General features: G+C 72.6%; 60 protein-coding genes (1 of these 60 running past the window's edge). 40 read left to right on the forward strand and 20 right to left on the reverse strand.

The annotated features are described in order from the left end of the window. Together RND61_RS09305 and RND61_RS09310 are read right to left on the reverse strand one after the other, a co-directional pair. Window positions 1–887, reverse strand: the 5' portion of a protein-coding gene (locus RND61_RS09305; protein WP_315877353.1) for an acyl-CoA dehydrogenase family protein. It extends 331 nt beyond the left edge of the window; 887 of the gene's 1218 nt are visible here — the first part of the coding sequence; its start codon is at window positions 885–887; its stop codon lies beyond the left edge, outside the window. A 22-nt stretch (window positions 888–909) separates the two neighbouring features. Further along, window positions 910–2067 carry an acyl-CoA dehydrogenase family protein gene (locus tag RND61_RS09310; RefSeq protein ID WP_315877354.1) on the reverse strand — a complete coding sequence of 386 codons (1158 nt, stop codon included), beginning with the start codon at window positions 2065–2067 and terminating at the stop codon, window positions 910–912. 365 nt (window positions 2068–2432) lie between these two features. Between RND61_RS09310 and RND61_RS09315 the strand changes: the two genes are divergently transcribed. The 10 genes from RND61_RS09315 (at window position 2433) to RND61_RS09360 (ending at window position 12392) form a co-directional block, all read left to right on the forward strand. Then, window positions 2433–3587 carry a LeuA family protein gene (locus RND61_RS09315; protein ID WP_315877355.1) on the forward strand — a complete coding sequence of 385 codons (1155 nt, stop codon included), beginning with the start codon at window positions 2433–2435 and terminating at the stop codon, window positions 3585–3587. A gap of 93 nt (window positions 3588–3680) precedes the next feature. Next, window positions 3681–3866 (forward strand): lysine biosynthesis protein LysW, encoded by a 186-nt coding sequence (locus RND61_RS09320; protein ID WP_315877356.1) that lies wholly within the window; start codon window positions 3681–3683, stop codon window positions 3864–3866. Window positions 3867–3892: 26 nt separating this feature from the next. Beyond that, complete coding sequence (locus RND61_RS09325) at window positions 3893–4744, forward strand: ATP-grasp domain-containing protein (protein ID WP_315877357.1); 852 nt, start codon at window positions 3893–3895, stop codon at window positions 4742–4744. Then, complete coding sequence (gene argC / locus RND61_RS09330; RefSeq protein WP_315877358.1) at window positions 4741–5796, forward strand: N-acetyl-gamma-glutamyl-phosphate reductase; 1056 nt, start codon at window positions 4741–4743, stop codon at window positions 5794–5796. Before RND61_RS09325 ends, argC begins: the two co-directional genes overlap by 4 nt. Then, window positions 5793–6590: an amino acid kinase family protein gene (locus RND61_RS09335; protein ID WP_315877359.1), complete on the forward strand. Its 798-nt coding sequence runs from the start codon at window positions 5793–5795 to the stop codon at window positions 6588–6590. Before argC ends, RND61_RS09335 begins: the two co-directional genes overlap by 4 nt. An 11-nt stretch (window positions 6591–6601) precedes the next feature. Then, window positions 6602–7165 carry a type 1 glutamine amidotransferase gene (locus RND61_RS09340; protein ID WP_315877360.1) on the forward strand — a complete coding sequence of 188 codons (564 nt, stop codon included), beginning with the start codon at window positions 6602–6604 and terminating at the stop codon, window positions 7163–7165. Between the two features lie 165 nt (window positions 7166–7330). Continuing rightward, window positions 7331–8452 carry a Glu/Leu/Phe/Val dehydrogenase dimerization domain-containing protein gene (locus RND61_RS09345; protein WP_315877361.1) on the forward strand — a complete coding sequence of 374 codons (1122 nt, stop codon included), beginning with the start codon at window positions 7331–7333 and terminating at the stop codon, window positions 8450–8452. Continuing rightward, window positions 8449–10101 (forward strand): AMP-binding protein, encoded by a 1653-nt coding sequence (locus RND61_RS09350; RefSeq protein WP_315877362.1) that lies wholly within the window; start codon window positions 8449–8451, stop codon window positions 10099–10101. The genes RND61_RS09345 and RND61_RS09350 overlap by 4 nt, the downstream gene beginning before the upstream one ends. A gap of 49 nt (window positions 10102–10150) precedes the next feature. Continuing rightward, window positions 10151–11419, forward strand: coding sequence for a pyridoxal phosphate-dependent aminotransferase (locus RND61_RS09355; RefSeq protein WP_315877363.1), 1269 nt, complete (start codon window positions 10151–10153; stop codon window positions 11417–11419). A gap of 64 nt (window positions 11420–11483) precedes the next feature. Beyond that, a complete protein-coding gene (locus RND61_RS09360) occupies window positions 11484–12392 on the forward strand; it encodes a fumarylacetoacetate (FAA) hydrolase (RefSeq protein ID WP_315877364.1) in 909 nt (302 codons plus the stop codon). Here the strand turns inward: RND61_RS09360 and RND61_RS09365 are convergent. After that, complete coding sequence (locus tag RND61_RS09365) at window positions 12368–12844, reverse strand: MerR family transcriptional regulator (protein ID WP_315877365.1); 477 nt, start codon at window positions 12842–12844, stop codon at window positions 12368–12370. The two genes, RND61_RS09360 and RND61_RS09365, sit on opposite strands and share 25 nt — an antisense overlap. A 65-nt stretch (window positions 12845–12909) precedes the next feature. On the opposite strand from RND61_RS09365, the gene RND61_RS09370 reads away from it, so the two are divergent. The 3 genes from RND61_RS09370 to RND61_RS09380 all read left to right on the forward strand — a co-directional run bounded on the left by RND61_RS09370 (window position 12910) and on the right by RND61_RS09380 (window position 17245). Continuing rightward, on the forward strand, window positions 12910–14118 hold the full coding sequence (locus tag RND61_RS09370; RefSeq protein WP_315877366.1) for an MFS transporter: 1209 nt from the start codon (window positions 12910–12912) through the stop codon (window positions 14116–14118). Between the two features lie 576 nt (window positions 14119–14694). Continuing rightward, on the forward strand, window positions 14695–15345 hold the full coding sequence (locus tag RND61_RS09375) for a class I SAM-dependent methyltransferase (RefSeq protein WP_315877367.1): 651 nt from the start codon (window positions 14695–14697) through the stop codon (window positions 15343–15345). A gap of 370 nt (window positions 15346–15715) precedes the next feature. Next, window positions 15716–17245 (forward strand): UDP-N-acetylglucosamine 1-carboxyvinyltransferase, encoded by a 1530-nt coding sequence (locus tag RND61_RS09380; RefSeq protein ID WP_315877368.1) that lies wholly within the window; start codon window positions 15716–15718, stop codon window positions 17243–17245. Window positions 17246–17347: 102 nt separating this feature from the next. Here RND61_RS09380 and RND61_RS09385 read toward each other — a convergent pair whose 3' ends face one another. From RND61_RS09385 to RND61_RS09405, 5 genes are all read right to left on the reverse strand, one after another. Next, a complete protein-coding gene (locus RND61_RS09385) occupies window positions 17348–18019 on the reverse strand; it encodes a tyrosine-type recombinase/integrase (protein ID WP_315877369.1) in 672 nt (223 codons plus the stop codon). A 40-nt stretch (window positions 18020–18059) separates the two neighbouring features. Next, on the reverse strand, window positions 18060–18827 hold the full coding sequence (locus tag RND61_RS09390; RefSeq protein WP_315877370.1) for a transposase family protein: 768 nt from the start codon (window positions 18825–18827) through the stop codon (window positions 18060–18062). A gap of 156 nt (window positions 18828–18983) precedes the next feature. Then, window positions 18984–19454, reverse strand: a complete 471-nt coding sequence (locus RND61_RS09395; protein ID WP_391653155.1) for an adenylyltransferase/cytidyltransferase family protein — start codon at window positions 19452–19454, stop codon at window positions 18984–18986. 146 nt (window positions 19455–19600) lie between these two features. Further along, on the reverse strand, window positions 19601–22363 hold the full coding sequence (locus tag RND61_RS09400; protein ID WP_315877372.1) for a S8 family serine peptidase: 2763 nt from the start codon (window positions 22361–22363) through the stop codon (window positions 19601–19603). Window positions 22364–22790: 427 nt separating this feature from the next. After that, a complete protein-coding gene (locus tag RND61_RS09405; protein ID WP_315877373.1) occupies window positions 22791–24497 on the reverse strand; it encodes a phospholipase A2 in 1707 nt (568 codons plus the stop codon). Window positions 24498–24663: 166 nt separating this feature from the next. On the opposite strand from RND61_RS09405, the gene RND61_RS09410 reads away from it, so the two are divergent. Both RND61_RS09410 and RND61_RS09415 read left to right on the forward strand, forming a co-directional pair. After that, complete coding sequence (locus RND61_RS09410; protein ID WP_315877374.1) at window positions 24664–25335, forward strand: hypothetical protein; 672 nt, start codon at window positions 24664–24666, stop codon at window positions 25333–25335. A gap of 63 nt (window positions 25336–25398) precedes the next feature. Continuing rightward, a complete protein-coding gene (locus RND61_RS09415) occupies window positions 25399–25809 on the forward strand; it encodes a hypothetical protein (RefSeq protein ID WP_315877375.1) in 411 nt (136 codons plus the stop codon). 295 nt (window positions 25810–26104) lie between these two features. Here RND61_RS09415 and RND61_RS32665 read toward each other — a convergent pair whose 3' ends face one another. Then, window positions 26105–26425, reverse strand: coding sequence for a transposase family protein (locus RND61_RS32665; protein WP_391653158.1), 321 nt, complete (start codon window positions 26423–26425; stop codon window positions 26105–26107). Window positions 26426–26672: 247 nt separating this feature from the next. After that, window positions 26673–27734: a PucR family transcriptional regulator gene (locus tag RND61_RS09425; protein ID WP_315877376.1), complete on the reverse strand. Its 1062-nt coding sequence runs from the start codon at window positions 27732–27734 to the stop codon at window positions 26673–26675. A gap of 613 nt (window positions 27735–28347) precedes the next feature. Between RND61_RS09425 and RND61_RS09430 the strand changes: the two genes are divergently transcribed. The 3 genes from RND61_RS09430 (at window position 28348) to RND61_RS09440 (ending at window position 31244) form a co-directional block, all read left to right on the forward strand. Further along, window positions 28348–28851, forward strand: a complete 504-nt coding sequence (locus RND61_RS09430) for a hypothetical protein (RefSeq protein WP_315877414.1) — start codon at window positions 28348–28350, stop codon at window positions 28849–28851. Between the two features lie 108 nt (window positions 28852–28959). After that, window positions 28960–30489 (forward strand): flotillin family protein, encoded by a 1530-nt coding sequence (locus RND61_RS09435; RefSeq protein WP_315877377.1) that lies wholly within the window; start codon window positions 28960–28962, stop codon window positions 30487–30489. Window positions 30490–30650: 161 nt separating this feature from the next. After that, a complete protein-coding gene (locus tag RND61_RS09440) occupies window positions 30651–31244 on the forward strand; it encodes a helix-turn-helix domain-containing protein (RefSeq protein WP_315877378.1) in 594 nt (197 codons plus the stop codon). Between the two features lie 9 nt (window positions 31245–31253). Here the strand turns inward: RND61_RS09440 and RND61_RS09445 are convergent, their stop codons facing one another. Beyond that, the gene (locus RND61_RS09445; RefSeq protein WP_315877379.1) at window positions 31254–32276 is read right to left on the reverse strand and encodes an SMP-30/gluconolactonase/LRE family protein; all 1023 of its coding nucleotides are present in this window, start codon (window positions 32274–32276) and stop codon (window positions 31254–31256) included. A gap of 169 nt (window positions 32277–32445) precedes the next feature. On the opposite strand from RND61_RS09445, the gene RND61_RS09450 reads away from it, so the two are divergent. Next, window positions 32446–34254 carry a flavin-containing monooxygenase gene (locus RND61_RS09450; protein WP_315877380.1) on the forward strand — a complete coding sequence of 603 codons (1809 nt, stop codon included), beginning with the start codon at window positions 32446–32448 and terminating at the stop codon, window positions 34252–34254. Window positions 34255–34648: 394 nt separating this feature from the next. Here the strand turns inward: RND61_RS09450 and RND61_RS09455 are convergent, their stop codons facing one another. After that, window positions 34649–35410 (reverse strand): SDR family NAD(P)-dependent oxidoreductase, encoded by a 762-nt coding sequence (locus tag RND61_RS09455; protein WP_315877381.1) that lies wholly within the window; start codon window positions 35408–35410, stop codon window positions 34649–34651. Window positions 35411–35551: 141 nt separating this feature from the next. On the opposite strand from RND61_RS09455, the gene RND61_RS09460 reads away from it, so the two are divergent. Further along, the gene (locus RND61_RS09460; protein WP_315877382.1) at window positions 35552–36178 is read left to right on the forward strand and encodes a TetR/AcrR family transcriptional regulator; all 627 of its coding nucleotides are present in this window, start codon (window positions 35552–35554) and stop codon (window positions 36176–36178) included. A gap of 258 nt (window positions 36179–36436) precedes the next feature. On the opposite strand, the gene RND61_RS09465 is transcribed toward RND61_RS09460, so the two are convergent. Then, on the reverse strand, window positions 36437–39295 hold the full coding sequence (locus tag RND61_RS09465; RefSeq protein ID WP_449343274.1) for a M4 family metallopeptidase: 2859 nt from the start codon (window positions 39293–39295) through the stop codon (window positions 36437–36439). Between the two features lie 565 nt (window positions 39296–39860). On the opposite strand from RND61_RS09465, the gene RND61_RS09470 reads away from it, so the two are divergent. The 10 genes from RND61_RS09470 to RND61_RS09515 all read left to right on the forward strand — a co-directional run bounded on the left by RND61_RS09470 (window position 39861) and on the right by RND61_RS09515 (window position 52894). Next, complete coding sequence (locus tag RND61_RS09470) at window positions 39861–40388, forward strand: hypothetical protein (RefSeq protein ID WP_315877383.1); 528 nt, start codon at window positions 39861–39863, stop codon at window positions 40386–40388. Between the two features lie 388 nt (window positions 40389–40776). Continuing rightward, window positions 40777–42915, forward strand: a complete 2139-nt coding sequence (locus RND61_RS09475) for a hypothetical protein (RefSeq protein WP_315877384.1) — start codon at window positions 40777–40779, stop codon at window positions 42913–42915. Between the two features lie 83 nt (window positions 42916–42998). Further along, window positions 42999–44510, forward strand: coding sequence for a GT4 family glycosyltransferase PelF (gene pelF / locus RND61_RS09480; protein WP_315877385.1), 1512 nt, complete (start codon window positions 42999–43001; stop codon window positions 44508–44510). Next, a complete protein-coding gene (locus RND61_RS09485; protein ID WP_315877386.1) occupies window positions 44507–45922 on the forward strand; it encodes a hypothetical protein in 1416 nt (471 codons plus the stop codon). Before pelF ends, RND61_RS09485 begins: the two co-directional genes overlap by 4 nt. Before the next feature lie 77 nt (window positions 45923–45999). Next, a complete protein-coding gene (locus tag RND61_RS09490) occupies window positions 46000–47001 on the forward strand; it encodes a GDP-mannose 4,6-dehydratase (protein WP_315877387.1) in 1002 nt (333 codons plus the stop codon). 30 nt (window positions 47002–47031) lie between these two features. Continuing rightward, window positions 47032–47745 carry a nucleotidyltransferase family protein gene (locus RND61_RS09495; protein ID WP_315877388.1) on the forward strand — a complete coding sequence of 238 codons (714 nt, stop codon included), beginning with the start codon at window positions 47032–47034 and terminating at the stop codon, window positions 47743–47745. Window positions 47746–47751: 6 nt separating this feature from the next. Next, window positions 47752–48678, forward strand: a complete 927-nt coding sequence (locus tag RND61_RS09500; RefSeq protein WP_315877389.1) for an NAD-dependent epimerase/dehydratase family protein — start codon at window positions 47752–47754, stop codon at window positions 48676–48678. Beyond that, window positions 48675–49337 carry a spherulation-specific family 4 protein gene (locus RND61_RS09505; RefSeq protein WP_315877390.1) on the forward strand — a complete coding sequence of 221 codons (663 nt, stop codon included), beginning with the start codon at window positions 48675–48677 and terminating at the stop codon, window positions 49335–49337. The genes RND61_RS09500 and RND61_RS09505 overlap by 4 nt, the downstream gene beginning before the upstream one ends. Then, window positions 49334–50134 carry an endo alpha-1,4 polygalactosaminidase gene (locus RND61_RS09510; protein WP_315877391.1) on the forward strand — a complete coding sequence of 267 codons (801 nt, stop codon included), beginning with the start codon at window positions 49334–49336 and terminating at the stop codon, window positions 50132–50134. The genes RND61_RS09505 and RND61_RS09510 overlap by 4 nt, the downstream gene beginning before the upstream one ends. Before the next feature lie 1896 nt (window positions 50135–52030). After that, window positions 52031–52894: a LysR family transcriptional regulator gene (locus RND61_RS09515; protein ID WP_315877392.1), complete on the forward strand. Its 864-nt coding sequence runs from the start codon at window positions 52031–52033 to the stop codon at window positions 52892–52894. An 81-nt stretch (window positions 52895–52975) separates the two neighbouring features. On the opposite strand, the gene RND61_RS09520 is transcribed toward RND61_RS09515, so the two are convergent. Then, window positions 52976–54556 (reverse strand): MFS transporter, encoded by a 1581-nt coding sequence (locus RND61_RS09520; protein ID WP_315877393.1) that lies wholly within the window; start codon window positions 54554–54556, stop codon window positions 52976–52978. A gap of 97 nt (window positions 54557–54653) precedes the next feature. Between RND61_RS09520 and RND61_RS09525 the strand changes: the two genes are divergently transcribed. From RND61_RS09525 to RND61_RS09565, 9 genes are all read left to right on the forward strand, one after another. After that, a complete protein-coding gene (locus tag RND61_RS09525) occupies window positions 54654–57491 on the forward strand; it encodes a BTAD domain-containing putative transcriptional regulator (protein ID WP_315877394.1) in 2838 nt (945 codons plus the stop codon). Window positions 57492–57966: 475 nt separating this feature from the next. After that, a complete protein-coding gene (locus tag RND61_RS09530) occupies window positions 57967–65211 on the forward strand; it encodes a non-ribosomal peptide synthetase (RefSeq protein WP_315877395.1) in 7245 nt (2414 codons plus the stop codon). A 1-nt stretch (window position 65212) separates the two neighbouring features. Then, a complete protein-coding gene (locus RND61_RS09535) occupies window positions 65213–66409 on the forward strand; it encodes an FAD-dependent monooxygenase (RefSeq protein ID WP_315877396.1) in 1197 nt (398 codons plus the stop codon). Next, entirely contained in the window at window positions 66406–67338 is a 933-nt protein-coding gene (locus RND61_RS09540; RefSeq protein WP_315877397.1) for an SDR family oxidoreductase, read from the forward strand. The genes RND61_RS09535 and RND61_RS09540 overlap by 4 nt, the downstream gene beginning before the upstream one ends. A 205-nt stretch (window positions 67339–67543) precedes the next feature. Then, the gene (locus RND61_RS09545; RefSeq protein ID WP_315877398.1) at window positions 67544–68068 is read left to right on the forward strand and encodes a flavin reductase family protein; all 525 of its coding nucleotides are present in this window, start codon (window positions 67544–67546) and stop codon (window positions 68066–68068) included. Between the two features lie 13 nt (window positions 68069–68081). After that, entirely contained in the window at window positions 68082–69290 is a 1209-nt protein-coding gene (locus RND61_RS09550) for an acyl-CoA dehydrogenase family protein (protein WP_315877399.1), read from the forward strand. Window positions 69291–69317: 27 nt separating this feature from the next. Next, entirely contained in the window at window positions 69318–69713 is a 396-nt protein-coding gene (locus tag RND61_RS09555) for a hypothetical protein (RefSeq protein WP_315877400.1), read from the forward strand. Window positions 69714–69729: 16 nt separating this feature from the next. Continuing rightward, entirely contained in the window at window positions 69730–71085 is a 1356-nt protein-coding gene (locus RND61_RS09560; protein ID WP_315877401.1) for a phthiocerol/phthiodiolone dimycocerosyl transferase family protein, read from the forward strand. 33 nt (window positions 71086–71118) lie between these two features. Next, window positions 71119–72549, forward strand: coding sequence for an amidase (locus tag RND61_RS09565; protein ID WP_315877402.1), 1431 nt, complete (start codon window positions 71119–71121; stop codon window positions 72547–72549). Here the strand turns inward: RND61_RS09565 and RND61_RS09570 are convergent. The 6 genes from RND61_RS09570 to RND61_RS09595 form a co-directional block, all read right to left on the reverse strand. Beyond that, a complete protein-coding gene (locus RND61_RS09570) occupies window positions 72484–73824 on the reverse strand; it encodes a helix-turn-helix transcriptional regulator (protein WP_315877403.1) in 1341 nt (446 codons plus the stop codon). The genes RND61_RS09565 and RND61_RS09570 overlap by 66 nt on opposite strands. Further along, window positions 73821–75125 (reverse strand): cation:proton antiporter, encoded by a 1305-nt coding sequence (locus tag RND61_RS09575; RefSeq protein WP_315877404.1) that lies wholly within the window; start codon window positions 75123–75125, stop codon window positions 73821–73823. The genes RND61_RS09570 and RND61_RS09575 overlap by 4 nt, the downstream gene beginning before the upstream one ends. 145 nt (window positions 75126–75270) lie before the next feature. Continuing rightward, entirely contained in the window at window positions 75271–76779 is a 1509-nt protein-coding gene (locus tag RND61_RS09580) for an amino acid adenylation domain-containing protein (protein ID WP_315877405.1), read from the reverse strand. Between the two features lie 52 nt (window positions 76780–76831). Next, window positions 76832–77557, reverse strand: a complete 726-nt coding sequence (locus tag RND61_RS09585) for a thioesterase II family protein (protein WP_315877406.1) — start codon at window positions 77555–77557, stop codon at window positions 76832–76834. Between the two features lie 351 nt (window positions 77558–77908). Then, the gene (locus RND61_RS09590) at window positions 77909–78880 is read right to left on the reverse strand and encodes a chlorinating enzyme (RefSeq protein WP_315877407.1); all 972 of its coding nucleotides are present in this window, start codon (window positions 78878–78880) and stop codon (window positions 77909–77911) included. A gap of 41 nt (window positions 78881–78921) precedes the next feature. Further along, window positions 78922–79185 carry a phosphopantetheine-binding protein gene (locus RND61_RS09595; protein ID WP_315877408.1) on the reverse strand — a complete coding sequence of 88 codons (264 nt, stop codon included), beginning with the start codon at window positions 79183–79185 and terminating at the stop codon, window positions 78922–78924. Between the two features lie 806 nt (window positions 79186–79991). On the opposite strand from RND61_RS09595, the gene RND61_RS09600 reads away from it, so the two are divergent. Beyond that, a complete protein-coding gene (locus RND61_RS09600; RefSeq protein WP_315877416.1) occupies window positions 79992–82265 on the forward strand; it encodes a peptidoglycan recognition protein family protein in 2274 nt (757 codons plus the stop codon). Window positions 82266–82302: the final 37 nt, after the last annotated feature.

Here is an 82302-nt window from a genome sequence, read left to right on the forward strand (position 1 = left end):
GCCGCCCGGCGGGCCAGCAGACGGGCCGCGTCGATCTGGGCGCGCGAATCGGCGAGCTGCGCCTGGACGCCCTCCATGTGGGCCAGGGGCCGTCCGAAGGCGACGCGTTCCCGGGCGTGCCGGACCGACGCGGCCAGCGCGGACTCGGCCGTCGCGATGGCGGAGACGGAGACCAGCAGCCACCCCCACGCCATCCCCTCGGAGAGCTCCTCCAGGGGTACGGGGATGACGTCGGCCTCCGCGACGCGGGCGTCGGTGAAGACGATGCCGCCCCAGGGCATGCCCCGCAGCCCCATCCGCGGGATCTCGTAGCGGTGGATGCCCGGCTGCCGCAGGTCCACGAAGGCCAGGCACCAGTCGGGGCCGTCGTCACCGGCCGCCTTCTCCCGCCGGGCGAGGGTGACGGCGAGGTCCGCGTCGGGCGCGTTGGTGATCCGGGACTTCTCGCCGTTGACGACGAAGCCGCCGCCGGAGCCGGCGGGGCGCACCGTGGTCCGGTAGGTGCCCGCGTCGCTGCCCGCGGTCGTCTCCACCACGGCGAACGCGGCCAGTTGCCGGCCGCTCAACAGGCCGTTCAGCAGCCGTTCGTGGGTGTCGTGGTCCCCGTACGTGGAGATCAGCTTGGCGCACAGGAGCGCGGACACCGTGGCCGACCAGTAGGTGCTGGGACAGGCCCGGGCCAGCGCCTCCATGGCCGCGGTCTGCTCGGGTCCGTCGGCGCCGGTGCCGCCGATCTCCGGCGGGTGGAAGAGGCGCAGGTAGCCGCTGTCGGCGATCTCCTTCCAGTTCTGTGCGGGGATGCGCCCCGTCGCGTCGGTCTCGGCCGCCCGTCGGGCGATGCCGGGGAAGCTCGGGGTGGTGCCGGTGCCGTTCCGGTTGACGTTCATGTCGGGAGCCCTTCCTCCGAGTTCAGCCGAGTCCCAGCAGGGACGCCGCGATGACCGGCCGCAGCACGTCGCCGCCCCCGCCGGTCCCGGCGAAGAACAGCGCGTCGCGGTGGGTCCGTTCGATCAGGTGGTCGCCCGTGTGGACGAGGGGGCCGGACAGCCGTGCCGCCCCGTCGACCACGGCCCGCACGGCCTCGGCCGTGAACAGGCGGGCCGCGGCCGCGTCCTGGTGCGAGGGCCGGCCGCCGGAGTCGAACTGCTCCGCGGCCCGGTACAGCAGCCCGCCGGACAGTTCGCACCGGGTCGCCAGGTCGGCCAGGGTCAGCCGGGCCGACTGGGCGTGGGACAGCGGCCGGCCGAACAGCCGGCGCTCGCGGGCCGCCCCGACCGCCTCCCGGGTCAGGGCGCGCATCAGGCCGAGCCAGGGCGCGCTGGAGAACACCCAGTCCAGCGCCGCGAGGAGCGGCTCCACCTCGGTGGCGGCCTCGTGCGGGGTGCCGAGCACGGCGTCGTACGGGACCGGGCAGTCGTCGAGGACCAGCCGTCCCCAGGGGCACGTGGGCATCGCCGCCGGGCCGGTCTCCTCGACGCGCAGGCCGGGCGTGTCGCGGTCCACCAGGAACGCGGTCCGGCCGCCGCCGTCGCGGTGTGCCGCGACGACGAGGAAGTGGTGGGCGACGGGGGCGCCCGCCACCAGGTCCAGCTCGCCGTCGAGCAGCCAGGCGTCCTCGCAGGGCCGGACGGTGACGGCGGTGGCGAGGGCGGCGCCCTGCGTCTGGTGCAGGGACAGGGCGCCCAGCCACTGGCCGGACGCCATGCGGGGCAGGTAGTGCTCCTGCTGCCAGCGGCGGCCGAAGACCCGTATCGGCACGGTGGCGAGCACCGCGTGCACCGTGGTCGCGAGGGCCAGGCCCGGGTCGCGGGCCCCTTCGCCGAGGCCCTGCAGCAGGGCGCAGGTCTGGGTGGCGGACAGGCCGCCGCCGCCCAGCCCGCGCGGGACCAGGGGTCCGGCGAGCCCGGGGCGGGCGCCGGTCAGTTCGGCGAAGAGCGCCGGGTCCCACCTGCGGTCCCGGTCGCGGTCGGCGGCGGACGGCCGTGCGACGCGGTCGGCGAGTTCGCGGGCCTGTTCGGCCAGCGACGGTTCGGCGCCGGGCTCGGCGGGGGAATGCGGAAACGCCATCGGATTCCTTCCCTCCCCTTTTTCGGGGGTCTGCTCTCAGGCCACCGGTATTCGGCGGCGCAGGAGGTTCGCATGGGTGTCGGAGTACTCAAAGGTGTTTTCGGTCGACATGCCACCCCTGTTCGATCGGAAAAAACAGGTGCCGCCACCCTAGCGAGGATCTGCGCCGCACCGAGGAGTCGACCGTGGACTTTCCCGCGAGATCGCAGAGATTTCGCTCAACTTTCCTGTCCTGACGTTCCGACACAGTGCTTGACAAACCTCTGACACAAGGAGCGTTGTTCCTTGACGGGGGTGCCGCCCAAGATGTTTCCCGATGCGGCTCGCATCACTTTCGCTCTGGAACGGAAGAGGAGGGAACGCACATGGGAAGGACGCAGCACGAGAACGGACTACCGCAGGGACTGCCCCATCTGTCGGACGCGACCTTGCGGGACTCGGCCCACATGGCGGGCGTCGAGTTCGGCCCCGAGGACGCCGCGGTCATCGCCCGCCTGCTGGTCAGGACCGGGGTCGACCTGGTCGAGGTCGGCATGGTGTCCGGCCCGGGCTCCAAGGACGCCGACCTCGTCCTCGCCACGCACGAGGCGATCGGCCCGGAACGCAGCATGACCCTCGTCGTCGTACGGGACCGGCAGCAGGTCGCGACGGCGCTCGACGAGGCCGAACGCCTGGGCGTGCGCCACATCATGTACTCCATCCCCACCTCCGAGCAGCACGCCAAGCTCAAGCTCGGCTCGCCCAGCCCCAAGTTCCTGAACGCGCTGGCCCGTTCGGCGATCACGCAGGCCAAGGAGCGCGGCTTCCACGTCACCTTCAGCGGCGAGGACGGCGCCCGCACCCCGCGGGAGCGCCTCGTCCCCTACGTCACCGCCGGCTTCGAGGCGGGGGCCGACCGGTTCCGCCTGGCGGAGACCGTCGCCTACCTCTCGCCCTGGCAGATGGAGGAGGTGATCGGAGACCTCACCGCGATCGACGGCTCCGAGATCGAGATCCACTCCCACAACATGCTGGGCATGGCCGTCGCCAACTCCCTCGCCGCCGTCCGCGCCGGCGCCCGGTGGATCTCCGCCACCGTCGGCGGCATCGGCGAACGCGGCGGCAACGCCCCGCTGGCGGAGCTCCTCACCGCCCTGCGCGTCATCCACGGGGACACCCGCTTCGACCTGAGCCACCTCACCGAACTGTCGCGCGTCGCCCTCAAGGGGGCCGGCCTCGGCGAGGCGTTCCAGTCGGGGCCCACCACCCCCCACGCCTTCGCGTACGAACTGCCCGGCCAGCTCACCCACCCCGAGGCGTACGAGACACTCCCCGCCGAACTCGTCGGCAACACGCGCGAACTGCGCGTCCGCACCCGCCTCACCCCCGCCCTCGTCACGTGGGCGCTCGACGAGTCCGGCGTCCTCGTCGACGTCGACGCGTTCGTGCCGTGGCTGGCCGAGCGCCAGGAGCGCGACGGCCGCCCGCTCCTCGACCGGGACGCGATCCGCAAGGCCGCCATCGACTTCCAGGCCGCCTGACCCGCACCGCCCCGCCCGGGACCCCGGGTCACGCGACCCGGCCCACCGGGCCCCCGTCCGCCGACCACACCCCTCATCACCCAGGGAGCCACCATGTCCACCGCCACCCTCACCGGCGTCTGCCCCGAGTGCGAGACCGACCTGACCGTGCCCCCGATGGTCCAGGGCGAGACCCTCTCCTGCCCCGAGTGCATGCTCACCCTCCGCGTCGAGGACGTGCGGGACGGCACGCTCGCCCTGGAGATGGTCGAAGTCCAGCTCCGGGACTGGGGCCAGTGAGCGAGAGAGCGACGAGGAGACCGCCCATGGGCGCCACCGTCGCCATCGTCGCGGACCGCATCGGCTGGGAAGAACGCCGGCTGATCGCGGCCGCCCCCGAGGCCGGCCTGACCATCGAGTGGGTGAACGACGAGTCCCTGTGCCTGGGGCACGCGGACGCGCCGTCCCTCACCCGGTACGACGCCGTCCTGATCCGCAGCCGCAGCTACACCCGCGGCGGGCTGATAGCCACCCTGGCCGAGGCCTCCCGGGTGCGCACCCTCAACACGGCCGCGGCCATCCGCGCCTGCGAGAACAAGCTGGAGCTGCGGACCGTCCTGCGCCGGGTCGGCGTCCCCGCCGGGGACTTCCGGCTCGTCCTGTCCCGCCGGGACTTCGCACGCGCCCTGCAGGACGTGCCCCCGCCCCTCGTGCTCAAGCCCGTCTTCGGCGGCATGGGCAAACGCGTCACGCTGATCCGCCACGCCGACACGGCGCAGTCCGTCTACGACTACGTCGAGGACCTCGGGCACGGCTTCGAGCAGGCGTCGCTGGTGGAGCCGTACCTCGACGGCGGCACCTCCGTCCGGTGCTTCGTCGTCGGCCGGGACCTCGTCGCCGCCGCCGAGTTCGCGAGCGCCGGCGAGGACTGGCGCAGCAACGCGGCGCTCGGCAACCAGAGCCGGGCCCTCGACCACGACCCCGACATCACCAAGGTCGTCGACGGGGTGGTGGACGCGCTGGGCGAGGGGATCTACGGCATCGACCTGTTCCAGACCCCGGACGGATACGTCGTCAACGAGGTCAACCACGCCCCCGCCTTCAAGGCCGTCGCCGAGGCGACCGGGACCGACGTCCCGCTGGCCATCATCCGCCACCTGCAGGAGGTACTCACGTGATCCGGGTAGGAGTCGTCGGGGCCTCCGGGCTCGCCGGCGGCGAACTGATCAGGCTGGTCACCCAGCACCCCGACCTGGAGCTGACCTTCCTCGGCGGCTCCTCCCACATCGGCCGCCGCCCCGCCGAGCTGCACCCGGGGCTCCGCCTCGACCTCGGCCTGACCGTGCAGCCCGTCACCGAGGAGGTCGCCGACCTCGTCGACGTCGTCTACCTCGCCACCCCGGCGCCCGTCTCGGCGGAGCTGGCCGGTCTGCTCGCGGACCGCGTCCCGGCCGTCGTGGACCTCAGCGGCGCCTTCCGCATCCGCACGCCGGAGCTGCACGACCGCTGGTACCCGAAGGTGCGGCGGCGCGCCGACCTCGCCGACCGCTTCGTGTACGGCGTGCCCGAACTGATCGGCGACCAGCTCGCCGACGCCGCGCTGATCTCCCTGCCCGGCTGCTACGCCACCGCGATCACCCTGGGCCTCGCGCCGCTCACCCTGGGCCTGGGCCTGGACCTGAAGACCGTGGTGGTGGACGGCAAGAGCGGTTCCAGCGGCGGCGGCCTGCAACTGCGCACCGCCGACCTGCACCCGCTGCGCAACGGCGCCATCGCCCCGTACGCCCCGACCGGGCACCGGCACGCCGCCGAGGTGAGCGACTTCCTGGAGCGGAGCAAGCCCGGCACGATCGGGCACCTGTCGATGTCGGCGTACGGCGTCTCGCACGTGCGCGGGCTGCTCGCCAGCTCGTACGTCTTCACCGACGGGGCCGTCGACCAGCGGGAGCTGCAGCGGGCGTACGTGCGCTTCTACAAGGAACACCGGTTCGTGCGGGTGCGGCGCCACGCCGAGACCCTCATCCCGGTGCCCGACCCGCAGGCGGTGCTCGGCTCCAACTTCTGCGACGTGACCGTCTTGCACGACGAGGAGGGGGGCCGGATCGTCGTCCTGTCCGCCCTCGACAACCTGGTCAAGGGCGCCGCCGGCCAGGCCGTGCAGGCCACGAACCTGCGGTTCGGGCTGGCCGAGGACGCGGGGCTGACGATGCAGCCGGTGATGCCGGCATGAGCGGCTCCCCGGCGGTCCCCACCGTCGTCAAGCTCGGCGGAAGCTGCCTCGACGATCTCGACGGCGCGTGGTGGGACGACCTGGCCCGGCACGGCCGGGACACGCCCCTCGTCCTCGTGCACGGCTGGTCCAGGCCGCTGAAGGAGCTCGACCCGCGCTACCGCGAGCCGTCCGCGATCCTCCGCGACCGGTACGGCAACCAGAGCCGCTGGACCACGCCCGAGGTCGTCGAGGACATCAAGACCGTCAGCGCCCGCCTCGGCGAGGAGGTCCTCGGCCGCCTGGAGCGGCGCGGCATCACCGCCGAGCGGGTGGTCGGCAGTGACGGCCTGCTCGACGCGGGCGAGGCCGAACGCTGGTGGTGGCGGGGCAAGCAGCTCCTCGAACTGGAGAACCTGGTCGGCCCGATCACCGGGGCGGACCCGTCCCGGCTGAAGAACCTCCAGCCCGGCCACGCCTACCTGGTCACCCCCCTGGCCCGCAACGCCGAGGGCCGCGAGGTCAACAGCGACGCCGACCGGGCCGCGGCCGCCGTCGCCGCCGCCACCGGCGCCGCCGACCTCGTCCTGGTCACCGACGTCGCCCACCTGCTGATCGACGGGGAACCCGTGTCCCGGATCACCGCGCGGGCCGCGGCCGCGTTCCGCGACAAGGGCGCCACCGGCGGCATGCGCAAGAAGCTGCGCGCCGCCGGCGAGGCCCTGGACGGCGGGGTGGGCCGGGTCGTCATCGGCAGCGCCCCGGTCTCCGACCTGCTCGCCGGCCGTACCGGAACCACCATCACCCCCACGTGAGGAGTCCCCGCATGGCGCGACCCCGAGTGCTCGTCGTCAACAACGGCACGCTCTCCCTGAAACAGCTCCGCGCGCGCTTCGAACAGCTCGGCTCGGACACCGACGCCGTCGACGTGGCCTCCGCGCCCACCGACGTCGGCGGTCGCTACCAGGCGATCGTGCTGAGCGGCACCAAGGTCCGGGCCTACGACACCGCCTTCTACCAGCCGCTCGTCGACCTCGTCAGGGGGGCGGACGTCCCCGTCTTCGCGATCTGCGGGGGCATGCAGCTCCTCGCCGTGGCCGCGGGCGGGCGCCTGGAGGAAGGGCCGCAGCGCGTCGGCGGCTACGAGGTGCAGGTCGACAAGGAAGAGGCCCTCTTCACCTACGTGAAACCGACCGTGACCGTCTTCCACCGCCACACCCTCTACCTCCAGGAGGCCCCGGAGGGCTTCCGCTCGATCGGCCGCTCCGAGCACGCCCCCGTGGAGTTCCTGCGCTCCGACGACGGGCGGATCTTCGGATCGCAGGCACACCTGGAGTTCCGCAGCGACGGACTGGAGATCCTGCGCGGCTTCGCCCAGCTCTACCGGTGACGATCGCCGCACCCGGACGCACCCTCTCGCTCCCGCCCCCGGGGCGCCGCGAGCGGACGTCGTGAGGACGGCGGTACCCGGCGCTTCGCGCCTGCGCGTCCCCACCGCGTCCGCGCGCCCCTACGGCACCTACCCGAACCCCCTTACGTACTGGAGGACTCGACCATGAGCGTCGTGGAAAGCACCCGGCCGCCCGCCTTCACCGTGCACCTGAACGGCAGCGGCGGGTCCGTCAAGGGCTGGGTGGTCGTCGACTCGCTCGTCGACGGCCTGGCGATGGGCGGCACCCGCATGACCACCGGGGTCACCGAGGAGGAGGTGGCCGGCCTGGCACGCGACATGACCGACAAGTTCACGCTCGCGGGGCTGCGCATCGGCGGCGCCAAGGCCGGCATCGTCTCCGACGGCAGCGACCGCGAGGAAACCTTCCGCACCTTCGGCCGCACCGTCAAGCCGCTGCTGCACGGCGGCATCCACCTCGGCATCGACATGGGCGTCACCCCCGCCGACCGGGCCGTCTTCTTCGCCGAGGCCGGCTACGACCCGCGGTACCGGCTCGGCGCCCCCGACATGCCGATCGACTGGCGCACGTACTACGAGCCGCTGATCGACTGCACCGGGCACGGCGTCGCCGTGGCCGCGCTCACCGCCCTGGAGGCGAGCGGTCGCACGGACCCGGCCAGGGTCGTGGTGCAGGGGTTCGGCGCGGTGGGCCGGGCGGTCGCCCGGTTCCTGGAGGACAACGGGCACGTCGTCGTGGGCGTCGCCGACGTCCAGGGCACCATCAGCGCGGAGCGGCTGCCCGTCGCCGACCTGGTCGCCGTCACCGACGAGTTCGGGCGGATCGACCGCTCGCGCCTGCCGCAGCACGTGACCCTGTCGTCCGAGCCGGACGCCTGGCTCGACGTCGACGCGGACGTACTCGTCCTCGCCGCGCAGAAGTACGCGCTCACCGCCGACAACGCGCACCGCCTGCGCGCCGGCCTGGTCGTCGAGGGCGCCAACCTGGCGTCCAGCGCCGAGGCGAAGGAGAAGGTGGCGGCCTCGGGCGGCGTCCTGGTCCCCGGCGTCATCGCGAACATCGGCGGCGCCGCGTCGGCCGCCCTGGCCGTCACCCGGGTCGTCCCCTTCGACCTGCCCTCGGAGCGCCGCAAGGCGTGGGTCTTCGACTGGGTCGGCGACCGGGTGCGGCACAACACCCGGGACCTGCTGGAGATCGCCGCCGGACGGGCGGGCGACCCGCTGCCGGAGCTGCTCGCGGCCCGCCGCAAGGACCTCCTGCGATGACGCCGACGACGACGGCCCTCCTGGCCACCGCATCGGCCGCGGACCGCATGGCCGAGTACCGGCGCCGCGGCTGGTGGCGGGACGAGACGTTCCTCGACGACCTGCGCCGCCAGGCCCGCGAGCAGCCCCGCAAGCTGGCCATCGCCGGGCGCCGCCTGGACGAGGCCCGTACGGACACCCTCGACTACGCCGAACTGTCCCGACTGACCGACCGGTTCGCCGGCGCGCTGCTCGAACTGGGCGTGGAGCGGGGCGACGTCGTCGCCGTCCAGCTCCCCAACCGGTGGGAGATGGTGCCGCTGATGTTCGCCTGCATGGCGACCGGCGCGGTCATCTGCCCCATCGCCCCGGTCTGCCAGGAGGAGGAGCTGCGCCACCGCCTCGCGCTCACCGAGGCCCGGGTGTGCGTCACCGTGCCGGAGTGGGACGGCTACCCGCTGGCCGAGACCGTCGGCGCGCTCCGCTCCGAGCTGCCGCTGGAGCACCTGGTGGTGGTCGGCGGCCACGGTCCCGAGGGGGCGGTGGACTTCCACGACCACTTCGTCACCCCGCACTGGGAGAAGCAGCTCATGGGCGACCTGGAGGGCCGCCAGCTTCGGCCCGACGAGCCGTTCGTGGTGCTGTTCACGTCGGGGACGACCGGTTTCTCCAAGGGCGTGGTGCACAGCCAGAACACCGTCCACTCCGGTGTGCGCGGCTACGTGGACACCTTCCTGCTCCACGACGACCTGGTCGCCGCGGTCACCACCCCGCTGGTGCACTACTCCGGCTTCGGCCAGGGCGTGCTCGCCGGGGTGATGCTGGGCGGGACGATCGCCTTTCAGGACGGCCAGGACTACGGGGGCTTGCTGGACCTGGTCGAGCGGTACGGCGCGACCCTGCTGTACGGGCCGCCGCCGACGCTCTCCGGCATCGCCGCCGCGCAGCAGGCGGACCCGCACGACGTGTCCAGCCTGCGCCACACGGTCACCGGCGCGGCGCCCGTGCTGCAGGAGCTGGTGGACGAGCTGCGCGAGACGTTCGGCGCCCGTACGTACTCGGTGTGGGGCATGTCCGAGTTCGGTCCCGTCACCATCAGCCGCCTCGACTACAACCAGGACTGGGCGGCGCACAGCCACGGGCGGCCGATCGACTCCATGGAGATCCGCATCGACCTGTGCCACGACCCGTCCAAGCGGGCCTCGGTGGGTCGCCTGCGGGCCCGCGGGGCGTCCCAGGCGCTCGGCTACTACAAGCAGCAGGACGCCTTCGACTCCGAACTGACCGCGGACGGCTGGTTCGACACCGGTGACGTGGCGCGCGAGGACGGCCGCGGCGGCATCCGCATCCTGGGCCGCGCCAAGGACACCATCCTGCGCGACGGGATCGTCGTCCCGATGGCCGAGCTGGAGGCGATCATCTCCCGCCACCCGAAGGTGACCGAGGCCGCCCTCGTCGGTCCGACCGGGCACGTGGACGACCCGATCCTGGCGGTGGCCGTGCCCCGCGGCAACGTACCGCCCACGCTCGACGAGATCCGGGAGCACCTGCGCGCCCACCGGCAGGACGCCCGCTTCCTGCCGGAGCGCCTGGAGGTCGTCGACGCGCTGCCCAAGACCCTGACCGGCAAGGTCCGCAAGGTCGAGCTCCGCCAGCGCTACGGCGCCTGACCGCCGCGTCCCCCCGCTCCCCGCCGCCCCGACCCCCTGGAGGAACACCATGTCCGAACCCGCGCCGGTGACCATGTCGGCGACCCTCGCCGCCGACGAGGCGCTGGCCCGCCGGCGCGACGCCGGGGAGCAGGTCCTGTCCCTGGCGAGCGGGGAGATCGGCCTCCCGGTCCTCCCGGAGCTGCGGGAGCGGCTCGCCGCGGCGGCGGGCCAGAACGCCTACGGGCCCGTGGCGGGGAGCCGGGCGCTGCGCACCGCCGCCGCCGGGTACTGGCAGCGGCGGGGGGTGGCCGCGGACCCCGACCTGACGGTGTGCGGGCCGGGGAGCAAGCCGCTGCTGTTCGCGCTGGTGCTGGCGGTCGGCGGCGACGTGGTGGTGCCCGTGCCGAGCTGGGTCAGCTACGCGGCGCAGGCGAGGCTGGCCGGTGCCCGGCCGATCCCCGTCCCCACCCCGCCCGGCGAGGGCGGGGTGCCCGACCCGGAGGCGCTGCGCGAGGCGGTGGCAGCCGCCCGCGCCGCCGGGCGGGACCCGCGGTGCGTGGTGGTCACCCTGCCCGACAACCCCACGGGCACCATCGCGTCACCCGGCACCGTCCGGCGCCTCGCGGAGGCGGCGCGGGACCTGGACCTCGTCATCGTGTCCGACGAGATCTACTGCGACCTGGTCTTCTCCCCCGAGGACCGGGCCGTCTCCCCGGCCGTCGCCGCACCCGAGCGGACGGTGGTCACCACCGGCCTGACCAAGAACCTGGCGCTCGGCGGCTGGCGGACGGGGGTCGCCCGGCTCCCCGACGGACCGCTCGGCCGCGGGGTGCACGGCCGGCTGGTCGCCGTCGCCAGCCAGGTCTGGTCGAGCACCGCGGCCCCCGTGCAGGCCGCCGCCGCGTACGCCTTCGAGGAGCCGCCCGAGGTGGTCGCGCACGTCGCCGCCGCCCGGCGGCTGCACGAGACGGTGGTCCGCGAGGTGGCCGGGCGGTTCGCCGCCGCGGGCGCCGAGCTGGCCCCCGTACGGGCGACCTGCTACCTGTACCCCGACTTCGAGCCGCTCCGGAAGCACCTGGCCGAGACCCACGGCGTCGGGAGCGGGGCCGAGTTGGCCGCGCTGCTGGCAAAGCGGTACGGCGTGGGCCTGCTGCCGGGCAGCGCGTTCGGGGAGGCCGCGCGCTCGCTGCGCGTCCGGGCCGCCACCAGCCGGCTGTACGGCGAGACCGACGCCGAGCGCACCGCCGCCCTCGCCGCCGCCGATCCGCTGGGACTCCCGTGGATCCGGGCGTCGGTGGACCGCGTCACCGAGGTGCTCGACGACCTCGTGCGGTGACCGGCCCCGGCAGGCCGATCCCCTCCCCCGCAGACCCGTCCCTTCCACTCCACAAGGAGAAACCGTGACCGACACGTCCATCCTCTTCGAATGCGAGTACCGAGGGCAGCGGTACGCCGGCCTCGGCCTGCCCGCCCCGGGAGAGCCCCAGACCCTGTACCGGGTGGCCGACGGGCAGTTGCGCGCGGCCCTCGTCGCGGGGGGCGGGCCAAAGGCCCTGCGCGCCGCGGTGGCCGAGGGGACCGAGACGGTCCAGGTGGCCGCCGGCGACCCGGAGGTGCGCTTCCTGCCGCCGCTGCTGCCGACGGCCTCCAACAACGCGCTGATCAACGGCTTCATGGGCACCCACCGGACCAAGTTCGACCGCGACCCCGAGCCCGACGAGGAGTTCACGCCGCCGAACTACTACATCAAGGGCTTCGGGTCCTGGCTGCGCATGCCGGACGAGCCGCTGACCACGCCCGCCGACCCGGTGTGGCTCCTGGAGGAGCCGGAGGTCGCGCTGGTCTACGTCAACGACGACGACGGCGTCCCGCACTACGCGGGCTACACCTTCGGCAACGACCTGAACGACATCGGCCTGCACCTGAAGAACCCGTGGGCGTGGACCCCGTACGCGAAGCTGTGCGAGACCTCCCTCACGCCGTGGCTGTTCCTGGACCGGCCGCCGCGGACCGTGACGGGGCGCGTGGTCATCGAACGGGACGGCGCGACGGCCTGGGAGGGCGGCTTCTCGTGCGGCGCCGACTCCCTGTACCACCGCGTCGAGGACATGACGCAGTACCTGTTCTCGTACCCGGCGCTGCGGCGCCCCGGGCTCGTCAACTACCTGCTGCTGGGCGCGGACAAGGCCAGCTACCACGACGGGTTCCGGATCGAGGACGGCGACCGGATGGTCATCGACGTGTCCAGCCACGGCGTCGTGCTGGCGAACCCCGTCCGCTACGGTCAGGCCGACACGGCCAGGTCGTAGGCGGGTGCGGGCTCCGGTACCGCGGGCGGCGCGTGGAGCGCGGCCGGCGCGTGGAGCGCGGGCGTGCCGGCCGCCTCCCCGGTGCCGGGCCCGCCGGCCCGCCGGACGGCCTCGACGTAGCCGGAGATGGCGTCCCGGCTGCGGACCAGGCACTCGATCCGCTGGGTCATGCGGTCCCGTTCGCGCTCCAGCAGGGCGATCGTCTCCGGCGTGGCGCCGGCGACGTGGATGGCGCGGGGCTGGTTCAGGCAGGGGAGGACCTGCTTGATGACCCGGGTCGGAAGACCCGAGTCGAGCAGTCCCCTGATCTGCAGGACCCGGTCCACGCAGCGCTCGTCGTACTCCCGGTAGCCGTTCGCCGAGCGGCCCGGCACCAACAGCCCCTGCTCCTCGTAGTAGCGCAGCATCCGACGGGGCGTCCCCGTGCGCTCGGACAGCTCACCGATCCGCATGTGACCCACCTCGCAGCCAATCGACTTGACATTCACATCAATGTGAGGGTTAGAGGATAACAAGCATGTCAACGTCTCACACAGAGTTGCCGACCGACTCCCCGTCGGCAACCGAACAGCGGAAACTGCCCCTCTCGCCGCTGCTGGCCCTGGCCACGGCGGCCTTCATGGGAATTCTCACCGAGGCCCTGCCCGCCGGCGTCCTGCCCGAGATGGCTCGCGATCTCTCCGTGAGCGAGTCCGCGGCGGGACAGACGCTGACGATCTACGCGATCGCCACGGGCCTCTCGGCCATCCCCGTCTCCGTGGCGACGGCCGGCTGGCGGCGCAAGCAGCTCCTGCTGCTCGCCGTGGTGACCTTCGCCGTCGCCAACGCGGTCACCGCCGTCTCGTCCAGCTACGCCCTGACCATGGCCTTCCGTCTCGTCGCCGGCGTGGCGGCGGCCGTGGTGTGGGCCGAACTCGTCGGCTACGCCCGCCGGTTGGCGCCCCCGCACCTCCAGGGCCGGGCCATCGCGATCACCATGGCCGGCATCCCGCTGGCCCTCTCCCTGGGCATCCCCGTCGGCACGTTCCTCGGCGGGCTGTTCGGCTGGCGCCTGACCTTCGGCCTGGTGACGGTCGTCTCCGTCCTGCTGGTCGTGTGGATCCTCGCCTCGGTCCCGGACTACCCGGGGCAGCGGCCGGAGAACCGGGAGCCGATCCTGGGCGCCATCAAGCTGCCCGGCGTGGTCGCGGTGCTGTTCGTGGTCGCCGCCTACGTGCTGGCGCACAACATCCTGTACACGTACATCGCCACGTTCCTCGACGACAACGGCATGGGCGAGGCCCGCGACGTCGTGCTGCTGGTCTTCGGCATCGCCTCCATGGTGAGCATCTTCATCACCGGGGCGCTGGTCGACCGCCGCCTGCGCACCCTCACCATCGCCAGCACCGTCCTGTTCCTGGTGGCGTCCGGCATGCTCGCGGTGCTGGCCGACAGCGCCGCCGTGGTCTACGTGGCGATGGTGCTGTGGGGCCTCGGCTGGGGCGGCGTGGCGACGCTGCTGCAGACCGCGGTCACCGACGCGGGCGGCGACCGCGCGCAGGCCCTGCTCGTCACCACGTGGAACTCCTTCATGGCGGCCGGCGGCGCGGTCGGCGGCATCCTGCTCGGCTTCCTCGGCCCGACGTCCTTCCCGTGGAGCGTCCTGGCGCTGCTGGTGCCCGTGCTGCTCGTGGTGGTCGGCGCCAGGTCGCACGGCTTCCCGGCCAAGCGGCCCGGCATGGAATGACGGTGGGCGGCTGACGCGCCACCACCCCGAAAGCTCCGGTCCGGCACCCATTCCCCCGCGTGCCGGACCGGACCCGTTCCCCCGCGGGCGCGGGGGCGGGGATCTGGTTCGCGTACGACGCGGTGGCCGGGTTTCCCCGCGAGCGCAGGACGCGCGTCCGCTTCCCCGGGGAGGCCGGGCGCGCGTCCGCTTCCCCGTGGGGGCGGGGGCGGGAGCGGGCCGGTCCTCACCTCCTCGTCGGTGGGGGCCCGGCCCGTTTTCCCGCGTGCGCGGGCACGGGCACCGGCACGGGTACGGGGGCGGCGCGCGGGAGCGGGGTGCGCGGCGGCCGGGAGAGGCCGGTGTTCTCGTGGGCCGCTTCGCGCTTCCCGTAGGCCGTGGCACGCTTGGTGCGGCCGACCGGCACCGGCGGAGCGGCGGACGGACGACCCTCGGCGTCGCTCGCCGCGGAGGCGGCCGACACGCGCCACGCGGGCCGGGGCCGGGCAGCCGGGGCCAGGGACCGGGGCCCCAGGCATCCGGGAAGCCAAGGACCCGGGAAGCCGGGGGCCGACGAACGGGGAGGGGAGGACGGGCGTGCTGGGCGAGCGCGTACTGCGGGGGCTTCAGCGGTTCAACGACGCCCACCCCTGGGACCACAACGCCCACTACCACCCCTGGATCCTGCGGCAACTGCCCCGGCGGGCCGGGACGGCGCTCGACGCCGGGTGCGGAAGCGGGGACCTGGCCCGCCTGTTGGCCGGGCGCGCCCGGCACGTGGACGGCGTCGACACCGACCCCCGGATCGTCGCCCGGGCGAGGGAGCTGACGCCCTCCGGCGCGCCGGTGACCTTCCACGTCGCCGACGCGCTCACCGGGCCGCCCCACGACGCGTACGACGTCATCACCTGCGTCGCCGCCCTCCACCACCTGCCGTTCACCGAGGCGCTCACCGCCTTCCGGCGGCGCCTCGCGCCCGGCGGGACCCTCGTCGTCGTCGGGCTGTTCCGGGCTCGGACCCTCACCGACCACCTGCTCGGCGCCCTCGCCGTCCCGCTCAACGCCGCCGTCGGCTGGTCGAGGAACAAGGGCCGTGCCGCGCCCCGGCCCGTCGCACCGGCCGCCCGGACCCGGCCGGCGGAGATGTGCTACGACGACATCGTCCGCGAGGCGCGGCGGATCCTGCCCGGGGCGCGGCTGCGGCGGCGGCTGTTCTGGCGGTACACCCTCGTCTGGCGGCACCCCTGACGGGGGCTTCACGACCCCCTCCGGCGAGGCGGGACCCCTCCCCCTCTTGCACGCCCCCGTGAACCGGTCCGCGCACCGTTTCGGCCATTCCCCGTCCGGGACCGGCGGAGCCCTTCCCGCCGGGGCGGTGTCGAACCCGGAGCCCGGGGCACCCGGACACCGGGTCGGGGCTCCCGGCGGACGACACCCGCGTAGTCCGATTCAGGCAATCTGAGCGATTAACGGGAAATGTTCTGAATGCGGGGTATCCGTGGAGAAGTGACGTGAGCTCACCCACGGCGGACACCAACCGCCGCACGGGGAGCGGGACATCACCCGCACGGCGCAGCCCAACGAGAAGCACATCTCATATCTGAGATAGCCTTTCGCTATGGCAGACGACTACCTCGTACGCATCGGCAGGCTCATCCGTGACGCCCGGCAGCACCGCGGCTGGACTCAGGCGCAGCTCGCCGAGGCGCTGGCCACGAGCCAGAGCGCCGTGAACCGCATCGAGCGCGGGAACCAGAACATCAGCCTTGAGATGATCGCCCGCATCGGTGAGGCGCTCGACAGTGAGATCGTCTCACTGGGCTACGCGGGCCCCATGCACCTCCGGGTGGTCGGCGGCCGTCGCCTGTCCGGCGCCATCGACGTGAAGACGAGCAAGAACGCGTGCGTGGCGCTGCTCTGCGCCTCGCTGCTGAACAAGGGCCGCACGGTCCTGCGCCGGGTCGCGCGGATCGAGGAGGTCTACCGGCTGCTGGAGGTCCTCAGCTCCATCGGCGTCCGCGCCCGCTGGATCAACGACGGCACGGACCTGGAGATCGTGCCGCCCGCCGAGCTGAACATGGAGGCCATCGACGCGGACGCGGCCCGCCGCACCCGCTCGATCATCATGTTCCTGGGGCCGCTGCTGCACCGCATGCGCTCCTTCAAGCTGCCCTACGCCGGCGGCTGCGACCTCGGTACGCGCACCATCGAGCCGCACATGATCGCCCTGCGCCGCTTCGGCCTCGACATCACCGCCACCGAGGGCCTGTACCACGCCGAGGTCGACCCGGCGGTCTCGCCGGACCGCCCGATCGTCCTGACCGAGCGCGGCGACACGGTCACGGAGAACGCGCTCCTGGCCGCCGCGCGCCACGACGGCACCACCGTCATCCGCAACGCCTCCTCCAACTACATGGTCCAGGACCTGTGCTTCTTCCTGGAGGCCCTCGGCGTCCAGGTGGAGGGCATCGGCACGACGACCCTCACCGTGCACGGCGTCCCGCACATCGACACGGACGTCGACTACTCGCCCTCCGAGGACCCGGTCGAGGCGATGAGCCTGCTGGCCGCCGCGGTCGTCACCGAGTCGGAGCTGACGATCCGCCGCGTGCCGATCGAGTTCCTGGAGATCGAGCTGGCGGTCCTGGAGGAGATGGGCCTCGATCACGACCGCTCCACCGAGTACACCGCGGACAACGGCCGTACGCGGCTGGTGGACCTGACCGTGCGGCCCTCCAAGCTGGAGGCCCCCATCGACAAGATCCACCCCATGCCGTTCCCCGGCCTGAACATCGACAACGTGCCGTTCTTCGCGGCCATCGCCGCGTCCGCGCAGGGCCAGACCCTCATCCACGACTGGGTCTACGACAACCGCGCCATCTACCTGACCGACCTCAACCGGCTCGGCGGACGCCTCCAGCTCCTCGACCCGCACCGCGTCCTCGTCGAGGGCCCCACCCGCTGGCGCGCCGCCGAGATGATGTGCCCCCCGGCCCTGCGCCCCGCGGTGGTGGTCCTCCTGGCCATGATGGCCGCCGAGGGCACGTCCGTCCTGCGCAACGTGTACGTCATCAACCGCGGCTACGAGGACCTCGCCGAACGCCTCAACTCGGTGGGCGCCCAGATCGAGACCTTCCGCGACATCTGACCGGCGGACGCCGCCGCCCCCGTCCTGACCCGCTGTTCAGCGGGTCAGGACGGGGGCGGCGGCATCTTTGGGAGTTTTCTGGGAGTTTGGACCTTCGGCGGGCTACGAGTCGCAGTCCACGGGGCTCTGTCGCCCGGCTACGCGAAGATCGCGTAGCCGGGCGGCACCGCCCCGTGCGCCCGCGCGGGGCAGGACGTGCGAGTACTTCCGCAGCGTGAATCCAGGATCGGAGTGCCCCAGCCAGCGCGCCAGGGAGACGACCGATTCACCGGCCTCCAATTCCTCGGAGGCGTAGAAGTGGCGCAGGACGTGGAAGCCGTGCTCCCGGGACGGCTCCCACACGCGAGTACCGTCGGCGCTACCTTCCTCCAGCGGAGCGATCACGCCCGCCGTGGCCAGCGCGGGCTTCCACACGTAGGAGTTGAAATAGTTCCGGTTGATGGGCTTCTGCTCGCGTCCCGTCACCAGGAGGCTGTAGGTCCTCGGCCGACGGTGTTTGGCCTCCACCGGCGTCTCGGCAGGACGCGGGTCGTCCCAGGGCAGCGTGACGGGCACCGGCGCGAACTGCTCCATATGCTGCTGGATGGCCCGGGCCACGCTGGACGGCAGCGGCGCGTCCCGGACCTTGCGGCCCTTGGGAAGCGCGAAACACAGCTTCGCCCGCACCATCTTGACCTGCCGCCGAACGCGGACGACTTCCTTGACAAAGTCGATGTCCTCCAGGGCAAGCCCGAATGCCCCGCCCTGTTGAAGCCCAAGGCCCGCACCGATCACGACGAGGAGCCGGTAGCGGTTTGACAGTGAGGCTTTTCCATCATCGGTCTGAGCTGATCAGACGAAGGGTGAGAATGGCCTGGACGAGGTTGGTGATGCGGGTGGTCGAGCATCGGAGCTTGCGGAGGAGGCACCAGGACTTGAGGGTGGCCATGGCCTGCTCGACGAGGGCGCGGGTCTTCGCGTGGGACCGGTTCACCGCCTGCTGACCGGTGGACAGGGTCTCCCAGCGTCCCCAGCACGGGGTAGGGACCGTGCCGCCGGCACCCCGATAGCCCTTGTCGGCCCAGCAGGTGATGCCGGCCCCGGCGAGGGCGTCAATGATGCCGTGTTCGCGAGCCGCACGGACGTCGTGGACAGCGCCGGGCAAGGCCGGTGAGGCCCACAGCAGTCGACCGAAGGGATCGGCGAGGGTCTGCACGCTCATCCCGTGCCTCTTGTGTTTCCCTGGGCAGAACGGCCGGTCCGTGGCGATCCGGTCGATCGGAAGCAGCGTTCCGTCCAGCAGCACGAACGCCTTCGCCGATGCTGTCCGGACCGCCTCCGCAAGACTCGGTGCGAGAGCGGTCAGGACCTCGACGGCCTCGGTGATGTACCGGTAGGCCGTCGTGGTCCCGATGCCGAACCCGGCTGCGAGCTGGGCGTACGGGTGGCCGTTGCGAAGGTGGGCGAGGGTGAGCAGAGCCTGCCGGCCCGGGTTCAGACGCCGCCACCGGGTGCCGAGCTCCCGGCGGTGCCGGCTGAGCTTGGCGGACAAGAAGCGCAGGGCAGAACTGGACGCGTCGACACCGGACGGGTGGACAAGCACTCGAAGCCTCTGGTGGAGACAGATTTCTTGGTCGAAAACCCATCTACCAGGGGCTTCACCTGTCTGTCACCCCAACTGCCCCTCTGACTTGACAGGTTGGAAGAGCTCACTGCGACCACCGATTACGGAACAGAACTGAACGATTCACAGTCCCACTCAGGGTGACAGGTACTGGATGAGTTGCCGGAGTTTGCTACTGGAGACGTGCATTGTGTAAGGGAGGTAGACAACTTCGACGCCGACCGCAGCAAAGTCGCGTTCCCATCGAGCACCGCGAGGAGTGCCCTTCCAGTCATCGCCTTTGAACAGGCGATGGAAGCCGACCTGCTGCCAGGCTTCCATCTTCTCGAGAGTGTTGTCGACAACGACAGCGTCAACACATTTAATCGAACTCACGATCTCCATTCGCTCTAGGAGCGGCATAACTGGGGTGTGTCCCTTGTGACTGGCGACCTCATCGGTGAGTACGCCCGCGACGAGATGGTCACATTGAGCTCGTGCGTTCTTGAGAAGGTTGAGGTGACCTATGTGGAAGAGGTCGAAGACGCCTGACGCGTAGCCGATGATGTGGGACACGGTCCTCCTAAGGCGGTGATCTCGCCCGGATGCACAGGTCGTCGAGATCATAAGTGATTCTCTTTCACCCCGGCCTTCCAGGGTGAAGCATTGGTCAGTGATTGGAGTGAGTAGACGGGGCCAGGCCAGGCCAGCCCGGGAGGGACTCCCCCGGGCCGACCAGCAGCTGTTGGGTCAGGGCAGGTTCGCTGTCACGATCAGCTGACAGCCCAGCCGAATGCCCCGCCCTCGGCCGGGAAGCCGTTCCGGCCAGGCACATAGCTGGTCGGCGCACTGAAAGTGCCGATGCGGCCGCCGGTTGCGTTGCTCCAGGGCAGGGCGTAGGCGGCACCGTACGGCGCGGTGTTGGGCACACCGATGTAGAGGCTGGTGACCGTGGCGCCGAGGTGGCTGCCGACAGCGTGGCCGGCCGTCGGGGCACCGCCAAGGCCAGAGGTGTCGCCGGCCTGGATCCAGTGGTCGCTGGCCCCGGGGGCGCCGAAGGGGTAGAAGGTCTGGATCGCGCCCGCGTCCGCAGTGGTACCGATGTTCTTGCCCGGGATACCGACGGCGAGGACGAGGTTCTGAGCCGAACCGGTCGCGTTGGGGTTGAGGTTGGTGAGGGCTAGGCTCTGGCCGAACCGGTCGCCGGTCTCGAGCTCGCCGTCCACGTTGGCAACCTCGGCGTTGATGCTTGCAGCCTGAGTGACCGCTCCGGCCTCGGTGACGCGGAAGGTCTGGACGGTGCCTGCCTGGGCAACGTTGTTGGTGCCCGCAGCCAGTCCCTCACCGGGGGATCCCACAGCGAAAACCGTGTCGGTGGGTGCCGCCGCTCCGTCGGGTGTGTAGGCAACGGCTGCCAGGGAGGAGCCGAATTGGTCTTCTGCTTCGGCTGCGCCGCTCACGATACCGTTCCCCTGGAGAAGCCCCACGATTGGGGTCGGTACGTTGTCGGCATTCAGGTTGTGCGCGAGCACCTGGACATGGCCGGCGTTGGTCATGGTGCCACTGGCCTCACCGGGGGCGCCTATGACGATGTGGTTCGCCGAGGCGGCGATGGAGGATCCGAACAAGTCGCTGGTCTCGGCGTCGCCAGCCATGCCTGGTGTGTTCTGGTGGATAGTGACGTTGGTGCTGCCGCGCAGGTAGTGGGCGACGCCAGCATCCACGATGGTGCCGAGTTCTTCGCCTGGTACGCCGATCACTAGGTACGGTTCGCCCTGGGTAGTGTGGCCGGCGGCGATGGTCTGGCCAAACATGTCACCTGCTTCTGGAGCCGACGCCCTGATCGCTCCCTCGCCCGTGCCCTGCCTGAGAACCAGGGCTGCCGCGCCGGTGATCAGGCCGTCCGGGGCACCGTAGATGATGTTGACCCAGCCGGCGTCCGTCTCGACACCGATATCCTCGGCCGGGACGCCCACGACGAGGTCGGTGTAGCCGTCACTATTGTGGTCGAAGGTCGCCAGGCTCTCGCCGTACCGGTCGCCAGGCTGTGCGGAGCCAGGGATGGCAGGGAGGTCCTGGTGGAGTACGGCGGTGCCCTTGCCGCCGCCATAGACTACGCGTATGGCACCGGCGTCGGGGTTGCCGCCGACAGCCGCCTTAGGATCACCGATGACGGTGTCCTCCGCGCCGTCGCCGTTGAAGTCCGTGACCCGCGTCGGCTGGGCCTCGCCGAGCTGGAGCCGCGGCGTAGCGGCACCCTCGTAGGTGATGGTTTCGCCGACGCTCTTTAGCATCGCTTCAAGATGAGCGATGGTCTTGCCAGGGTACGTATGCCTCAGCACTGCGAGTGCCCCGGTGACGTGGGGGGCAGCCATGGAGGTGCCGTTCTTCGAGGCGTAGGAGCCGCCAGGAACGGAGGAGACGATACTCGTGCCCGGCGCAAGCAGGTCGATCAGCGGGCCGCGGTTCGTGAACGTGGACAGCTGGTCGTCGTCGGTAGTGGAACCCACCGTAATGGCGGAGGATACACAGCCGGGGGCGTTGACCGCGTCGGTGTAACCGTTGTTGCCGGACGCGACGACGGTGGCGACACCCTCGGCGAGCAGGTTGTCAATGATCGTCTTGCGGAGGTCGCTGAAGCATGCGCTAGACCATCGTCCACCACCGAGCGACATGTTCGCCGCGATGACGTTGGATCCAGCCTTCTTCAGCGCGTACACCCTCTCCAGACCCTTGATCTGGCTGCTGGTGAAGCTAAGCACGCACGGACTGTTGCCCGCCCCGCAGTAGGTTTCAGAGTCGACCTTGGAAAAAACCTGAATGGCGATAATGTCCGCTTCAGGAGCAACACCTCGCACGGGTGCCCCGCTGATGCCGGCTCCATTGCCGGCCGCGATGCCAGCGACGTGGGTCCCGTGGGAGCACGCGGAACCCAGGGTGGCACATTGGCCGCTCTCGACGTCGGCGCTGCCGGTACCTTCCTGCTGTTCGGAGCCGTTGGAGCACAGGCTGGTGGCCCCGTAGGTCTCGTCATTGACGGAGAAGCACGCCTCGGTCTTGACGCGTGCGCCGAGAAAAGGGTGTTTCGTGGCGACGCCGGTGTCGAGGATTGCAATGCTGATGCCAGCGCCGGTTTTGCCGGCGGCGGCGGTCTTGTCGCTACCGATCTTGACAGTGGACTCGTTCAGCGTAGGTGCGACGGGGACGTCCTCGGTGACGCTGATGACGCCGGGACTGCGGTTCAGGCTCTCGAGGCCCGCCCTGTCCACGCGGAGGGTGACCATCGGCAGGGTGTCATAGGTGACGAGGGTATCGCCCGCTTCGGAAACGGACGCCAGGTCCGTCTGCTGGTCCGTGACGACATTGACGCGGACGGTGCCGCCGTCCTGGGTGTCATCGAACAGCGGCGGGTCGACCGGGCCGCCCTCTCCAGCAGAGGCAGAGGCGATTCCGGATAAGGGGTTGCTGCCCACTGGTATCACGGCGATCACCATGGCTGCTGCGGCGGCGACCAAGCCGCTTATGCGTTTCTTCACTTACTGCTCCATGAACATATGGCAGTGCGGGATCGCACGAGGAAAGAAGAATGTTCGGCGGCGATGAGTTCTGGCCGCAAAGGGTGGCTCCGGCGGCCGCTGCGGGGTTAAGAGGCGCGGCTGCCTGGGTCCGTGATCGAAGTGACGAGAGACATCCTCGTCATCACGGCTACGGCAGTTCGTTCAGCCGTTCTGCACACTGAAATGCCTCAGAAATCAGAAGAACATCGTGACTCAGCCAGCGAGTAGGCAGTCCCCGCTCGAATCGCAGTGATGTGCAGGTGCGAGGCGAAGCAACCGGTGTGACGTGCGGGCTGGTCGGAGAGGTTAGGGTCGGGGGCGGAAAGATCCCGCCCCCGACCCCGTCATGCCTTGGTGTACCCGGCCCGGCGCGTGCGCGGTGGGCTGTCGGGAGGAGCTGACGCCCTTATGTCGCGTCAGCGCCGGTCTTCGGCTGGCCGCCCCACTTCTTGTTGCTCACGGCCTTGTAGTAGGCATACGCGAAGCTGTTGCATGCTGGCCGCCTGGTGATGAAGTAGGCCTTGCAGCTATAGGTCTTCATCGTGGTGTGGAAGGCATTCTCGACGTTCGTCTTCTTGCTCCGGTCGAGGTAGTACCTGTAGCCCTTGTACGTGTTGCCGATGAGACCGTAGCCGTAGTCGTGCATGTCGCACGCGACCCGGAAGTTGAAGCCACCCGGCCTGCTGATGTTGGGACCAGGCGTGCTGCAACCGTCGTAGTTGATGCCCACGACTCGGTGTTTGGTCGGCGTCACCTTGAAGTACGGGCGGTGCCATCCGTAGTGCGCGGCCCATGCCGCACAGTTCGACTTGAGGTACCACAGCCAGTCCGTCGCGGCGGAGCAGTGGCGAGGGTAGGCCTGCGGGTCGGTGATTTCTCCGTCGGTGAAGTCCGTCGGCAACGGGCCGCCAGCGGCAGGGTCGGTGATCCCACCCGCACCCTCGAGCGGCGCGTCCTCAGTCGGACGCTCGGGGCCGACCGGATCGACGTCCGGGGAGGCAGATCCGGCCGGGAACGACAGGTCCCAGTCGCCGTTGGCCGGAGAAGTGACGTCGGAGACCCGTCCAGTGGTGTCGTAGGCGTAGGAGGATACCGCCTCGATTCCCTCCGCCGGGTTGGCCACCGAGCGAAGCAAACCGGAGGTGTCGTAGGAATACCGAGCGAGCGTCTGCACCGTGGCGCCATCGGCGAGCGTGATCTCCCTGACGCGGCCCGCGAACTCCCCAGGGGTCGTGCTGGTGGCCGTTGTGGCAGTCGAGTACTTGACTGCCAGAAGCCGGGACGTGGTTTCCCCGATCTCAGTGTCCTTGACGGCGGCCACCCGGCCCGCAGTGTCATACGTGACGGTGGACAGAGCAGCGTTGGCGACGGTACCCACACCCGTAACGCGCCAGTTGTCGGCTCCGGCCGCTACCTGCTTCCAGGTATAGGTCGGCGTCAGTTGATCAAGGTCACCGGGAACGCCGGCATCAGTGTCAGCGGACAGGTCCTCGTCCGGCACCGACGTGGCCATGTTGACGGTCTCAGTGGCGGTGGACTCCATCGTGCCCGTCGCCTCATTGAACCGAGTGGTCTCGGTGAAGGTGTCGCCCTCGGAAGACGCATACTTCCTGGCCCCACCGCCGTCCGGAAAGTCGAGGCTGCTCTTCAAGGTGTAGGTGACTGCGGCGTTCACAGTGAGGTCGGTGATGACGGCGGTGTCATCCCTCAGCTCCAGCTTGCGGTTGAGCCGACCCCCCACAAACTCGGCCTCCCAACCCGGACCGAAGACCCCCATATCCGTGCGGGACACGGGTGCCGACTCGGGCTTCGAGACACCGTCCGGCTGAACGGCGACGGTGTGACTGCGGCTCATCAGCCCCACTGCCACATCGGTTTCGTAGATCTCGAACGACCGGTCCGCGGTCGAGTACACACCGGGACCGACCTGCTGGACTTCCCCGTCCGCCAGCGGCGGTTCTACCACCGCGGCCCCCGCCGCAGGCGGTATCCCCGCAGGTGTTGCTCTCGCCATCTCCTGTGGGAATAGTAAAGACAAGGACACCACGGCAAACACAGGAAGCGCACGTCTACTGCGCACGAATTCCCCCCTCATGAAGAAGTTGTGACTCATCCGAACGGACGATGTGAACACTAGGTAAAGATCATTCGCCCCACAAGCATTTTCAAGCCGAGCTAGTGGCCACTAGTTGACATTCAGAGATTCAGCGATCCCGTGCTCACAGACATGAGTACGCGTACTCATGCCCCGGTCCGTCCTTCCGCCAGAGGCTGGGTGCATGACACGCATCCATGGCCCCATCCGCCAGTTCACCCGGCCCGGACGTGCTCTCGCAGTGGGCGTCCTCGCCTCCCTGACCCTTGTCGGCTGCGGAACCGACCAACTTGGTAACGACGGCGCACAAGACGGGCCGGACGCGAGCACCGACTCCAAAGCGGGTGTCACATCGCTGTCGGCCGACCAAGCATCGTTCGCGAAGATGCTCGACAGGGTTGCCCAGCCGTGCCCTCCTCCTGGTGGGCCCCCCGTCGCTGCGAAACCGGCCAGTCCGCAGGGGAAGCAAAGCCTTGCCCCCGGTGAGACTCCCCCCACTGACCCGATCGAGCCCGGTGTCCTCCCGGGGCCCGAATCGGTGCTGAACGCCCGCGACTGGTGCGCGAGCGTCCAGCACGAACAGCGCATCATCGAGGCACTGCAGATGGTTTCGTCACCCACCCCCGCAAACGTCCGCAAGGCCCTGAACAGCCTCGGATACATCGACGAGCACATCCACGAACTCACACAGGACGGCAAGACCACGCGCTTCTACCTTGACCTGCGTGAAAACGGCGGTCGACTCTGCGAGGCGGGCACGGCGGCGGGCGAGACAACGGACGTGTCCCCCTGTGTAGCTCCCGCCACCGGAGCATTCGCCGTTGAAGAAGTAGTCGACAGCCACGGTACCGGGTGAAGCCGTTCGCTCTCCCAGAGGGTCCCACTCCCGCTGGCCGAGGTTGTCGTTGATGATGTCTGTGTGACTTACCGCATCAGCGCTCTGATCTCGGCCTTCGGTGTTCTTGTCAGCGTGATGCTGCTCATCGGTGCCGTTCGTGAGTACCGCTCTGGGGCGTCAGCCTTCTGGCTTGTGGCCGGAACGGTGATCTTCCTCAGCGCTTTGTATACGCTCGTGCGGGACGTGCGGGCGGCTCCGCACTGGGCCGACCGCCTGACATCTGAACCGTTCCAACCAGCCCTGCCGGTCGTTGTTCGCGTATGCCGCTGGCTAATGCACAGTGGGCGCGAATCGGGCAGTTACCCCCAGATCGGAGGCTGCGGCGGGGTGGCCGCCCTCACCAAGGCCGCCGAAGCCCGCGCCCGCACCGTCGTCGACGGACCGCAGCCGAAGCAGCCGGCCGCAGATGCGGCCGATGCTGCCAGCCAGTAGCAGCACCACATGACGCGGCCCGATCAGGGCAGGGGAGCAGGCCCCTACCGCTGATGGGGTCTCCGGAGGCCGACCGGACCCGTGGCAGCCCGCATATCCGCGCCGACGCCATCAGAAGTGAAGGGGCACGGTGGAATCCCTCACGCATCCGGCACCCGAACCGACGATGTCCCGGGCGGGGAGTGGCGTCCACTGAACCTCCGCAACTTGAATTCGCAGGTCAAAGAGCAGGTGTGACCGGTTCTCGGGGTGCTCGTGCTGGTCGTGGGCGGTTGTCTGCGGAGTAGATCGTTTGTCAGCGGTTGACTTTGAGATTCGTCAGAACGAGCAGGGCGCGCAGGAGGTGGGTGGCGCGGGCGAGATCAGTGCGGAGCTTGGTGAGAATTCGCCAGTTTTTGAGATGGGCGAAGTCGTGTTCGACGGGTGCGCGTCCGATAGCGAGGACGCGGTTGGCGGTCTTCTGGCTGGGCACAGTCTGCTCCCCACTGACACGCCTTTGGCCCCGCACCGCTCCGTCTCCCGGCCGCGTCGGCGTGCAGCCCTGCGATTCCTGCCACTGCCCAGGGCGGGCAGGGCAGGTCCCGCCCGGCCTGATCAGCGCCACCGGCGAGCGCACGGGACGGCATCCGTCCGTCGGCCGGCGGTTGCCGGGCAGTCACCGGACACGCCAGGCACGAGGTGCACCCCGGAGTCGTCGCCCGGGCCCACGCCGGTCTCGCCGGACTCCGGGCCGACGAACTCCCGGGCCCGTGTACGGCGCCGGTGGAGCCCCCGCTGACGCGGGGCCACATCGCCCTTCCGCTCGGAGCGCCCGCCGGCCACCGCTGGTTTCCGTTCGGACGCTCCCCGGGGGCCGGGCGTCGTCAGAGCTCCTGTTCGGGCCAGTCGAGCAGACGGGCGCCGATGACCGCCGTCTGGAGGGTGTAGCGGTCGACGGGATCAGCCGGGTCGGCACCGGTCAGTCGGTGGATCCGCTCCAGCCGGTAGGTCACCGCCCGCACGCTGAGAGACAGCCGGCGGGCGGCCTCGGCGGCGACGCAGCCGGTGTCGAAGTAGGCCGCGAGGGTGTCGAGGAGCGTCCGCGCGCCGCCGCGGGCCTGCTGGAGCGGCCCGAGGACCGTGTCTACGAGGTCGGCCATGGCCTGCCGGTCGCGGGTGAGCACCGGGTACACCAGGAGGTCCGAGGCATGCAGCACCGGGTCCTCCAGTTGCATGCGGACGGCCAGGTCCAGGGCGTTGAGCGCTTCCTCGTAGGAGTGGACGACTCCGCCGACGCCCGGGTGAGGGCGGCCGATCGCCACCCGGCCGCCATCGGTAGCGGCGTACGCCTGCTTGGCGAAGAAGGACAGGACGTCGCCCTGGTCTCCGGGCGCGATGCAGATCAGCCGGCCGTTCTTCGTGGTCAGCAGGATCCGGCGGTCGCCGAAGCGCACCGCGAGGGACGACTCGACACCGCGGGTGACCGGATAGCCGTCATCGTACGGTTCCGGGCCCTCGGCAACGGCGACCGCGTGCGCGTGGGACAGCAACAGTCCGAAGCGCTCCGCCCGCTCGGCCAGGCGCCCGGGGTCGCTGCGGCCGTGGAGCAGGTCGTCGATGAACTCACGGCGGGCCGCCTCCTGCTGCCGGATCGCGAGCCGCTGCGCCCGTTCGTGGCCTTCCGCGAAGGCGTCCACGGCCTGTTCCACCGCCGCGAGCAAGTGGCCGGCGGCCGGGCCGCGCAGCTCCGCGTGTACGTCCTGAGCGGCGGCGAGGTGGGCGCGGACCATCAGCCGCAGTCCGATGCCGGCTTCCGCGGCCCGCTCTCCCTGGGCCCGCAGCGCTCCCAGCTCGTCCCGGGACAGCCTCCTGCCGGTGGCGCAGGCACCGGCCAGAATCCGGGCATACCCCTCCAGGTACTCCCCGATCGTGTCCCGCTCCGCCATGGCCCCTCCCCGTTCACGACGCGCCGGCGACGCCTTCCCGGCGCGTGGACCAAGCGTGTCACGTGAGCACCGCGGGCCGGTCACCGGCGCCAAGAGCACGTGGGGCCGGCGGGTCGACGGCGATGTCCTCGGCCGTGCCGTCCTCGCCGGCGCGGACCGGCCGGGGCCGGGTACGGACGACGTGCCGTCCTGGGGTTCGTGGTCCCTGGAGGGCGGAACGTCGGATCCGCTGATCTGCCGACCGCGGTCAGGCGGCTCCCGGTGCGACACCCGGGGCGACGGTGCGACGGCTGGACGGCCGGTGCGGCACCTCGGACGGAACGGCGGCCGGAGTCGGCCCTGGCGACAGCACGGCCACCCCCCAGGGCATGGCGGTCCGCTCGTGAGGCGCTCGCGGGCCGAGCGGGAGCAGTCGTGCGTCGAGGGCCGGCCGGGCGCGGTCGCGGTACTCGTCCGGGCGCGCACGGGTAGCGGGGCGCCTTCGGCCGACTGTGGTGGGCGCGGCATCGACGAGACGCGAAGATTGCCGGAAGCAGGCAGTGTTCCGGTACCCGCCGACGTGTGACGATGCGCATCCCGACGAGGGGTGGGCGAGGAGAGGCGGTGCGTGCGGGTGACGTGGTTCCTGGGTCTCGGCATCACGGGGGTCGTCCTCCTCGCCCTGTCGTTCCTCTTGGACGGTGTGATGGAGGGGTTGTTCGACGGGGTCGCCGTCCTGGACGGTCTGCTGTCGCTTCCGGTGATCGCCGGGTTCCTGTCCATGCTGGGTTTCTCCGGGGCGGTCGTCCTGGAGACCTCCGAGCTGGGCACGGTGGGGGCGACGCTGATCGGGGTGCCGGCCGGTGTCGCCACCGGCTGGTTCGCCTATCGCCTCGGCCGGGCACTGGTGCGCGACTCCTCCGGGGCCGCTCCACGCGATGTCGACCTGATCGGCCTGCCGGGCTCGGTGGTCACCCCGATTCCCGCCGACGGTTACGGCGAGGTGCTGGTGCGCCTCGCCGGGCAACCGGTGAAGCTTTCGGCGAAGAGTCCGGCCCCGCTGGCCCGCGGCGCCGAGGTCTGGGTCGAGCAGGCACTGTCGCAGTCGGCGGTGTCCGTACGGCCGGTCGAGCGCTGAACCCTTCCGACCCACCGGTTCCGCCGGTTCCTTCGCACCGTTTCCACGGTCTCCTACATTCACACGCTTGCCTGATGCCGTCCCAGGGGAGGGCAGGGGGGACAAACCATGAGTTCTGTCGTCATCGCAGTGGGTGGAGTCGTCGTACTCCTCGTGCTGATCGCGCTGGTCGTCGTCAGCCGGTACAAAGTGGCCGGCCCGAGTGAGGCGTTCATCGTCACCGGACGGCGCGGCAAGAAGGCCACCGACCCGGAAACCGGCCGTGTCTTCACCGACAACAGCGGGCAGAAGGTCGTCGTCGGCGGCGGCGTGTTCGTCGTGCCGTTCGTGCAGCAGAAGTTCACCCTGGACCTGTCCTCGCGGCACATCCCCGTCGCGGTGCGCGGCGCGGTCACCCTGCGCGGTGTGAAGGCCAACCTGGAAGGCGTGGCCATCGTCAAGGTCGGCGGAACCGAGGACTCCATCCGCGCCGCCGCCCAGCGGTTCCTGATGCAGCAGGACGGCATCGTGGGCTTCACACAGGAAGTACTGTCCGGCGCCCTGCGCGCCATCGTCGGCCGCATGTCCGTCGAGGACATCATCCGCGACCGGGCCGCGTTCGCCGGACAGGTCGCCGAGGAGGCCGAGGCGAGCCTGTCCGGCCAGGGCCTGGTGCTGGACGCCTTCCAGATCCAGGACATCACCACCGAGGGCTCCTACCTGGAGGACCTCGGCCGCCCGGAGGCCGCCCGCGCCAAGCAGGAGGCCGACATCGCCGAAGCCGAGGCGCGTCGTGCCGCGGAGCAGGCCCGGCTGAAGGCGGAGGAGGAGATCGCCGTCGCCCAGCGGACCTTCGCCCTGAAGCAGGCGGAGATCAAGGCCGAGACCGACGAGGCCGCAGCCCGTGCGGCCGCCGCCGGTCCGCTGGCGGAGGCCGCGCGGCAGCAGGAGATCCTCGCCGAGCAGGAGAAGGTCGCCGAGCGGCAGGCCGCGCTGACCGACCGGGAGCTGGACACCAAGGTGCGCAAGCCCGCCGACGCGCAGCGGTACGCGGCCGAACAGGAGGCCGAGGCGAAGCGGGTCGCCCGGGTCAAGCAAGCCGAGGCGGAGCGGTTGGCGGAGATCGCCGCCGCCCAGGCGGAGGCCGAGCGGTCCCGGCTCACGGGCGAGGGCGAGAAGCAGCGTCGGTCCGCATTGGCCGAGGCGGAGGCCATCGAGGGTCTCAAGCAGGGTGAGGCCGAGCGGTCCCGGCGCGGGGCCATCGCCGAGGCGGTCCGGCTGGAGGGTGACGCCGAAGCCGCCGCGATCAGCGCCAAGGGCGCGGCCGAGGCCGCGGCGATGCAGAAGAAGGCCGACGCCTTCGAGCGGTACGGTGACGCGGCCGTGCTGCAGATGCTCATCGAGGTGCTGCCGCAGGTCGTCGCCAAGGCGTCCGAACCGCTGAGCGCCGTCGACAAGATGACCGTCATCTCGACGGACGGGGCGAGCCGGCTGTCGCGCACCGTCGCCGACAACGTCGCCCAGGGCATGGAGCTGCTCAGCTCCACCACCGGGGTGGACCTCGCGGAGCTGCTGAAGGGCATCACCCAACGGGACGGGGCTGCCCACCCCGCGGCCAAGACCGCTCCCGGCTCCAACGGGAAGATCGAAATCGGTTGAGGTCCGCGCGGCCGGCACGAGGACCCGTGCGGGTCCGGCTCGCCGGGTCCGGGCCGGGCAGCGGTACGCCAGGGGTCCGGCCCGCGACAGGGGCCGGGCCGCGGTACGCCAGGGGTCCGGCCCGCGACAGGGGCCGGGCCACGGCCCGGTACCCTCTCGGCGTGACGCAACACCCCCCGCCCGACGGGCGACGGCCCGCGAACGACGGGCGCAAGGCCGCCGCCCGCAACCGTGCCGCTCTCCTCGCCGCCGCCCGGGAGGTCTACGCGGAGTACGGCCTGGAGGCACCGCTCTCCGCGATCGCGCGTCGAGCCGGAGTGGGCCAGGGCGTCCTGTACCGGCACTTTCCCGACCGGGCCGCCGTGGCGACCGCGATCCTGGAGGAGAACGTCCGGCAGGTGGAGCATGCGGCGGCGGCGCGGGGCGCGGACATGGCGCAGGTCCTCGGTGTCCTGACCTGGCACCTGACGGATTCGGCGGCCTTCATCGGAATCCTGCACGCGGACGGGGCGGCCGGCCGCTCCGGGGGCCCCTCGTACGCTTCCGCGCTGTCCGGGCGGGTCGAGCGGGCCCTGCGGGAGCACCTGCCGGACGGCCACCGGCTGGCCGCGGCGCCGGACGACCTCATGGTCGCCGTCGCCATGGTCTCCGGTGCCGTCACCGGCCCCACCCGCGAGGAGCGGGAGAACCGGGCACGGGCGGCATGGCGGCTGCTCGGCGTCGAGGTGGGGCCGGTGCGGCCCTTCGAGGGGTGAAGGACGCCGTCAGCCGCCGTTGGACTGCCGGACGCCTTCCGCCAGCGCGTCGAAGGCGTACAGGTAGCCTCCGGCGGGCCCGCTGACGGTCATGTATGCCTTGGTGCCGCCGGGCGTGATGGCGACGTTGGTGGCGGATTCGAGTCCCTCCGCGGCGCGGGCGGGGACCTCGACGGTCGCCAGACGTTCGCCGTTTTGGTCGTAGACCACCATCGCCGGTCGGCCGTGCAGGGCCTGGTAGAGGTTGCCGTCCGCGTCCACGGCGATCGAGTCCGTCTGGGCGATCCCTCCGTCGACCCGGATGGCGCTGTGCAGGGGAGCCACCCCGGCCTTGCCGCCGAGGCGGAGGTAGGAGACGCGGTTCTGCGTGAGCTCGCTGATCCACAGGCCGCGGTACTCGGTGTCGAACGAGATTCCGTTCGGTGCCTCCAGTCCGTCCGCCAGGACGGTCGCGTCCTTCCCCTCGCGGTCGATCCGCACCACACGCCCGGTCGCCTCGCCCTCGGACATGCCGCGCGAGTCGCTGACGTACAGGTTGCCCTCCCGGTCGAAGGCGAGGTCGTCGGGGTTCATCCGCGCTCCCTCGACCTCCCCGGAGAAGAAGACCCGTGGGTCGCCGCCGTCCGGGGCCAGGCTCACGATGTCGCCGTGGGAGAAGTCGGTCAGGTAGATGCGCCCGTCGTACGGGCTGAACTGGGCCGAGGTGTAGGCGCCGCGGTCGTCGGTGTGGACCTGGCGCGACGTCTTCCTCCTGACGTCGACGCGCAGGACCTTCGGCCCGCCGGGAGGCGCGGTCACGTCGACGACGAGCAGGTTTCCGTCCGCGTCGAAGGTCGGACCTTCCAACAGGGTCATTCCGGTCGCCTCGTGCACCTTCGTGAGCTGCATGACCTCGTGGGCGCGGATGGTCGTGTCCGCGCCGCCGGGGGCCGCCCGGTGCGCGGCGGCGCCCGTGTCGGTGCCGCACCCGGTGAGGGCCAGCAGGCCGATCGCGGCGAGCCCGGCGAGGGGTCGGATCGGGAGTCGTTGCATGGGGTCACTCTTCCTGTCCGAGATGTACGGATGCTGTCTCCGCCTCAACCGGACAACACTGTCCGGTACTTGCTACGGTAGTGCACGCCTACTCAAGTCCGCTGTCTTCGAAGCCGGTTGACGGACACCGCCTTCCCGGCGGCGAACCGGAAGGATCGAGGTCCCCCGCATGACGAACTCCGAAGCGTTGTCCTCCGAGGCGCTCGCCGAGCTGAGGCGGCGCTACCGCCTCGAACGGGAGCGGCGCGTCAGGCCCGACGGCACCCGGCAGTACCTCGCCGCCGACGCCGAGTTCGGCTACTACGCCGCCGATCCGTACGCGGGAGGGACCGTTGAACGCGAGCCGCTGCGGGACGGGGTGGACGTCGCGGTCGTCGGCGGTGGGTTCGGCGGCATTCTCGCGGGCGCGCGGTTGCGTCAGCGGGGCGTCGAGCGGGTCCGCGTCATCGAGAGGGGAGGCGACTTCGGGGGGACCTGGTACTGGAACCGGTACCCCGGCATCCACTGCGACGTCGAGTCGCACGTGTACCTGCCCCTGCTCGACGAGACCGGTTACGTGCCGGAGTGGAAGTACGCTCCCGGCGAGGAGATCCGCCGTCACGCGGTGCGGATCGCGGAGAAGTTCGACCTCTACGCGGACGCCCTGTTCTCCACCTCGGTCACGTCCTTGACCTGGGAGGAGTCCTCGCAGGCGTGGATCGTCACGACCGACCGGGGTGACGAGTTCCGGGCCACCTACGTCGTCACGGCCACCGGCACCCTGTCCGAGCTGAAGCTGCCCGGCATCCCCGGCATCGAGACGTTCGAGGGCCACACCTTCCACACGTCGCGCTGGGACTACGCCTACACGGGCGGCACGCCGGACGGCGGCCTCACCGGCCTCTCGGACAAGCGCGTCGGCGTCGTGGGAACGGGCGCCACCGGCGTCCAGGTCGTCCCGAAGCTGGCCGAGGACGCCGGACACCTCTACGTCTTCCAGCGCACCCCTTCCAGCGTGGACGTGCGCGCCAACCGCCGTACCACCGCCCAGGACGTCGGCGCCGACCACGACGGCTGGGCACGCGAGCGCCGCGACAACTTCCTGCGCATCGTCTCCGGTGAGACCGTCGAAGAGGACCTCGTGGCGGACCAGTGGACCGCGTCGGCCGGCCTCCTGGAGAAACTGCTTCCGAGCTTCCACCGCCGGGGCGACCGGAAGGCCTTTGAAGCGGCGTACGAGGTCGCGGACGCCGCCAAGATGAACGAGATCCGCGCCCGCGTCGAGCGGATCGTCGCCGACCCGGAGACCGTGGAGAAGCTCAAGCCCTGGTACCGGTACGCGTGCAAGCGCCCCACGTTCTCCGACACCTACCTCCAGGCGTTCAACCGGGACAACGTCACGCTGGTCGACACCGCGGACACCCATGGCATCGAGCGGATGACCGAACGCGGCGTCGTGGTCGGCGGCACCGAGTACGCACTCGACTGCCTGATCTTCGCCACCGGGTTCTCCGTCGGGGTCTCCGGCGTCCACTCCGGCAAACTCCCCGTGCACGGCCGCGGCGGCATCCCGCTGCTGCGCGCGTTGCAGGAGCGGGGGCCGCGGACCCTGCACGGCTTCACCAGCAACGGCTTCCCGAACCTGATCCACCTGGGGGCCGCGCAGAGCGCCAGCAGCGTCAACTACACCCACGTGCTCGACGAGCACGCCGTGCACGCCGCGGCCCTCATCGCGGCCGCCGAGGCCGAGGGCGCCGTCATCGAGCCGTCTCCCGAGGCGGAGGACGCCTGGCTCGCGGTCCTGGCCGAGGGCGCCCCCGACCACGCGTGGTTCCACGCCGAGTGCACCCCCGGCTACTACAACGCCGAGGGACGCGGCCGGCCGAACGCGCCGATCGCCTACCCCCACGGCGCGTTCACCTTCCACGAGCTCCTGAAGCGCTGGCGCGAAGAGTCCATGGACGACGTGCTCCGGGCCAGGACACCCGCGCAGCCGTAGGGCGGCGGGACGAGCGCCGGGGGGCCTTGGCCCGGGGGCGTCTCGGAGCGGGGCCCCCACCGCGCCGCCGGTGAGGGCCCCGGGCAGCGCGTGCCGAGGGCCCTCACCGGCGGTGCGGTTCGGAGCCCGGGCGCGGCCGGCCGGGCCCCGGGCCGCTCCCGAGCCCCTGGCCACCCGTCCCCCCTCGCGGCGGACCAGCAGGCCCGCGCCCCGACCGTGTCCGGCCGGGCGCCGCCACCTCCCGGTGCCGCCCCCACGTGCCGTCGGCGCCGGTACGTCGTCACCCGACGGGTCCGGCCCGGCGAGGGCGCTTTCCCCCCCACCACCGGGCGCAGTACGGGGAACGGAGGTGCCGCGCCCGCCCGTGGCGGGGCGGGCGCGCCCGGACGTCGTGTCAGACGGCGGACCAGCCGTCGTCGACGGGGAGGATCGCACCGTTGATGTTGCTCGCGGCCTCCGAGGCGAGGAAGAGGATCACCGCCGCCTGCTCCTCCGGCTGCGACACGCGGCCGAGGTTGACGAAGTGCGGGGCGATCGCCGCGGGTCCGTGCGCGGTCCGGTCCGCTTCCACCGCGATGGCGGTCGCGGTACCGCCCGGGCAGATGGCGTTGGCACGGATGCCGTTCTTGCGGTACATCACGGCCAGCGACTTCGTCAGGCCCACCACACCGTGCTTGGAGGCCGTGTACGCGGCGCCCGCCGCGCTGCCGCGCAGAGCGGCCTCGGAGGCGGTGTTGACGATGGCGCCGCGGCCCGCGGCCAGCATGTGCGGCAGCACGGCGCGGGTGAGCAGGAACGGCGCGGTGAGGTTGACCCGGATGACGCGCTCCCACTCGGCGTCGCCCACGTCGGCCAGGGCCGACATGCTGTCCATGATCCCGGCGTTGTTCACCAGGACGTCCACGCCGCCGAAGCGCTCCACCGCCGTCGCCGCCACCCGGTCCACGACGGCCTGTTCGCCCAGGTCCCCCGTGACGGCCACAGCGGTGCCGCCCGCCTGCCCGATCTCCTCCACGACCGCGTCGGCGGCCTCGGCGTTGAGGTCCGCCACGACGACGCGGTCGCCCTGTGCGGCGAAGGCGAGCGCGGCGGCGCGCCCTATGCCCGATCCCGCTCCGGTGACGATCACGCTGCGTCCGTTCAGGTCGCCGGTCATGAAGTGCTCCGTTCGAAAAGTGCCGACGCGGTGAACCCGTGTCGCACCGCGCCAGCACCCTACCCCCCTTTATGTCTCTGAGTGACATAAAGTCCTGGTGGACAATGGTCGCGGCATCGACCATGGGCGCTGGAGGGACAGATGACCGCACCTCGCGGACGGACGGGGCGGCCACCGCTGACCGAAGAACGCAAGGCCGCCATCCGGCTGGAGATCGCCCGCGCCGCGGTCGACCTGTTCATCGCCCAGGGCGTCGCCGGCACCACGGGCGAGCAGATCGGGCAGGCCGCTGGCGTCTCGGCACGGACCGTGTGGCGCTACTTCCCCACCAAGGAGAGTTGCGTACGTCCGCTGTTCTCGTCCGGCATCGAATCGATCGCCACCGCGCTGCGGCAGTGGCGGCCAGGTCGGCCCCTCCAGGAGGCCTTCGACCACCTGTGGACCACCGACGCGGCCCTGCCCGGACCGGACGTCGGCGCCCTGGTGCGGCTGACCCGGACCGAACCGGGCCTGCGCGCGGTCTGGCTGCAGACCCACGACGAGGCCGAACCCGCCTTCGCCCGCGCCCTCGCCGAGCGGGCCGGCCTGCCCCCCGACGACGTCCGGCCGGCCGTCTGGGCCGCCATGCTCAACGCCGCCCTGCGCGCGGCGGTCGAACACCACGCCCACCGAACGGCCGGGCCGAGCACCGGCCCCGCGGCCGCCCGGGCCGACCTCGCGGCGACCCTGCGCACCGCCCTGGCGGTCGCGGAGGCCGGAATCGCGTGAATCGCGCGGCGTCCGGGCAAGGGGACGTCCGCCGTGCGGCGGGTGAAGGCCACAGGGCCCGTGCGCGCAGCCGGCGCCCGGCGGCAGGCGGACGCCCCTCCGGGAGGCACGTGACGGCCCCGCCGACCACGGTGGCGCGAGAGTGCCTCGCCGCGCGGGAACGCGGGACGGGCGGACACCGCCCGCACCGGCCCGTCGCGCCGTCCGGCCGGGTGCGGGGCGCCCGTTGGAAGGCTTCCCGCACCCGGCCGGGCGGGGTCAGCCGCACCTGCCCGTCGGCCGGGCGCGGGTGACCACGTCGGTGGTGCCCGTCGTCGCGTCCAGCCACACCACCCGGCTGCCGTCGACGGCCGCGGGGTGTGTCTGGCTGCCGCGGTTGCAGGAGACGCGGCCCTTGTGGGTGCCCTGCCCGCCGGGGGTGCCGGCGGCGGCGAACTGGTGCAGCTTGGGGGTCGCCTCGTTGCCGAGGGGGGCGTCGGGGGCGTAGGCGGCGACCGTCACGCTGTCCTCGGACGCGGTCAGGTCGTGGACGCGCAGCGCGCCCCACCCGGCCTCCGGGCCGAGCTCCACCGCGCCGGAACCGTCGAGCGGGGCGCGGAACAAGGCGGTCCCGCCCTGGGCCGCGTCCTGCTCGGCGAGCCAGAAGACATGGGTGCCGTTGAGGGCGGTCGGGCCGTGACCGATGGTGCTCGGAGCCTCGTGGAGCACCGTGGTCGCACCGGTGGCCGCATCGACCACGAGCGTCCTCCACTCGTACGCGGCGCGGGTCGCCAGCGCCACCCTCCGCCACTCCTGGTAGGCGATCCTGCCGTCGCTGACCGAGGGGGAGTACGCCCGGCGGTAGGTGCCTCCGCCGGCGGTCCTGACGTCCGTCGGGTCCTTCAGGCTCAGGTAGGCCACGCCCGAGCGCCCGCCGACGTTCGCGTAGCTGAAGGTGACGACGTCGCCGTCGACGTCCGTCACACTCCCCCCGCTGCGGCCGGCCCACAGCTTCTTCACGGGGCCGCCCGCGAGCGGCCGGGCCAGGATCTCGACGGCGCCCGGGCTGTACGCCTGCCACACCACCGTCGTGCCGTCGGTGGCGGGGTTGACGTGGTAGCGGCCGTCGTTGGGGCTCATCAGCTTGAGCTGCCCCTTGCCGTCGGCGCGGCCGGCCCACACGGAGTACGGCTCCGAGCCGTCCTCGTTCGACTTCGACGCCGCCCACCAGCCGCCGCCCGCTCCCGGGCCCGTGCCGGTCGTGTTGATCCGGTCCAGGAGCGGGTCGGAGTCGATGCCGAGGGCCGACTCCCAGCCGGGCACGATGCCGTGGGCGGTGAAGGCGCGGCGCAGCGCCCTCAGCCGGTCCCCCGTGACCGAGAGGTCCTGGGCGGCGGCGAGCACGGCGGCCCGTCCCTCGGTGAAGCCGTCCAGGGGGGTGAGGTATTCGGTCAGCGCCCTGTAGACGACCTCGTCGGCGAGGTCCGCGCCCAGTTCCTCGCGGGCGTCCCACAGCGCGCCGCCGAAGATGGTGGAGTTCAGGTGGACTCCGCCGTTGTCGTTGAGGAAGTCCAGGCCGAGGAAGGACCCGGTGGTGGTCCGCCCGTCGTTCAGGTCGCGCAGGGCGCACGCGCGGGGGGTCTTCGTGCGGCAGAGCCGCTCGCCGAGGAGGCCGGAGTCGGGGTCCGTCGCCGGGACGCCCAGCACGTCCGTCTCGACGGCGTTGCCGAAGTAGTCGGCGATGGCCTCGTTCAGGGCGCCGGACTGGCCCGCGTAGACGAGGTTCGCCGAGTGCTCGATCACGCCGTGCGTCATCTCGTGGCCGACGACGTCCAGGGCCGCGGACAGCGGCCGGTACTCCGCGTCGCCGGTGCCGTACACCGTCTTCCGCCCGTCCCAGAAGGCGTTGACGTACGGTTCGCCGAACTCGGTGACCCCCACCAGGGAGTCGATGTTCATGCCGCGGCCGTCGAGGCTGTTGCGGCCGTGTTCGTCGCGGTAGTAGTCGTGGACCCGCGCGGCGGCCCAGTGCGCGTCGACGGCGCCCGCCCCGGTGGCCTCGTCGCCGAACTGCGGTGTGGGCGAGGCGAACTCCCGGATCCCCTCGGGCCACCGCCCGCTCACGTCGCCGACGTTCGTGCCGCGGGCGTCCCAAGTCGTCAGGGCGCGCTGATCGTAGTCGTCGTCCGGTATGCGGGTGCGGTCCCGCAGCACGTACAGGCCGCGTCCCTCGTCGTGGGAGACGTCCAGGCCGACGGCCGTGCCGTCGAGGCGGACGCCGCCGCCCGTCTCCCGCGCGGCGGCGGAGCGCCGCCCGGCCGCCTCCGGCGCGGGCCGCCCGGCCGCCTCCGGCGCCCGGAACGTCTTGATGCCGCTGTAGCCGAGGACCGGGTAACCGGCGTGGGCGTCGACGTACACCTCCCGCAGCACGGGCTCGCCGCCGGCGGGGTCGACGCCGCGCACGGTGACGTGCTGGGTGAGGACGCCCGTTCCCCTGGGCAGGACGACCAGGCCGCGGGCGGTGCCCTGCAACGGGGGCAGCTCCTCCTCGCCCTCGCGCGGCGCCGTCGCGAAGTTCTCGGCGCCCAGCTCGTCGAGGACGCGGTCCACGGCCCGTTCGACGGCGAGTTCCTCCCCGACCTCGGCCGTCGTCCCGGTGGTCAGCCCGGTGAAGTACTTGCCGGAGGTGCCGGTGACGATCCGCTCGCCGCCCCTGTTCTCCATGCGGACGACGTACTGGCCGCCCAGGACGGGCACGCCTCCGTGCCGCTGCTGGAGCCGTACGGTCTCCCGGGTCCCCGAGGTGGTCGTCCCGGCGGGCACGAGGTCGCGCCGGACGTGCGCGATGCGGTACCGCCCCTCCTCCGCTTCCAGGTACGCCCGGGCCGCGCCCGCCGCGCTGCCCGAGTCGGGGGCGGGTTCCCGGATGCCCCGGACCAGGGCCGGTGTCCCGGTCCCCTCTCCGGGTACCACCTGTCCCGGGGCGGGCGGTGGCGCCCCCGCCGCGGTGGCGACGTCCGCGGGCACCGCCGAAACGGCGAGTGCGGCGACGCCCGTCAGCGCCGCCGCACTCGCCATGCCCCCCAGCCGCCGTCTGCGGTTGCCCCTGCGGGCCCTGGCCCCTTCGAAGTGACGCACGGTTCCCCACCCCCACGTGTCGCGGTGCCGGTGGCGAAGCGCTCCGGCAGGGGTCATCGAAGCGGTGACGGGCCGTCACTTCAACGGGGAGGAAGCGGCCACCGGCGACTTCCGGCCGACCGCGGGAGGCCGTGGCCGCCCGGTCCGGCGCGGGAGTGCGGGTGCCGGCCTGGCGGGGTGCCGGGGTGCCGGCCCGACTCGGCGGAGTGTCGGGGTGTCGGACTGCCGATCCTGCGGGGCGCCGGGGCCCGGCCCGGCGGGGTGTCGGACTGCCGGCCCACCGGCCGGAAGCACGCGGTCCGGCCGGGCGTGGTCCTTCCGGGCAGGGGGCGGTACGACGAGTACCCGCCAATACCGCCGTCACCGTCCTCCCGGGGCGTCGGGCCCGGTCCCGCCACCGACCCCGTCGGTCACACCGTCTCCACCTTGCACATATGTATCCCACACTCAATCGCACACTTCTTTCACAACTGCTCGACGGAACGCCCGCTTTCGGCCGCCTTCGCCCGGAGACGCCGGCGCGGGGGCAGACGGCGCGCCCGCCCCGTGTCTAGCCTCCCGGGCCATGCGATCACCCTTGATGAGACGCTTCGGTCTCAGCGCCGTCCTCGCCCTCGCCCTCGCCGTGTTCGGCCTGGCCCCCACCGCGAGCGCGGCCGACCCGAGCCCCGCCGACCTGAAGTTCACCACCAACGCCGCCACCACCACTCCGGGCGGCTCGGTGAACCTGACGATGACCCTGACCAACAACAAGACCTACGACCTCTGGTTCGTCTACCAGTCGATCCACCCCACCTGGCTGACCACGCAGCGCCCCGACCTGAAGTACCAGTTCACCGGGTGCAGCCTCGCCACCGCCAACGGCAGCACCCCCTGTTCCGGCACCGGCCCCTCCGACCTCGGCACCAACTACGGCGCCCCCATCCCGCCCGGCCAGAGCCGGACGGTGACCCTGACGCTGCAGATCGCCCCCGACTCCGGCTGCAACGGGAACATCGGCTTCTACTCGTACTTCTACGCCGAGTTCAGCGACAGCACGAGCCACAGCGGCGGCCCGGTCTACACGCCCGAGACGCGCGTTCTCTGCGCCTGACGCACACGCCGGGCGAGGCGTTGGCCGGAAATCGGCCAACGCCTTCCGGTACCGTGCGGACTCCAGCAACGGTCTCTCCACCGGCGGGCCACCGGCCCGCCGGTGAGCCGCACTCCCCCACCTGCACGGCAACCCCGGCGCGGGGCGGGACCGGCCCGCACGGCAGGCCACCGGACCCGCTCCGGCCCCAGGAACGCCGCCTGCCGCGCCCCCACGCTTTTCCGCCAGGTTTCGCAGCAGGGCCACAAAACATCCACAGAGACCTCACCATGTGACGCGACGGACGCGTGGACGACCGGCCTCTGAGGGGGAAGCCGGCGTCACGCGAGGGGGTGCGTCCGCTCCGCGGAGCGATGCCCACCCCTGCCCTGGGAGGGGACATCACCGCATGAAGCGGACCATACGCATCGCCCTGCTCACAGCGGGCGCACTCATAGCCGTCCTCGGCATACCGGCCACGGCGGCACCCGCTGCCACTCCGGCGCCCCGCGTCGATCTGCGGGTGCTGATCGTGAGCGACGGCGGCCCGGCCACCGAGGCCATCGCGGCCGAACTGGACGCCGCCGGAACGCCGTACACCGAGGTCGACCTCACCCGGTCCGACCGGCCGCGGATCGACGCCGGCTACCTCGCGGACACCGTCGACGGACGGGACCGCGCGAAGTTCCAGGCCGTCGTCCTGCCCAACGACAACCCGTTCCCCGCGAACTCCGCGGAGATGGCCGCGCTCGTGGCCTACGAGAAGGCCCACGGCATCCCGCAGGTCGACGCGTACACCTACGCCCGCCCCGAGGCCGGGCTCCAGTACCCGATCTACGGCGGTTACTCCGGCAGCGTCGACGGGGTGCGGGCCGAGGTGACGGACGCCGGCCGCGCGGGCCCGTTCGGCTACCTCGAAGGGCCGGTGCCGTTCGAGGACAACTCGCCGACCGTGGGCGAGAGTTACGCCTACCTGTCGACGCCGGTGGCCGGTGCCGACTTCACCCCGTACGTCCAGGCGCCGATCCCGGGCACGACGAAGCGCGGCTCCCTGGTCGGCGAGTACCGGCACGACGGGCGGCGCGAACTGGTCGTCACCTTCGTCTACAACCGGTACCAGCAGCAGTTCCGGCTGCTGGCCCGCGGCATCGTGCGGTGGATGACCGGCGGCGTGCACCTGGGCGCCTCCCGCAACTACTTCGCCGTCCACGTCGACGACGTGTTCGCGGCGGACGACCGCTGGAACTCCACCCTCAACTGCACGCCCGGTGACGTGGACTGCACGGACCCGAACGCCGTCCCGGACCCGATCCGCATGTCGCCCGCGGACGTCGACCACGCCGTCGCCTGGCAGCGGGAGCACGACTTCACCCTGGACTTCGCCTACAACGGCGCCGGCAGCGCCGACCACCGCGAGGACAACAACGGCGCCGACCCGCTGGCCGACAGGCTCATCGCCCAGCGGAACGAGTTCCGCTGGATCAACCACACGTACACGCACGCCTTCCTCGGCTGCGTGCAGGACACGACGGTGGTGCCCTGGCGGTGCGCCACCCACGCCGACGGAAGCACCAAGTGGGTCAGCCGGTTCGAGGTCGCCGACGAGATAGCCCACAACCGCGTCTGGGGACTGCTCGCCGGACTCCCCCTGGACCACGACGAGTTGGTCACCGGTGAGCACTCCGGACTGCGGGTGCTGCCCCAGCAGCCCGCCGACAACCCCAACCTGGCGCTCGCCCTGGCCGACAACGGCGTCACCTCGCTGGCCTCGGACAACTCCCGCGAACCACAGCAGCGGCAGGTCGGCCCCGCCACCACGGTCCCCCGCCACCCGATGAACATCTTCTACAACGCCGGGCGGGCCGCCGAGCAGGTCGACGAGTACAACTGGATCTACACCAGCCGCGCCCAGGGCGGCAGCGGCATCTGCGAGGACAACCCGGCCACCACCACCTGCCTGCCCGCCCCGCTCGACCTGGCCACCGGCTACACCGGGCACATCGTGCCCCTGGAGCGGCGGATCGCGCTGGGCCACGTCCTGGCCAACGACCCCAAGCCGCACTTCATCCACCAGTCGAACCTGGCCGAGGACCGCATCGCCTACCCGGTCCTGGACGGCGTGCTGACCACCTACGACACGCTGTTCGCGGCGAACACCCCGGTGGTCAACCTGCGGATGGAGGAGATCGGGAAGGAACTCCAGCGGCGCGCCGCGTGGCGGGCGGCCGTGCGGGACGGGCGGGTCACGGCCTACCGCATCGGCGGCACCGTCACCGTCACCGTCGACGGCCTGGGCGGCGCGGCGGTCCCCGCGACCATGCCGCAGGGCACCACACGCGCCGGCACGGCCTTCGGCGAGGCGTACGCCGGCGAGCGGTCCGGCTGGACCGGCCCGGGCATCGTGCCGCTCGTCCTCACCCTGCCGGCGTCCGCGTCCCCCTCCACGGCCACCGACGCCGACGGCTCCGCGCCGGTCACGGCCCCGGCCCCGGCCACCCGGGTGCCCCGGGGCGTGGCCGAGCCGGTCCTCCCCGGCACGCCGGGCTGACCGGCGTACGGCACCGGGCCCCGGCCGCCCACCGGCGGCGGGGGCCCGCACGACCACCCACACCCCGGCCGTGGAGCTCAACCATGCACGTTCACCACGGCGCGCGGCGCTCCGGCGCACCGCGCGTCACCCTGCTCACCGAAGGCACCTACCCGCACAGCCACGGCGGTGTGAGCGTCTGGTGCGACCAGCTCGTCACCGGCATGCCCGACCTCGACTTCGACGTCATCGCCGTCACCGGCACCGGGCGCGAGCCGATCGTGTGGGACCTGCCCGGGCACGTGTCGCGCGTCGTGTCCGTGCCGATGTGGGGCGCCGCTCCCCCGGGCCGCCCGCCCCGCGGCCGTGCCCGCCGCCGGCTCGCCGACGCCTACGAGCGGTTCCTGACCGCGCTGGTCGACCCGTGCGCCGAGGCCGGTTTCGCGCCCGCCCTGTACGTGCTGGCCGGGGCGGCGGCGGACGGCCTGCTCGGCCCCTTCCTGCGGGACGACACGGCGGTCACGATCCTGACCGGGGTGTGGACGCGGCCGGGACTGGTGGTGCGGGAGGCGGGGCCGACGCTGCACGACGCGCTGACCGCGACCGCCCTGCTGGAACACGCCCTGCGCCCCCTCGCCGCCCCGCCGCCCGCGGGGGAAGTGGCGCACGCGGTCAGCGGCGGTGTCGCCGTGCTGCCGGGGCTGGCGGCGCTCGAACGGCACGGGGTTCCGCTGCTGCTCACCGAGCACGGCGTCTACCTGCGCGAACGCTATCTCGGCTACCGGACCGCCCCGTACCGCTGGCCGGTCAAGGCGGTGGTCCTGGGCTTCTTCCGGCTGCTGGCGGAGGAGACCTACCGCCGGGCGGCGCTCATCACCCCCGGCAACCGCTACAACCGGCTGTGGGAGGAGCAGGGCGGGGCCGACCCGGCGTCGATCCGCACGGTCTACAACGGCGTCGACCCCGCCGCGTTCCCCCCGGCGGGGCCCGAGCCGGAGAGCCCCACCCTGAGCTGGGCCGGGCGGGTCGACCCGATCAAGGACCTGGAGACCCTGATCCGCGCCCTCGCCCTCGTCCGGACCCACCTGCCCGAGGTGCGGCTGCGGCTGTTCGGCGGGACGCCCCGGGGCGGGGAGGGCTACCGGGAGCGCTGCGAGGCCCTGGCCGCCGAGTTGGGGCACGCCGACGCCGTGACGTTCGAGGGGCGCGTCGACGACATCAAGGACGCCTACGCCGCCGGGAACGTCGTGATGCTCTCCAGCATCAGCGAGGGCTTCCCCTTCACGCTGATCGAGGCGATGTCGTGCGGGCGGGCCACCGTCTCCACGGACGTGGGCGGAGTGCGGGAGGCCGTGGGCGACACGGGTCTCGTGGTGCCGCCGCGCGACCCGGACGCGATGGCCGCCGCCGCGCTGGAGCTGCTGCGCGACCCCGCCCGGCGCCGGGCCATGGGCGAGGCGGCCCGGCTGCGGGTCATCGAGCAGTTCACCCTGCGCCAGACCATCGACACCTTCCGCTCCATCTACCACGAACTGTCCGCGCGGGCGGAGGGGACGCCCGCCCGGATCGTCCTGCCCGCTCCGGCGGTCACCGGCCTGGGGAGCCTCACCGGATGAGCGGGCCGATGTCCCTGGAACCCCACGGCGCCGAGCAGGACACGCTGGCGCTGCGGCTGGCCCGGCCGCCCCGGCCCCGCCGCCGGCCCCGCTGGGCCCTGGACGACACCACCCTCACGCTGCGGCTGCCCCGGCAGGGGCCCGACGAAGAGGCCGTCAGCGAGCTCGCCGCCGACCTGGCCGACCGCATCGGCCCCGCCGTCCATCCGTACGAGGTGGCCGCGCTGCTGGAGTCGGAGGGCATGACCGCCTCCGTGATCAAGGAGCGCTACGGTCATCCGAACCTGTTCTCGCTGGCCTCCGCGCTGTACGCGAGGGTGCCCCGGACGTTTCCCGAGCCGCCGCCCGCGGCCGACCCGTGGCGGCCCGACACGGTGCGCTGCCTGTTGCGCGGGGTGCTGTTCGCACTGCCCGCCCTGGCCTACCTGCTCACCGCCCCGCTGTGGCGGGTCGACCGGCACGCCGCCGTCCTGATCGTCGCGGGCATCGCCTCCTGGGCGTGGGGGCAGGCGCTCGGGCACCGGGCGCACCTGCGGCTGGTGGTGGGACGCCGGGAGGCGGCCCGCACCCTGCTGACCGGGTCCCTGCTCGGCGCGGCGGTGGCGACGGGCCTCGCCGCGCTGCTCGCCGGGGGCGGTCCCGTCACCGCGGTGGGGGCGGCCCAGTCGCTGTACCTGGCGGCGGCGGGGGTGCTGCTGGTCCTGGGGCGGGAGCGGTTGCTGCTGGCCGCGCTCAGCCCGCTGATCGCCGGTGCCGTGGTGCTGCCGTGGTGGGAGCCCGGCCCGGCGCTGCGGGCGGGGCTGCCGCTGCTGGCGCTGCTGGCCGCGCTCGCCGCCGCCGGACGCGTCCTGTGGGCGGGCCTCGCCGTCCCGGCCGCGTCCGACGGGCCCCGGCCGCGCCTGCTCTCCTCGCTCCCCTACGGTCTGTTCGGGCTGGCCGCGGCGGTCCTCGTCGCGCTGGAGGGCCGGCGCGAGCCGTACGCGGTGATCGCCCTGACCGTGAGCATGGGCCCGGCCGAGTGGCTGCTGTACCGCTACCGCGGCTGGTCGGTCGCCGCGCTGCGGGCCAGCGCGACGCCCCGGGGCTTCCTGCTCCGTTCGGCCGCGGTCCTCGGGCTGTGCCTGTCCGGGTACCTCCTGCTGTTGTTGCCCCCGGCCCTGCTCGTCGGCTCCGGCCCGGCCGCGCTCCTGCCGCTGGCGGCCGCCCTGTGGACCGCCCTGCTGCTCCAGGCGTTCGGGGCGGCCTGGCCGCCGGCCGTGCTCTGCCTCCTGGCCGCCGCCGGGGCCGGGGCGGCCACCCGGCTGGACCTGCCGCCCGGCCCGGCCGCGCTGCCGGCGGTCTGCGGGGTGACCGCGGTCTGCCTCGCGGCCTGCGCGGTCCACCTGCTCGGCAGGCCCTCCCCGCACTCCTGACCACCGGACACCCACCGCCGGCTCCCCGGAGCCCCGCGTCCTGCCCACCGCACCACCCGACGAAAGGAAACCCAGAGGTGACCTCCGCACCACTCGCCGCCGTCACCGGAGCCGAAGGGTTCATCGGCTCCCACCTCACCGAGGCGCTCGTCGCCTCCGGCCACCGCGTCCGGGCCATGGCCCAGTACAACTCGTTCTCCTCCTACGGCTGGCTGGAGACGCTGCCCGCCGACGTCCTGGACCAGGTGGAGATCGTCCTCGGCGACGTCCGCGACCCCGGCTCGGTGCGCGGCCTGCTCGACGGCGCCGACTGCGCCTACCACCTCGCCGCGCTCATCGCGATCCCGTACTCCTACCAGGCCCCGCACAGCTACGTGGACACCAACGTCACCGGCACGCTCAACGTGCTGGAGGCGGTGCGCGCGCTGGGCACCCCGCGCCTGGTGCACACCTCCACCAGCGAGACGTACGGCACCGCGCAGACCGTGCCGATCACCGAGGACCACCCCATCAACACCCAGTCGCCGTACGCCGCTTCGAAGGCCGGCGGCGACCGGCTGACCGACAGCTACCACGCCAGCTTCGACACGCCCGTGGTGACGCTGCGGCCGTTCAACACCTTCGGGCCCCGGCAGTCGATGCGCGCGGTGATCCCCACCGTCATCGGGCAGGTGGCGGCCGGGCAGCGCACCATCACCCTCGGCGACCTGCGCCCCACCCGGGACTTCACCTTCGTGGCGGACACCGCGCAGGCGTTCCTGGCGGTGGGCACGGCACCGGCGGAGCGGGTGGTGGGCCGCACCTTCAACGCCGGGACGGGCGGGGAGATCTCCGTCGGCGACCTCGTCGCGCTGATCGGCAAGGTGATGGACGCGCCCCTCGACGTCCGCGAGGACCCCGCGCGCCTGCGGCCCGCCAACTCCGAGGTGATGCGGCTCGTCGCCGACGCCACCCGGCTGACCGCTGCGACCGGCTGGCGTCCGGGCCACACGTTGGAGGAGGGGCTCGCGCGGACCGTGGAGTGGTTCGGCGAACCGGCCAACCTCGCCCGCTACAAGACCGGCATCTACAACATCTGACCCGACCGGCACGCACCCAGGAGGTAAGCCATGCACGCAGTCATCCTTGCCGGAGGAAAAGGCGTCCGGCTGCGGCCGTACACCACCGCGCTGCCCAAGCCGCTGGTGCCCATCGGCGATCAGCACGCCATCCTGGAGATCGTGCTGCGGCAGCTTTCCACGGCCGGCTTCACCCGCTGCACCATCGCCATCGGCCACCTCGGCGAGATCATCCGCGCCTACGTCGGCGACGGCTCCCAGTGGGGCATGAACATCGACTACGCCACCGAGGAGAACCCGCTGGGCACCATGGGCCCGCTGCTCACCCTGCGCGAGCGCCTGCCGGAGCACTTCCTCGTGATGAACGGCGACGTGCTCACCGACCTGGACTACGCCGACGTGCTGCGCCGGCACGAGGCGTCGGGCGCGCCGCTGACCATCGCGACCTACGCCCGCAAGGTGCACATCGACTTCGGGGTGCTGACCACCGACCAGAGCCGGGTCGTCGCCTTCACCGAGAAGCCCAGCATCGACTACCGGGTGTCCATGGGGGTCTACGGCGTCTCCCGCTCCACCCTCGACGGCTACACGCCCGGGCTGCCGCTGGGCTTCGACGAGCTGGTGCTCGACCTGCTCGCCGCCCAGCGACCGCCGCACGCCTACGAGTTCGACGGATACTGGCTGGACATCGGCCGTCCCGACGACTACGACCGGGCCAACGCGGAGTTCACCAGCCGCAAGGCGCTTCTGCTCAAGGGAGCCTGACCTTCCATGCACATCCTCGTCCTCGGTGCCACCGGTTACCTGGGCGGCCACGTCGTCGAGCGGCTGCGGGCCCTGCCGGGCGCGCGGGTGCTGCTCGGCGGCCGCTCCCCCGCCGCCGACGTCACCGCCGACCTCGCCTCCGGGCGCCCACGGGAGCTCGCGACCGCGCTGGCCCGGGTCGCGCCCGACGCCGTCGTCAACTGCGCGGGCGCGACCGGCGGCGACGCCGTCACCCTGGCGGAGGTGAACGCCCGCGGGCCCGCCGTGCTGTGCGCGGCGCTGCGGGAGGCCGCGCCCCGGGCCCGCCTGGTGCACCTGGGCTCGGCCGCCGAGTACGGGCCCGGCACCCCCGGCCGGCCGGTGACCGAGTCCGGGGCGACCGGTCCGGCCGGCCCGTACGGTGCGACCAAGCTGGCGGGCACGGTGGCGGTGACCGCGTCGGGACTGGACGCGGTGGTGCTGAGGGTGGGCAATCCGGTGGGTCCCGGGGCCCCGTCCACGGGGCTGCCCGGCCGGGTCGCCGCGCTGCTCGCAAAGGCCGGGCGCGACCCGGGGGCGACGCTGCGGCTCGGGGACCTGTCCGCGTACCGCGACTTCGTGGACGTACGCGACGTGGCGGAGGCGGTGGCACTGGCGGTCACCGCGCCGGGGCCGCTCCCGCCGGTCCTCAACGTCGGGGGCGGTGGCGCGGTCCCGGTCCGGGAGGTGGTGCGGACGCTGGCGGACGCGGCCGGGTTCCGGGGCCGGATCGTGGAGGAGGGCGCGGGCGGCTCCACGCGGTCCGCCGACGTCTCGTGGCAGTGCTCGGACATCACCGCCGCCCGCGACGCCCTCGGCTGGCGGCCGTCGCACTCCCTGGAGTCGTCGCTGGAGGCCCTGTGGGCGGCCTCCGGCACACGGTCCCGCAGCGCCGGGGGGGCAGCGGCACAGTGAACCTGCTGATTCCGCTGTACGTCCATCCGGCCGAGGACCCCGCCGCGTGGCACCGGCTGATCAGCCGTGCCGCGCGCACCCACGCCGTCGTGCTCAACCCCGCCAGCGGGCCCGGCGACAGCCCGGATCCGGCGTTCGCCGCCGCCGCCGGGGCGCTGCGCGCGGCGGGGGCCCGGCTGCTCGGTTACGTCGACACGGACTACGGCGCGCGGGACCCGGCCGGGGTCACCGACGACCTGCGCAGGCACCGGGAGTGGTACGGCGTGGACGGCTGCTTCCTGGACCGGGTGACCGCCGCGCCGGACGGGCTGCCGGCCTGCCGCCGCCTGGTGCGGTCCGTGCGCCGCCTCGGTGCCTCGCCCGTCGTCCTCAACCCGGGGGTCCACCCCGCTCCCGGCTACGCGCGGCTCGCCGACCTGACCGTCACCTTCGAGGGCCACTGGTCCCAGTACGTGTCGGCGTTCAGCCGCCCGGCGTGGACCGCCCGGCATCCCCCCGAGGGGCTGTGCCACCTGGTCTACGGGGTGCCCGAGCCGCTCGTGCCGCTCGCCGTGCGCACCGCGCGCGAGCGGGGCGCGGCCGTGTGCGGTCCGGTGACGGGCGAACCGCCCAACCCCTGGTCCCGGCTGACCCCCGCGCTGGCCGGGGCGGAGCGGTGAGGCGGCTCGCGGCCGCGGGGGTCGCCCTGTCCCTGGTGGCGGCCCTCGCCGCGTGCTCCGGCGGGGACCCCGACGGTGGGGACTTCGGCGCCGGGGGCACGTGGTGGCGGCCCCGTCCCGGGCTGGCCTGGCAGTGGCAGCTCGACGGCGGGGTCGACCCGTCCGTCGACGTGCCCGTCTACGACATCGACGGCTTCGAGAACAGCGCCTCGGACGTCGACCGCCTGCACCGGGACGGACGCAAGGTGATCTGCTACGTCAACGTCGGCGCCTGGGAGGACTTCCGCCCCGACCGGGACGCCTTCCCCCGCTCGGTGCTGGGCGGGCCCAACGGCTGGCGGGGCGAGCGCTGGCTGGACATCCGCCGGACGGAGGCCCTGCGTCCCGTCATGGAACGCCGGTTCGACATGTGCCGGGACAAGGGGTTCGACGCGGTGGAACCGGACCTGGTCGAGGGCTACGCCCACGACACGGGCTTCCCCCTCACGGCCCGCGACCAGATCCGCTACAACCGCATGATCGCGGAGATCGCGCACGAGCGCGGCCTGGCCGTGGGCCTCAAGAACGACCTGCCCCAGGTCCCGGACCTGGTGGACGACTTCGACTTCGCGGTCAACGAGGAGTGCGCGCAGTACGGCGAGTGCGCCCTGCTCGAACCGTTCGTCGCGGCGGGCAAGGCGGTCTTCCACGTGGAGTACGCGCGGTCCACCGCCGACTTCTGTCCCCTGGCCCGGAAGCTGCGGCTGTCGTCGATGCTCAAGAAGCCGGAGCTGGACGCCTGGCGCGAGCCCTGCTGACGGGCCGGGCCGCCCGCCGGGCCGGGGGCGCCGCCGTTCGCCGGGCGCACCGGACAGGACGCGCGGCCACCGTACGAGCCGGCTCCCCGTAGTCGTGGTGGCCGTGGTGGCCGTGGTGCGTTCCCGGCCACGGCCGTGCGCGCCCGCACCCGTGGCCGTGGCCCGCCGGCCACCGCGCCGGGCGGGCCCTCGAGTACCTGCCCGGTCGTCCTCGGCGCCCCACCGCCGCCGTTTTCCGGGCGGCCCGCGCGGTTCCGGGCGCTCCGGGCGCCCTGGGCCCGCCGGGGGCGGCGCATTCCTCGCCGGTCACCCGGCGCGGGACCTTCACTACGATGTATCCGCAGGTCAGAGGCGGTTCTGGCCGGGACGGGACCGAAGGCGTCCCCCGTGGTCCCCGGCCGGACGACCGCGGGAGGGTCTCCCGGGGAGGCCGCTCACTTCCCGCCACTCGGAACAGCACGGTCCATCGGGGGAAACATTCCGTTTCGCCCTCGCGTCCGGTACTCCACCTGCGGGAAACCCCTTACCTGACGCATTCCTCCGCGCTCCCGCCCGCACCCTCTCAGCCAGATACGTATCAGCCCTTCGATGATGTGCTGTTGAACCCGGAAAAATCACCGGTCACACTGATGACTGTGGTCGCCATGGGCATTTGGCAACGGCAAGGAGACTCCGTCACCTGCTATTTCCTGATAATCATTGTCCACTCTGCACCCATTACGGGAAGTCTCATGCGGCCTGCGTGCCTGGAAAGACAGAATTCGGCCAAAGCCTCACGGCCGTTTTTTTGCGATGCCCAGTGCGCGGCGGCCGTCTCACGGACCCGCAGAGAAAACGACCCAACCCCGGCCATGGGAGACGGATTCCCGGCCACGGGACGCGCGCCCGCGCATTCCCGGCACCACGTCGGACCCGGCAGGATTTCCCGGAAAGCACCGCCCGGGGAGACCCCGTTCACCGGGTCCTTCTCCGGGCACGGGCACGCCCCCTTTCCAGAGGTTCCACGTCGCGCCCCGACGCCGCTCCCCGCCCGTCCCCTCCCCGCCTGTCCGCTCCCTGCCCGTCCGGGCGATCGCCCGGGCGGGCCCCCCTGCGCACCCCCGCGAGGCCGCCGCGGCGGCCGGCACCCGCGCGGAAGCGGTGGCGGCGCGGTCCCGAGGGCCGGTGAGGCGTGGTGGCCGTGCTGACGAGCAGGGCACAGGCCGGCGCGTACGGGGAGGCACGGCACGTGATCGGCTCCGTAACGCGGAGGGGGAGCCCGCGCGCCGCACCGTACGGCCCCGCCGAAGCGGGTGCGCCCCGGCCGTGTCCGTCACCCACGGCCGGGGTCGGCGTGCGCGGTGCGCCGGGCCGGCCCGGCGGCACGGACGGCCTCCACCCGGTGCGGGCGCGCGGCACCGCGCCCCCCGGGCACGCCGCGGGCCCGTGAACGGCTTCGGGAAAGGCGCCGCGGAGACGGCGGCCGGGAAGGGTCGGGCCCGGCGGGTCCCGCGCCGGGCGCGCCGATATCCGCCGACCGTCATCCGCGGATCGGAGCTCCTCCTGCGACCTGGAAGGGCAATGTGAACAAGGTTGTCATTTCAACGCGCCGAGCCGGGGGAATCGACACGCCGAATGCTTGTCGGAGACAGAGGATTTCCCCCCTTTTCCGGATGGGGAGACCGGCAATGCCGTGCGCGGTCCGCGGGGTGCCCGGCGGACGGTGGGCGCCACCGCCGGGCGGCCCCGCCGCCCTCTGACGGAACGCCCTCCTGACCGCCGGTGCGCCCCTCCCCCCAGCGGACCCGGATCTCCGGGCCCCGCCATTTCGCACCACCGATCCCCACCCCCACCGAATTCACACCAGGACGGCTTCCACGCACTCCCCCGACTTCCTTCGTGAAAGGGACCAGCGTCATGTCTGTTGGCATTCACCACTTGAGAACGTTCCTCATGGCGATCGACGAGGGCAGCATCTCGAAGGCCGCCACCCGGTTGCACATGGCCCAGTCCGCGGTGTCCCGCAGGCTCGCGGAGCTGGAACGCCACGTGAAGCAACCCCTGCTGGAGCGCTCCGCGGAAGGGGTGCAGCCCACGGTGGCCGGGAAGATGTTCTGCGCCAAGGCCGACGCCGCCGTCACCGCGTTCGACGACGCCATGTGCTCGGACCTGCACCAGGTGCGCGCCCTGCGCGTCGGGTACGCCTGGTCCGCCGCCGGCGTGTACACCAGCGAGATACTGCGCCGGTGGCAGGAGATGAACCCGGACGTGCTGGTGCGCCTGAAGCGGGTCGACGACCCCGCGGGCGGGCTCACCAGCGGCCTGTCGGACGTGGCCATCATGCGCACCCACGCCCGGCGCCGGAGCCTCCACGAGGAACTCCTCGTGAGGGAGCCCCGGGTCGTCGCCGTGTCGGTGGACAACCCGCTCACCGAGAGGGACGAGATCCGGCTGCCGGACCTCGCCGACTACCCGCTGGTGATCAACTCGTTCTCGGGCACCACCAACCTCGACCTGTGGCAGGACGGCAGGCAACCCGTGGTGGCGGTGGAGGTGGACACCATCGACGACTGGCAGACCTACATCGCCGCCGGTGTCGGGATCGGCGTGACCCCGGCCTCCACCGCCTGGATGCACCCGCACGCGGAGATCAGATACCTCCCCATTCGCGACGCCCCACCCGTGCCGGTCTACCTGGTCTGGGCGTCCAACAATCAGCATCCGGCGCTGCGCTCCTTCATCCGGCTGGCGCGGAACGTGGTGGCGGAGGTCACCGAGTAACCGGGGGCCGGGGCCCCGCGCCGCCCACCGGCCCCGGCGTCCCCGCCCGCCGACGGGCGGCGGGTGCCGGGTCCGCCGCGGTCAGACCTCCGACTTGGAGAGCTCCGACTCGGAGGGCTCCACCGGTACGGCCGCGTCGGCCCCGGGCTCGTCGCCCCCGATGATGCCGACGTGTCGCAGCACGACGGCGGAGAGGAACGACAGCACCAGGGTGCACACCGCGGCGACGAGCATCGCGGTGTTCAGCCCGGAGGTGGCCGCCTCCTTGGCCTGGTCGAGCCAGCCCTCGGGCATCCGGTGTGCCGACGAGGCCGCGCCGGCGAGGCTGTCGCCCGCCACGTCGGCCACCTCGGACGGCGTACCGGCGGGGATCTGGTCGTCGATCCGGTTGCGGTAGACCGCGGTGGCCAGGCTGCCCAGGATCGCCACGCCCAGGGCGAGGCCGAGCTCCTGCACGGTCTCCGACATCGCCGAGGCCGAACCGGCCTTCTCCGGCGGCGCGGCCCCGACCACCAGGTCCGTGCCCAGGGCCGCGATCGCCCCCAGTCCGAGGTAGACGAGGCCGAAACCGATCACCATCAGGGCGATGCCGCCCGAGGCGTCGACCAGGGTGAGCAGCACGTACCCGACCATGGACAGCGCCAGGGTGGCGGCCACCACGATCCCCGGCGGCACACGGCGCGCGACCAGCGGCGCCCCGATCGCGGCCAGGAACATCAGCAGCGCGGGCGGCCCCATCCACAGGCCCGCCTCGACGGGGGGCAGCTCCTCCACGAGCTGGAGCTGCTGGGTGATCAGCAGCATCGAGCCGCCGACGCCCACGAGACCGACGAGCAGGACGCTCAGCGCGGCGCTGAACGTGCGGTTGGTGAAGAGGCGCACGTCGAGCAGCGGGCTCGCCAGCCGGCCCTGACGCCGCACGAACAGCACCCCGAAGACCAGGCCGATCACCGTGGCGGCGATCGTGGGAACGTCGAAGCCGTCCTTGGCGAACCGCTTCACCGCGTAGATCACCGGCAGGATCGCGATCAGCGACAGCGCGACGCTGAGCAGGTCGAACCGGCCGCTGTGCGGCGCCCGGTACTCGGGGATCAGGACCGGCGCGGCCACCAGCAGCACGACCGCGACCGGGACGGCGAGGAGGAACGCCGAACCCCACCAGAAGTGGTCCAGCATCACGCCGCCGACCACCGGCCCGAGCGCCATGCCGAGCGCGAAGCTCGTCGCCCAGACGCCGATGGCCAGTGAGCGCTGGCGCTGGTCGGTGAACATGTTGCTGATCAGCGCCAGGGTGGACGGCATCAGCGTGGCACCGGCGATCCCCAGCGCCGCGCGCGCGGCGATGAGCATCTCGGCGCTGGTGGAGTAGGCGGCCAGCACGGAGACGGCCCCGAAGGCGGCGGCACCGAGCATCAGCAGCTTGCGGCGGCCGATCCGGTCGCCCAGCGTGCCCATGGTGATCAGGAAGCCGGCGATCAGGAAGCCGTAGGCGTCCATGATCCACAGCTCTTCGGTACCGCTCGGGCGCAGGTCCTCCGCCAGCGACGGGAGGGTGAGGTACAGCACGGTGACGTCGAGGCCCAGCAGCACGGTGGGCAGCGAGAGGACGGCCAGGCCTCCCCACTCCCGCGCCCCGGCCCTGCGTACGGTCGTTGTGCTCATGGCACTCCCCTGCGTTTCGAGTTCGAGAACGTGCCCCGCCACCATGCCGGTCGTCACGCACGATTTCCTGACGGTCGCTCGGCTATACACTGCGACCATGCGTTACGGGGTGCTCGGCCCGCTGGCCGTCTGGGACGCCGAGGGGCGGCCGATCAAGGTCCCCGAAGCGAAAGTGCGCGCCCTGCTGGCGAACCTGCTGATCCACGGGGGCGGACCGGTCCCGGCGGACCGCCTGATCGACGACCTGTGGGCGGGCAACCCGCCGGGCGGGTCGGCCAACACGTTGCAGACCAAGGTCTCCCAGCTCCGCCGCGTGCTCGGGCGGGACCAGGTGGTCCGCGAGCCCGCCGGCTACCGGCTGCTGCTCGCGGACGGCGTGGTGGACGCGCTGCGGTTCCAGGAACTGGCCGAGCGCGCCCGCGCCCAGGAGGAGCCGGCGGTGAAGGGGGACCTGTTCGCCGACGCGCTCGCGTTGTGGCGGGGCCCGGCCTACGCCGATGTGGCCGAGTCCCTGTTCGCCCGCGGTGAGATCGCCCGGCTGGAGGAGCTGCGCCTCTCCGTCGTCGAGGACCAGGCCGAGGTGCGGCTGACGCTGGGCGAGCACACGTCGCTGGCGGCGGAGCTGGGAGAACTCGTATCGCGGCATCCGCTGCGCGAACGACTGCGCATGGTCCACATGCGCGCCCTGTACCGGGCCGGGCGGCAGGGCGACGCGCTGCAGAGCTTCCAGGAACTGCGGCGCCAGCTGGCGGAGGAGCTGGGGGCGTCGCCCGGTCCGGCGATCTCCGCGCTGCACGAGGCGATCCTGCGCCAGGAGCCGCGGCTGGCCGCGCCCGCCGTCGCGCCGCTGTCGTGCCGTACCAACCTGCCCGCGCCGCTGACCCCGCTGATCGGCCGACGGAAGGCGGTGGACCAGGTGCGGGCGCGGCTGGGCCCGGGTGCGGACACCCGCCTCGTCACGCTCACCGGTCTGGGCGGAGTGGGCAAGACGCGGCTGGCGATCGCCGCGGCGCGCGACATGGCCGAACGATTCACCGACGGCGTGTGGCTGGTCGAACTGGCCGGTCTGGGAGCCGCGTCCACCCCGGACGACATCGCCGAGCGGGTCATCACGACGCTGGGCCTGTGCGACACCGCGGCGACCGAGCCGGACCTCGACGACCTGGTGGGCTGGCTGTGCCAGGCGGTGGCCGACAAGCACCTGCTGATCCTGCTGGACAACTGCGAGCACCTCGTCGAGCCGGTCGCCGTGCTCGCCGGTGCCGTCCTGTCGGCGGTGCCCGCGGGGCACCTGCTGGTCACCAGTCAGGAAGCCCTCGACATCCCCGGCGAGGTGGTGCATCCGGTGCCCCCGCTGGCGCTGCCGGAGCACACCGACCCGGAGGTGGTCGCCCGGTCCAGCGCCGTCGAGCTGTTCGTGGCGCGGGCGGCGGCGGCGGCGCCCGGCTTCGCCCTCGACGCGGACAACGCGGCTGCCGTCTCCGCCATCTGCCGCCGCCTCGACGGCATCCCGCTCGCCCTGGAACTCGTGGCGCCCCGATTGCGCGCGCTGAGCCCGGCCGAGCTCGCCGCCTCCCTGGACGACCGGTTCACCCCGCCCGACGTCCGGGTGCGGGGGCTCCCGGCCCGGCAGCAGACGCTGCGGAGCATGCTCGACTGGAGCTGGCAGCTGCTGACCGCGGACGAGCGGACCGTGCTGCGGCGCCTCGCCGTGCACGCGGACGGCTGCACCCTGCCGTCCGCCGAGGCGGTCTGCGCCGACCGGGACCTGAGCGCCGAGCGGGTGCCCGACCTGCTGTCCCGGCTGGTGGACCGCTCGCTGGTGGTCCGTGAGGCGAACCGGTTCCGGTTGCTGGAGTCGGTGGCCGCGTACTGCGCCGAACGGCTGGCGGAGTCGGGCGAGGAGACTGCCGTCCGGGCGCGGTTCGTACGGTGCTACACCGAGTTGGCCGAGCGGGAGAGCGAGCGGCTGCGCGGCCCGGACCAGCGGCGCTGCCTGGAGCGCCTGGACGCGGAAACGGTCAACCTGCGCCGCGCCCTCGACCTCGCGGTCGCCGGGGACGCCGCCGGATGCGCGGTACGGCTGGTGAACGCGCTGACGTGGTACTGGTTCCTGCGCGGGCGGCTCACCGAGGCCCGCAGGTCGCTCCAGGCCGCGCTGGCCGCCGACGGCGGGGCCGCCCCGGCCGCGCGCCTGGCGGCGCGGGCCTGGCTGACCGGCATCGAGCTGCGCACGTCGTCGACCGGCACGACACCGGTCCCGGCGGGTGAGGACCCGACGGCCGGCGTCGACCAGCCCGTGCTGCGGGCCCGGTTGCAGTGGTTCGTCGGCACCGGTCTGACCGGCCACGGGCACCACCGCGAGGGGCGGCGGCTGGTGGAGGCGAGCCTGGCCGGCGCGCGCGCCGCCGGGGACCGCTGGGGCGAGGCCGCGGCGCTGGTCGAGCTGGCGGGCCACGCCCCGGCCCGGGGCGAGTCCCACGCGGAGCTGGGGGCCGCGCTGTTCCACGAGGTCGGCGACCGCTGGGGCCAGCTCCGGGCCACCCGGGCCCTGGCGCTCACGGCCGAACGCGACGGCGACCACGCGCGGACGGAGCGGCTGCACCGGGAGGGCCTCGTGGTGGCCGAGGAACTCGGGCTGTGGACCGAGGTCGTCGAGGCGCTGACCTGGCTCGGCAAGACCGCCCTGGCGGGCGGCCACGCCCGGCGGGCGACGGAACTGTACGAGCGGGCGCTGTCCGTGTCGGCCGAACGGGCCTACAGCCGGGGCGAGGTCCGTGCCGAGATCGGCCTGGGGCTCGCCGCACGTCTCCGCGGCGACCGGGAGGCCGCCAGACGCCACCTGAACCGGGCGCTGGCCAAGAGCCACTCCTCGGGCCACGCCGCCGACGCCGCGGCCGCGCTGGCGGAGCTGGACCTCGTCGCCCGGGCCTGACCGGGCCCGTGCGCTGCCCCTCCACCGGGACGGGTGGCGGGGCCCGCCGGGCCCGGCGGGCCCCGCGACCGGCGCGCGGCCGTCGTGATCGCGCTGACGCGGCCCTCGTGACCCCACCGGCACGACCGTCGTGTCCCCGCCCGCACGACCGTCGTGTCCCCACCGGCGCGGTCGTCGCGTCCGCGGCCGGCGGCGGGGCGCCGGCCGGTCCACCCCACCCGTACGGAGCCGTGCTCCCACGGCCGGCGCTCCACGCCCCGGCGCCCGCACGCGGACGGACCCCGACCGCACCGGCCCGCACCGCGCGGGACGCGGTCCCGATCCTCGCGCGGCACGGCGGCCGGGCCCCTACGCATTCACCTGAATGCCCTACTCGATCACGTAGTAGCCGCATGAAACACCTCTCATCTAGCCTGACCGGAGCCGTTGTTTATTCGCGTACGAATGACAGGCGAAGGAGCGGAATTCAGTGGGGATGGCAGCTGAATCCAAGGCCCTCGAATTGACCGGCTACCAGCGCGACATCTGGGCGGCCGAAGCGCGCACACCAGGGAATTGCCAATTCAACGTACTGGTCCACGAGCGGCTGGAGGGCGCCGTGGACCGGGAACTGCTCGGCGCGTGCCTGGTCCGTGCGGTGCGCGAGCACGACGCCTTCCGGTTGCGGTTCGGCGAGGACGGCGAGGGGGTCCCCCGTGTCTGGCCCGCCTCCGACGCGCCGGAGGAGTGGACGCCGTCGTACGAGAGCGTCGACCTCTCCGGTGAGCCGGATCCCGCCGACGCCGTGCGGATCTGGTGCGAACAGGAGCTGGGCCGGCCGCTGGACGTCCGGGGCGGGACGTTGTTCCGGGCCGCTGTGCTCATCGAGGGGCCGGCCGCCGTCCACCTCGTCCTGACCTCGCACCACATCGTGACCGACGCCTGGGCGCTGAACACGATGACCTTGCGGATCCTTTCCGACTACCGTGCCCGCGCGGCGGGGCGAAATGACGCTCCGGCCGACCGGGAAAACGCGGCGGCTCCGGCGCGGCAGGCCGATTCGCCTTCGTACTGGAAATCCATTCAGGAGTTCAACGCGCCGTCCGACGACGCGGACAGCGAAAACGACCGCGCCTTCTACCGGAAATACCTGGCGGGGGTCGCGCCCGCGCTCTTCTCGCGTTCCGGAACGACGCCGCCCGGCCGCGGCCGGTACTCCTTCTCCGTCGACGAGGCGCTCGTCGGGCGCATCCTCGACGCCGGGGCCTCCCCCTTCGCCTACCTGCTCTCGGCGTTCGCGGTGTGCCTCGGGCGGATCCACCAGGAGAACGAGGTCGTGCTCGGCGTGCCCTTCCTGAACCGCCGGACCGACGAGGAGCGCGCGACCGTCGGTCAGTTCGCCAACAACCTGCCGCTGCGCATCCCGGTGGAGGGCGACCCGTCCCTGGTCGACCTCGCCGAACGCGTCCGCGCGCTGGTCGACGAGCTCAAGGAGCACGAGCGGCTCCCGTTCGGCGAGATCCTCCGGGAGGCGCCCGCGCGGGGTGCCGACAGCCGCCGGCTGTTCGACGTCACCGTCTCCTACCTGCGCTTCCCCCGGCCCGCGGAGATCCCGGGAGTGGCCCGGACCACCACCGTCATGGCCCCGGTCCACGCCGCCAACGCCCTGTCCGTCATGGTGCAGGCGTTCGAGGACGAGCCCGGTCTGCGCGTCGACCTGGACTACGCCGACGACGTGTTCGACGGGCACCTCACCGCGGAGGCGCTGGCCGGGCACGTCGAGCAGCTCCTGCGCCGCGGCCTCGACCTGCGGGACCTGCCGGTCGCGGAGCTCCCCATGCTGACCGACGACGAGTACGAGGACATCGTGCGGCGCCGCCAGGGCGCCCTGGTGCCCTACCCGCGGGAGAAGACGCTGCACCAGCTCTTCGCCGAGCAGGCGGCGCGCACCCCGGACCTGACGGCCGTGGTCGACGACGGCTCCGGCACCACGCTGACCTTCGCCGAGCTCGACCGGCTGTCCAACCAGGTGGCGCGGGCCCTGCGCGAGCGGGGGGTCGGCCCCGGCGAACGCGTCGCCATCCTCGCGGAGCGCGGCCCGGAGCTGCTCCCCGGCCTCCTCGGCATCCTCAAGGCGGGCGGCGCCTACGTGCCCGTCGACCCCGGCTACCCGTCCGCGCGGATCCGGCTGCTCCTGGAGGACTGCCGGGCGAAGCTGGTCCTGCGCGGCGGGAGCGGCGGCGAGGAGCCGCCCACCGACGCCCCGGTGCTCCGGATCTCCGACCTGTACCGCGGTTCCGCCGAGCCGCTCGGCCGGACCTCGCGCTCCGACGACGTCGCCTACGTCATCTACACCTCCGGTTCCACCGGCCGCCCCAAGGGCGTCATGGTCGAGCACCACGCCGTGGGCAACCGGCTGATGTGGATGCAGCGCCGCTACCCGATCGGTCCGGGCGACACGCTGCTCCAGAAGACGCCCATCTCGTTCGACGTCTCCGTGTGGGAGCTGCTGTGGTGGGCCGTCCAGGGCGCCCGGGTGGTGCTGCTGCCGCCGGGCGGGGAGAAGGACCCCGAGCAGCTCGCGCGCGTCATACGCGAACACCGGGTGAGCGTGATCCACTTCGTGCCCTCGATGCTCGGCCCGTTCCTCGACCTGCTGGAGGACGGCCCGGACCGCCTCGGCGGCGCCGGCTCGCTGCGCTCCGTCTTCTGCAGCGGCGAAGCGCTGCCGCCGGAGCGGGTCGCCCAGTTCAACCGGATCTTCGGTGACGGCGACGCGCCCCGCCTGGTCAACCTCTACGGCCCCACCGAAGCCGCGGTCGACGTGACCTACTTCGACTGCCCGCCCGCGTCCCACGGGCCGGTCACCCGCGTGCCCATCGGCCGCCCGGTGGAGAACACCACGCTCTACGTGCTCGACCGGCACGGCCGCCTCCAGCCCGTCGGCGTTCCGGGCGAGCTGCACATCGGCGGTGTCCAGGTCGCCCGCGGTTACCTCAACCGCCCCGAACTCACCGCCGAGCGCTTCGTCGAGGACCCCTTCAGCCCCGGTGGCCGCCTCTACCGCACCGGGGACCTGGCCCGCCTGCTCGCCGACGGCACCATCGAGTACCTGGGCCGGTCCGACGACCAGGTGAAGATCCGCGGCAACCGGGTCGAACTGGGCGAGGTGCAGAACGCGCTGGTCGCCCTGGACGGCATCCGCGACGCCGTGGTCGTCGACCACCGGCCCGGCGGCGGGCGGGGCCCGGTCCTCGTCGCCTACTGCACGGCCGACGGCGACCTCGACCCGGGCCGCCTGCGGTCGGCCCTCGGCGACGTGCTGCCCGGCTACATGATCCCGTCGTACTTCGAACGGCTCGACCGCCTCCCCCTCACCCCCAACGGCAAGGTCGACCGCAAGGCGCTGCCCGCCCCGTCGATCGGCGCGCCCGACGACGGGGACGACGCGCCGCGCAACACCCACGAGGCCGTGCTCGCCGACATCTGGGCGCAGGTGCTCGGCACCGACCGGGTCGGCGTCCACACGGACTACTTCGTGATCGGCGGCGACTCGATCAGCATGCTCCGGGTGCGGGCGCTGGCGGAGAAGGCCGGCATCCGGTTCACGATGGACGACTTCGTCCGCAACCCCACCGTGGCGGCCCTGGCGGAGTGCGCCGAGATCTCGGCGGCCGCGGGGCCCGACGACCGGACCGCCTCCGCCGCGCTGCGCCCCTTCGGCCTGGTCTCCCACGTGGACCGGGCCCGCCTGGAGACGTACGAGGACGCCTACCCGGTCACCCGGCTCCAGCTCGGCCTGCTGTTCCACAGCCGCGAGAAGCAGGACTCGGCGACGTACAAGGACGTCTTCCGGTACAGCCTGGCCATGCCGTGGGAGGAGGCGGCGTTCCGGACGGCCTTCGACCGCCTCGTCCGGCGCCATCCGGTGCTGCGGTCGTCGTTCGCCCTCGCCGGGTACTCCGAGCCGCTCCAGATCGTCCACTCCACCGTCGAGGGCGGGCTGGACGTCGACGACCTGCGGGGCGCGTCCGTCGAGGGGGCCGAGGCCGCCATCGGCGAGCACGTCGCGCAGCGGCGCCGGTACGACTACCGGTTCGACCGGGCGCCGCTGTACCACTTCCGCGCGTTCGTCCTGCCCGACACGGTCGAGCTGGTCTTCAGCTTCCACCACGCCATCCTCGACGGCGGCAGCGTCGCCAACCTCGTGTCCGAGCTCCTGCGGGACTACGGGCACCTGCTGGGGCTGGACCTGGAGCCGGTACCGGACGTCGTGCCGCCCTCGGCCGCGCTGCACGTCGCCGAGGAGCGCGCGGCCATCGACGCGGAGGCGAGCCGGGCCTACTGGCGGGCCGAGCTCGCCGGCGCGACGCAGCCGCACCTGGAGAGCTTCCGCCCCCACGAGGCGCCCGGGACGGACGAGCGGACGGAGTACGACCTGCGGTTGCCCGCCGACCTCGCCGAGGCCGTGCGCGCCACCGCCCGCGACCGGCGGGTTCCGGTGAAGGCGGTCCTGTTCGCCGCGCACGTCCTGCTGCTGCGCGCCTTCTCCGGGCAGACGGACGTCACCACCGGTCTGGTGACCCACGGCAGGCCGGACGTCGACGGCGCCGAGCGCACCTGTGGCCTCTTCCTCAACACCCTGCCCCTGCGGCTCACCGCGGAGGCGGACGCGTGGTTCGACGTCGTGCGGCACGTGGTGGACCGGGAACGGGAGAGCTACCCGCACCGGCGGGTGCCGCTCGCGGTCATCCAGGACGATCTCGGCCGTCCGTCACTGGTCGACACCTTGTTCAACTTCATCCACTTCCGTCAGCTCGGTGAGGTCTTCCGGACGCCGGGGATCGACGACCGCGGCTTCGCGGTCTGGGAGGAGACCAACTTCTCCCTGGTCGTCAACGCCATGGTCGACCCGGTGGACGAGGGCATCCGGCTTCGCCTGGACTTTTCCGGCCGGACGTTCACCCCCGCGCAGGGGCGGCTGTACACCGACGCGTACGTCCGGATCCTGCGCGAGATCGCCGAGCACCCGGACGACGCCGTCGAGTTCGGTTTCCTCGCCCCCGCCCCCCGGGCCCCGCGGACCGAGCGGCCCCGCACGAACGTGGTGCGCGCCTTCGAGGCCCAGGCGCGCCGCTCGCCGCAGGCGGAGGCGGTCGTCTCCGACGGCCTGACGTGGACCTACGCGGAGCTGGACCGGATCGCCACCCGGGTCGCCGCCGGCCTGCTGGACGCCGGTGTGCGCCCCGGCGACCGCGTGGGCATCGCCATGGGGCGGTCGCCGCAGACCGTCGCCGCGATGCTGGGCACCGCGAAGGCCGGGTGCTCGACCATGCCGCTGGACACCGCCTATCCGGTGGACCGGCTGCGGGCCATGATCGAGCAGGGCGGGCCGGCCTGCGTCGTCGTCGACGCCGAGCACCGGGACCTCCTGGAGCCCAGGGTCCGGATGGTCTCCTACGACTCGCTGGCCGACACCGACCGCACGGCCGAGCTGCCGGAGATCTCCGAGGACGACGAGGTGTACCTGCTGTTCACCTCGGGCTCCACGGGACGGCCGAAGGGCGTGTCGGCGCCGCACCGCTCGATGTCCAACCTGGTGGCCTGGCAGAACGGGATCCCCAGCACCGCCGAGGGCGGCCGGACCCTGCAGTACGCCCCGCTCAGCTTCGACGTCTCGTTCCAGGAGCTGTACTCCACGCTGTGCGGCGGCGGCACGCTGGTCGTCATCGAGGAGGAGCTGCGGCGGGACATGCCCGGACTGCTGCGGCTGATGGACCGGGAGCGCGTGGAGCGCATGCACCTGCCCTACGTGGCCCTCCAGCAACTGGCGGAGGCGTCCAACGCCCTCGGCCTGGTGCCGCGGAGCCTGCGCGTGCTGTGCTCCTCGGGCGAGCAGTTCCGGATGACGGACGAGATCCGCCGCTTCTGCGCCTCCCTGAAGGACCTCGTGCTCGACAACCACTACGGTCCCACCGAGACCCACGCCGCGGCGTTCTACGAGATGACCGGCGAGCCGGGGACCTTCCCCGCGCTGCCTCCGGTCGGGCAGCCCATCCACGGGGCCCGGCTGCTGGTCCTGGACACGGGGATGCGCCCGGTCCCGGTCGGGTGCCGGGGCGAGATCTACATCGGCGGAGCCGGTCTGGCCAGCGGCTACGCCGGGCGGCCGGACCTGACGGAAGAACGGTTCGTGCCCGACCCGGCCGGGGACGGGCTGCTCTACCGGACCGGTGACGTCGGCATGGTGCTGCCCGACGGGAACGTGGTCTGCCTCGGCCGCGCCGACCGGCAGGTCAAGATCCGCGGCTACCGGGTCGAACCGGCGGAGGTCGAGCTGGTCGCCGCCGAGGCCGCGGCGGGCGACCCCGACGCGATCACCGACATCGCCGTGGTCGCCCGGCGCAACGCGGCCGGCGACGCCTTCCTCGCGGCCTTCCTGGTCGGCGACGCCGAGCGCGCGGACCTGGACGGGCTGCGGCGGCACCTGCGCGCGAAGCTGCCGGAGTACATGGTGCCCACGCACTTCGCCTGGCTGCCCGCCGTCCCGCTCACGCCGAACGGCAAGCGCGACGAGGCCGCGCTGCGCGAGATGCCGCTGGCCCACGAGGAGCGGACCGGCCGCGTCGCCCCGCGGGACGCCCACGAGCGGGCCCTCGCGGAGATGCTGGCCGACCTGCTCCAGATCCCCGAGGTGGGCGTGCACGACAACCTGTTCGACCTCGGCGCCACCTCGATCACGGCGATGCGCCTCGTCGTCCTCATGGAGGAACGGTTCGGCACCGTGGTTCCGCTGTCGGACTTCATCGTGGCGCCGACCGTGGCCGAGCTGGCCGAACGGCTCCGCTCGGCGGGCACCGCGACGACCGGGTTCGACCCGCTGGTGGCGATCCGGCCGCAGGGCACCCGGCCCCCGCTGTTCTTCGCGCACCCCATGGGCGGCAACGTGCTGTGCTACATGCCGTTCGCCAAGCACCTGCCGGAGGACCAGCCCTTCTACGCCTTCCAGGCGGCCGGGGCGGACGTCGGCACGGAACCGGTGCGCGGCATCGAGCGGCTCGCGGCCAACTACATCGAGGCGATGCGCCGGGTCCAGCCGACCGGGCCGTACCACATCGGCGGCTGGTCCTTCGGCGGGTTCGTCGCCTTCGAGATGGCCCGCCAGCTCCACGCCGCCGGGGAGAGCGTCGGGTCGCTGATCCTGCTGGACACGACGGCGCTCAACCCGGGGCGGCGGCCGTGGACCGACGACGAGGCCCTGCTCGGCTGGTTCTTCTGGGAGCTGCTCTGGCTCCAGCACGGCAGCGCCACGGCCGGGGACCTCCTGCCGCCCGGCCTGACCACGCTGGACGAGAAGTTCGCGTTCATGACCAAGCTGGCCATCGACGAGGGCGTGCTGCCCGCGGGCAGCGGCGACGCCGTCGTACGCCGGCTGTTCCGGGTCTACGAGGCGAACTGGCGCGCGGCCTTCGCCTACCGGCCCGGCGTCGTGGACTACGACATGGTGCTCATCCGGGCCCGCGATCCGCTGCCCGGCGTCCTGCTGGAGATGCACACCGCCATCGACAGCATGCACGCCGACCCGACCAACGGATGGCGGGAGCGGACCGCCGGCCGCCTCTCGGTGGTCGAGGTCGAGGGCGACCACCTCACGATCATGGAGGAACCGCGCGTGTCCGACATCGTCGGCACGGTGCTCGGGACCATCCGACTCCAGACGAGCGAAAGCGGGCAGCGCTGACATGAATGGGACAAGGACGGCCATCGTCGTCGGTGCGGGCATCGGCGGACTGACCACGGCCATCGCGCTGCGGCGCGTGGGCTTCGACGTGGAGGTGTTCGAACGGGCCCCCGAGCTCAGGGCCGCCGGGTTCGGCCTCTCCGTGATGAGCAACGCCACGGCGGCGCTCGCCACCCTCGACATCGACCTCGGCCTGGAGAAGCGCGGCCGGGTGATGGAGACGTACCACGTCAAGGACTGGAAGGGCAGGCTGATCCGGGAGTTCCCCTTCCCCGAGATCACCCGGCGCATCGGCGTCCCCTGCGTGTGCATCAGCCGGGCCGACCTGCTGGCCGCGCTCCTCGACGAGGCGGCGGACGTGCCCATCAGGCTGAACGCCGCCGCGGAGCGGTTCGAGGTGGCCGGCGACCGGGCACGGGTGCGCTTCACCGACGGGCAGTGGGCCGAGGCCGACCTCCTGGTCGGCGCCGACGGGTTCAACTCGGCCATCCGCCGGCAGCTCACCGGGCCGAACGAGCCCGTCCGCGACAGCGGGTACATCGCCTGGCTGGGCATCACCGAGTACAGCCACCCGCGGTTCGCGCCCGGCTCCGTGGTGCACCTGTGGGGCGACGGGATGCGGTTCGGCCTGGTCGACATCGGCCGGGGGCGCCTCTACTGGTGGGGCACGAAGAACATGCCGTTCGAGGAGTCCAGCACCTGGAGCGGGGGCAAGGCCGGGGTGCTCGCCGCCTACTCCGGCTGGCCCGACGAGGTCCGGGAGGCGATCCGGGTGACGCCGCCCGAGGACCTGCTGACGCTGAACACCAAGGACCGCCCGTTCCTCCAGCCCTGGGGCACCGGCCCGGTGACCCTGCTCGGGGACGCCGCCCACCCGATGCTCACCAGCCTCGGCCAGGGCTCGGCCATGGCGATGGAGGACGCCGCCGTCCTGGCGCAGCACCTACAGCACGCCCCGGACGTGCCGAGCGGGCTGCGCGGCTACGAGGCCGCGCGGTACGACCGGACCCGGATGATCGTGGAAGCCACCCGGTCGATCAGCGACTTCGAGCAGTCGCAGGGGCCCGTGCGCCGGAGGGTCCGCGACGGGTACTTCCGGTGGATGTCGCACCGGAACCTGGTCGGCAAGCTCGAACCCGCCCTGACCTTCCCGGGCGCGGGCCTCCTCCCCGACGTGGACGAAGGGACGAACCGATGACGGGACGGACGGTGCGCGGGGGCCTTCCGGCGAGGAGGCGCCTCCCGGCGCACGGAGCGGTCGTCGTCACCGGCGCCTCGTCGGGGCTGGGCCGGGAGTGCGCCCTTGAGTTGGAGAGCCGCGGCTTCCACGTCCTCGCGGGGGTCCGGCGGAGCGAGGACGGGGAGAAACTGCTCGCCGAGTCGCTGTACGGCCGGCTCCGCCCCGTCCCCATCGACATCACCGACGACGCGTCGGTGCGGGCCTCGGCCGAGCTCGCCGCACGCGAGTACGGCGGGCTGCGGGGCCTGGTGAACAACGCGGGCATCTGCGTCCCCGGCCCCCTGGAGTGCGTGGACAGCGACCAGTTCCGCCGGCAGCTCGACGTCAACGTGGTCGGGCACCTCGGGATGGTCCGCGCCCACCTGCCGCTGCTGCGCCAGTCGCGGGGGCGGGTCGTCAACGTCACCTCCGGCCTCGGCAAGGCCGCCGTCCCGTTCCTCGGCGCCTACTCCGCGGCGCAGTTCGCCAAGGAGGCGCTGAGCGACGCCCTCCGGCGCGAACTGGCGCCCACCGGCGTGCGCGTGTCGATCGTGGCGCCGGGCGCCATCCTCACGCCGATCTGGAACAAGGTGTCCGAGGCGGGCGACCGGGTGCTGAGCGACGCGCCCCCCGCGGTGGCCGAGCTCTACCGGTCCGCCTTCGGGGCGTTCATGGAGGGCAACGGGCAGCAGGCCCTGGCGAGCAGGACCACGCCCGAGGACTTCGTCCGCGCGGTCGTCCGCGCCCTGACCGACGTACGCCCCCGAACCCGGTACTGGGTCGGCGCGGACGCGCGCAGCATGGGCCGCTGGGCGCGGCTGCTCCCCGACGCCCTGCTGGACCGCCGGTTCAGCGGGATCACCGCTTCCGTGGGGGCGCCCGACCCGGTGGACCGGCGGCAGGGGTAGCCGCCCGGCCGGGGCCGACTGCGCATTCGAGTAGTACCGAATGGATTCGCTGGACGCGCCCCGGCCCCCTGGATAGCGTACGCAGCGTCGAGTTCACGAAGAAACGTCGACCGAATAATTCACGGCTGAAACCCCGCCGACAAAGCTCCTCCCGCCGGAAATTCCGCGAAGAACACCTGCCCCCTTCACACCCAGGGAAGAAGGAATGGTCACGGAGCGAGAGTTCAAGGATTTCATGGCCGATGTCTGCACCCCGGTGGCGGTGGTCACGGCGATGGCGGACGGTCGGCCCCACGGCACGACGGTCGGTTCGCTCGCCTCGCTGTCCCTGCGTCCGCCCATGGTGACCATCGCACTGGACCACCGCTCCGCCCTGCTGCCGAAGATCCGGCGGACCGGCCGGTTCGGCGTGAACCTGCTCGGTGCCGGGCAGGCCGCCGTCGCGGGAGCGTTCGCCTCCCCGGTCGCCGACCGGTTCGCCGAAGTCGAGTGGTACGTGGACGAGGGGCTGCCGCGGCTGCGGGACGCGCCGGGCTGGCTCGTGTGCCTCCCGAAGCGGTTCGTCACCGGCGGGGACCATCTGCTGTTACTCAGTCTGGTGGCCCGCGTCTCCGGCGCGCGGGCCGCCGCGCCCCTCGTCTACGGCCGCCGGATGTTCGGGACGCACTCCGCCTTCGCGGACCGGCAGAACACTTCCATCACCGACCAGATAGCGGCGTTCGCCCGCTGATATGGAGAATTCCATGACCGTCACCCCAGAAGAAAAGTCCCCTGTTTCTCCGGCGTCGTCCGACCTGCTCCGCAGCGCGCGCGAACTGGTTCCGCTCCTCGCCCGCAACGCCGAACAGGCGGAGCGCGACCGCAGGCTTTCCGAGGAAACCGTGAAGTCCCTCGTGGGCGCCGGCATGTTCAAGCTGGCCGTGCCCAAGCGGTACGGCGGCCACGAGGCGTCCCTGCGCACCCTGATCGACGTGTCCGCGGTCCTCGCCGAGGGGGACGGCAGCAGTTCGTGGGTGGTCTCGGTCTGCAACTCGGTGGCGTGGGTCGTCAGCCTCTTCCCCGAGCAGGCCCAGGACGAGGTGTTCAAGGCCGACCCGGAGGCGAAGGTGTCCGGTGTGCTCACGCCGAGCGCCACCGCCCACCGCGTCGAGGGCGGCTTCCGGGTCTCGGGCCGGTGGCACTACGCCTCCGGTGCCTGGCACGCCGACTGGGCCCTCATCGGCTTCCCCGTCCCGGACTCCACCGGACAGATCGTCGACCAGGGCATGGCGCTGGTGCCCGCCACCGACTACACGGTGGAGGAGAGCTGGTTCGTCGCGGGCATGCGCGCCACCGGCAGCAACTGCCTGGTGGCCGAGGACATCTTCGTACCGGAGCACCGGGTCCTGTCGGTGCCGAAGGCGATGGCGGGCGAATACCCGCCCCAGCGGTCCGGCGGCAGCCTGCCCCGCGCGGCCATCGCGCAGTTCCTCACCGGGGCCCCGCTGGTGGCCCCGCAGCTGGGTCTGGGCCGCGCGGCGCTGGAACTGGTCAAGGCCAGGTCCGCCGCCAAGGCCATCACGTTCACCTTCTTCGAGAAGCAGCGCGATTCGGCGGCCTTCCAGCTCCAGCTCGCGAAGGCGACACAGAAGATCGACAGCGCGCACCTGCACGTCCGGCGCGCGGCCGACGACATCGACGCGGCGGCGGCGCGCGGCGAGGCCCTGGACCCGCTGAGCCGGCTCCGGGCGCGGGCGGACCTCAGCGGCGCGGTCGGGCACGTCACCGAGGCGATCGACCTCCTGCTGACCGCGCACGGCGCGGGCAGCTTCGCCGACGCCAACCCGCTCCAGCGGATCTGGCGGGACTCGGCCGTGGGCGCCCGGCACGCCATCCTCCAGCCCCAGATGATCGAGGAAATGTACGGCAAGGCCCTGCTGGGCGTCGAGGAGCAGATCTCTCCGCTCGTGTGACGCGGAGACCACAGAGAGGAGACGGCCATGGCCGCGCACGCGTACGACACGAAGCGGGCGAACTGGCAGCAGTTCGCCGACACCCGCATCTACATCGGTGACCTGGCCGACGACGGGGTCCCGAAGTCGATGGGCGCCGGATACGCCTGCCTGCACCCCGGCGACGTCATGGAGTGGGTGCCCAGCTACGACGAGTTCATCGTCGTCCTGTCCGGGCGGTTCGCCGTGGACTTCGAGGGCGGCTCGGTGACCGCCGGCCCGCACGAGATGGTGTGGGTGGAGAAGGGCGACCCGGTCACGTTCCGGGCCGACGGGGAGGAGGTCCTGCTCGCCTTCGGCACCAACCCGCCGTGGCAGACCACCCCGGAGACCCGGGCGAGCGCCGCCATGTTCCGGCCGCTCTCCGCGTCACCCGTCGACTGACCGCCGGGGAGCACACGTGTCCACGACCTCCACGGCCGTCCAGGCGGTGCGGCGGGAACTCAGCCCGCTGGAGCGCTGGTACTGGATCGCCGACCAGATATCACCCCTGAACGTCATCGGGCGGGTCCGCGTGCACGGCCCGGTCCCCGCGGCGCGGTGGCGCTCGGCGCTGACCGCGCTCCAGGACCGCCACCCGCTGCTGCGCGTGGCGATCGAGGCCGGAGCGACCGGGCGGGAACCCCGGTTCGCTCCGGTGGACGGCCGCCCGATCCCCCTCGACCACCGCGTCCTCGACTCGCCGGACGCCGTCGAGAACGGCTGGACGCGGGTCATCGACCGGGAACTCGTCAACGGCCGCGTCGACTGGCGCGCCGGGCCGCTCGCCACGGCCACCGTGCTCACCGGCCCGGGGCCCGACGGCGAGGTGCACGACCTGATCCTGAGCCTGCTGCACGTCATCGCGGACGGGACCACGGTCATCTCCCTGCTGCGGCAGTGGGCCGAACTCGCGGCGGGCCACCCGGTCGAACCGCGTGCCGTCCTGCCCGCGGCCGAGGAGCTCTTCCCGGCCGGGCACCGCGGCGCGGCGGGAGAGGCACGGGCGAAGGCGAAGGCCGAACGGGACGAGGACGACCTCCGGCGGCTGCGTCCGCGCCGCGTCGACGCCGACCTGGCCGTCCCCTTCGAGCGGCGCCGCACCCGGTTCCTCCACCGGTCGCTGGACGCCGCGACGCTGGACCGCCTCGCCCTGGCGTGCCGTGCCCGCGGGGTCACCGTCCACGGCGTGCTCACCGCCGCGATGGTGCGCGCGGTCGCCACGGACGCCGGGGCCGCCGACGCGACGTGGTACTCGATAGGCTCCCCGGTCGACTTCCGCGGCGACCTCGAACCGTCGGTGGCCCCGGACGACGTGGGCAGCTACGTGGCGACCATCCCCTCCCTCGTCGAGCACGTGGCGGCCCGTCCGCTGTGGGAGACGGCCCGGGAGATCAGCGCGGACCTCAGGGCGCGCAAGGCGCGGGGCGAGCAGTTCTCCATGATCCGCCTGATCGGCAGCTCGGGGCCGCAGAGCCTGGCCGACAGCATGCCCTTCGTGCGGCACCTGGACGAGAAGGGCCCGATCAACTTCTGCATCTCCAACATCGGCCGGTTCCCGTTCCCGGACGCGATCGGCCCGTGGCGTGCGTCGGGCGCGCAGTTCGTCGCCTCGCTGTCGGTGGTGGGCACGTTCGTCGCCACCGTCAACTCCAGCCACCACCAGCTCGCCTGGAACTTCACCTACGCCGAGGGACTGGTCTCGGACGAGCGCGCGGCGAGGCTCGCCGACAGGTGCGTGGAGATCGTCCTCGCCCTCTTACGAGCGGCCGGCTGACGCCCGGCCCCGACCCGCATGGGAGCACCGTAGATGAACGCACCGGGCCTCACGCCCGCGGGGCCGCCGGTCTTCACGCCCGCGACCGAGCTCCGCGACCTGATCCGGAACAAGGAACTGTCCGCCGTCGAGGTCACCGAAGCGGTCCTCGCCCACCTGGAAGAGGTGAACCCGCTGCTGAACGCGGTGGTCGCCGTGCGGGCGGAAGGCGCCCTCGCGGACGCGCGCGCCGCGGACGCGCTGCCGCCGGAGGAACGCGGCCCGCTGCACGGGGTCCCGTTCACCATCAAGGACGCCAACGAGTCGGCGGACCTGCCCGTCGCCTACGGGTCGCTGCCGTTCACCGGCTACGAGCCGGGCTTCGACAGCGAGTCGGTCGCCCGGCTCCGGCGGGCGGGCGGCATCCTCGTCGGCAGTACCAACATGCCGGAGTTCGGGCTGCGGATTACGACGGACAACCGGGCCTTCCCGGCCACCCGCAACCCGTGGAACACCGAGCACGGCCCGGCGGGCTCCAGCGGCGGCGCCGCGGCCGCCGTGGCCGCCGGCATCGGACCGCTCGCCCTGGCGGCCGACGGCGCCGGCTCCGTGCGGGCGCCCGCCTCCGCCTGCGGGGTCGTGGGGCTCAAGCCCACCCGCGGACGCACCTCGTGGGCGCCGGCCTCCCAGGAGCAGTGGGCGGGATACGTCATCAACGGCCCGGTGGCCCGCACCGTCCGCGACGCCGCCCTGATGCTCGACGTGATGGCGGGCCCGGTCGTCGGGGAGCCCTACGGGCTGCCCGCGCCGTCCGGTTCGTTCCTGGCCGCCTGCGACCGGCCGCCGGAGCGGCTGCGCGTGGCGTACACCGGCACGCCGCCGCACGGCGCGGTCGCCCCCGAGGTGCGGGAGGTGTTCGAGCAGGCCGTGTCGGCCTTCGAGGCCCTGGGGGTCGAGGTGGTCGAGGCCGCGCCCGACCTCGGCGGGCTCCTGGACCCCCTGCTGACGGTCATCGCGACGAACGTGGCCGCCATGGTCCGCGGCGTGCCGCCGGAGCACCTGGCCGAACTGGAGTCGACGACCCTCGACATCGCCCTGTACGGCGAGCGGCTGGGCGCCGTCGACTACTGCGCGGCCATCGCGGCCGCCCAGAGCCGGGCGGCGGACGTCCTGCGCTTCTGGACGCGCTACGACGTCCTGCTCACCCCCACGCTCACCGTGCTCCCGCCTCCGCTCGGGGCGGCTCCGGAGGGCTCGGGGTTCCAGGAGCGGTGGCGGGAGTACGCCGACTGGCTGGCCTTCACGTACCCGTTCAACATCACCGGGCAGCCCGCGGTCTCGCTCCCCGCGGGGCGGGCCGCGGGGAACCTGCCGGTCGGCATCCAGCTGGTCGGCGCGCCCGGGGCCGAAGACCGCCTCCTAGGTCTGGCCGCCGCCTTCGAACGCGCCCGTCCGTGGGCCGACGCGCGGCCCCGGCTCGGGTGAGCCGTCGGGGCGGTCGTTCCAGCCGGTCTCGCGCAGCAAGGCGATGCGGGAGTTCACCCCGGCCTTCCGGAAGAGCTTCTTCAGGTGGTAGTTGACGGTGTGGGGGGAGATTTCGAGGCGCCGGGCGATCTGCTTGTTGGTCAGCCCTTCGGCGACCATCTGGACGATCCTGTGCTCCTGGCCGTTGAGGTCCGGCGGCCCGGCGGGCACCGGCGTCCGGGCCCCGGGCCCCGGCGTCCGGGCCTCGGGGTCGGGCGCCGGCCGGGCGCCCGACCCGGGCCCCGGCCGGGCGTCGGCCACCTGCCGGCGCAACGCGTGCCGCAGCGTGGCCGGCACCGAGTCGACGATGAGCTGCCACAGCAACTCGTTGGGGAAGCGGACACGGGTGTTGCCGACGGCCAGCACCCCGGTGGTGATCGTCCGGTCCAGGGTGAGCAGCAGGGCGGACGGCGGCACGCGCAGGAGGGGCAGGAGGTCGTCGACCGTGCTCTCCCGGCCGAGGACCGCCGCCACCCGCAGGAGCTGGCGGCATTCGTCCGGGTACTCCAGGAGCATGCTCTGGAGGAGTGCCCGCAGCCGCTGCGGGATGCGCTCCTCGACGAGCTGCGCCTCGTGGGGCCCCACCCGGATCAGGTGTTCCTCGCGCATTCCCTCCAGCAGTTCCACGAGCAGCCTGGGGTGTCCGCCCGCGCCGTGCAGCACCCGGGCGAGCGGGGCGGACGGGGGGACGCCCAGGACGTCGACGGCCACCTGGAGCGCCGCGGGGGCGCGGAGCGCGTCGAGGGTGATCCGCTCGGTGTGCCCGATGGAGCTGGCGACCAGCGCGTCGAGGCTCCTCGCCCCCGTCCCGCGGCGGCGCGCGACCAGCCAGACCACCGCCCTGCTGCCGTACCGGGCGTACCGCTGGGCGAGCAGCGCGTCGCTCGCCTCCTCTCCCAGCCAGTGCGCGTCGTCCAGGACGATCAGCCGGGGCCGGTCGGTGGTGCCGGTGCCCATCGGACCGGCCGGGCCGGCGAGGGGGAACCGGTGTCCGGTCACGAAGCCGAGCCGTTCCGCCGTGGTCACGCACTCGTCCAGGAACCGGGTCTTCCCGGAGCCGGGCGGCCCCTCCACCGCCACCAGGGCGCAGCCGCCGTCGGCGCCGAACTCCAGTGCCCGCAGGGCGCGCGCCATCTCGTCCTCGCGGCCCCGCAGCGGCAGCCGGAGCGGGGACGGCGCGGTGGACGGGGACGGCGCGGACGGGGACGGAATCCGTCTCGTCGTGATCGTCGTCATCGGACCGCGCCCTCCCCCGTGTGTTTCCTCGGCTGCCGCGCTGTCGCCGGACCCGACGCGCCGTCGGCCTGGTACCGGGTCAGCAGCGGTCCGGTCATCACCGTGGTGACCAGCGCCATCACGACCATGGCGGTGAACAACCGGGTGTCGAGGGCGCCCAGGCTCAGCCCCACGTTGAGGACGACCAGTTCGGTCAGTCCGCGCGCGTTGAGCAGGATGCCCAGGACCGCGGACTCGCGTCCGGTGGCCCCGGTGAGCCGCGCCGCGCCCGCCGCGCCGAGGAACTTGCCCGCGCAGGCCACCGCGACGATCGCGAGGACCATGACGAGCCCCTGCGCGCCGAGGCCCGCGAGGTCCACCGAGAGGCCGGTCACGGTGAAGAAGACCGGGAGGAGCAGAAGGCTGGTCTGGTCGATGCGTTCCGGCACCTCGGGCGCGGTCGAGTCGATGTGGTGGCGGGGCGCGACGGCGCCGAACAGGAACGCGCCGAACACCGCGTGCAGCCCGATCTCGTCGGTGATCCACGCGCTGGTCAGCAGGCCGGAGCAGAGCACGACGTGGACGGTCGTGCCGCTGCCCGCCCATCGCCGTTCCGGGGCCAGCAGCCAGGACAGGGCCGGCCGTACCGCGAAGAGCAGCACGAGCACGAAGAGGACCGCGCCGCCGACGGTGCGCCCGAACGACCAGAGGCCGCTGACGCTCACCATCGTGACGACCGCGGCGAGTACGCTCCAGGCGATCACGTCCTGGATCGCGGCGCTGACCAGGGCCACCGTGCCCACCCGCTGCTTCTGCAGGCCCCGTTCGGTGATGATCCGGGCGAGGACCGGGAAGGCGGTGATGGACATCGCCGCCCCGAGGAAGAGGGCCGGGCCGAGCACCCCCTGCGTCCTCAGTTGGGTCTGGTCGAGCCACGGGTACAGCAGCAGCGCGAGCCCGGCGCCCAGGGCGAACGGCAGGGCCACCGAACTGAACGACACGAGCGCGATGTGCCTCCCGACGCCTCTGACGTGTGAAAGGCTCAACTGGTAGCCGACGCCGAACATGAACAGCACCAGGCCGAGTTGAGCGAGCGTTTCGAGGTACGGGCGGACCTCCGGGGGGAAGAGCAGCCGGGGCAGGTCGCCGGGCAGCAGCCCGAGCAGGCTCGGCCCCAGCGCTATCCCGGCGACGATCTCGCCCATCACTGCGGGCTGTCGCACCCGCTTGGCCAAGGTGGCGAACAGGAAGGCGGCGAGCAGCACCAGGGCCAGGTCCACCAGGACGACCCCGGCTACGCTGCCGCTCTCCCCCGCGCTCAAGGCCGGACCGTGCGTCGACACTCCTCACTCCTGCCTTCTCGGGGACCGAAACGGCCGGATCCGGGAGTGGAGCGGCCGGATCCGGGACGGGGACGGCCGGAGCCGTCCGGGGGAGGCGGCCGGTACCGGACCGGCCGCCCCGCGGTCAGAGCCGCCGTGCCAGCGCCTTGCGGTCGACCTTGCCGCTCGGGGTCAGCGGGAACGACGGGAGGTCCCGTATCGACGACGGGATCATGTGGCCGGGCAGGTGCACCGCCAGGCTCCGCCGGATCGCGGACGCGACCACCCGGGCGCCGTGCGCCGGTACGCAGAACGCCACCAGTTGCTTGCCGCCCGCCGCGGTCTCCCGCACCACGACGGCCGCGTCGGCCACCTCCGGCAGTGCCCGCAGGCGCGCCTCGACCTCGCCGGTCTCCACGCGGTGGCCCCGGATCTTCACCTGGTCGTCCAGCCGTCCGAGGAACCGGATGGTGCCGTCCGGCAGGAGCTCGACCAGGTCGCCCGTCCGGTAGATCCGCCCCCCGCCGGCCACGCCCGGCACGGTCCGGAACCGCGTGGCGGTCACGTCGGGCATGCCCAGGTAGCCCTGCGCGAGCACCGGGCCGCCGATGCACAGCTCACCGGGCACGCCGGGCCGCTGCGGGCGCAGGTGCTCGTCGAGGACGTACGCCTCGGCGTTGGTGATGGGCCGGCCGATGCTGGGCTGGTCCGGCCACGTCAGCGGATCGCCGTCGAGTTCGAGCGAGGTCACCACGTGGGTCTCCGACGGGCCGTACTGGTTCACCAGCACGGCCCCGTCCAGGTGCTGGAACAGGGCGCGCACCGCGGGGCTCACCTGGAGCTGTTCGCCGGCGGTGATGACCTCGCGCAGGGAGACCGGCCACGCGCCGACCGTGCTGGCGTGCTCCGCTATCGCCTGCAACGCGACGAACGGCAGGAACATGCGGCGCACCGAGGCGCGGTTCATCAGCTCGATCAGGGCCTGGCAGCTCCGGCGCGTCGCGTCGTCGACCACCACCAGCGTCCCGCCGGAGGCCCAGGTGCTGAACAGCTCCTGGAAGGACACGTCGAAGCTCAGCGCGGAGAACTGGAGGGTCCGGTCCCCGGTGCCGCACGACGAGTGCGCGCACTGCCAGTCGATGAGGTTGGCCAGCGGGCCGTGGGGCATGGCCACGCCCTTGGGCACCCCGGTGGACCCGGACGTGTAGATGACGTAGGCGAGCGAGTCCGGTCCGATCGCCGGTGCCGTCGTCCGGGGCGTGTCCTCGACGGCGGAGAGGAGGTCCTCCAGGGCGGTGGCGCGGGTGCCGTCCGGCACCGGGATCCGGTCGAGGATCGCCTTGTCGGACAGCAGGATCCTCGCGCCGCTGTCGCGCACCATGGCGGCGAGCCGTTCGTCGGGGTAGGCCGGGTCGAGCGGCACGTAGGCGCAGCCCGCCTTGAGCACGCCGAGCACCGCGACGGCGATGGCGAACCCGCGCTCGAAGAAGACGCCGACCGGTTGTCCCGTGACGCCCGCCGAGCGCAGCGCGAGGGCCAGCCGGTCCGAGTCGCGCCCCAGCTCCTCGTAGGTGAGGGTCCTGTCGCCCCAGACCATGGCGGGCAGGTCGGGGTGGAGGTCGCGCCGGGCTTCGAACAGCTCGTGCGCGAGCAAGGTCCTTCCGGGGGAATTCCGTACGCTAGTCAATGGTTGCTCCCAGGCCGGATCAGGTGGGGGACTGCGCCGGTTCGGTCATGACCGACTCGATCGTCGCCGCGAGCGGTTCGGCCCCGGCCGACTCCAGGTAGAGGTGGCCGCCGGGGAACGTGTGGGTGGTGAGCGGCTGGACGCTGCTCCACTGCCACTGGTCGGTGTGCTCGTCGCCGAACGCGTCCTCCCGCCCCCGGCAGACGACGATGCGGCTTTCGGTCACGGTCCAGGACATGGTGCGGACGAACGAGTCGCAGATGTCGAAGTCGGCCCGCAGCAGGGAGACGGCGCGGGCGGCGATGTGCGGATCGCGGAGCAGTGCGGTGTCCAGCGCGCCGTACCGCGCGGCGCGTTCCAGCACCTCTTCGTCGGATGCGGGAGGGGCGCCGTCGGCGAACAGCGGCACGGCGCGCTGCGGGGCGAGGTTGGCGGAGGCGAAGAGCACCTGGCACCGCGGTCCGCCGCGCCGCTCCAGGGCCGCCGCCACGCCGAGCCCTAGGTAGGCGCCCATGCTGTGGCCGAAGATCGACAGTTCGTCGTCGGTACCGACCTGACGGACCAGCAGGTCCGTCAGGTCCCGGACCGCCTCTTCGGCGGTGTGGAGGGTGGGCTCACGCCAGCGGCGGCCCCGGCCGGGGAGTTCGGCCACCAGGGGCGTGATGTGGTCGGGCAGCAGCCGGGTCAGCCGGCGGAACACGGCCGCCGAACCGCCGGCGTGGTGGAACAGGGCGAGCACGGCCATCGGTGCGCCTTCCGGGAGGGGGAGGGGGCCCGGAGCGGCGTGGCCGGTGAGGGGGGTCGCCGGTCACGCCGTTCCGGGGCGGGGCGCGCGTGCGCCGCGACCGGACGCCGCCGGTCCGGGTCGCCGCGGTCCTTTTCCCGGCTTTCTCATGGCCGGGGGCCGCATCGGCGGCACGGACCGGTGACGATTTCCTCGGTCTGGCGGGCGGTGCGGTGAATTCGGCGGCGAAGTGGCTGGCTGCTCCGCCGCCTCGCCCGGACGGGCGTCGCGGTTGACGCGCCGTTACTCGGCCCCGGCCGCATGCTCATGGCCGTGGCAGCCGGGCTCGTGTCGGTGCGTTCCGGTGGGGCGTCAGTTTCCGACGGGCTGCCGGAAATCCCACGGGACGAACCTGTGACCGCGCCGGCTCCGGTCGGTCAGCTTGTTGATGCCGTATTCGTCCTTGCCGGCGACGAGAACGGCGGCGTAGTTCTCCAGCGGAATCGTGCCGCCGTATTCGGACACGTCGTCGAGGTCCGGGTAGATCTTGACCTGGGTCGGCACGTACCGGGTCGCGAACCCCATGCGGTAGTCCTTCTTGCTGCCGGTGTGCGGAAGCGAACCGTGCATCAGGGTCGACCAGAAGATGACGCACTCACCGGGCTGCATGACGAGGGAGAACGCCTTCGACTCGTCGGGGCGCCAGTTCGGGTCCTTCTGGAGCTCGCGGTAGTCGTAGCCGAAGAAACCGCGCCTGACGCTTTCCTTCTCCCGCTTGTTGATCGTGTCCGGGTTGTAGGACATGCCGAGGGATTCGTCGTAGTTCATCACCCGGTGCGTGCCCGGCATGAGCTGGAGGCAGCCGTTCTCCTTCGTGGAGTGGGTGAACGCCGTCCAGGCGGTGATCGTGCCGCCGAAGGCGGGCGCGTCGTTCTGCGCGGGCCACTGGATCTGGGGACGGCCGCTGGAGTGGGCGAACGTCGCCGCCTGGTGCCAGTCCGTGCCCTCGTCACCCTGGTACTTCGGGAAGAACTCGGTGCGCCAGCACAGCAGGTTCGGGCCGAGGATGGAGGCCACCCGCTCGACGATGGCCCGCTGCATGATGTGCTCGCTGAGCAGGTCGATGTCGAGGTGCCGGTCGTAGTTGGAGAGGTTGGTGACGGCGCCCAGCGAGTCCTCCGGGTAGATCGCCCGCGACCGGTCGGGAATGGCGCGGCGTATCTCCCTCCAGCGCCTCTCCATCTCCTCGGGCTCATAGACCTTGATCGGTCCGATGAAGCCCTGCTCCTCGAACTTGGCGAGCTCTTCGGGGGTCAGCCGAAAATCCGACGTCTTGTCACTCACGGCTACTCCAGCTTCTGGTGGGGGTGGGCTTGGTGAACGGGTCACGCCGCCTGCTGCGCGGTCGTCCGCGCATGCAGTTCCGCGATGGCCTCGCCGAGCGACTGCTCGAACAGGGTCTTCACGTCGAGTTCCTGACCAAAATACTGCTGGACACGCGCGTTGAGGTTCATGGCGAGGAGTGAGTGGCCTCCCAGGTCCAGGAAATTGTCGTCCAGGGTCGCGTCCGGGGTTTCGAGGAATTCACGCACCCAGTCGACAAGCAGCTTCTGCATGTCGTGCAGGCCCTCGGGGGTGGAAACGGGCATTGCTGCCTTGCTCCTCTCGTAGGGTCTCGTGCGAGCCTCCCGCGAAGGCGATACATCAGCCGGCCGGAGGTTCACTGAACGCTCTGCACAGGTCCGCGCAAACACGCAGAGCGCGTTGTGGTCTCAACTTTATAGGCGCCCAGAGGATCGCGGTAATGCCAATCGCTTGGGGGGTATGCGCCAAGAACATGTGCCAATTGCAGTGTTGACGACGCGGTCCGGGTGGCCTGCGGGCCCCGGCCGTGGCCGCACGGGACCGGCGCACCGGCCGCGCCGGCCCGCCCACCGGCACCGCGCACTCCCCCTCCGTCACGCCCGGCGTCACCGCCGGGACGAGGGGGACCCTCCGGCCGTTTCCGCCGCACCCGAGCGGAAGGGCGCCGCCGCCTCCCGGTCCGGTCCGCCGGGACGGGGGCGCCGGCGGGTGGGGCGGCGTCCGGGGCCCTCCGGGAGTTCGCGCGGGCGGGGGCGCCGTGCCGTCCTGGCCCTCTGTGACGTTGCACGTCGCACGCGTGAACGCGCGGGGGAAGACACCGAGCGGGAAAGCGGATCATTGCGGCATGTCGCTGCACGTCCGACGGGGCCCCGGAGGCTGAGCGGTGCTTCGAACCCCTTCCGGGCGTGCGTCCGCGGGCGCGTGCCCGGACTGCCCCGTTCCATGCGGAGAACCGTGAGGCGGGAAGGGGGTGCCGCTCACGTGTGTGTAGCCTGCGTACGCACAGGGACGCGAGGCGTATGGGTCGTACGGGGTTCCTCGCGCATCAGGATCTAGGGGTGGGGGCTGCGTGAAGCGGCGTCGAATAGTGATGGCGGCGGCTGTCGCCGTGGCGGGTGTCACCGGTGTGGTCGTCCTGCAGGGTGCCACGGGCACCGAACCGGCCGCGGGGCCGGGGGACGGCAAGCCCCGCCCCGTCGCGGCCGAGGCGCGGACGAAGCCGATCGCGGCGAGCGCCGACGGCCGTTCGGCGGTCTTGAAGGAGGAGGGGACCAAGCCCTTCAGCATGCTCGGCGTGACGTGGACCGAGCCCGCCGCGCGGGTCACCGGGACGGTCGAGGTCCGCACCCGCGCCGTCGGGTCGGGGCAGTGGTCGTCGTGGCTGCGGCTGGACGGGGACAGCGGCCAGGGCGAGAGCGGCGCCGCCCGCGGGGGCACGGAACCGGCGTGGGTCGGCCCGTCGGACGGGGTCGAGGTGCGCCTGCGGGCGGGCGGGACGACGTCCAAGGCGCTGCCCGCCGGGCTGCGGCTGGACATGGTGGACCCCAAGACGGGCACCGTGTCGGGGATGGCGCCGGCGGCGTTCGCCCTGGAGGAGACCGCGACGCCCACCCCGACCGGGACGACGCCCGGGCCGGTGGAGCCCGCGCCGGACCCGGTCCCGGTCCCGACGGTGACGTCCCCGCAGGAGCCGGTCACGACCCCGCCGGTGAGCGAGCCGCCGACCGAGCAGCCCACCACGAGCGCCGCGCCGACGCCGACGTCCTCCGCGCCGTCCGTGCCGTCCACGCCTCCGGCGAGCCCCAGCCCCACGGCGACCGCGCCGTCCCCACCGCCGTCGACCGTGCCGCGTCCGCCGATCACCTCCCGGGCGGGTTGGGGCGCGGACGAGTCGATCAGCCCCGAGGCCCCCGGGTACCTGCCGGACGGCAGGGTCAAGGCGGTGGTGGTCCACCACACCGCCGAGTCCAACGCGTACACGTGCGACCAGGCGCCCGCGGTGGTGCGCGGCATCTACGCGTACCACGTGAAGCAACTGGGCTGGAAGGACATCGGGTACAACTTCCTCGTCGACAAGTGCGGCACCGTCTACGAGGGCCGCAAGGGCGGGGTGGACCTGCCCGTGATGGGCGCGCACGCCTACGGCTTCAACTCCGAGACGACCGGCATCTCCGTCCTGGGCACCTACACCGACGCCGCGCCCTCGCAGGCGGCGCTGACCTCCGTCGCCCGCATCGCCGCGTGGAAGCTGGGCCAGTACGGCGTCGACCCGGCCGGCACCACCACCCTGACCGCCGGTGACGCCGGGCGCAGCTACTCCGGAAAGACGTGGGCGAAGGGCGCTCAGCTCTCCTTCCCCACGATCCACGGCCACCGCGACGGCTACAACACCCAGTGCCCCGGTGACGCCTTCTACGGCTCGCTGCCCACCTTGCGCTCCTGGGCCGCCGGGCCGGTGGCCGGGCTGGCGGTCAAGTCGGTCACCGGCGCGGGCGCGTCGGGCACGACGTACTACACGAAGTCGTCCGTCACCGTGAACTGGGCGGCGACCACCCCGGCCGCCCTGGTCAAGCAGTACGACCTGCTCGTCGACGGCAAGGTGGCCGCCACCGCCGCCGCCACCGCGACCTCCGGCAAGGTGACGCTGACCCCCGGCACCCGCAAGGTCCAGGTCCGCGCCGTCCACCAGTCGGGCAAGACCGCCACGACCGCCGCCGTGACCGTCGTCGCCGAGACCACCGCCCCCACCTTCACCACCAAGCCCGCGCTCGCCCTGCGCACCGGCACCGTCAACACCGCCGCCGTGCCCCTCACGCTGAGCTGGAAGGCGACCGACAGCACCTCCCTGAAGGAAGTGCGCCTGACCAGCCCCGTGGCGAAGACGTACGGCCCGACGGTGTACTCCGCCGCCCACACGGCCAAGTCCGGCGCCGCCACCACCTGGAGCATGACCGCCCACGACCGGGCGGGCAACACCTCCACCGCCTCCGTCGCCGGCACCCCGGTGATCCTCCAGGAGACCTCCGCCGCCAAGTACGGCACGTGGGCGGCCAAGTCCTCCAGCAGCTACCTGGGCGGCAAGTCCTTCTCCAGCTCCACCAAGAACGCCAGCCTGACCTGGACCTTCACCGGCCGCTCGGCCGCCTGGGTCGTCTCCCGCGCCGCCACCTCCGGCCAGGCGTACGTGTACGTCGACGGCGTCAAGGCGGCGACCGTCGACCTGAAGTCCGCCACCACCAAGTACCGCGACGCCATCTGGACCAAGACCTGGGCCACCAGCGGCAAGCACACCGTCAAGATCGTCGTCGTCGGCACCTCCGGCCGCCCGACCGTCACCACCGACGGCCTCGTCTACCTCAAGTAGCCGACCCGCCGGGTTGTTCCACGGCCGCGGGGGGGGC

The sequence above is a fragment of the Streptomyces tamarix genome, assembly GCF_032423885.1.
Lineage (GTDB): Bacteria > Actinomycetota > Actinomycetes > Streptomycetales > Streptomycetaceae > Streptomyces > Streptomyces tamarix.

Excerpts from the sequence above, each read along its gene's own strand:
- RND61_RS09310 (WP_315877354.1), bottom strand. The coding sequence starts at position 2,067 with ATGGCGTTTCCGCATTCCCCCGCCGAGCCCGGCGCCGAACCGTCGCTG.
- RND61_RS09315 (WP_315877355.1), top strand. The coding sequence starts at position 2,433 with ATGGGAAGGACGCAGCACGAGAACGGACTACCGCAGGGACTGCCCCAT.
- RND61_RS09320 (WP_315877356.1), top strand. The coding sequence starts at position 3,681 with ATGTCCACCGCCACCCTCACCGGCGTCTGCCCCGAGTGCGAGACCGAC.
- RND61_RS09325 (WP_315877357.1), top strand. The coding sequence starts at position 3,893 with ATGGGCGCCACCGTCGCCATCGTCGCGGACCGCATCGGCTGGGAAGAA.
- RND61_RS09335 (WP_315877359.1), top strand. The coding sequence starts at position 5,793 with ATGAGCGGCTCCCCGGCGGTCCCCACCGTCGTCAAGCTCGGCGGAAGC.
- RND61_RS09340 (WP_315877360.1), top strand. The coding sequence starts at position 6,602 with ATGGCGCGACCCCGAGTGCTCGTCGTCAACAACGGCACGCTCTCCCTG.
- RND61_RS09345 (WP_315877361.1), top strand. The coding sequence starts at position 7,331 with ATGAGCGTCGTGGAAAGCACCCGGCCGCCCGCCTTCACCGTGCACCTG.
- RND61_RS09350 (WP_315877362.1), top strand. The coding sequence starts at position 8,449 with ATGACGCCGACGACGACGGCCCTCCTGGCCACCGCATCGGCCGCGGAC.
- RND61_RS09355 (WP_315877363.1), top strand. The coding sequence starts at position 10,151 with ATGTCCGAACCCGCGCCGGTGACCATGTCGGCGACCCTCGCCGCCGAC.
- RND61_RS09365 (WP_315877365.1), bottom strand. The coding sequence starts at position 12,844 with ATGCGGATCGGTGAGCTGTCCGAGCGCACGGGGACGCCCCGTCGGATG.
- RND61_RS09370 (WP_315877366.1), top strand. The coding sequence starts at position 12,910 with ATGTCAACGTCTCACACAGAGTTGCCGACCGACTCCCCGTCGGCAACC.
- RND61_RS09380 (WP_315877368.1), top strand. The coding sequence starts at position 15,716 with ATGGCAGACGACTACCTCGTACGCATCGGCAGGCTCATCCGTGACGCC.
- RND61_RS09395 (WP_391653155.1), bottom strand. The coding sequence starts at position 19,454 with ATGATCTCGACGACCTGTGCATCCGGGCGAGATCACCGCCTTAGGAGG.
- RND61_RS09405 (WP_315877373.1), bottom strand. The coding sequence starts at position 24,497 with ATGAGTCACAACTTCTTCATGAGGGGGGAATTCGTGCGCAGTAGACGT.
- RND61_RS09410 (WP_315877374.1), top strand. The coding sequence starts at position 24,664 with ATGACACGCATCCATGGCCCCATCCGCCAGTTCACCCGGCCCGGACGT.
- RND61_RS09425 (WP_315877376.1), bottom strand. The coding sequence starts at position 27,734 with ATGGCGGAGCGGGACACGATCGGGGAGTACCTGGAGGGGTATGCCCGG.
- RND61_RS09435 (WP_315877377.1), top strand. The coding sequence starts at position 28,960 with ATGAGTTCTGTCGTCATCGCAGTGGGTGGAGTCGTCGTACTCCTCGTG.
- RND61_RS09445 (WP_315877379.1), bottom strand. The coding sequence starts at position 32,276 with ATGCAACGACTCCCGATCCGACCCCTCGCCGGGCTCGCCGCGATCGGC.
- RND61_RS09450 (WP_315877380.1), top strand. The coding sequence starts at position 32,446 with ATGACGAACTCCGAAGCGTTGTCCTCCGAGGCGCTCGCCGAGCTGAGG.
- RND61_RS09455 (WP_315877381.1), bottom strand. The coding sequence starts at position 35,410 with ATGACCGGCGACCTGAACGGACGCAGCGTGATCGTCACCGGAGCGGGA.
- RND61_RS09460 (WP_315877382.1), top strand. The coding sequence starts at position 35,552 with ATGACCGCACCTCGCGGACGGACGGGGCGGCCACCGCTGACCGAAGAA.
- RND61_RS09470 (WP_315877383.1), top strand. The coding sequence starts at position 39,861 with ATGCGATCACCCTTGATGAGACGCTTCGGTCTCAGCGCCGTCCTCGCC.
- RND61_RS09475 (WP_315877384.1), top strand. The coding sequence starts at position 40,777 with ATGAAGCGGACCATACGCATCGCCCTGCTCACAGCGGGCGCACTCATA.
- pelF (WP_315877385.1), top strand. The coding sequence starts at position 42,999 with ATGCACGTTCACCACGGCGCGCGGCGCTCCGGCGCACCGCGCGTCACC.
- RND61_RS09485 (WP_315877386.1), top strand. The coding sequence starts at position 44,507 with ATGAGCGGGCCGATGTCCCTGGAACCCCACGGCGCCGAGCAGGACACG.
- RND61_RS09495 (WP_315877388.1), top strand. The coding sequence starts at position 47,032 with ATGCACGCAGTCATCCTTGCCGGAGGAAAAGGCGTCCGGCTGCGGCCG.
- RND61_RS09500 (WP_315877389.1), top strand. The coding sequence starts at position 47,752 with ATGCACATCCTCGTCCTCGGTGCCACCGGTTACCTGGGCGGCCACGTC.
- RND61_RS09515 (WP_315877392.1), top strand. The coding sequence starts at position 52,031 with ATGTCTGTTGGCATTCACCACTTGAGAACGTTCCTCATGGCGATCGAC.
- RND61_RS09520 (WP_315877393.1), bottom strand. The coding sequence starts at position 54,556 with ATGAGCACAACGACCGTACGCAGGGCCGGGGCGCGGGAGTGGGGAGGC.
- RND61_RS09525 (WP_315877394.1), top strand. The coding sequence starts at position 54,654 with ATGCGTTACGGGGTGCTCGGCCCGCTGGCCGTCTGGGACGCCGAGGGG.
- RND61_RS09530 (WP_315877395.1), top strand. The coding sequence starts at position 57,967 with ATGGCAGCTGAATCCAAGGCCCTCGAATTGACCGGCTACCAGCGCGAC.
- RND61_RS09535 (WP_315877396.1), top strand. The coding sequence starts at position 65,213 with ATGAATGGGACAAGGACGGCCATCGTCGTCGGTGCGGGCATCGGCGGA.
- RND61_RS09540 (WP_315877397.1), top strand. The coding sequence starts at position 66,406 with ATGACGGGACGGACGGTGCGCGGGGGCCTTCCGGCGAGGAGGCGCCTC.
- RND61_RS09545 (WP_315877398.1), top strand. The coding sequence starts at position 67,544 with ATGGTCACGGAGCGAGAGTTCAAGGATTTCATGGCCGATGTCTGCACC.
- RND61_RS09550 (WP_315877399.1), top strand. The coding sequence starts at position 68,082 with ATGACCGTCACCCCAGAAGAAAAGTCCCCTGTTTCTCCGGCGTCGTCC.
- RND61_RS09555 (WP_315877400.1), top strand. The coding sequence starts at position 69,318 with ATGGCCGCGCACGCGTACGACACGAAGCGGGCGAACTGGCAGCAGTTC.
- RND61_RS09565 (WP_315877402.1), top strand. The coding sequence starts at position 71,119 with ATGAACGCACCGGGCCTCACGCCCGCGGGGCCGCCGGTCTTCACGCCC.
- RND61_RS09570 (WP_315877403.1), bottom strand. The coding sequence starts at position 73,824 with ATGACGACGATCACGACGAGACGGATTCCGTCCCCGTCCGCGCCGTCC.
- RND61_RS09585 (WP_315877406.1), bottom strand. The coding sequence starts at position 77,557 with ATGGCCGTGCTCGCCCTGTTCCACCACGCCGGCGGTTCGGCGGCCGTG.
- RND61_RS09595 (WP_315877408.1), bottom strand. The coding sequence starts at position 79,185 with ATGCCCGTTTCCACCCCCGAGGGCCTGCACGACATGCAGAAGCTGCTT.
- RND61_RS09600 (WP_315877416.1), top strand. The coding sequence starts at position 79,992 with ATGGCGGCGGCTGTCGCCGTGGCGGGTGTCACCGGTGTGGTCGTCCTG.